This window comes from Azospirillum formosense (genome assembly GCF_040500525.1).
Taxonomy (GTDB): domain Bacteria; phylum Pseudomonadota; class Alphaproteobacteria; order Azospirillales; family Azospirillaceae; genus Azospirillum; species Azospirillum formosense_A.
In genome coordinates this window covers 1-113,314 of the sequence record NZ_CP159404.1, presented here as the reverse complement: position 1 = coordinate 113,314, position 113,314 = coordinate 1, and the positions used below count along the sequence as shown (strand labels likewise).

Genomic DNA, 113,314 nt, shown 5'->3' with positions numbered 1-113,314 from the left:
CTGGTCCAGCTTCGACGACGACGCGGTCGCGCTGGACGCCATCGCCGCGCAGGGCGTGCCGGTCCAGGCCTCCATGATGCTGTCCCACCGCGTTTCCGCCCGGTCGCTCCTGGCGGCGGCGCGGGCGCACGCGCAGACCATCCGCGCGAAGCCGGTGCGGCTGAAGACCAAGCCCGGCAAGGCGGACGTGGCCACCATCGCCTACCTGTCGAACGATTTCCGCCAGCACCCGGTCGCGCAACTGCTGGCCGAGGCGCTGGCGCTGCACGACCGGTCGCGTTTCCGCGTGCTCGCCTACAGCTATGGCCCGGACGACGACAGCGTCGAGCGCCGCCGCATCCGGGAGGGCGTCGACCGCTTCATCGACATCGACTCCCTGACCGCGGAGGCCGCCGCCGAGACGATCCGGCGGGACGGCGTCGACATCCTGATCGACCTCAAGGGCTACACCGGCCACCCGCGGCCGCACATCCTCGCCGCCCGGCCGGCACCGGTGCAGGTCCAGTTCCTGGGATATCCCGGCACCCTGGGCGCCCCCTGGATCGACTACATCGTCGCCGACCCCGTCTCCCTGCCGCCGGACCTGGAGAGCGGCTTCACCGAGGCGGTCGCGCGGATGCCCCGCTGCTTCCTGCCGCGGGACCGGCGTCATGAGGTCCCGCCGGCGCCGCCGCGATCGGCCTGCGGCCTTCCGGCGGACGGCTTCGTGCTCGCCTGCTTCAACAACGCCTACAAGATCACGCCCGAGATCTGGGCCGTGTGGATGGCGTTGCTGCACAAGATTCCCGACGCCGTACTGTGGCTTGCCCGGACGACGGCGGAGGCCGAGCGGAACCTGCGTGAAGCCGCCCGATCGGCGGGCATCGCCGCGGACCGCATCGTCTTCGCGCCCTGGGCCGCGACCTTGGACGATCATCTGTCCCGGCTCCAGAACGCCGACCTGATGCTGGACACCCTGCATTACGGCGCCCACACGACGGCGAGCGACGCGCTGTGGGTGGGGCTTCCGCTGGTGACATGCCCGGGTCGCACGCTGCAGTCGCGCGTCGCCGCCAGTCTGCTCCACACCGCGGGCCTTCCCGACTTCGTGACGGACTCCCTGGCGCAGTACGAAGGCGTGGTTCTTCAGTGGGCGGACAACCGCGCCGGTCTGGACGTTGTCCGGAAAAGGCTGCGCGCCGAACGCGACGGCGGGCCGCTGTTCGACATGAACGCCTACACGCGCCTTCTCGATCGGGCGTTGCTGACGATGCTGGAGCGCCAGCGCCAAGGAAAGCCGCCGACGACCTTCACCGTCGCCGGGTAAAGCAGCGCAAAACGAAAAAGGACCGCTCCGGAGGAGTCGGTCCTTTTTTCCGGCCCGGATAGGCGGGCCGCCGCGTCGTGGGGCCGGAAGGCCTTGGCGCCGGTCATTCGCGCATCAGCGTCGGCAGGTCGAGCATGGAGGTGCGGGCCGCCGGAGCGTAGGTGCCGGACGACACAGCCTGGTATACGATATACAGCGGAGTGGCCGAGAACCAGGCGCTGGCGAACTCCGTAACACCCTTGGCGATGCTCGACAGAAGGCCGTCCTGATGGCTGTGATGGGCGGAAGCGTAAGCCATGATGTGTCTCCTCTTTGCTGATGGGGTTATTGTGCCGTGGTATACCCGATACCAGAAGCGCTATGCCCGCAGAGCAGCAAGACCGAAAAATTACAGCTTCCTCAAGCGTTTAGGATCAAAACTGTCGGCTTGGCGAACCAAAAAAAATGGATACTCCGGTATGACTCCTCCCGCATGATTGCGTATGTGTTTGCCAAGGAATCGCGTATCCTGGCGTCATTGCCCTTGGAGATAATCTGGAGAGCCGTCCGTGCCGGCGCATGAGTGGCCGCAGATCGTCCGCGCTTTGCGAAGGCTGCACGGCCTGACCGGCGCGCAGTTCGCCGTCATGCTGGCCACCACCGAGGAAACCGTGGCCCGCTGGGAAGCCGGGACCGCCCTGCCCGCCCCGCGGGAGCAGGCGCTGTTGCGCGACGTGCTGACCGGCCATTTCCGCCACCACCCCACCTTCCTCGGCCTGAAGGCGATGGTGCGGAGCATGGGCGAGAAATGCACCCTCTACACCCCCGGCCTGATCGCCCAGGCTGTGTCCCCGCCGCTGGCCCGCTGGATCGAACGGCACCGCTTCGACATCGTCGGCTCCTCGCTGCTGCCACGCATCGACGGGCTGACCGCGGAGATGATGGAGCGCTACGCCCTGCCCATGCTGGAAGGGACGAACGACGTGCTGTCGGTCACCTACAACGACCGGGCCGTGGCCTTCCGCAACGCCGTCATCAACCGGCGGCTGAACGTCGTGCCGGTGGACGGGGTGCGCGTCCTGGTGCTGGTGGACCGGGTGCTCTACCTGGACGACGGCCAGGACGCGCCGGACCCGGACATTCACATGCTCACCGTCGACCAGCTGGCCGACGACTGACCGGCTTTCCGAAGGTCCGGCTTGCCCCCGGCGGCGTTGTCTGCTCCATGGACGCCGGTACGGAGGGGAGCCAAGACCTTGAGCACGGGACTGATCGCACTGTTGGACGATGTGGCCGGCTTGGCGAAGGTCGCCGCCGCCTCGCTGGACGACGCCGCGGGGCAGGCGGCGCGGGCGGGGGCCAAGGCCGCCGGGGTGGTGGTGGACGACGCCGCGGTGACGCCGCGCTACGTGGTCGGCTTCACCGCCGACCGTGAATTGCCGATCATCGGCAAGATCGCGCTGGGCTCGCTGAAGAACAAGCTGGTGTTCCTGCTGCCCCTGGCGCTGGCGCTCAGCCTCGTGGCGCCCTGGGCGATCACGCCGCTGCTGATGCTGGGCGGCGGCTTCCTCTGCTACGAGGGGGCGGAGAAGGTGTGGGAGGCGCTGCGCCCCCACGCGGCGCACCACGACGCCGAAGGAGCGGGCGCCGCCGGGCGGGACGCCGCGCAGTTCGAGCGGGAGAAGGTCAACAGCGCCATCAAGACCGACCTGATCCTGTCGGCGGAGATCATGGCCATCGTCCTGTCCACGGTCGCCGCCGAAACCTCGTCCTTCTGGATGCAGGCGGCCGTCCTCGCGGTCGTCGGGGCGGGCATCACCGGCCTCGTCTACGGCGCGGTGGCGCTGATCGTGAAGGCGGACGACGTCGGCCTGTCGCTGGCGCAGAACGGCCGCCCGGCGGCCAGCCTTCTGGGGCTGCGCACGCCTTCCCCCGGCGCGCCGGGCGGGGCCGACCGGGCGCTCGCCCCGGTGACGCAGGCGATCGGGCGCGGGCTGGTCAAGGGGATGCCGGTGTTCCTGAAGCTGCTGGCCCTGGTCGGCACCGCCGCCATGCTGTGGGTGGGCGGCGGCATCGTCATCCATGGGCTGGAGGGCTTCGGCCTGACCGCGATCGGCCACGCGATCCACGGCGCCGCCGTGGCGGCGGGCGAGGCCGTGCCGGCGGCGAAGGCCGCGGTGGAATGGCTGGTCGGGGCGGCGGGGGCCGGGGTGTTCGGGCTGCTGCTGGGCGCCCTGCTGATCCCCCTGGTGCACAAGGTGGCCGCGCCGCTCTGGGGCCTGGTGACCGGCAGATAGAGCCTCCGGACGCGCGAAGGGGCGGCCCTGCCCGGACCGCCCCTTGGCGTTTGCCCTTCACACGCGGCCCTGCCCCGTTTCCACAATGACAAGGACGCTCCATGGACGGGGCTTGGTGTGCCCGGACCGGCCGTGGGTCCGCCGAGAGATCGGAGCGCCATATATTAGTATATCAACGCTCCGGTCCAAGGCAAGCCCGCCCCTTGCCCTGGCATCAGGGACTCACATCAGCATGTTCGGCAGGAACAGCACCAGCCCCGGCCACAGCGTCAGCACGGCGACCAGCAGGACGACGGTGCCGACGAAGGGCAGCGATTCGACGATGTACTCCTCGACCGGGCAGTCGAGCAGGCTGCACACCGTGTACATGGCCACGCCCACCGGCGGCGTCATCGAGCCCAGCGTGACGATGGTCATCATCAGGATGCCGAAATGCACCGGATCGACGCCCAGCGGCGTGACGATGGGCAGGAAGATCGGCGTCAGCAGCAGGACCAGCACCGTGCTTTCCACGAACAGGCCGGCGATGAACAGGAAGATCAGGATCAGCGCCACCACCAGAAGCGGGTTGGTGGTGAGCTGGGTCATCGCCTCGGCGATGGTCTGGGGCGCCTGCTCGAAGATGATGGCGTAACCGACCATGCCCGAGAACAGGATGATCAGCATGATCAGGCCGGTGTCCACCACCGCTTCCTGAAGCGCCTCGGCCACCGCGGCCCAGGTCAGCTCCTTGTGCAGCAGGAAGCCGACGACGGCGGCGTAGACGACGGCGAAGGCGCCAACCTCCGACGGGGTGAACAGGCCGCCGCGGATGGCGAACAGCAGGGCCACCGGGAACAGCAGCGCCCATTTCGCGTCGGCCATCGCCCGCCACACGGCGCGCAGGGTCGGACGCTCGGCCATCTCAGGGCGGTAGCCGCGCCGCTTGGCGATCAGCCACACCGTCAGCATAAGCCCGGCCATCATCAGCAGGCCCGGAATCACGCCGGCCAGGAACAGCCGGCCGATCGACACGTTGCCGACGAAGCCGTAGAGGATCAGACCCAGGCTGGGCGGGATGGTCGCGGTGATCAGCGAGCCGACCGCGATGGTCGCCGAGGTGAAGCCCTTGGAGTAGCCGCGGGCGATCAGGCTGGGGCCGAGGATGCGCGCCTCCATCGCCGCGTCGGCCACCGCCGAGCCGGAGACGCCGCCCATCAGCGTGGACAGCACGATGCAGACCTGCGCCAGCCCGCCGGACATCCAGGACACCAGCACGTTGGAGCAGTTGATCAGGCGGCTGGTGATGCCCGTCCGGTTCATCATGTGCCCGGCCAGCACGAAGAAGGGCACGGCCAGCAGCGGGAAGCTCTGCGAGGCCGAGGCGACCTGCTGCACCCCGATGGACATCGGGATGATGTCGTTCGTGGCGAAGAAGGAGAAGCCGGCAATGCCGATGGCGAAGGCGATGGGAAGCCCGAAGGCCATCAGCACGAAGAAGATGACGGCAAGCAGGGTCACGGCACGACCTCCTCGATCTCGCCGGATTTGGGGGCCGGGGCGAAGACCGGCTTGGGGTGGCTGCGCAGACCGCGCAGGGTGTCCAGGATCTGGCCGGTCAGCGTGATGGCGAGCAGCAGGCAGCCCACCGGCACCGCGGCGGTGACGAAGGCGTAGCTGATGCCGCTGTCGCCGAACTGGCGCTCCAGGTTCAGCATGGTCAGCCGGTAGCCCATCACCGTCATCGTGAGGAGGAAGGCGACGACCAGCACGCCCAGCACGACGTCCAGCGTGGCCCGCGTGGAGTCGGGAAGGCGCTTGACCAGATAGTCGATGCCGATGTGGGCGCGCTTGCGCAGCGCCATGTCGGCGCCGAGGAAGGCGACCCAGACGAACAGGAGCTGCGCCACGTCCACCGACCAGACCAGGGGATGGCCGAACCAGCGCATGACGCCGGCGGCGAAGACGAGCAGCACAATGGCGGCGAGGAGAAGCATCGCCAGGACGGCTTCCCCCTTGTGAAACAAGGACGACATGATGGCGGTCCCTTGATGGCGGAAGGTGCGGCGGACAGCGTCGAATTTGGAAGGGACTGGTCCCCACCCCGGCCCTCCCCCGCTTCGCAGGGGAGGGTCAGGGAGGGGGCAAGCCCAGCGCCGAACGAACCCCGCGTCAGTTCTGCAGCAGCTTTTCCACTTCCTTGTGGAGTTCGGCGTAGCCCAGCTTCTCGTAGACCGGCGCGGTGGCCTTGCGGAACGGGGTCACGTCGATCTCCTCAATCGTCATGCCCTTGTCCTTCATCTGCTTCTCGAAGTCGGCGAGCGACGCCTGGGTGGCGCGCGACGCGCTGTCGCCGGCCTTCAGGGCCTCTTCCTTCAGGATCGTCTGCTGCTCCGGCGGCAGCTTGTCGAACCAGGCGGCGCTGGTGACGATGCCGGTGATCAGGTTGATATGGCCGGTCTTGGTGACGTGGTTCGTCACTTCATAGAGGCGGGACCCGAAGCTGGCGGGGTGCTGCGCCTCGACGCCGTCGATCACCTTCTGCTGCAGGCCGGTGTAGACCTCCGACCAGCCCATCGGGGTCGGGGTGGCGCCCATGGCGCGGATCGTCTCCATCCACACCGGCGCGCCCGGCGTGCGCATGCGGATGCCGGCGAGGTCTTCCGGCCCCTTCACCGACTTGTTGGTCAGCAGGTGCCGTTCGCCCTGCCACCAGTTGAAGGACAGCACCTGATGACCCGACGCCTTGCGCAGCTTGTCCGACCACTGGTCGAACAGCGGCGAGGTCACGACCTTGCGGATGCCGTCGTAGCCCTGGGCGAGGTACGGGCCGCCCAGGACGCCGAACTCCTTCACGAAGACGGCGAGCCGCCCGCCGTCCACGACCACCGCGACGCCGGCCCCGGCGCGGGCCTGCTCCAGAACGTCCTCGTCCTTGCCGAGCTGCGAGCCGGGGAACAGGCGGACGGCCATCTTGCCGCCGGAGCGCGCCTCGACGTTCTTCTTGAACTCCTCCAGCCCCCTGTAGAGCGGGTCCTGCTGGGCCAGCGCCGTGTTGACGCTGAGCGTGTAGTCGGCGGCCAGCGCGCCGCCGGCAACGGTGGCCAGCGCAAAGCCGAGGGCGGCCACGCGCCAGGTGCGGGTGATGATGCTCATGTCTCCTCCCCCTTTGAGGAAAACGCCTCTTGCACGGAGGCGATTGTTCGGTACGCGACTGGTATGGTAGTATACAAGAATGGTGTTGTCCATGGGCTTGCGAACGGTGCAGGATGAAATCCGCCGCCTCGGATCGTCCCGGCGGGCACCGGCGGAGCGGACCGTAAGAAGAAGGAATGGGGGGAGCATGTTGAGGAGGATCGAGCCGGATTCGGCGGAGCCCGTGGCGCGCCGCGTCTTCCGGGAATTGCGCCACGCCATCGTGACGATGCAGTTCCAGCCCGGCAAGCCGCTGTCCGAGCAGGAGGTTGCAAGCCAACTCGGCGTCAGCCGCCAGCCGGTGCGCGAGGCCTTCATCAAACTGAGTGAATCCGGGCTGGTCGTCATCCGTCCGCAGCGCGGCACCTTCGTGGTGAAGATCTCGGCCAAACAGGTGATGGACGCCCGCTTCGTCCGCGAGGCGGTGGAACTGGCGGTGGCGCGCAAGGCCGGTGAGGGCTTGCCGGCCCGCGCCGTCGCGGAACTGGAGACCAACCTGAAGGCGCAGCGCGAGGCCGCCAAGAGCACCAACCCGGCGGCCTTCCTGGAGCTGGACGAGGCCTTTCACCGCACCATCGCGCTGGGGGTCGATTGCGAATACGCCTGGCGGGTGGTGGAGGAGACCAAGGCCCAGATGGACCGCGTGCGCTACCTCAGCCTGCCGCAGGCGACCCCGCTGGACCGGCTGATCGCCCAGCATGAGCAGATCGTCGAAGGCATCCGTGCGCGCTGCCCCGACGCCGCCGAGGCCGCTATGCGCCTGCATCTGCGCGAGATCCTGACCTCCCTGCCCGAACTGGCCCGGCGCTTCCCCGACCTGTTCGACAGCGAGTCCGCCCCCGCCGACCCCATCGCCGAGTCCGCGTGACCAATGGGATCGTAACGCTGCAAAAAAAACAAATGAAGCGCTGTGAAGAGCGCTTCGATTACTCTGTTTCTTTGGAAATCGTCTCGTAGAAGCGCTATTTTCCCGCAATATCGATATGGAAGGCATATCGATTGCGCGGTTTATCTTGCGCCCGCGCGATGTGAGCATTGGCCCGATGGGACAAAGGGGGCGCCCCGCCGCCCGCAAAAGCCAATCGGAGCCTTGCCATGAAGACCGCCCGCCCCGTCAGCGGCTTCGCCCTCGCCTCCCCGATCACGACGGCCGCCATCCAGCAATCCCCTCGCCCAAACGAAAAAGGGGCCGCGCGGCCCGGGTCGATCCGGATCGCGCGGCCCCACGGTGCGGGACGGGAGGACGCCGGGGTCAGTGGGCGTGGGCACCGCCCGGCACCGCCGGGGGCATGACCTTGTTGCGACCCCAATGGGCGACGCTATGCCGTATACTGGATGGCAGGAACAACAAAGGGGCGCGGCCCCGCCCGGCGCCGCGCCCCCATTCGCCAGCCCGCTGTGCGGGAATTAGAATTGGCTCTCCGCGACCTTCTTGACCAGGAAGTCGCGGAAGACCGCGATGCGCTTGGAATGGCGCAATTCCTCCGGATAGACGAAGAAAGCGTCCACCTTCGACCCCGACTGGTCCGGCAGGACCCGCACGATGTCGCCCAGCCCGGCCACCAGATAATCGGGCAGGGAGCCGATGCCCAGACCGCTCTCCACGGCGCGGAAGATCGCGTACAGGTTGTTGACCTGAAGGACCGTCCGGTCGCGGGCCACCGGATCGGTCACCAGATCGCGAAGCCAGTGCGTGTTGGCGAAGGGCGCGCGCAGTTCCTGCGGATAGGTCACCAGATCGTGGGAGGCGAGATCGGCCACCGTCTGCGGCTCTCCCTTGCGGTCCAGGTACCGGCGGTGCGCGTAGAGGTGCGAGCGGAAGGTCATCAGATGCCGCTGGATCAGGTCCGGCTGGCGCGGCGGGCTGACGCGGATCGCCACGTCGGCCTCGCGCATGCCCAGGTCCAGCTCGGTGTCGGTGATCAGCAGGGTGAGCTGGATGTCCGGGTAGAGCGCCAGGAATTCCCCGATGCGCGGGGTCAGCCATGTCGAGCCGAAGGCCGCCGTGGCCGTCACCTTCAGCGGACCCTTGGCGGCGTCCTTGCTCTCGCTCAGCATCGCCTGGGTCATCGACAGCTTGGCGAAGATGTCGCGCGCCGCGTGGTTCAGCAGCTCGCCCTGCTCGGTCAGGATCAGGCCGCGGGCGTGCCGGTGGAACAGCGGAACGCCGAGGCTGTCCTCCAGCGCGCTGATCTGCCGGCTGACCGCCGATTGGCTGAGGTTCAGGGCCTCGCCCGCGTGGGTGAAGCTGCCGGCCTCGGCCACAGCATGGAACACCCGCAACTTGTCCCAGTCCATCATCCCGTCCTGCTTCCCGATGCCTTTGCCTGTTGGTCGGGGTCTGTCAGCGGGAAAAATCGCCGCGCGCCCCTGTTCCAATACTCTTTATGGCAAAACGCGGCCCAGGTCTTCCATTGCGAACGTCATGAGCGGTACGGACGATGGGATGTTGAACGTGTTGAAAGCGGGATTACGGTCGGCGGACCGCGGTTGTCACAGCGCACACACGCTCACATGGACGCGATGTCCTTTTCCGCCGTGTCCCTCAACAGCCGATCGAAGCGTTCGGACTTGCGCCCCGAGCGAACAGTTTGGCGCCTGCGGCGCGTTCCGAATCCGTCCGCACCAGCTTGTTCAAGGCGACGTCCGCCGTCAGCCTCACGGTGGCTGCGCCATCGTCCGTCTGCCCCGTCAACGAACCGCGCTCCCGCATCGCGCCCCGCATCTCGTTCGAGATCGCGACCGCCTGTTCCAGACGCAGCCCCGGGCCAGCGATCTTATCGATGACGGGCAGACGCGCTCTGGCTGCGGGTTTCCTTCCGCTTTCCGGACAATGCGTCGTTCATTTCGTCGGCCGGCATCTGGCCGGACGAAACGAAGAGACCCAATGCGCTTCGGCCGTCGGTCGACAATTCGCCAAACAGCGAAAGCGCGTCGCCTTTCAAGGCCGATGCCAATAGGCTCGAGTCCACATGGTCGGCCTTCCCGCCGCCGTTGCTGGCTTCGCTTTCCTTGGTCCGGCTCACCAGCGGTTTGGAGGTCGTCGCCGGGTGTGCCGGCGCTGAAGGGATCACACCGCGCAAGGAAGTGTTTGACGTTCCCCTCCAATCGGCAACCTTGAGGCGAGTAAATGATAAAATTACTCACGCAATCGATCGTCAATACAGGTGAAGGCCGGAATTCAATCAATAACGCCGAACTGGATATTTACTGTTTTATGGATTCGTGGGTTCCCACTCACTCCACCAGATGCCCGAGCGGCAGGGCCGTGCGGTAGCGCACCTGCTTCAGCGCGAAGCTCGACCGGATATTGGCGACCCCGGAAATCCGCGTCAGATGCTCCTTCAGGAAGCGCTCGTAGCTGGCGAGGTCGGGGACCACCACGCGCAGCAGGTAATCGGCGTCGCCGGTCATCAGATAGCATTCCATCACCTCCGGCAGGGCCATCACCGCGGCCTCGAAGGCGTCGATCCGCTCCTCCACCTGCCGTTCCAGGCTGACGCTGACGAAGACGTTCACCGGCAGATCGACCGCGGCGGGATCGACCAGGGCGACGTGGCGGGCGATGACGCCCGCGTCCTCCAACGCCTTGACCCGACGCAGACAGGGGGACGGCGACAGGCCGACGCGCTCCGCCAGCTCGTTGTTGGGCATCCGCCCGTCCTGCTGGAGCAGGGCCAGGATCTTGCGGTCGATGCGGTCGAGTTTAATTTTCGGCATTTCATGCTGTCTGAAAGGCTTCTGCGCAATCCGATGCTAATCCGACGCGGTTTCAGGCGCCACTTTGCAAACGCCTGCCGCGGCACAAATGATAGGCTTCACCAATCATCGACCGCCGTTCCGTTGAAAGGGGAACAGACATGGACGCGACCGTTCCGAACCACGCCGACCTCGCCTGCCTACGCGAGCTGGAGCGCAAGGTTCTCTGGCTCGCGTCCTGGACGATCCACAACGCCAACCACGTCCGCCCCAACCAGGACGGGCTGAAAATCGGCGGGCATCAGGCGTCCTCGGCCTCGCTGGCGACGATCATGACGGCGCTCTATTTCCAGGCCCTGCGCCCGGAGGACCGGGTGGCGGTGAAGCCGCACGCCAGCCCGATCTTCCACGCCATCCAGTATCTGCTGGGCAACCAGACGCGCGGGAATCTGGAGAATTTCCGCGGCTTCAAGGGCGCCCAGTCCTACCCGTCGCGGACCAAGGACGTGGACGATGTCGACTTCTCCACCGGGTCGGTCGGGCTTGGGGTGGCGCAGACGCTCTTCGCCTCGCTGGTGCAGGACTATGTGAAGGCCAAGGGCTGGGCGAAGGACCTGCCCGAGGGGCGTATGGTGTCGCTGGTCGGCGACGCCGAGATGGACGAGGGCAATATCTTCGAAGCCCTTCAGGAAGGCTGGAAGCACGGGCTGCGCAACACGTGGTGGATCGTCGACTACAACCGCCAGAGCCTGGACGCGGTGATCCGTGAAGGTCTGTGGGAGCGGCTGGAGAACATCTTCCGCGCCTTCGGCTGGGACGTGGTGATCCTGAAATACGGCGCCTTGATGCAGGCGGCCTTCCAGGAGGAGGGCGGCCAGCGCCTGCGCGACTGGATCGACCGCTGCCCGAACCAGCTCTATTCCGCGCTGACCTACCAGGGCGGGGCGGCGTGGCGGAAGCGGCTGCTCGACGATCTGGGCGACCAGGGGCCGGTCACCCGCCTGATCGAACGCCGCAGCGACGAGGAGCTGGCCCTTCTGATGGGCAATCTCGGCGGCCACGACCTGCCTTCGCTGCTCGACGCCTTCGCCCAGGCGCGCACGCACGACCGGCCCGTCTGCTTCATCGCCTACACCATCAAGGGCGCCGGGCTGCCGCTGGCCGGGCACAAGGACAACCATTCCGGCCTGATGACCCCGGCGCAGATGGAGGCGTTCCGCGCCGCCAACGCCGTCCGTCCGGGGCACGAGTGGGACCGCTTCGAAGGACTGACCCTGCCGGAGGCGGAGCTGGACGCCTTCCTGAAGCGGGTGCCCTTCGCGGCCAAGGGGCGGCGGCGCCACAACGCGGCGGCGGTCCCGGTGCCGGCGGCCCTGGCCGCTCCGTCGCAGAAGGCGCTGTCCACCCAGGCGGCCTTCGGCCTGATCCTGAACGAGCTGGGCCGCGAAAAGACAGAGTTGGCGGAGCGCATCGTGACGACCGCGCCGGACGTGACGGTCTCCACCAACCTCGGCGCCTGGGTGAACCGCCGCGGCCTGTTCGCCAAGAGCGCGCTGGCCGACCTGTTCAAGAAGGAGCGCATCCCCTCCACCTACACGTGGGACTTCTCGCCCGATGGTCAGCATTTCGAGCTGGGCATCGCCGAGTCCAACCTGTTCATCTTGCTGTCGGCGCTGGGCCTGTCCCACTCGCTGTTCGGGGAGCGGCTTCTGCCCATCGGCACCGTCTACGACCCCTTCGTCATGCGGGCGGCGGACCAGATGAACTACGCCTGCTATCAGGACGCGCGCTTCCTTCTGGTGGCGACCCCGTCCGGCGTGACGCTGGCGCCGGAGGGCGGGGCGCACCAGTCGATCGCCACGCCGCTGGTCGGCATGGCCCAGGACGGGCTGGCCTGCTTCGAGCCTGCCTTCGCCGACGAGCTGGCCGTCACCATGCGCTGGGCCTTCGACTACATGCAACGGGAGGGCGAGGGCGAGCCGGACGAGCGGAACTGGCTACGCGACGAGACCGGCGGCTCGGTCTATCTGCGCCTGTCCTCCCGCGTTCTGGAACAGCCGGTCCGGACCATGGACGCGGAGCTGGAGAACGGCATTGTCCAGGGCGCCTACTGGCTGCGCCGCCCCGGCCCGAACGCCCAGGTGGTGGTCGCCTACAGCGGCGTGGTGGCGCCGGAAGCCATCGAGGCGGTGGGCATGCTCGGCGAGGACCGCCGCGACGTCGGGCTGCTGGCCGTCACCTCCGCCGACCGTCTGCACGCCGGCTGGAGCGCCGCCCAGCGGGCGCGCGAGCGCGGCAAGCCCCACGCGCGCTCCCATGTCGAACGGCTGCTGGAGGGCGTGCCGCCCCATTGCGCGCTGGTGACCGTGCAGGACGGGCACCCGGCGGGTCTGGGTTGGCTGGGCTCGGTCCACGGCCACCGCACGCGGGCGCTGGGGGTCGAGCATTTCGGCCAGACCGGAACCATCGCCGATCTCTACCGCCATCACGGCATCGACGCCCAGGCCATCGTCCGCGCGGCCGAGGCGCTGTCGCCCGGCCGCCCGGTCCGTCATCTGAAGGCGGTGTAGACGGGTTGAGTCCGTCCATCACTCGCGTCGGCCTGCCTGACGGATCATCCATAGAAAGAGTAGGGCGCCAGCGCCGAAAAACGCCACGCCGCTAAGCAATGAGATCATATCCCATATGTCGCGCTTCATAGCGAAGGTGGCAAAAGCGACGAAGAGACCCAGCAACGTCATAACAACACTGAGACCAAAGAACACCCACAGGCTGCGTCGGTCGGATTTGCGGACTGATATGCGCGTTGCATCCGCCCATGTCATCCGCTCATCCGAGAGCATGTATTTGCGCACCATCATATAATTCACAAAAATCTGGATGATCAATCCTAGGAAAATGACAATCAGCCCCGCAAGAAGTGACGGCTTTAACATAAACAAGATAAGGCCGGAGATTGAACCAAACACAACTGATCGCTTTGCAAAGGCCTTTATTTTATTCTCTTCTTGCTCGTTTGGTACAATGCGTGCGCGGCCGAACATGCCAAAGGGGAAATACAACCTTTGCCCGGTGGCGCTGGTTTTGATCGTTGCTTCAGCCATGCTGTCGAGCAAGCCCATTGCATACCCTCGTTCAACCCGCGAAATACAAACGATGGTAGTGCGCAATCGCCGGCAAGCACAAGCCGAATCAGAGAGATCGCCAACAGTTGCGCTACTAGTAATACATACAACAGCAAAAATATGGCTGGATGGTTGAGAGGACCCAGGATGTGAGGATGCGATGACAGCCAGAGGCGCACCGTGTCGCCACGCGCCCGGGATCACCACATAAGGATCACACCCACATCGGTCACAGCGCGAGGCGAGGTCGGGATGAGCTGGTCGATCCCCATCGGCACCGTGAAGGGCACGGTGATCCGCATCCACATCACCTTCTTCCTGTTCCTGTTGTGGATCGGCGCCGCCTACCACGCGCAGGGCGGCTGGCCGGCGGCACTGGAGGGGGTGGTCTTCCTCTCGCTGCTGTTCCTCTGCGTGCTGCTGCACGAGTTCGGGCATGTCTTCGCCGCCCGGCGCTACGGCGTCCGCACCCCGGACATCACGCTGCTGCCCATCGGCGGCGTGGCCCGTCTGGAGCGCCTGCCGGAAAAGCCGTCGCAGGAGCTGGTGGTGGCGCTGGCCGGACCGGCGGTCAATCTGGTGATCGCGGCGCTGCTCTACGCGGCGCTCGGCGGCTTCGTGCCGGCAGGGGCGGCGGAGGTGCGGAACGCCGGCATCGACGTGCTGTCGCGGCTGGCCGTGGTCAACCTGTTCCTCGCGCTGTTCAACCTGATCCCGGCCTTCCCCATGGACGGCGGACGCGTGCTGCGCGCGGTGCTGGCGAGCCGCATGGGCTATGTCCGCGGCACCCAGGTGGCGGCCTCGGTCGGGCAGGCGGTGGCCATCGGGCTGGGGCTGCTCGGGCTGTTCGGCAACCCGATGCTGCTGTTCATCGCGCTGTTCGTCTATCTGGGCGCCTCGTCGGAGGCGCACGCGGTGCAGATGCGCGAGATCACCCACGGCGTGGTCCTGTCGGACGCCATGGTCACCCGCTTCGAGACGCTGCCGCCCTCCGGCGTGCTGGAGGACGCGGTGCAATGCCTGATCCGGACGACCCAGCACGAGTTTCCCGTGGTGGATGGCGCCGGCACGCTGCGCGGCGTGCTGACCCGCGACGACCTGATCCGCGCCCTGCGCGACCGCGGCCCGGACACGCCGGTTCTGGAGGTGATGCGCCCCGACATCCCGGTGATGCACCGGCACGGCAAGCTGGAGGAGGCGCTGCGGCTGATGCAGGAGAAGAGCCTGCCCGCGGTCGGCGTCGATGACGGGAACGGACGGCTGGTCGGTCTGGTCACCCCGGAAAATGTGGGGGAGATGATGATGGTCCAGGCCGCCCGGCACGCGCTGCGCCGCTGACGCCCTCCCCCTTCCGTCGCGCCCCCTCTCCCTTCGGGAACAAGCGGCGCCGGGGGGCATTGTGCTACGACAGCGGAAGCCCCCACAGCGGAAGGGAGGATGACATGGCGATGCGCTCCACGCGCCGGGCGGCGCTGGCCCTGGCCGGATTCGCCGGGATGACCGCCGCCATGGCGGGGCGGAAGGCCGGGGCGGACCAGCCCGGCGTCCACCGCGTCGCCATCCAGGTCAGCAGCAACGACCCGGCGCTGATGAACATGGCGCTGAACAACGTCAAGAACATCATCGAATACTACAAGGCCATCGGCGAAACGGTGGAGGTCGAGCTGGTCACCTTCGGCCCCGGCCTGCACATGCTGCGCGCCGACCGCTCGCCGGTGAAGGATCGGCTGGCGTCGCTGAAGGGCAGCCTGCCGACCCTGACCTATTCCGCCTGCGAGAACACCCGCAACGGCATGATCCGCGTGGAGCAGGGCGAGGTGCCCATGGTGCCGGAGGCCAAGCTGGTGCCGTCCGGCGTCGTCCGGCTGATGCAGCTTCAGGAAGAAGGCTGGTCCTACCTCCGCCCGTAACCGGGCGCCCTACTCCGCCTCGGCCTCCTTCAGCAGGGCGGCGGTCACCGGTCCAACGGTCCCGGCGCCAATGGGCTGCCCGTCGACGCGCAGCAGGGGGCGCAGGCCCAAGCTGTTGGTCAGGAAGGCTTCCCCGGCCCCCAGAAGATCGGCGATGGATAGCGGCGCCTCCCCGGCATCGCCCCGTTCCAGGATCAGCGCGCGGCGGATGCCCGGCAGGGCGCCCTCGGCGACCGGCGGGGTCAGCAGGCGCCCGTCCCGGACGATGAACAGGTTGGCGACGCTGGATTCGGCCAGACGCCCCGCGCTGTTGAGCAGGAGCGCCTCCCCCGCGCCGCGCGTCGCCGCCTCCCGCCGGGCGAGGATGGAATCCAGATAGTTCAGCGACTTCACGCGCGACAGCGGCGAATGCTCGTTGCGCCGGGTGGTCCGGGCGACGACCGCCTCCACCGGCCCGGTGGGCGGCGGCGCGGGGGCCAGCGTCATCAGCAGGGTCGGCACGGCGTCCGCAGGCGGCAGCACGCCGCGGGCGCCGGCCCCCCGCGTCAGCGTGATCCGCAGCACGCCCTCCGCCAAACCATCCCCCTGGTCCTGCGCCGCGAGCAGCGCCACGGCGGCAGCGACCAACGCCGTCGCATCGTGGGGAAGCGGCAGGCCGAGAAGCGCCGCGCCGTCCGCCAGACGGGCGAGATGCCGGTCGAGATGGCGGGCGGCGCCGCCGGCCACCCGGATCGTCTCAAACAGCCCGTCGCCCAGCGTGAAACCACGGTCCGCCGGGTCGATCCGCGCCTCCCCCGCCGGCAGCAGGCGCCCGTTCAGCCAGACGACACTCATGCCCGCTCCTCCCCCAGCGCGCGGAGTTGGGCGCGGATCTTGACCATCATCTCCTCATGCTCGTCCGCCGGGTCGGAATCGGCGACGATGCCGCCGCCGGCCTGGGCGATCACCGCATCCGGCGTGATCGACAGGGTGCGGATGACGATGCTGCTGTCCATCGCGCCGTCGAAGCCGAGCCAGGCGACCGAGCCGCAATAGGCGCCGCGCCGCGCCACCTCCAGCTCGTCGATGATCTGCATGGCGCGGATCTTGGGCGCGCCGGTGATCGAGCCGCCGGGCAGCGCCGCCCGCAGCAGGTCGACCGCCCCCAGGCCGGGCCGCAGCCGCGCCGTGACCACCGAGACGAGGTGATGGACGCTGGCGAAGCTCTCCAGCCCGTAAAGCGTCGGCACCCGGACGCTGCCCACCCGCGACACCCGGCCAAGGTCGTTGCGCAGCAGGTCGGTGATCATCAGATTCTCCGCCCGGTCCTTGACGCTGGCGGCCAGTTCCGCGGCGGCGGCGGCGTCCGCAGCCGGGTCGGCGTAGCGCGGGCGGGTGCCCTTGATCGGGCGCGTCTCCACCTCCCCGGCGGCGCTGAGGCGGATGAACCGCTCCGGCGAGGCGCTGGCGATGCGCAGGCGGGGACCGCAGTCGAGATAGGCGGCGAAGGGCGCCGGGCTGATCGCGCGCAGCCGCCGGTACAGCGCGTAGGCGTCCAGCCCGGCGCGCCGCTCGGCCAGGAAGCGCTGCGTGAAGTTGGCCTGATAGATGTCGCCGGCCCGGATGTACTCCAGCACCCGCTCCACCCGCTCCAGATAATCGTCGCGCTCCAGCTCGCTTCGCCAGGGGGCGGCCGGGACGGGGCCGAGGGGCGGCGCCCCGCCGGCCTCCAGCCGGGCCGCCAGGGCGCGGGCGCGGCCCTCGGCCTCCGGGCGGGCGGCGATCACCCAGGCGCGGCGCTCCGCATGGTCGAAGGCAGCCACCGTGTCGTAGAAGCCGAAGGCCATCTCCGGCTGGCCGCCGGGGTTGGCGTGGCGCGAGCGGATGCGTTCCAGCCGCAACCCCGCCTCGTAGCCGATGAAGCCGACCGCTCCGCCGCAAAAGGGCGCCGGTCCCGGCGGGCCGTCGGGCCGGGCGTGGCGCGCCAGCTCCGCCGCCAGCACGGCGAAGGGGTCGCCGTCCACCGGGCGGCCGTCGAGATGCGCCCGTCCGTCCAGCGACTCCAGCGTGCGGAAGGGCTCCGCCGCGATGTAGCTGAAGCGGCCGTGGGCCGGGTGCGGGGCGGCGCTGTCGAGCAGCATCGACCAGGGCTGTCCGGACAGGGCGCGGAAAGCCTCCGCCGGATCAGCGCATGACAAGGGGATCGCCAGCATGGCGGCGGAGCTTCCTCTAAGACCGGCCTTACATGAGAATGGTGGCGCCGCCGTCCACCACCAACACATGCCCATTGACGTAGGACGCGGCGGGCGAGGCCAGGAACACCGCCGCCCCGGCGATCTCCTCCGGTCGGCCCCAGCGGCCGATCGGGGTGCGTCCCTCGAAATAGGCGGACAGCGCCGGGTTGCCGGTGATGCCGGCGTTGGTCTCCGTCGCGAAGAAGCCCGGCGCGATGGCGTTGCTGGTCAGGCCCTTTCCGCCATATTCGGCGGCGAGAGCCCGCACCATGCCGGCCAGCCCGGCCTTCGCGGCGGCGTAGACCGCGTCGTTGGCGCGGGCCACCTGACCGGCGATCGAGGTCACGGCGATCAGCCGCCCGAAGCCCTGGGGCAGCATCAGCCGCGCCGCCTCCCGCGCCAGGATCAGGCCGGCGGCCAGATCGACGTTCAGAAGCTCGCTGATTTCCTCGTCCGCGAAGTCGGTCAGCGGCTTGCGGTTGCGCTGCCCGACATTCTGAACCAGAACGTCCAGCCGCCCATGGTCCCGGTCGATCCGCGCGAAGGCGTCCCGCACCGCCTCCCGGTCGGCCACGTCGAAGGCCAGCACGGAAACCCGGCCACCGGCCGCGGCGATGGCCTCGGCCTGGGCGTCCAGCCGCGCGGAGTCGCGCCCGTTCAGCAGCACATGGGCGCCGGACCCGGCCATGGCGCGGGCGATTTCCAGCCCCAGCCCGCGCCCGGAGCCGGTGACCAGCGCCACCCGGCCTTCCAGCGAGAACTGCGACAGATAGGGAAGATGCGGGGCGGTCATGGTCACCGATGCCGATGGGGAAACGTGGATGGTTTCCAAGGTTTAGCAGATGCCCCGCCGAATGCCACCCCGTCCGGCTTCCGGCATCACGCGCGGGGAAGCAGTTCGACCGTTTCCGCGATGGTCCAGCCGTCCGCCCGCACCAGCCGCCCGAGGCGCCCGTACAGAGCGGCTCCGGGCGGCACGCGCCCCTCCGCGGCCCAGCCGTGGTCGGCGGAGGCGGTTAGCAGGCCCAGCACCTCCACCGAGAAGACGACGCCGTTGCGCGCCAGCAGGCGCCCGAAGGGCTCCGTCCCCTCCTGAAGCTGCTCGGCGAAGGCCGCGGCAAAGCCGTCGAGCGCGATGCGGATGCTCGCCAGTTCCACCGGCAGCGCGTCCGGTCCGACGGTCAGCACGATGTCGCGCAGCAGCGCCGTCCCGTCCGGCTCCGTCCGCTGGCGCAGCACCCGCACGCCCACCGGTTCGCCCCACCGCTCCGACAGAACGGCGGTCATGCCACGGTCGTGGTCGAGCAGCGCCCGGTAAGGCGCGGGAACCGCGCCCGCGGGCAGCGTGGACAGCGCCCGCGCCCCGGCTCCCCATCCCGCCGTCAGCGCCCGCGCACGCGCCAGGGCGGAACCGGACTCGTCCACGGGGGAACAACCGGCGGCGGAGGCGGACGAAAAGGAAGGCTTCATTCGAAATCGTGGTTCTGCGTAAGGACATGGGCGGAAGAGCCTGGCTGCATCCGGCGGGGGATGGCCACGGGCCGGCATTCTAGGAACAGCGCCCCGCCGACCGCAATGCCGAAGGCGCACATCCCTGGGTCGTGCCGACCGCTTGGCCCCGCAATGATAGGGGTCGCCGACCGCAGCCCTGCCCCGCGCTGCCGGCCTCTTGCGCTTCATGGACGCTGCATTAGATCACGCTCATAAAATCGCCCGTCCCGGAGGGAAGCCGCGCCATGTCCGACCTTCTGCACGTCGCCTGCCCGAGTTGCGACACCCTGAACCGTATGCCGCGCGGACGCCTGGACCAGCCCGGCGCCGGCAAATGCGGCCGCTGCGGCCAGCCGCTGTTCCAGGGCAAGCCCATCGCGCTGACCGCCGCCCGCTTCGCCGCCCAGGCGGAGCGCAGCGACCTGCCGCTGCTCATCGATTTCTGGGCGGAGTGGTGCGGGCCGTGCCGGATGATGGCCCCGGTCTTCGAGCAGGCCGCCGGCCAGTTGGAACCCCATGTCCGCCTCGCCAAGGTCGACACCGAGGCCGCCCCCGATCTGGCCGCGCGCTTCGGCGTGCGCAGCATCCCGACCCTCGTGCTGGTCCATCACGGGCGCGAGGTGGCGCGCACCGCCGGGGCGATGCCGTTGCCCGCCCTGCTCGGCTGGGTCCGGCAGGCGATGGCGGCGGTCTGACCGCTGTCCGGGCGGACCCTTCATTCCGCTTCCAGAAGCAGCCGGGTCAGGTCGGAGACGGAGGCGACCTCCAGCTTGTCCATGACGTTGTGACGGTGCACCTCGACCGTCTTCAGGCTGAGGTTGATCTCCGCCGCGATGACCTTGTTCGGCTTGCCCTGCACGACCAGATCCGCGACCTGCCGCTCCCGCGGGGTCAGGCGGGCCAGCAGGGCCCGGACATGGGCCTTTCGCGCCAGCGCCTCCCACGCCCGGCGGGATTTCTCCAGCGCCTCGTGAACCCGGTCGAGCAGGAGCTGGTCGTTGAAGGGCTTCTCGATGACATCCACCGCCCCGGCGCGGAAGGCGCGGGCGGCCATCGGCACGTCGCCGTGGCCGGTGATGACCACCACGGCCAGGACGGAGCCGGCGCGGGCCAGCGTGTCCTGCAATTCCAGCCCGCTCATCCCCGGCATCCGCACGTCGGTGACGAGGCAGCCGGGCCGGTCGGCGCGGACGGCGCGCAGGAACTCCTCGCCGGACCCGAAGGACTCCACCGCCACGCCCAGCGAGCCGATCAGCCAGCCCAGCGAGTGGCGCATCGCCGGATCGTCGTCCACCACGTAAACGGTGCGGGCCGCGTCAGCCTGCATTGTCCTTTTCCTCCGCTGCGGGCAGGACGAAGCGCACGACGGTGCCCCCGCCCGGATGATCGGTGGCCCAGAGATGGCCGCCATGGCTTTCCACGATGGTCCGGCAGATCGACAGGCCCAGCCCCATGCCACCGGGCTTGGTGGTGAAGAAGGGGTCGAACAGGCGCGCCCGCGCGTCCTCCGACAGCCCGTGCCCACGGTCGGCCACGGCGATCTCCACCCGCCCTTCCGCGTCCAGGCCGGTGCGCACCGTGACGCCCTGTCCTTCCGCCGCCTCGCCGTCCGCCCCGCCATCCATGGCGTCCAGCGCGTTCTTGACGAGGTTCAGGACGACCTGTTCGATCTGCACCCGGTCGGCCAGGACCGGCGGCAGGCCGGAGGCCAGCGCGCGGGTGACCGGGATGTTGCCGCTGCGCGCCCGCCCCTCGCAGAGCTGCAGCGCCGCCTCCACCGCGCCGTTGACGTCGGCCGGCTCCAACTGGACGGCGCGCTTGCGCACGAAGTCGCGGATGCGGGCGATGATCTGCCCGGCGCGGTCGGCCTGGGCGGCGATGGCGCGCGACGCCTCCGCGAACTCCGCGGGGCTGCCAACCCCGGCCTCCAGCCGCCGGGTGCAGCCCCGCGCGTAGTTGGCGATGGCGCCCAGCGGCTGGTTCAGCTCATGCGCGATGTTGCTGGCCATCTCGCCGAGGATGGAGAGGCGGGCGACATGGTCCATCTCCTTCTGCCGTTCCCGCGCGGTGTCCTCGGCGCGGCGGCGTTCGGTCATCTCGCGGCGCAGCTCGCGGTTGGCCGCGCGCAGTTCCGCCGTGCGCACCTTGATGAGATGCTCGACCCGCAGCGAATGGACCGTCCACCACAACAGGGCCAGTGCCGCCAGCGCCAGCCAGTGCCAATGCTCCTGCGCGAGGTCGAGCAGGGTGACGTCGCGCAGATGCTGGTAGGGGCCGATGCGCAGGCTGCGGAACAGGCCGTGGACCGGCTGGTAGTCCATCGGCACCGTCCAGCCCTCATAGCCGCCGGCCAGCGCCGCCGGATGGCCCTCCGGCATCTCGAACAGCGCGACCACCACCGCCTTCGCCAAATCCTCCGGCGTGTTGGCCAGCCGGGCGAGCGGCCAGTCCGGATAGAGGCCGGTGGACAGGGCGCAGCCGAACCCCGGCTCCGCCCGCGGGGCGACGACCTGGAACCCCGCGCGGTCGAGGTGGCCTTCCTGGGCCAACTCCTCCAGCACGCAGGCGCGCAGCACGCCCGCATCCACCGCGCCGTCGCGGACGGCGAAGGCGACGCGGTCCACGGGGAACCCCGAGAAGCGCAGCTCCTTCAGATCGCCGTAAGGATCGACCCCGGCCGTCAGCATCGCGCCCCAGGCGACCTGGAAGCCGCCGAAGGCGTCAGGGTCCACCGCCATCACGGACTTGCCCTTGAGGTCGGCGAGACTGCGGATGTCGTCGCGCCCGGCCCGGACGATCAGCGCCGATCCCACCGCCGCCCCCGACGCGCCGGAGCGGGAGGAATGGAGCGTGGCGATGCGGGTGACGCCGTGGCGGGCCTCCAGCTCCACGTAATTGCCGGTGTTGGTCAGAACGAAATCGACGCGGCCGGCGGCCACCGCCGCGTCCATGCCCGGCAGGTCGAGCGGCACCATCTCCGCCCCGCGCTGAGGAAAGCGCTCCGCCAGATAGCGGATGGTCGGTTCCCAGATGGCGTTGGCGTGGTCGCCGCCACGGTAGGCCAGCACGCCGACACGGATCGGCGGCTCCGCCGCCCGGGCGGAAAGCCCGGCGGAGAGCATCCCCAGCAGCGCCAGCATCAGGCAAACCGGGCGGACGGTGAACCGCATCGCATCCTTCGGACGGGTGAAGAGGCGGGGGAACCGCGGGAACGGCCCCCGACGCGCCGCATACACCGTTACGCCGCCGCTTTCAATCCGCGCGGCCGCATGCGCTCGCTCAGGGGAAGGCGACGCCGGGGCGCAGGCCGATCCGCTTCAGCACGATCGCCAGCGGGCAAAAACCGGTGAAGGCCGCCTGGAGCAGGTTGGCCCCGACGAAGGCGGTCAGCCACAGCCAAGCGGGGCTGTGAAGCTGGGACAGGACGAGGCTCAGCAGGATCATGCTTCCGGCGAAGGCCATGACGATGCGGTCGATGCTCACGATGGGAACTCCTCTGTGCCGGTTCGGGATGGCGCTCGGGCTTTTTAATTCGTTGACACTAATTTAGCAATTTCTAAATTATGAGATCACGACACCCTGAGTTCCGTCCCTCCCGTCCGAAGCGCCCCGCCATGCCCCGCTCTCCCCTTCCAAGCCCGCCGGCCCGCAAGCCGCTGCTCGCCGCCCTTCTGCTGGCGGCCCTCCTTCCCCTGTCCGCGACGGCGGCCGAACCGGGCACCCTGACCATCCGGCCGCGTCCGGTGGAGGACCTGAAGGCCGTCTTCGCCACCGTGGAAAGCGTGCGCGAGACGCTGGCCCGCACCCGCATCGGCGGCACCATCGCCGATCTGACGGTGACGGAGGGCGACAAGGTGGCCGTGGGGCAGGTCATCGCCACCGTGCGCGACCCCAAGCTGCCGCTGCGGCTCGCCGCGCTGGACGCGCGAATCCAGGCGCTGACGGCGCAGCAGCATCAGGCGGAGCTGGAGCTGGGCCGCGCCCGCCAGCTCCGCGCCAGCGGCACCGGCACGCAGCAGCGGCTGGACGACGCGCAGGCGGCGCTGGACGTCGCCCGCGCCCAGATCGCCGCCATGACGGCCGAACGTTCCGTCGTCGCCCAACAGGCTCGGGAGGGAGAGGTGCTGGCGCCCGCCGCCGGGCGCGTCCTTCAGGTGAAGGCGATCGCCGGCGCCGTGGTGATGCCGGGCGAGCCGGTCGCCAGCATCGCCACCGACAGCTACATCCTGCGGCTGCGCCTGCCGGAGCGGCACGCCCGCTTCCTGAAGGAGGGCGACCCGGTGCTGGTCGGCCAGCGCGGGCTGGCCCCGGTGAGCCCGGCCGATCCCGGCGGCGCGGCGCTGGCGCGCGGGACCGTCCGGCAGGTCTACCCCGAGATGGACGGCGGTCGGGTGGTCGCCGACGCCACGGTCGATGGCCTCGGCGACTTCTTCGTCGGCGAGCGGGTGCGGGTCTATGTCGCCACCGGCACGCGCGACGCGGTGGTGGTCCCGCCGGACTGGCTGCTGCGCCGCTTCGGCACCGATTTCGTCCGGCTGGCCGACGGGACGGAGGTGCCGGTCCAGGCGGGCGGCGCGATTCCCTCAATCGACTCCGCGGCCGGCGACCGGCCCGGCGGGCTGGAGATCCTGTCCGGCCTGAAGCCCGGCGACGTGATTGTCCGCCCGGCGGGCTCGTGAGGGGAATGCCATGAAGCTCGGCCTTTCCGGGGTGCTGACGCGGACCTTCATCCGCTCCCCCCTGACCCCGCTGCTGCTGCTCGCCTCGCTGGCCGTCGGCGCCATCGCCCTCCTGTCGCTGCCGCGCGAGGAGGAGCCGCAGATCAGCGTCCCCATGGTCGACATCCTCGTCCAGGCCGACGGGCTGAAGGCCGGCGACGCGGTGGAGCTGGTCACCCGGCCGCTGGAGGAGATCGTCAAGGGCATCGACGGGGTCGAACACACCTACAGCCAGACCATGGACGACCGCGTGGTGGTCACCGCGCGCTTCCTCGTCGGCACCCCGTCCGACGACGCCATCCTGCGCGTGCACGAGAAGGTGCGGGCCAGCCTGGACCGCATCCCGCTGGGCATCCCGGAACCGCTGATCGTCGGGCGCGGCATCAACGACGTCCCCATCCTGACGCTCACCCTGTCGCCCCGGGCGGAGGCCGCCGGACGCTGGACCGTCAACGCCCTGCACGGGGTGGCCGACGACCTGCTGGGCCAACTCACCCAGGTCGAGGACGTGGGGCGCAGTTTCATCGTCGGGGGGAGCCCCGACCAGATCCGCGTGGAGCCCGATCCGGAACGGCTGGCGCTCTACGGCGTCACGCTGAACCAGCTCGTCGACAAGGTGAGGAACGCCAACCGCGCCTTTCTCGCCGGGTCGCTGCGCAGCGCGGGCGGCAGCCTGCCGGTGATCGCCGGCCGGACGCTCCAGGGGACGGCGGACATCGGGCTGCTTCTCGTCACCACCCGCGACGGACGGCCCGTCTATGTGAAGGACGTGGCCGAGGTGGTGGCGGGGGCGCGCCCCGACGAGAGCAGCGCCTGGCATCTGGTGCCGGACGGCCAGGGCGGACTGGTCCGGACCCCCGCCGTCACCATCGCCATCGCCAAGCGCGCCGGGGCCAACGCCGTCACCATCGCCGACCGCGTGCTGGGGCGCGTCCAGGCGATCCAGACGGAGGGGTTGCCGAAGGACCTGACGCTGACCGTCACCCGCAACTACGGCGAGACGGCCGACGAGAAAGTCAACGAGCTGCTGTTCCATCTGGCGCTCGCCACCGTCACCATCGTCGGGCTGATCGTCCTGGCCATCGGCTGGCGCGAAGGGCTGGTGACGCTGGTGGTCATCCCGACGACGATCCTGCTGACCCTGTTCGCGTCCTGGCTGATGGGCTACACCATCAACCGCGTCAGCCTGTTCGCGCTGATCTTCTCCATCGGCATCCTGGTCGACGACGCCATCGTGGTGGTGGAGAACATCGACCGCCACTGGTCCATGCGCGACGGGCGGAGCACGGTCCAGGCCGCCGTCGAGGCGGTGGCCGAGGTCGGCAACCCGACCATCGTCGCCACGCTGACGGTCATCGCCGCGCTTCTGCCGATGATGTTCGTGTCCGGGCTGATGGGCCCCTACATGAGCCCGATCCCGGCCAACGCCTCCGCCGCCATGGTCTTCAGCTTCTTCGCCGCCATGGTGCTGACGCCCTGGCTGATGGTGACGCTGCGACCGGGGAAGACGCCGACGCACGGCGCCGGGCACGGTGAGGACGGCGGACGGCTGGGACGCCTCTACAGCGCCGTCGCCCGCCCGTTGGTGCGCGGCAAGCGCCGCGCCTGGATCTTCCTGCTGGCGGTCGGGGTGGCGACGCTCGCCGCGACGGGGCTGTTCTACAGCAAGGACGTGGCGGTGAAGCTGCTGCCCTTCGACAACAAGTCGGAGCTTCAGGTGGTGCTCGACCTCCCGCGCGGCGCGGCGCCGGAGGACACGGAGCGCGCCCTGCTCGCCGCCGCCCGGAGCATCGCCGATCTGCCGGAGCTGTCCAGCGTCCAGGCCTACGCCGGAACCGCCTCCCCCTTCACCTTCAACGGTCTGGTCCGGCATTACTACCTGCGCGACCAGCCGGAGCAGGGCGACCTCCAGGTCAACCTCGCCCCCAAGGGCGAGCGGAGCCGCAGCAGCCACGACATCGCGCTCGACATCCGCGCGCGTCTCTCCGGCCTGCCCCTGCCCGCCGGGACCGTGCTGAAGGTGGTCGAGGTGCCGCCCGGCCCGCCCGTGCTGTCCACCCTACTCATGGAGGTCTACGGCCCCGACGCGGAAACCCGGCGCAAGGCGGCCCAGGCGGTGGAGGACGCCTTCCGCGGCGTGGACTTCATCGTCGACGTGGAGAACAGCGTCCGCCCGGCCGGCGACCGGCTGCGCGTCGCGCTGGACCGCGAGAGCCTGGAATTCCACGGCGTTGAGGAGCAGGCCGTCTACGACACGCTGCGCGCGCTGACCGGCGGCGTTCCGGTCGGCTACTCGCACCGGGGAGCGGGGCGCACGCCCGTCGAGATCGCCGTGCGGATGCCGCGCTCCGGCCTGTTCCTGTCCGAGCGCCTCCTCGCCACCCCGGTCCCGGGGGCGCGCGGCACGGTGGAGCTGGGCGATCTGGTGACGATGGCCCGCGAACCGGCCTCCCACACGCTGTTCCGCCGCAACGGGCGCTTCGCGGAGATGGTCATGGCCGATCTGGCCGGACGGTTCGAGGCGCCGGTCTACGGCATGCTGGCGGTGCAGGAGCGGCTGAAGACCGTCGATTGGGCCGCCGCCGGGCTCGCCGCCGCGCCGGAGATCCGGCTGCACGGCCAGCCGGACGACCAGAGCCGGCCCGTGCTGCTGTGGGACGGCGAGTGGGAGATCACCTACGTCACCTTCCGCGACATGGGGGCGGCCTTCGGCGTGGCGATCCTCGGCATCTATCTGCTGGTCGTCGCCCAGTTCGGCAGCTTCAAGCTGCCGCTGGTCATCCTGGTGCCGGTGCCGCTGACGCTGATCGGCATCGTTCTGGGCCACTGGTTGTTCGGGGCGGCCTTCACCGCCACCTCGATGATCGGCTTCATCGCGCTGGCCGGGATCATCGTGCGCAACTCCATCCTGCTGGTGGATTTCATCCGCCACCTGCGGGAACGCGGGATGCCGCTGCGCGAGGCGGTGCTGGAGGCCGGGGCCATCCGCTTCAAGCCGATCCTGCTGACCGCCGTCGCCGCGATGATCGGCGCCGCCTTCATCCTGACCGACCCGATCTTCCAGGGACTGGCGATCTCGCTGCTGTTCGGGCTGTTCAGCTCGACCCTTCTGACGGTGCTGGTGATTCCCGCGATCTACACCGTCCTGCGCGGGAACGCCGCCGACCGCCGAGACCGCTCCATCATCCAGAGGTGACCATGCTCAAGACCCTTCTCTCCCGTTTCGGCCTTAACCGGAGCGCAAGCGCCACGAGCGACCGGATCAAGACCGTCGACACCGCCACCGTCATGGGCTGGCTGAGGGACGGCACGGCGGTGATCGTCGATGTCCGCGAACCGCATGAGCACCGCGCCGGCCACATCCCCGGCGCCACGTCGGTACCGCTGTCGCGGTTCGACCCGGCCCGCGTGCCGGACGCGACGGGCAAGCATCTCGTCTTCCAGTGCCAGAGCGGGCGGCGCTGCGGCCCGGCCTCGGCGAGGATGGCGGCCGGCGGCTATGCCGGAGACATCCACCGGCTGAGCGGCGGCATGGCCGCCTGGATGGCCGCGTCCGGGCCGGTCGAGCGGTGAGGGACCGGTTTCAAGGAGTCGGGTTCGCGTCGGTCGCGCAGCGTGCGCCGACGCAGAACTGGCGGTACAGCTCCAGCAGGACAGGCCGCACCCGGTCCGACCCGATGCGGTAGTGGATCGAGGTGCCGTCGCGCCGGGTGGCGACCAGCCCCTCGTCCCGCAGCTTGGCGAGGTGCTGGGACAGGTTCGACGGGGACAGGCCGAGCCGCCGCGCGAGATCGCCCACCGGCGTCTCTCCGTCCAGAAGGCTGCACAGGATCATCAGCCGGTGGCGGCTGGCGATGGAGCGCAGGAAGGCTTCCGCCTCGGCGGCCCGTGCCTCCAGTTCGGCGGGGTCGAGCGGCGGGTCGATGAATGGCTCGGTGGGCGACATGGGCCTTATCCGCCCCTGAAATAAGATATATCTAATCTACAGTCGATCCCCCACCGATCAAGCGGATTGTGACCGGTCTTTCTGAACCGCGCTTGAACGTCCCGTTCAGGCACGGCTCAGCCGCGGCTTGCCATGATCCCTCCTGTTCGGGCGGACCACCCGCCCCTTGCGATGGAGACAGGATCATGCGCCCTTCCACCACGTCCCCCTTCCTGGCCGTTCCCGTCCTGGCGGCCCCCGTCTTGGCGACCCCCGTCTTGGCTGCGGCCTTCGCCGCCCTTCTGCTGTCCGGCCCCGCCGACGCCGGCGAGCGGCACCCTGCGGTCCAGGCATCCTCGCCGCAGCCGGTCGCCGAGGTGCTGCGGGCCGGGGCCGGCACCGTCTCCGGAACGGTTGCCGCAGCGGGCGCGACCTGGATGATGGTCCAGGACGGCAGCGCGCGGACGGATGTCAGTGTGCGCGGTCTCCTGCCGGAGGGAATCGAGCCGGGCGCCCCCATCACCGTCACCGGCCGTGTCCGCAAGGGTGGGCTGGTGGCCAGCGAGATCATCCTCGCCGATGGCTCCCTGCACCGGCCGTCCCGCGACCACGACGACGATTGACCGCGCAAAGCGTCCCCCCCGGGATTAAAAGGCCCTCCCGAAACGAAAACGGAGCAGGAGTTCGGGAAATCCAGTCCACGGGGTGGAGACGTGACGTTCAGCCTGCGCGACCAACTGTCGAATCAACTGCGCTCCTTGCGCCGCTACGCCCTCGCGCTGGCGCGCAACCGCGACGATGCGGAGGATCTCGTGCAGGAGACGCTGGTGCGCGCCATCTCCGGCTCGCGGACCTTCCGTCCGAACGGTGACCTGCGGTCCTGGCTGTTCGGCATTTTGCACAACGTCCACGTCAACGGGGTGCGGCGGGAGCAGGTGCGGGCGCGCGGCGCCTCGGCCATCGAGGCGATGACCTACGGGCAGATGCCGCCCAACCAGCCCGACCATGTCGAGTTGATGCGGACCATCGAGGCCTTCTCCACCCTCCCCGACGAGCAGCGCCGCGTCCTGACCCTCGTCGCCGTCGAGGGGATGAGCTACCAGGAGGCCGCCCGCCAGCTGGACATCCCGCTCGGCACGCTGATGTCGCGCCTGGCCCGCGGGCGAGAAGCGCTGCGCGTGGAGATGGGCCACCGGGAGATGGGCCAGCGCGACCGCGCCCCGGCCACTCTGCGGGCGGTGAGGTGAGCCATGGGCAGCCGTGATCCCATCAGCCTCAACCAGGACGCCGACCTGCATCTCTACATGGACGGCGAGATGGAGCCGGCCCGCCGCGCCGCCTTCGAGGCGCAGCTCGCCGCCAACCCGGCCCTGGCCGCCAAGCTCGACGAGTACCGGCACCAGCAGGAGATGCTGAAGCTGGGGCTGGACATGATGGCCGGCGTTTCGGTGCAGGAGACCGAAACGCTGGCCGGGCGCCTGCGCTGGCGCCTGGACATGGACCGCTTCTCCCGGCGGGTCGCCCCGCTGGCCGCCGCCATGCTGCTGGTCATGGGAGGGTGGAGCCTGACCGTGTGGGTGCAGTCGGGCGCGGCCAGCGGACCGCAGCTGGCCGGCGAGGTCGACGACGTGCCGGCCTTCGCGGATGAGGCGGCGGACGCGCATTCCAAGGCCGTCGCGCTCAACACGCTGCAGCCGGCGCCGCCCCAGATGGACGCCACCCCCATCTTGGCGCAGACCGCCCAGGTGCCTCTGCCGGAGGGCAACGGCTTGACGGTGGCGCTGCCCGCCATCGGTCCGGAACTGACCCTGATCCGGGCCAGCGTCGTGCCATGGAACCATGGCACCGCTCTCCAGTTTCTCTACAGGGAGCCGGACGGCGAATTGCTGACCCTGTTCGTCGCGTCCGGCGGCCCGGCGCAGGACGGCACGCTGCACACCGTCGTGCAGGACAGCCTGCGGCTCGTCTACTGGCGGGCCGGGCTGGTCGCCTACACCGTCACCGGCAACAAGGCCGACGGCGACCTGCTGACCGTCGCCAAGAAGATGGCGGACAGCATCCGCCGATCCTGACACCGCACCGCCCTGAGACCCTGTCGGGCGGAGCCCCACCGAACCTGTGGAGCCCAGCCATGAGCCTGTACACCGATCCGGACGAGCGGAACGGCCATCCGCTGGACATGGTCGAAACCTTCGTCGCCCGCGAGCACTGGGAACCGATCCTGCGGCAGGCCGCCTTCAACGGCATGGTGCTGGGCGCGGTCACCCTGCTGCTGGGTCTGGACGCGCTACCCGGCCTCGCGATCATCCACATCATCACCTTCGCGTCGGGCATGGCCCAGGGCTTCCTGGCGCTGCGCCTGGAGGAGAGCGGGCAGGACGAGGCCGCCGTCGCCGTGGGGCGCCGCTCCATGGCCGCCTTCACGCTGGCCTCGGTCACGCTGTTCCTGATGCCCTTCGCGGCCTGACCCGCGCAGAAGTCACGCGCGGAAGCGGCCGTTCCGTGTCATGGTCCCCGTCCCGCCGGGGACCTTCCCCCGGATGGGGATTCAAAGCCAGGGAATAGGACAACCGATGCGGGGCAGGCAGACACGCTCCGGGGGCCGGATGCAGATCCGTGCGCCCTATCTCGACCCGGTGCGTGTGGGGGAGACCTCGGGAAACCTGCGCTGCCGCTGCTGCGGGCGGCCCGACGGGGTCGTCGTGCGCTGCCTGCCCGACGGGCGCTGGTACGACGGGGCGGACGAGACGTGGCGCGATGGGCGTGGTCGCCGCGTGCCTTGGCCGGAGGCCGCCGAATACGCCGCCACCACCGACATCCTGGTCAGCGTCGAGGCGCTGCGCATCACCCGCTCCACGGTCGAGCGGGTCCGCCTGCTGTGCAACCGTTGCCGCCGGCTGGAGGGCGCCGTCCACGGGCGCGCCCGCGCCCGGATCAGCATCCTGCTGCGCCGGGCCATCGGCGACCTTTTCCTCGGACGCTACGACGACCCCGCCGTCCTGACGGCGCTGGTCGCCCTGTACCGCAAGGACGGCTGAGCCGGACCGTCCGGGGGGCTCAGCCGGCGGTGTCCTCGGCCATCCCGCCGTCGAGCCGAGCCGCCAGTTCCCGCCGCGCCAGAAGCTCCGGCGCCACCGTCGCCGCAGGAGCCGCGGCGGGCAGGCGGCCGTAGGCGCCGATGCCGAAGGCCCCGGCGTCGCCGACGATCCACTCCTCGGCGGGCGGGGACGCAGGCGGGGGCGCTTCGATCTTCCGGAACAGCGCGGCGGCGGAGGCCAGCGCGGAGGAAGCGGTGAGCGGGATCGTGGAATTCGCGCGTTCGGTCCGGCCCTGCATGGCCAGAACCTCATCATATGCATCGGACATCGGCCTCTCCCTCACCGCGTGACGAAGGGTAACGCTGGAACTGTGGCATGGAAGTCACGCTCCGTCCAATTGCACGAACGGATGAACCGCCGCTTGGACAACAGTCCGCCCCCACCGCCGGTTCATAAGCAATTAGGGGGAATACGATCCGGGGGAGCCGCGCGAGCGTTCCCGCTGTTCAGCCTACGGTGCTGCAACGGGGAGATTGGGCGGACGCATGGGACGGTTCTTGCGCTGGACGTCGGCCCTGCTGCTTCTGGCGGCCGCAAGCGGGGCGGCGCTGGTGGGAACGGGCGCGGTGACGGTTCCGCCCCGCTACGACCCCTGGGCGCCGCTGGACATCGCGGAGGCGCCGAACCTTCTGACCCGCCTCAAGCTGTCCCGGCTGGACGGAGCGCCACGGCAGTGCCACGCCGTCCTGGGCGACGCGGGCCTGCGCTTCAGCCCGGTGACCGACCGGCAGACCGGTCCGGGCTGCGGTTTGGTCGATGCGGTGCGGGTCAGCCGCTCGGCGGTGGCCTTCAACGGCGGCTTCATCGTCACCTGCCCGCTCGCCGCCGCCTGGATGCTGTTCGAGACGCACACACTCCAGCCCGCGGCGCAGCGGCATTTCGGCCAGCCGGTGACGCGGGTTCGGCATTTGGGAAGCTACGCCTGCCGCAACGTCTACGGCCGGGCGGAAGGGCGCCGCAGCGAGCACGCCACCGCCAACGCCCTGGATATCGCCGGTTTCACGCTGGCCGACGGCACCACCATCGCGCTGCCCGGCGATTGGACCCCGCAGGACGGAAGAAAGGGCGCCTTCCTGCGCGAGGTGCGCGATGGTGCCTGCGAGGTCTTCCGCGCGGTGCTGGGCCCCGACTACAACGATGCCCACCGCGACCACTTCCATCTCGACATGGGACCGTACCGGGTCTGCCGCTGAGGTGGCGCCCGCAGGCCGGGTGTCCGGGCTCAGGCGCTGTGGTAGGCCAGCACGCCGTCGGCGCGTGTCTCGGTGCGCAGGTCGCCGCGCCCGACCATGTGGTTGATGTGGGCCAGCGCCTCGCCGAAGGCGAAGCTCAGCTGGTGGGAATCCAGCGCCCGGCGGAACAGAACCGGCACCAGTTCCTTGCAGCTCAGCGGCTTGGCGCGGCAGGCCTCGGCGATCTGCGCGCAGCGGTCGGCGTGGTGCGACTCCAGCGCCCGGGTGCGGTGGTCCAGCCCGTAGAAGGGCAGCCTGTGACCGGACAGGACCAGCGAGTCGGCCGCCACCTCCTCCCGGATCGCGGCCAGCGACGACAGGTAGAGCCCCAGCGGATCGGCCTTGGGCTGCATCGCCGAGACGCTGACGTTGGGGGAGATGCGCGCGATGACCTGATCGGCGGCCAGGAACAGCCGGTCGGCGGCGCAATAGAGCATCGCCTGCTCCGGCGAATGGCCGCCGCCGGTCAGGATGCGCCAGTCGCGCCCGCCCAGCCGCATGGTCTGGCCGGGAATCATCCGCTCGAAGCTGGGCGCCAGCCCGGTCGTGCGGTTCAGGTAGCTGAGGCCGCGCTTCAGCATCTGCTGGGTCTCGTCGGGCGACAGGCCGCCGGTCTGGTAAAACGTCTCCTGCGCCTCCAGCGCCTGGGGGTCGCGGCCCTGCTGCAGCAGCTTGGCGTAGAAATACTCGCTCTGGGTCATGTGCAGCGGCGGGGCGAAGCGCTCGTGCAGCCAGCCGGCCAGACCGACGTGGTCGGGGTGGAAGTGGCTGACCACCAGCCGGACGATCGGCTTGCCGCCCAGCGGGCCGCGCAGCAGCCGGTCCCAGCAGTCGCGGCTGACGTCGTCGCCCAGCCCGGTGTCGAACAGCGCCCAGCCGTCCCCCTCCTCGAAGAGGTAGAGGTTGACGTGGTCCAGCGCGTAGGGCAGCGGCAGGCGCAGCCACAGCACACCCGGCGCCACCTCCCGGACCGTTCCATTGTCCGGTGCTTCGGAAAACGGATGGCGGATGAGTTCGGCGTCGTCTTTCACCCTGATGATCCTCCTGCGCTGCGGAGCCCCCGCTGCTCCTGGCTACCTTTTGGTTCGCGTCCGGTCAACTATCCGCAGATAGAACATTCCGGTCATTGACACACTCCGCCGCCCATCCGATGTCCGCGGAACCACGCGAGAATCGATGCCGGCGCGACGAATGCGCCGCGCGCCGGTTATCGAAAGGGCATTGCCAAAGGAGAATACCCGGATGACCACCGCAACGTTCCGGATCATCCGCCACGCCGACGGGTCGGTTTTCTTCGAAGACCGGACGATCACACTCGCGGAGGCGCAGATCATCATCAACGACGCCATCGCGCGGGGCGACCTGGAGGTCGGTTCCTTCCTGCGGATCGACGGCGAAGAGCTGGTGGTCGAACGGGAGGTTGCGGGATAGGCGGCGCACCGCCCGACCCACAGCCCGTCCGTTTCCCGGTCAGTTTCCGGGTCAGCTCCCCGGTCAGCTCATGGCGACGAGGCTGGCGTTGCCGCCGGCCGCCGCGGTGTTGACGCTGACCGACCGCTCGTTGAGCAGCAGGTCAAGGTCATAGCCCTCGCCCCGCCCGGCCGCCAGCGCCTCGCTGCTCGCCGCCTGCACCAGCAGGATCGGGCCGGGCATCTCCGCGACGCGGCGGTTGACGGCGGTCACGCGCTCGCGGTCGCCTTCCACCAGAACCGCGGCGAGCGGTCCCGCGTCCCGCCAATCCGCCGTGGTCCGCACCTTGGCGGCCAGCGCCGGAGGCAGGCCGCGCAGCAGCTCGGCCAGCTCCGGCGGGGCGTCCACCGCGGCGCTGTTGCCCGTCGCCAGGACCGCGCCGAGCTGGAGCAGCATCCCCGTCCGCGTCTGCGGCAGCAGCAGGACGCGGCCGCGGCCGTGCAGCTCGTAGAGGTTGCGCTCGCCCACCGGGCCGTTCAGCTCCGCGCCGCCGCCAATGGCGCTGCGCGCCGCATAACCGGCGCAGCGCGACGCCTCCGCCGTGAAACCCTTGGCGCGCAGCCACTCGCCGTAGGCCAGCCCCGGCGCGCGCGCCGCGTCCGGCCCGCGGAACTCCAGCCAGCCCTTGGGACGGCGGCTGAGCAGGCGGGAGAGATAGAGCGGGCCGCCCGCCTTGGGGCCGGTGCCCGACAGGCCGTGGCCGCCGAAGGGCTGCACCCCGACCACCGCGCCGATGGTGTTGCGGTTGACGTAGACGTTGCCCGCGCCGATCCGCTCGGTCACCCGCTCGATGGTCGCGTCGATCCGGGTGTGCAGGCCGAAGGTCAGGCCGTAGCCGGTGGCGTTGATGGAGTCCACCAGGGCGTCCAGATCGTCGCGGCGGAAGCGGACGACGTGCAGGACCGGACCGAAGACCTCCCGCTCAAGCTCGTCGATGCCGCGGATCTCGATCACGGTCGGGGCGACGAAGGTGCCCTCCGCCGTCTCGGCGGGCAGCGGCAGGAACTCCACGTTGCGGCCCTTGGCGCGCATCGCCTCGATGTGGCCGGCGATGGTGGCGCGGGCCTCCTCGCTGATCACCGGACCGACGTCGACGGCCAGCCGGTCCGGGTTGCCGATGCGCAGTTCGCGCATGGCGCCTTTCAGCATGGCGAGCGTGCGGTCGGCCACGTCCTCCTGCAGGCAGAGGATGCGCAGGGCGGAGCAGCGCTGGCCGGCGCTGTCGAAGGCGGACGCGATCACGTCGCCGACCACCTGCTCGGCCAGGGCGGAGCTGTCCACGATCATGGCGTTCTGGCCGCCGGTCTCGGCGATCAGCGGGATCGGCGCGCCGTCCGGCAGCAGGCGCCCGGCGAGCTGGCGCTGGATCAGCCGCGCCACCTCGGTGGAGCCGGTGAACATCACGCCGCGCACCGCCTCGTGCCCGACCAGGGCGGCTCCAACCTCGCCCGCGCCTGGGAGAAGCTGAAGCGCCCCGGCGGGGATGCCCGCCGCGTGCAGGATGCGCACCGCCTCGGCGGCGATCAACGGGGTTTCCTCGGCCGGCTTGGCCAGCACCGGGTTGCCGGCGGCCAGCGCCGCGGCGATCTGGCCGGAGAAGATGGCCAGCGGGAAGTTCCACGGGCTGATGCAGACCACCGGCCCCAGCGGGCGATGGGTGGCGTTGTCGAAGCGGTCGCGCACCTGCGCCCCGTAGTAGCGCAGGAAGTCGATGGCCTCGCGCACCTCGGCGATGGCGTTGGGCAGCGATTTGCCGGCCTCGCGGACGATCAGGCCGAGCAGGGTCGGCATCCGCTCCTGCATCGTGTCGGCGGCGCGGAACAGGCAGGCGGCGCGCTCCTCCGGCGGGGTGGCGGCCCAGGCGGACGCCGCGGCGACGGCGTGGCCGAAGGCCTCCGCCACCAGGGACTCGTTCGCCTCGGTCACCGTGCCGACCACGTCGCGGCGGTCGGCGGGGTTGCGCACCGGCTGCGCCGTCCCCGACCGCTCCCCGTCGGCCAGCAGCGGCGCGGCGGTCCAGGTCATCGCGGCGCTCGCCGACAGGGCGGCGGACAGGCTGGCAAGCTCCGTCTCGTTGGACAGGTCGATGCCGGCGGAGTTCGCCCGCTCCGGCGCGTAGAGGTTCCGCGGCAGGGCGATCAGCGCGTGCGGCGCCCCCACCGGGGCGATGGCCCTGGCGACCGCCACCGGATCGGCGATCAGCTCGTCGACCGGGACCGCCGGGTCGGCGATGCGGTTGACGAAGGAGCTGTTGGCGCCGTTCTCCAGCAGGCGGCGGACCAGATAGGCCAGCAGCGTCTCGTGCGTGCCGACCGGCGCGTAGATGCGGCAGGGCCGCTTCAGCGGGCCGACGACCTCCTTGTAGAGCGGCTCGCCCATGCCGTGCAGGCACTGGAACTCGTACTTGCCGACCTGGAAGTCGCTGCCGGCCATCTCATAGATGGTGGCGAGGGTCTGGGCGTTGTGCGTGGCGAACTGCGGGAAGACCGCCTCCGGGGCGGCCAGCAGCTTGCGGGCGCAGGCGACGTAGGAGACGTCGGTGTAGACCTTGCGCGTGTAGACCGGGAAGTCGGGCAGCCCGTCGAGCTGGGCGCGCTTGATCTCGCTGTCCCAATAGGCGCCCTTGACCAGCCGGATCATCAGCCGGTGGCCGCTGCGCCGCGCCAGATCGACCAGGAAGTCGATGACGTAGGGGCAGCGCTTGCCGTAGGCCTGGACGACGAAGCCGATGCCGTTCCAGCCCGCCAGATCCGGGTCGAAGCACAGCGATTCCATCAGGTCGAGCGACAGCTCCAGCCGGTCGGCCTCCTCGGCGTCGATGTTCAGGCCGATGTCGTAGCCCTTGGCGAGCAGCGCCAGCGCCTTCACGCGCGGCAGCAGCTCGTCCATCACCCGGTCGGCCTGGGCGCGGGAGTAGCGCGGGTGGATCGCCGACAGCTTGATGGAGATGCCCGGCCCCTCATAGACGCCGCGCCCCGCCGACGCTTTGCCGATGGCGTGGATGGCGTTCTCGTAGTCGGCGTAGTAGCGCGCGGCGTCCTCCGCCGTCAGCGCCGCCTCGCCCAGCATGTCGTAGGAGTAGCGGAAGCCCTCGGCCTCCATCGGGCGGGCGTTGGTCAGCGCTTCCTGGATCGTCTGGCCGGTGACGAACTGCTCGCCCATCATGCGCATGGCGAAATCGACGCCGCGGCGGATCAGCGGCTCGCCGCCGCGCGCGATCAGCCGCGTCAGGGCGGAGGACAGCGCCTGCTCGCCGCCCGCCGAGGTCAGCTTGCCGGTGATCAGCAGGCCCCAGGTGGCGGCGTTGACGAACATCGAGCCGCCCTTGCCGAGATGCGCCTGCCAGTCGCCGCCGGCGATCTTGTCGCGGATCAGCGCGTCGCGCGTGGCGTGGTCGGGGATGCGCAGCAGCGCCTCCGCCAGGCACATCAGCGCCATGCCCTCCTGGCTGGACAGGCTGTATTCGTGGATCAGCCCCTCGACGCCGCGGCCCCGCGGCTTGGCGCGCAGGGCGGTGATCAGCTTGCGGGCGGTGGCCGCCGCCGCGGTGACGATGCCGGGCGGCAGCGACGCCAGCTCGAACAGGAAGGGCAGGCATTCCGGCTCGGGCCGGCGGTAGGCGGCGGTGACCGCGGCGCGCAGCTCGGTCGCCGGACGGATGGGCGGCGCGAAGTCCGCGAACGGCGCCGCGCTGCCGGAGGCGGCGGACGGAGTGGCGGTCCGGGTGGCGGCCCGGGTGGCGGTCGGGTTGGTCATGCTGTTCATCGGTGTCGTCCGCTCGAATCCGCAGGCCGGGGGCGAGCCGGTCCCTGATGGTGAAAGGGGGGTGCTTCTCAGGCTTTCGGGCCGGTTCCGCCCAGTTCGGCGGCACGCTGGGCCGCCGCGCGCAGGGTCGCGTTCAACAGACTCTGGAGGTGGTCATCGGCCATCAGCTTGGAAAGGCCGGCCGCCGTGGTCCCGCCGGGGGAGGTGACGCCGGCGCGAAGCTCGGCCGCCGGCTGGCCGGTGGCGCCCATCAGCGCCCCCGCCCCCTCGACCGTGGCGCGGGCCAGCCGTTCCGAGACGTCGGCGGGCAACCCCACCTCGACCCCGGCGCGGGTCAGGCACTCCACGAGGTAGAAGACGTAGGCGGGGCCGGAGCCGGACAGCGCCGTGGCGGCGTCGACCAGAGCCTCGTCGGCCAGCCACTCCAGGCTCCCGACGGCGGTGAGCAGCGACGCGGCGCGCTCCCTGCGATCCGCCGGGCAATCCGCCTCGGCCACCGCGACGGTGGCGCCGCGTCCGACCGCCGCCGGAAGGTTCGGCATCGCCCGCACCACGCTGCCCGCCGCCGGGAACAGGCGGCGCAGGTCGGCCAGCGTCTTGCCCGCCATGATCGACAACACCAGCGTGTGCGGCGCCAGCATCGCCAGCACGCCCGCCGCGGCGCTCTCCACCATCTGCGGCTTGACCGCGACCACCAGGGTATCAACTGAGGCGGCATCGACCGCGGCGCCGTCCGCCGGATTCACGCGGACGCCGGTCCGGGCGGCCAGATCGACCAGATCCGGCGCCGGGTTGGGGTCGGCGATGGAAATGGCGGCGGCCGGCACGCCCTGCGCCAGCCAGCCGCGCAGCATGGCGCCGCCCATGCGCCCGGCGCCCAGCAGAAGGATCGTGCCGCCGCCCGGCGCCGATCCGGCACCGTCCGCAGCGTTGGGGGCCGCAGCGTTGGGAGCCGCAGCCTTGGGACCAATGTCGATGGTCACGGTGTCTCTCACCCGATCCAATTCGTCTTTGCAAACCGCAGCGTCCGCTTTGTTTTGCTTGTTCCACTGCGGCATCCGGAGACTATCGCGGACCCTGCCGTGTCTCCACGGTTGTTTTCGACGACTGGCCGCGATATCAACGGCCAAAGGCGGCATGGAGCGTGAAAATGACGGAGCTTGACCGGACCGACCGGCGCATCCTGGCGATCCTGCAGATGGACGGCAGGATTTCCGCCGTGGATCTGGCGGAGCGGGTCGGCCTGTCGGCCACAACCGCCGGCGAACGGATGCGGCGGCTGCTGAAGGATGGCTATGTCACGGGGTTCACGGCGCGGCTCGATCCGCACCGGCTGGGCTTCGGGCTGATGGTGTTCGTCGAGGTGCTGCTCGACAAGACGACGCCCGACGTGTTCGACCGCTTTGCCCAGGCCATCCGGCACGCGCCGGAGGTTCTGGAATGCCACATGGTGGCCGGCGGGTTCGACTATCTGGTGAAGACGCGGGTGGCCGACATGGCGGCCTACCGGCGGTTCCTGGGGGATGTGCTGCTGTCACTGCCCGGCGTTCGGGAGACGCGCACCTACGCGGTGATGGAGGAGGTCAAGAACGAAGGCCCCCTCCCCCTCTGACTCATATTCTATAGGCGGTCCGGTCCTATAGACGGCCCCGTCAGGACACCCGGACGGGAGCCACCGGGCGGCGGGCCGGAAGAATGACCCGCACCATGGCGTGCAGCGTGGCCATGCCCAGCACCGACAGAGCCGTCAGGAAGCCGGTCAGCAGAAACGCCAGCACCAGAAAGACCATCGTCTCCATGTCATCTCTCCTTGCAATGCATGGAGGGAGGCTACGCCCGGACCGGCTCCGGCGGATTGACCCGGGTCAAAGGATGGTCCGATTTCGGAAGCACCCTCTTTTTTGTCCGCAGCACCGCCATCCCCGGCTGCGCATCGCCCCGTTCCATCCCGCCGTCGCGACGGGTTGACACGACGCTTTTCCTACCGGTTGCAGCGCCCGAACGACGCGCCACCAGTGCGGATCGGCCTCACTGTGATCCAAATATCACGCATTTGAGATTTATTATCCTAAAATCGTCCCATTTAAGGCCACAGCGAAGCCGCTAGTCTTAAGGGGTAAGCCAAAAGGCTAGAGCGCTAACCGAAAGGAAGGGGACGCACCGACCGCGTGCCGGCCCCGCTGGCCACCCAACGCGGTGGCGTCCCCACAAGCATAGAGAGTGCAGACCATGGACGATCTGGGTATCGACCTTCACCATCAGGATCTGACCGACCACACCAACTACGCCGGTGATCTCGGCGCCGACACGGCGCATCTGACCATCAGCGAGACCTCCGTGTCCACCGCCGATTCCTTCGCGACGCCGGCCTCCCTCCTCCAGGCGCAGGCCCTGCAGACCGCGCAGCCGCTGGCCCTGGCCGACGCCGCCGCGACCGCCGACAACGCCACGAAGATCGTCATCAACGCGGCTGGCCATGTCGCGGGCGGCATCGCCCCGCACTTCAAGGTGATGGTGGACGGCAAGGTCATCGGCGAAGGCTCCGCCGGCACCGACGCCAAGGACTTCACCTTCAACGCCAACGTCACCGCGGATCAGGCCCACAAGATCCAGATCCAGTACGACAACGACGGCGTGGCGAACGGTCAGGACCGCAACCTGATCGTCAACAAGATCACCATCAACGGCCACGCGCTCGACGCGGCCGACCCGTCGGTGACCTACGACAAGGGCGCGCTCGACGGCAAGGACGTGGTCAAGGGCCAGTCCGGCATGTGGTGGAACGGCACCCTGGTCGTCGCCGCGCCCAAGGACTTCTTCCCCGCCGCGACCGCCGAGGCGGTGACGGGCGCCACGAAGATCGTCGTCAACGCCGCCGGCAACGTGGCGGGCGGCGTGGCCCCGCACTTCAAGGTGATGGTGGACGGCAAGGTCATCGGCGAGGGTTCCGCCGGCACCGCCGCCAAAGACTACAGCTTCACTGCCGACATCGCCCCCGGCCAGGCCCACAAGGTCCAGATCCAGTACGACAACGATGGCTTCGTGAACGGTCAGGACCGCAACCTGATCGTCAACAAGATCACCATCAACGGCAACGCCGTCAATCCGACCGACGCCTCCGTCACCTATGACAAGGGCGCGCTCGACGGCAAGGACGTGGTGAAGGGCCAGTCCGGCATGTGGTGGGACGGCACCCTGGTCGTCGCCGCGCCGAAGGAGTTCTTCCCCTCCTCGACCACGACGCCGACCACTCCGACCACGCCGACCGCGCCGACCACCCCCACGACGCCGACGGCCCCGCCCGCCCCGTCGAACCCGAGCGGCGGCACGTCGGATTACCCGGCGACCCCGGCCTCGCAGGTCTTCTACATCGACGCGACGCACGGCAACGACAGCAACTCGGGCAACAACCCGAACCAGGCCTGGAAGTCGCTGGCCAAGGTGAACTCCACCAACTTCGCCGCCGGCTCGCTGGTCCTGTTCGAGCGTGGCGAGACCTGGACCGACAGCCTGCTGGTCTCGACCTCCGGCACCGCCGACAAGCCGATCATCTACGGCGCCTACGGCACCGGCGCCGACCCGGTCATCAAGGCCAAGAGCGGCGCCAGCTTCGCGGTCAGCCTGAACAACAAGGACAACATCACGTTCGACAACCTGACGATGACGGGTTCGAACGACACCGGCCTGCTGCTGAACGGTGGCGCCAACAACGTGAAGGTCACCAACTCGCAGATCGTCGACAACCGCGGTTCGGGCGTGGTGATCAGCGGCACCTCCAACAACCTGCGCATCGATCATTCCACGATCGACGGCAACGGCGGCTACGGCCTCGTCCACTACTCCGCCGACAACGCCAACCAGTACTTCACCAACAACGTCATCAGCGACAACGGCTGGCGGACCGATGCGGTGTATTCGGGCTGGAACGGCCGCATCCTGAGCGGCGAGATCGCCGGCAACACGATCTTCAACAACGGCAGCGGCGGCGGCGACGGCCGGTCGCACGGCCTGTACCACGACCACAGCCAGGCCAACAGCACGCTGAAGATCCACGACAACGTGATATATTCGAACCCGCGCGGCGCCGGCATCCTCGCCAAGTCGAGCACCGAGATCTACAACAACACGATCTACGGCAACTCGAACGTCGGCATCTCCATCGGCCAGAACCAGGGCACCAACGTCACCTACAAGATCTACGGCAACGAGATCTTCAACAACAACGGCGGCATCCTGGAACACCTGAAGGGCGCCGGGTCGATCACGCTGAGCCTGTACGACAACACCTTCTACAACAACAACGGCCGTGCGGCGATCAACATCGCCGACAACATCAAGCAGACGGTGACCAACAACACCATCTCCTCGGTCTCCAAGGCCAACCCGATCATCTGATCGATCGGCGTTACGCCCCTTCGGCAACGTCCGCGCCCGGCCCCTCGTGGCCGGGCGTTGGCGTGTCTGGACAGCGTGTGCGGTGGAGCGTTTCCGACTTCCGCTCGCGACACAAAACGGCAATAATCGAAAGCACAGCCCCGCTGGCTGCTCTGCTTTCGCCCCTATTTCTTGTGCGTCGCACAACAAGGCCCGCCTCAGCGGAGTGATGAAGTCCGAATGCCACCCCGGTTCGCCGCCTTTTCATAGCAATCAGCCGTTATTTCTCCGCAGTGCGCGCGGCATCCCCCACTTTCTCCACAATCGACCAAAGTGGCAGACGGCTTTCCCTTTGGGACGCTGCGAAGGGGATATTTATCTTGCACTTTATGTAGGTTTACCCGCCATCCGCCCTTTGATAGCGTCCACAGACCTATTCCGTGCCTATGCGTGCATCGGCACCGGCCGATACGACGGCCAGGGGTGTCCTAATCCGGGATGCGGACCGGAGGGAGGCCCCCACAGAACCGACGAGGAAAGGGACGAGACAGGGCAACAAAGGCACTGAAAACGACGACAAGGACGGGACGGCAGGCGCCGCGCAGGCGCCGGACCGACGGCCACCGGGAAGGAACGCCGAAACCGCTTGCGCGCGCGTGCCGCGGAAGCGGGGCTCAGGGCGGCACGCACACGCCTCCATTCCCAGGGCCGCGGCGTCCGTGGTCATGGTCACCGGGCGTCGCCCTTCGCGGGGCGGCGCCCGGTGACCGGACCGCCGCACGCCGTCCGCGTCGCCACGACAAGAGGGGTGGAGACCAGGTATGAATCACGTGAGCGGACCGAGGGACGGTCGGGACACTCAATCGATCAGCGTGCTTATGGCCACCTACGCCGGCGAGAAGGCGGACAACCTTCAGGCCGCGCTGGAGAGCGTCTATACGCAGACGCTTCTCCCGCGCGAGTGCGTGCTGGTGGTCGATGGACGGATCGGGGAGGAGCAGGAGAAGGTCATCGCCCACTATCAGGCGTCCAACGCCTGCCGGCTTGTGGTGGTGCGGCGGCGCAACCAGGGGGGCTTGGCCCGCGCGCTGAACGACGGCCTGCAATACTGCACGGGCTATCTGGTGGCCCGCATGGACAGCGACGACATCTGCCTGCCCCACCGCTTCGAGACGCAGGCGCGCGCCTTCGCCGAGCAGGGGTCGCTGGACGCGTCCTTCTCCTGGCACGCGGAGTTCGAACAGGACCCCGGCGCCATCACCTGCGTGAAGCGCAGCCCGGAGACCCATGAGGAAATCAGCCAGGGCATGAAGTGGCACTGCGTCCTGTCTCACCCCACCATGATGGTGCGGCGGCGGGCGCTGACCGCCATCGGCGGGTACCGCTCCTGCTTCGGCAATCTGGAGGACTACGACCTCTATGTCCGCCTCCTCCAGGCCGGGGGGCGCATGGAGACGGTGCAGGAGGCGCTTCTTCTCTTCCGCACCAGCATGGCCCAGCGCGTCCGCCGCGGCGGGTTGCGCTACGCCGTCAACGAATGGGCGTTCCGGGTCTGGTGCTGGCGGTCGGGCTTCCTGACCAACTCGGAGTTCCTGGCGACGGCCTCCCTTCAGATCGGCTTCCGGCTGACGCCGCCGGGCCTGAAGAAGATGCTGTACCGCATGGTCCGCACGCCGACCGAGGCGCAGGCCATGGCCCAGATCCACACCGCCATGATGCAGCCCAAGCGCCTCGCTCCCGATGGGGCGGACGCCCTCTGACCCTCGCCCTCTGACCCTTCCGCGGGAGGACATGAATGAGCGTTGCCGACGTGATTTCCGGTGGCGGGCTGGGCCGGCGGGTCCGGTGGATGGACGCGCTGCGCAACCCGCTGGGAACCGCCTGCCATCACGCCTACGGCAGCCCGGTGCTGGCCGTCGTCTACCACGCCGTCTGCGACACGGTGCCGGACCATCTGAAGCACATCTACCGCCCCCGCACGCCGAAGGAATTCACGGAGGACCTCGATTTTCTCCTGAAGCACTTCGAACCGACGGACCTGCCCACGGTCACCGGATCGGCCATGGGCGGGCCGGAGATCCGCCGTCCGTCGCTGCTGGTCACCTTCGACGACGGCATGCGCGAGGTGGCGGAAGTCGCGATGCCCATCCTGCGCCGCAAGGGCATCCGGCCGGCGCTGTATCTCAACCTGAACTTCCTCGACAACGGGTCTCTCTTCTACCGGCACAAGGCGAGCCTTCTGGCGGAGCGGCTGAGCCGGCTGGCCGAGACCGATCCCCGCCGCGCCGTCTGCGCCGCCACCCTGGCGCGGGCGGGCGCCGTCGCCGCCGATCCCGCCGCCGCTGTCATGAAGGTGAGCTGGCACCAGCGCGCCGTGCTGGACGAGATCGCCACCGTTCTGGAATTCGACACCGCCGGCTTCCTGGCGACGCAGAAGCCCTATTTGACCCACGACGAGATCGCCGACCTGATGGCGGAGGGGGTGTCGATCGGCGCCCACGGCTTCGACCATCCCAACCACCGCCTGCTGACGCCGGAGCAGCGGAAGGCGGAGGTGACGGGCAGCGTCGCCGGCATCCGGGAGTTGTTCGGTCCCGGCTGCGGCTCGTTTGCCTTCCCCTACTCGGACGAGGGCCTGCACGACACGCTGTTCGCGGACCTGTACGACAGCGGCGTCGACCTCACGTTCGGCACCTCGTGGCCACGCCGCGGCGGTCCGCAGCGGCGGATCCAGCGCATCTGCTTCGAGAACGGCCCGGCCCCGGCAAAGCAGCAGCTGGTCAAGCGCCTGCTGCGCGGCGGCGCCGGCAACATGAAGCGCGCCCTGGCCGGCTAAGCGCTCCGGCTTATGAATGGCCGGCTCCCTCTCCCATCGCGGGGGAGGGAGTTCTTGCCGTTCTCATATGCATTACGGGCGATCACCACTCGGCAATTCCAAAGAGAAGGCCTATTCCTCCCTTTGGAATGCCCCCTTATCGTACCCTGATCGCTTAAGCGTGATCCCTTTTCATTTCCCTTTATTTGTCCATGACGTAACACAAAATACCGTAACAGGGACACGCAGCGGTTTCAGTCGCCGGTCCTCCCGCTTAACGGCCCCCGCGAGGAGATCGCCATGATCGAGCAAGCCACGCCGGCCAGCCCGAACCTGCTGGGTGGGGTTGCGGACGTCCTTCCGGCGGACGCCGCGCCGACGGTGGCGGAGCGCGCCGCCCCCCCGCTTCTCGATCTTCCGCGGGCCGGCTGGGCCCTGCTGTGCGCCGGCTGCGCGCTGGCGGCCTGGGGCCTCGCCTACGCGCTGTTCCGCGCCGCCGTGTAAGACCGCGCGAGCCGGAGCCATGGATTACCTGCCCCCTCCTCCCCCCGCCATCGAGCGTCCTGCCCAGCCGTCGCTGCTCGTCAGCGCGCGGCGGAGCGCCGACGAGGCACCGGTCTTCTACGTCGACGCCACGAACGGCGACGACCGCCGGTCGGGCCGCGGCCCGAAGGAAGCCTGGAAATCGCTGGACAAGGTGAACGCCACCGCCTTCCCGCCGGGCAGCCGCGTGCTGTTCGAGCGCGGGAGAGCTGGCGCGGCAGCCTGCTGGCCTCCTCCTCCGGCACCACCGACCGGCCGATCACCTACGGCGCCTATGGCACAGGCGGCGCTCCGGTGATCGACGCGCGGGGCGCCGCCGTCGCGGTCAGCCTGAACGGGCGGGCCAACGTCGCCTTCGACGGGCTGATCATCACCGGCGCGGCCGACACCGGCCTGCTTCTGGGCCCGCGGGCGCGCAACGTGTCGGTGACGAACGTGACCGTGACGGGCAACGGCGGCTCCGGCATCGTCGTTGCCGGCACCTCCGACGGGCTGCGGATCGACGGGTCGGCCATCACCGGCAACGGCGCCTATGGGATCGTGCATTACGCCGCGGACAACACCGATCAGGTCATCACGCGCAACACCATCGCCGACAACGGCTGGCGCAAGGACGGCGGCGTCTATTCCGGCTGGAACGGGCGCATCCTGACCGGCGAGATCGCCCACAACCGCGTCTTCAACAACGGCGTCAACGGCGGCGAGGGACGCTCCCACGGCCTCTACCACGACCAGGGGCAGGCCGGCAGCACGCTGAAGATCCACGACAACCTGATTCACGACAATCCGCGCGGCGCCGGCATCCTGGCGAAGTCCAGCACCGAGATTTACCGGAACGTCATCTTCCGCAACGCCGACGCGGGCCTCTCGCTCGGCCAGAACCGCGGGATCGACGTGACTTACCGGGTCTACGAGAACGAATTCTACGACAACAACGGCGGCGTCCTGCAGCACCAGAAGGGCAACGGCTCGATCACGCTGGAGCTGCGCGACAACGTCTTCCACCGCAACGGCAAGCGGGCCGCCATCATCATCGCCGACAGCATCGACAAGGCCATCACCGGCAACCGGGTCAGCAACAACGCCAGAACAGAGGCCCAAACCGAAACCCGGGCCGGGACCACCGCCAACCAACCATCGGCCGACAAACCATCGGCCAACCAACCATCGGGAGGAACTGTGCAGGAAGCATCCGGAATGCGGCCGGAATCCGTGCGCTGACCTTGGCCCCGACGTCCGCGGGCGAGCCGCGGGCCGGGCAAGGGACGGCGCGTTCGAACAAGGGGGGGCATGTGAGCACCAGCAGCAGCACCGTCGGTCAGTCGATCACCGACCGGCTGAAGAAAACCGTTTTCCGTTTCGACGCTTCCGACAAGGGGGAGCTGCGCGGCTTCCAGCGCAAGATGTTCGGGGAACGGGTCTGGCAGGTGGACGAGGCCTACAACCGCTGGCTCTTCGACGAGGTGCCCGACCGGGACGCGGACGGGCCGCAAGTCTGGGTGTGCAAGCGGCAGGGGCAGATCGTCGGCCAGCAATGCGGGATTCCCTTCCGCCTGAAGGCGCAGGACCGGGAGATCCCGGCCTCCTGGGCCAACAGCCTGATGGTCCTGCCGGAATGGCGGATGCGCGGCGCCTTCACGCCCCTGGCGGAAGCGCAGCTCGACAGCCGTCCCCTGGCGATGGCCATCCACATCTCGGACTCCGCCTACAAGGCCTACAGCAAGGCGGGCTGGATCGACATCGGCGCCCTGCCCGCCTACGTCTTCCCGCTGGACACGCGGCGCTGCGTGGAGGCGTCGTCGCTGCAGGGCCGCATGCGGACCATCGGGGCGATCGCCGGCCCGGCCCTGCACGGCGCGCGGATCGGCGGCCACCTGCTGAGCCGGGCGACCGGCGCGCGGTTCGAGGAGATCGGGCGGTTCGACGGGCGGGCCGACGCCATCTGGCGGCGCTCCTCCCCGCATTACCCGCTGATCGCGTTGCGCGACCTGACGCATCTGCGCTGGCGCTACGACGCGATTCCCTGCGCCTCGGACTACCGCCGCTTCATGCTGACGCGCGGGGACGAGCCGCTGGGCTACGTGGTCCTGCGCCGCGAGACCTGGCGCAAGGAGCCCTGCCTCGCCATCGTGGATTACCTGTGCGAGCCGAAATGGCTGTGGGTCCTGCTGAGCCACACGCTGCGCATCGCCGCGACGGAGCGCGCGACCGCGCTGATCTGCCGGACGCTGAACACGCGGGCGGAGCGGACCTTCCTCGCCATGGGCATGATGAAGGTGCCCGACCGCGTGGGCTTCCCGGTGCGGGTGATGGCGCACGCCGGGCCGGACGCCGGCATCGACCGCGACACGTTCGCCGACCGCCGCAACTGGCTGCTGACCATGGGCGACGGCGACGCCAGCTTCCTGATGCACAACACGCTGCCCGAGACGGCCGGGCTGCAACCGGAGGGAGTCGCCGTCCAGGGATGACCGCGGTGCGAAGGAGCCGTCCGGCCGCTGACGCGCCGGTCCGGCTCCTTTCGTCTATTCTGCCCGTGGTTACTCAAAAGGGGTTAATAAAGCACCTTTCGGGATGGTCATCCCGAAAGTCTCACAAGAAAGGTCACCCGGTCAACTGACGGTAGTTCGGCCTTTTACGACGTTTACGGCTGCCACTTTTTCTATCACGATTGCTGGGTGCTTAGACAAAGCAGCCTAATGTATTCGGTGAGAGGAAACGCCGATCGATCAGTCTTATGAACAGCAAAAGCCAAGGCCCGATGTCAGAACCGGACCTTGGCTTCGGTTTTGTGTCGGTAAATTTGATCTCTGTAATACAGCGCGAATAACGGTGAAACCTCTACGAACAAGAGAGTCGGAAAAGGAGACGTCTTATGTCGAGCAATGAGTTTGCCGACCTGTTGGTGAGCGGGGGTTCGGTCGGCACGTCCGGCATTCCGGAAGCCCTGGCGGCGCTGGAGTCGAAGATCGCGGCGGGCACCGCCAGCGTCGGCGTCATCGGCCTGGGCTATGTCGGCCTGCCTCTGGCGCGGCTGTTCGCGCGGGCCGGCTTCTCGGTGACGGGCTTCGACATCGATCCGGAAAAGGTCGCCAGCCTGAACGGCGGCACCTCCTACATCGGCACCGTGTCGACCGACGAGGTCCGCGGGATGCTGGAGGAGGGCCGCTTCACGGCCACGGCGAACTTCCAGTCGCTGGCCGACATGGACGCCATCGTCATCTGCGTGCCGACGCCGCTGACGCGCAACCGTGAACCGGACATGAGCTGCATCGAGGTCACCACCCGGCAGATCGCCCAGGTGCTGCGCCCCGGCCAGCTGATCGTCCTCGAATCGACCACCTACCCCGGCACGACGCGCGAGGTGGTGCGCCCCATCCTGGAGAAGACCGGCCTCGTCAGCGGCACGGACTTCCTGCTGGCCTTCTCGCCGGAGCGCGAGGACCCGGGCAACGAGACCTTCACCACCGCCCGCATCCCGAAGATCGTCGGCGGCGAGGACCCCAACGCGCTGCGCATCGCCTGCTCGATGTACGGCCGCGCTCTGGAGCGCGTGATTCCGGTCTCGTCGCTGGAAGCGGCCGAGGCGGTGAAGCTGACCGAGAACATCTTCCGCTGCGTCAACATCGCGCTCGTCAACGAGCTGAAGGTCGTCTACGACGCGATGGGCATCGACGTCTGGGAAGTGATCGAGGGCGCCAAGACCAAGCCCTTCGGCTACATGCCCTTCTACCCCGGCCCCGGCCTGGGCGGTCACTGCATCCCGATCGATCCCTTCTACCTGACCTGGAAGGCCCGCGAGTTCGACGTCGCCACCCGCTTCATCGAGCTGGCCGGCGAGATCAACACCCGCATGCCGCATTACGTGGTGGAGCGGCTGTCGCAGGCCATGGACTCCAAGCTGGGCCGCGCGCTGCGCGGGTCGCGCATCCTGGTGCTGGGCGTCGCCTACAAGAAGAACATCGAGGACATGCGCGAGAGCCCGGCGCTGAAGATCATCGATCTTCTGCAGGACCGCGGCTGCGAGGTCTTCTACTACGACCCGCATGTGCCGGAGCTTCCGGAGACGCGCCGTCTGGCCCGCATGGCCGGCACGCCGTCGGTTGCGCTGGAGGAGATCCGGGACGGTGCCTTCGACGCCGCGATCCTGTGCACCGACCACGACTCCTTCGACCTGAAGGCCTTCCTGGACGGGCTGCCGCTGATCGTCGACACCCGCAACGCCTTCGGCAAGGCGGGCATCGTCGACGAGAAGATCGTGAAGGGCTGACCGCCGGCCTGGACCCTCACAGACCGATCCTCAGGAGAATGGGATGGCCGCGTACACTCATGTAGACGGAGCCCTGGGGTCCGAAGCCAGCACCCGGGAGGTCGCGCTCCGCGACCTCCTCCAGGTGCTGCGCCGGCGCCGGAGCACGATCATCGCCAGCGTCCTGTGCTGCACCGCGCTGGCCACCACCGGTGCCCTGCTCTATGAGCCGCGGTTCACCAGCCAGGCCGTGCTCATCATCGACCCGCGCACGACGGAGGTCACGGACATCAACGCCGTGATCTCCAACCTGCCGCGCGAGGCGGCGGCGATCCGGACTGAAATCGACATGATCACCTCGACCGCCACCGCCGCCAAGGTGGTGGACCGGTTGGGGCTGGTCCACGACCCGGAGTTCAACGGCGCCATCGAGCGGCCTTCGGCCATCGACCGCGCCATCGCCGGGATCAACGACACCGTCGGCTACGACCTGTCGCCGCTGCGCCAGCAGATCACCGGCTATCTGAATTCCGCCGGCATCGGCGTCAAGGAGCCGACCTCGCCGGAGAAGGAGCGCGCCGCGGTCATCGCCGACGTGCGCCGCGGCCTCTCGGCGACCAGCGACGCCCAGTCCTACACCATCGTCGTCTCCTTCAAGGCGAAGGAGGCGGAGAAGGCGGCGCGCATCGCCAACGCCTTCGTCGACGAGTATCTGCTCGACCAGCTCCAGACCAAGCAGGAGGTCACCCAGCAGGCCAACAAGTGGCTGGAGGACCGCATCAACGAGCTGCGCGCCCAGGTCGAGGTGTCGGACAAGGCGGTGCAGGACTACCGCGCGCAGCAGGGCCTCGTGCTCGGCGGCACCGGCGGCGAGACCTTCCTGTCGCAGCAGCTGGCCGAGTTGAACCGCGCCCTGGTCGTCGCCCAGACGGAGCGCGGCCGGGCCGAGGCGCGGGCCCAGAACGCCCGGATCGTCGCGCGCAGCCCGACCGAGGGCAACGCGGCCGAGGTGCTCGGCTCGCCGCTGATCCAGCGGTTGGGTGAAGAGGAGTCGGGCATCGCCCGGCGGCTCGCCGAATACCGCACCCGCTACGGCGACCAGCATCCGGCGGTGCAGGCCTACGTCAACCAGTTGACGAACCTGCGCCAGAAGATGCGCGAGGAAGCCACCAAGATCATGGCGGTCATCAACAACGAGGTCGAGATCGCCCGCGCCCGCGAGCGCGAGCTTGAGGCCGCGTTGAAGAAGCTGACCGCCGAGACCGCTGGCGAGTTGGGAGCCAACGTCCGTCTGGCCCAGCTTCAGCGCGAGGCCGACGCCAACCGCCGCGTCTATGAAGGGCTGCTCCAGCGTCTCGTCGAAACGCGCGAGCAGGACGACCTTCAGCAGCGCGACGCCCGCGTCGTGTCCAAGGCGGAGCCGCCGCTGGAGCCGTCCACGCCGGGCAAGAAGCTGTTCGTCGGCGGCGGTCTGGCCGTGGGCCTGCTGATCGGCATGTTCCTGGCCTTCCTGCGCGACCATCTGAACAAGACCTTCCGCAACACCCAGCATGTGGAGGAGACGATCGGCGTGCCGGCCATCGGGCTGGTGCCGTCCCTGCCGCATCACAGGAACGCCAAGCCGGAAGACTATGTGCTCGACCGTCCGCGGTCGGAGTACAGCGAGGCGGTGCGCGCCATCGGCGTGTCGCTCTACGCCCGCGGCGCCCTGAACACCGGCTCCGTGGTGATGGTCACCTCCGCCGTTCCCGGCGAGGGCAAGACCACCGTCTGCCTGACCCTGGCGCGCATGCTGGCGGCGTCCGGCCGGCGGGTCCTGCTGCTGGAATGCGACCTGCGCTGCCCGCGCATCGGGAACGTGCTGGGCGACAACGCCCCGGGCGACCTGAGCGACCTGATCGTCGGCAAGGCGGAATGGCAGGACGTGGTCCAGGTGGATGGCCGCAGCGGACTGCACTACGTCGTCGGCCGCCCGCATTGCGACCACCCGCAGGAGCTTCTGGGCTCGGAGAAGCTGGCGAGCATCATCAAGTTCGCCTCGCTCGAATACGACTGCGTCATCCTCGACACCCCGCCGATGGCGGTCGTGGCGGACGCGGGCGTGCTGACCCGGTCGGCGACGGAATGCCTGTTCGTGGTGCGCTGGGAGCAGACGCCGCGCGCCGTCGTCCAGCGGGCCATCGACCGGCTGACCGAGCTGGGCCGCGACGTGACCAGCGTCGTGCTGAGCCGGGTCGACCTGAAGAAGCTGGCCCGCACCGACGCGTCGGAAGAGGCCTACGGCATGAACGAGGCGCGCCGCTACTACACGCGCTGACCATGACGTGACGGCGGAACGCCCGGCGCCCCGGCGGCCGGGCGTTTCCGTACCCCCGGGCAGGAGTTGACCCGGGGGTTCATCGGGGGAACAGGATGAGTGCAACGCCATTTCCGCGAAACCGAGCCGCTCTGGCGGCGGCGCCCGCTGCCGACGCGCCGCCCGTCCGGCCACGGACGCCGCTCCTGCGCAGCGCCGCCGATCTCACGCCCAGCCTGTTCGATCAGGTGGTGTGCGCCATCGGCCTGATCCTGCTGTGGGACGCGCTGCTGTCGGTGATGATGTCCGCGCCCTCGCAGCGCTTCATCCTGCGCGCGGGCGGCGCGCCGGAATCCTCCGGCGACACCATCAAGCAGCTCATCTTCGCCGCTCTCTATGCCACGGCCCTGCTGCGGATCGTGATGCTCCACGGCGTGCGGGCCTTCCGCTATCTCAGCATTCCCATGGCCCTCATGGTCGTGCTGGCCATCGCGTCCAGCCAATGGTCGCATGACCCGTCGCTGACCATCCGCCGCAGCGTGGCCCTGGTCGGCACGACGATCTTCGGCCTCTATGTCGGCCTGTCCTACGGGGAGGTCGCGCTGGCGCGGATGATCCACCGCGCGGTCTTCGTGCTGGCGGTGCTGAGCGCGCTTCTGGCGGTCGGCCTGCCGAGCTACGGCCTGATGCCGGCGGAGCAGGGGTCGCAGTGGCGCGGCGTCTTCTCCCACAAGAACGGCCTGGGCGACGCCATGGCCTTCGGCCTGACCGCCGGGCTGTTCGTCCTGCGCTCCCGCCCGGTGACCGACACCATGGCGCTGGTCTGGCGGCTTGGCACCTTCGCCATCATGGCCGGCTGTCTCGCCATGTCCGGCTCCGCCACGGCGCTGATCGTCGCCACGGCGGGCATGACCCTGGTGATGCTGGTCACCCACCGGCAGGACGCCGGGTCGCTGGCGCTGGAGCTGTACGGCGGCACCATGGTCATCATGCTGGCCGCCATCTTCGCGCTGCTGAACCTGGAAAGCATCACCGCGCTGCTCGGCCGCGACATCACGCTGACCGGGCGCACGCTGATCTGGGACTTCGCGATCCGGATGATCGAGCAGCAGCCGGTGCTGGGCTACGGCTTCAGCGCCTTCTGGTCGGGTCTGGACGCGCCGGGCGCGCTGTTCTGGCGCACCTCGGGCCGCTTCGACATCCACGCCCACAACGGCTTCATCCAGACAACGCTGGACGTCGGCCTGCTCGGCCTCGGCCTCTTCCTGGTGGCCTATGTGATCTACCTGTCGCGCATCGCCCGGATCGTTCCGGTCGACCGCAGCGGCGCAGCGCGCTGGCACATCGTCTTCGCCATGATGCTCCTGCTCGGCAACGTCGCGGAAAGCAGCCTGCTGATCCAGAACGGCCTGCTGTGGTTCCTCTTCACCGCCTTCCAGACGCGGCTGGCCAAGACGGTCCACGCCCACGCCCTGACCCCGCGTCCGGCGGCGGGACGGCGGCCCAAGCTGCAGAACGGCATCCCGGTGGCGGAGTCGCGGTCATGATGTCGAGCGGCTTCGCCTTCTTCGCGACCCGGATCGCCGTCGGCATCCTGGGCTTCGCGGCGGTCGCGGTCTTCTCGCGCATCGTCACGCCGGAGGCCTACGGCCATTACGCCCTGGTGATGGCGGCGGCGGCGGCGATCAACGCCTGCGGCTTCTCCTGGATGGGCCTGTTCGTCCTGCGCAAATGCGGCGGCGACGCGGCGGAGCGGGACGCCTGGCTCTCCACCGTGGTCACCGCCTTCCTGGTGGTGGCCTGCGGGGTGCTCGCCATCCTGGGCGCGGTGGTCGCCTTCTATCCGGGCATGAACGGCATCGACTATGTGCTGTATCTTCCGGTCATCGCGATCCTGATCTCCTGGTTCGACCTGTCGATCCAGATGTCTCGGGCGCGTCTGAAAGGCTCGGTCTTCGCCGCGAAGTCCTTCGCCAAGGCGCTGTTCGGGCTGGCGCTCGGCTCCGCCTTCGTGCTGATCGGCTGGAAGGAGGAGGGGCTGCTGCTCGGCACCAGCATCGGCTTCCTGCTGGTCACGGCGATCTGGCTGCGCTCCGACCTGAAGGGCATCTCGCTGCGCTGGCCGGCGCGGGAGCGGGTCGGCCTGCTGCTGACCTTCGGCGGTCCGCTGATGCTGAGCCTGATGGTCGGCTGGGCGCTCGATTTCGCCGACCGCTTCCTGATCTACTGGTTCATCGGCGAGGCGGCGGCCGGCGCCTACGCCATGGCCTTCGACCTCGCTAAGCAGCCGATCATGCTGGTGGCCTCGGCGGCCTCGCTGGTCACGCTGCCGATGGCGTCGCGCGCCTTCGACAGCGCCGGCCCGCGCGCCGCGCGCCCGATCATGGCGCAGAACCTGACGATCCTGCTGCTCGTCTGCCTGCCCCTGGTTCTGATGGAGGTGATCTCCGCCCAGGGCATCGTCGGGCTCCTGCTCGGCGAGGCGTACCGCGAGACCGGCGCGGCGATCATGCCGATCGTCGCCCTGTCGGTCTCCATCAGCATCCTGCGCATCTACCACTTCGACCTGTCGCTGCACCTGACGAAGAAGACCGGCTACATCCTGAAGCTGACCATGCTGACGGCGGTGCTGAACATCGGCGCCAACCTGTTCCTGATCCCGCGCTTCGGGGTGATCGGGGCGGCCTACGGCTCGCTGGCGGCCCAGCTCGGCTGGGTGGTGGCCGCAGTCCTCCTGATGCCGCGCGCCGGCGTGCTGGCGGTGCCGGTGAAGGATCTTCTGAAGGTGACCACCGCCGCCCTGCTCTTCGCCGCCGGGCTGAAGATCGCGGCGATGGAAAGCGACCTGCTGCTCGTCCAGCTCGCCCCGGCGGGCAGCCTCTATCTGCTGGCCCTGGCCGTGCTCAACCCCGCCAACCTGATGGGTCAGGTGCGGATCGCGCTGGCCCGGCTGAAACGCACCCGATCCCCGGCATGAACACCATGAACAGGCGTGAGGAAGGAACAGGCACCATGTCGAAAAAGCTGGTGGTTTGCGTGTGCACCTACCGCAGGCCGAAGGATCTTCACCGCACGTTGCTGTCGCTGGAAGGGCTGACCTTCAACCCCGACGCCCCGCTGGACGTCGAAGTGCTGGTGGTGGACAACGACCCGGCGCGCTCCGCCGAACCGCTGTGCCGGGAGATGGCGCAGGACTGGCGCTTCCCCATCCGCTACGCGGCGGAGCCGGTGCCGGGCATCCCGGCCGCCCGCAACCGCTGCCTGGACGAGACCACGGACGCCGACCTGATCGCCTTCATCGACGACGACGAGGTGGCGAGCCCCGGCTGGCTGGACTGGCTGGTGACGGCCATGGAGCGCACCGGCGCCGCCGTGGTCGCCGGCCCCGTCCTGCCGATCTACGAGAAGCGCCCGCCCGATTGGCTGACCAAGGGCCGCTTCCACGACCTGCAGCGCTTGCCCACGGGCAGCGAACCGGCCTATTGCGCCACCGGCAACGTGCTGTTCCGCCGCTCCATCCTGAAGGGCGGCGTGCGCTTCGACCCGGAGCTGAGCCTGTCCGGCGGCAGCGACGTGCTGTTCTTCGAGCAGATCCGCCGCCAGGGCCACCGCATCGTCTGGTGCGACGAGGCGACCATCGAGGAGCATGTGCCGGCCAGCCGCATGACGGCGCGCTGGATCCTGCGCCGCGCCTTCCGCCTGGGCACCTGCGTGTCGCTGACCGAGGCCAAGCTGAACGGCCAGCGCCGCACGCTGGTGAAGCGCTCCACGCTGGGGCTCGCGCACATCGCGCTGAATCTCGCCGCGCTGCCGCTCATGCCGATGGCGCTGGCCTTCGACACGAGCTGGCCGATCCGCCGTCTCCAGAAGATCTGCGTCGGCAGCGGCTATCTCTACGGCCTGATGGGCTTCCAATATCTGGAGTACAAGCGATGAAGGACGTTGCGATGAACGGCGGTGAAGCGAAGAACGGGACGGCGGAAGCCCCGCCCGTCACCGTCAGCGCGGTCATCCCGACGCGCAACCGCCCGCATCTGGTGCTGAACGCCGTGGAGAGCGTGCGCGCCCAGACGCTCAAGGACCTGGAGATCGTCGTCGTCGTCGACGGGCCGGACCCGGCGACCGTCGCGGCGCTGGAGGCGGTGGAGGACCGCCGCCTGCGAATCGTGCAGAACCCGGCGTCGCTCGGCCCCGCGGGGGCGCGCAACGCCGGCGTGCAGGCGGCGCGGGGGGAATGGATCGCCTTCCTGGACGACGACGATGCCTGGGCGCCGGAAAAGCTGGAGCGCCAGCTCGCCGCCGCCAAGGCGTCGGGCGCCACGCTGCCGGTCGTGTCCTGCAGCACGAGCGTCAGCATCGGCGAGCGCCGCTACGTCTGGCCGCAGCGCCGGCCGGAGCCGGGCGAGCCGATCAGCGACTACCTGATCGACCGCCGCAGCCCGCTGTCCCGCCCCGGCTATCTCGCCACCCCGACGATCATGGTGCCGCGCTCGCTGGCGCTTGCCGTGCCGATGCCGGACTACCGCCATTTCGAGGATTGGGGCTGGCTGTTCCGCGCGCTGGATCAGCCCGGCGCGGAGCTGGTCTTCGTCAACGAGCCGCTGTGCTTCGTGGAGATCGACGAGGGGCGCGCCTCGCTGCATTCGGTGGACGACTGGCGCCAGGCCTTCGAGTGGGCGCGCACGCACCGGCCGCTGATGACCGGCAACGCCTACGCCGCCTTCCTGATGACCAAGGTCGTCGGCATGGCCCGCCGCGAGGGCGACTGGAACGCCGTCCGCCGCCTGCTGGCCGAGGCGACCCGAGCGGGCGACCCGAAGATGCGGCATTACCTGATGTTCTTCGGGACCTGCGTGGTGCCGCCGTCCTTCCACCGCCGGGTCCGCGCGGCGACCCATTCGGACGCCGCGACGGCGTGAGGCTTCCACCCTAACCCTCCCCCGCTAACGCAGGGGAGGGAACTGTTTCTCCCTCCCCCGCCCAGCGGGGGAGGGCCGGGGAGGGGGCGTTAGTGCCCCCTCCCCTCTTCACATCACCGCGGCCAGCAGCAGCGGCAGCGTGAGGAACGACAGCGCGGTCGAGCCCAGAACCATTCCGGCGACCTCCTGCGGCGCATTGTTGTAGCGCAGCGCCCAGAGATAGTTGAACACCGCCACCGGCATGGTGCTTTCCAGCAGCACGACGCCGCGCATCGTGCCCTCCAGGCCCAGCACCTCCACCACCGCCAGCCCGGCGGCGAAGCCGAGCAGCAGGCGCAGCGCCGACATGGCCAGCGAGCGCAGCATGCCCTGCATCCGCAGCCCAGCCAGGGCCACCCCCAACGAGAACAGCATCAGCGGCACCGCGCAGTTGCCGAGCAGCGTCGTCGTGTTGGTCACCCATTGCGGCGGCTGGAAGCCGGTCATCAGGACCAGCACGGCCAGCGCGACCGCGTAGATCACCGGGGTGCGCAGCACCTGCCTGGCGTCCGTGCGCCCCGCCGCCAGGGCCGGGCCGATGGTGAACTGGAGGACGGCGAGCGTCGCGAAGAACAGCACCGCCAGCCCCATCCCGGTCTCCCCAAAGGCGAACAGGCAGACGGGGATGCCCATGTTGCCGCCGTTGGGAAAACTGAGCGCCGGCAGATAGACGCGCAGCGGCAGGCGGCTGGCGAGCAGGATCGGCGTCGCCATCAGCCCGGCCAGCGCCATGCTGCCGACCGAGGCCACCGCCATGGTCAGCAGGTCGTCCCCGCCCAGCGTCAGCCGGGCCAGCGAGGAAAAGACCAGACAGGGGGTGGAGACGTTGATCGCGAAGGTGGTGATGAAGGCGCTGTCGTAAGGCAGCTTGGCGCGGCTCCAGCCGAAGCCGAGGGCGGCGATCAGGAACACCGGCACGACGACCGCGGCGATGCTGGACAGGGGGGCGAGCAGGTCCATGGTCAGCGCGCGGCCCGCGTGTTGGCGGCGTGGAACCAGCCCAGCCCGTCCTCGGTGCGGGCGCGGGGCCGGTACTCGCAGCCGATGAAGCCCCGGTAGCCGGTGCCGGCCAGAACCTCGAACAGATAGGGATAATGCACCTCGCCGCGGTCGGGTTCCTGGCGGTCGGGCACGCCGGCGATCTGAACATGGGCGGTGAGATCGGCGTTGGCCCGGATGCGGGTGGCGAGGTCGCCCTCGCTGATCTGGCAATGGTAGAGATCGAGCTGGAGCTTCAGGTTCGGCGCCCCCACGTCTCCGATCACCCGGCGGGCCAGCGCGGTGCCGTTCATCAGATAGCCGGGCATGTCGCGGTTGTTGATCGGCTCGACCAGCAGAGTCAACCCGGCCTCCGCGCAGGCCGCGGCGGCGTGGCGCAGATTGCCGGTGTAGACCGCCAGCGCCTCCTCCCGATCCATTCCCTGCGGCGGGATGCCGGCCATGCAGTGCAGCAGGCGGTTCCCCAGCACCGTGGCGTAGGCGATGGCCGCCGCAACGCCCTCGCGGAACTCCGCCTCGCGTCCCGGCAGGCAGGCGATGCCGCGCTCCCCCGCTGCCCAGTCGCCGGGAGGCAGATTGAACAGCGCCTGGGTCAGCCCATGCTCGTCCAGCGCCGCCTTGATCCGCTCCGCCGGAACATCATAGGGGAAGAGGAACTCCACCGCGTCGAAGCCGGCCGCCGCCGCCGCGCCGAACCGCTCCAGAAAAGGCCGCTCGGTGAACATCATGGACAGGTTGGCGGCGAACCTCATGGCGTCCGTCCTCCGGCTGTTGTGGGCATGGTCCCCTCCCGCGTCGTCTGGGCCGCCGTGGCGGCCGGTTGTTCCGACAATGCCGCAGGCGGACGGTCCGAACAATCGCTGGCCTATGCCGCACACGCTTGTCAGGTGACCGCCCATACCGGTTGCGCGGGATTGCGGGGGACACGCACAGTGCACGGCCCTTGCCGCAGCCGGACCCGACGGATGATGAAGCGACTCGCCGCCACCGCCCTGACCCTCCTTCTGGCCACACTGGGTGGGGGTCTGTTCGCCGTCGCCGGTCTGCCCGCGGCGTGGCTGATGGGGGCGATGACCGCGGTGGCCGGCGGGGCGCTCGGCGGGATGAAACTCCGCCTGCCCTCCCCGCTCGGCACCGCCGCCTTCGTCCTGCTGGGCATTTCCATGGGCGCCGGGGTGACGCCGGACACCCTGCACCAGATGGCCTCCTGGCCGCTCAGCATGGCGCTTCTCGCCGGATCGGTGATGGCCTGCCTGTACGCCTGCTCGGCGTGGCTGGAGCGGGTGCACCGCTGGGACCCGGCGACCGCCCGCTACGCCGCCGTTCCCGGCGCGCTGGGCGCGGTGCTGGTACTGGCTGCGGAGAGCCGGGCCGACCTGCCGCGGGTGGCGCTGGCGCAGAGCCTGCGGCTGTTCGTGCTGGTCGCCGCCATGCCCTGGCTGCTGGATCTGGTGTCGTCCACCCCCGGCCTTCCGCCCCGCCCTGCCCCGTCCGACCCGGCGGGCGCCCTGCCCGAACTGGCCTTGCTGGTCGGCGCCAGCGCCCTGGCCGGCCTGCTGTTCCAGAAGCTGCGCGTGCCGGGCGGCGTGCTGCTGGGCGCCATGCTGGGAAGCGCCGTGCTGCACGGCAGCGGGGTCGTGGACCACCGGTTGCCGAACGGGCTGCTGAACGCGGGCTTCGTGGTGACGGGAGCGCTGATCGGGTCGCGTTTCGCCGGTGTCACGCTGGCGTCCCTGCGGGCGGCGCTGCGCCCGTCGCTGGAAAGCGTGGCGCTGGCGCTCGTCCTGTCCTCGGTCTTCGCCTGGGCGGGGGCTTGGCTGCTCGGGCTTCCCTTCGGCCAGCTCTGGCTCGCCTACGCGCCGGGCGGGGTGGAGGCGATGACCATCGTGGCCTTCGTGCTCGGCCTGGACACTGCCTTCGTCGGCACGCACCACGTCGTGCGCTTCGCCGGGCTGGGCTTCCTGGCCCGCTGGTGGCAGCCCCGCCGCGGCTGAGCGGACGCCTTACAGCCCGTCGAAGAGAAGCTGCGCCGGCGGCTCCGCCTTGCGCTTTTTCTTCTTCTCTTTGGGCGCCTTCTCCGCAGCCGGCTTGTCCTCGGGTGACTGGTCCTGGGCGGCCGTATCCTGGACGTCCGGGTTCAAGGCCATCTCCACCCGCTCAAGAGGAGCCGGCCCGGGCGTGGGAGGAGGCGGAGACATCTCCACCGGCTCGGGAGCCTGTGCCGGTTCCTCCGCGGCTGGCGCCTCCACGGGCGGTGTTTCCACGGGCGGCGCAGCGACAGGCGGCGAGTCCTCCGCCACGGTCTCCTGGACCGGCTCCACGGCCGCGTCCTCGGCCGGCTTCTCCGCCTTTTTCTTCTTCGGGCGGGACGGGCGCGGCTCAATGCCCGTCCCGTCCTTGACGCGGGCCTTGGCCTTGTCGCGGGCGATGGCCTCCGGCGCGTTGGGATCGTCGTTCAGCCACTTGCCGCGCTTGATGACTTCGTTCACGCGCCCCTGGTTGACGCCGAGCTGGAACGCGATCTCCTGCTGGGTCATGTCGGTGGTGCGGTGAAGCTCCAGGATCTGCGCGGCGAGTTCCGGAGTCATCTTCTTGCCAACGACGCGCCGCGCCGGACGGATCGACCGCTGGGCCTTGTCGCGCTCGCGCAGCTTGCCCAGGATCTCCAGGGCCTCCGTGTTGCCCGCCGTCTTCAAGGCTTCTTCGAATTCCTTGAGCGTCGCCACCCGTTCCTCCTGCCACCATCCAACCGCGGCGACGCCATCGCATCGCCGGCCTACAAGACCGACTATACATGGAATCGCGCGGGCGGTTGAGAAGGCTCTTTTCCCGGACATCCACAGAATGGCACGGCCGGGAGGGGATGGCGTCGCGACGCTATTAGACGTCTAATCGCAGTGAGCGTCATTCGCCGGGATACTGTTTCTCCTGCAGGAAGCGCGCGAGATGGGCGGCGTTGCGCGCGGCCATGGCCGAGGTGGAGACGACCTTGTCCGGCACCCTGTCCAAATCCTGGAAGTCGGTCTTCTGCATCGCCTCCCCCACCCAGTAGCAGACGGCGTTGGCGGCGAGCGTGAAGCCGACGTCGTTCAAGGCCTGGAACAGCTCCGCCGAGACATGGTGGGCGCCGTCCTCGTTGCCGACGACGGCCACCAGCGCGACCTTGCCGTAGGACACCATGCGGCCCTGATCGTCCGTCTCGCCGAGGAAGGCGTCCATGCGCTCCAGCACCCGCTTGCACACGCTGGAGGGCTGGCCCATCCAGATCGGCGTGCCGAGGATGAGGATGTCCGCCTCCAGCACCTGGCGGCGCAGGTCCGGCCAGGCGTCGCCCGGCCCCTCGTCCGAGGTGACGCCGGGCTTCACGTCATGGTCGGCGACGCGGACCGGCGCCCCCACCTCCACTCCATGGGCCGCCAGATCCTTCTGGAGCAGGCCGATCATCGCGTCCGTCGATGACGGCTTTCCCGACGGCTTCAGGGTGCAGTTCAGCGCGAAGGCTTTGATCGGCATGTCGATCTCCAGGTTCGATCCGCCGTGTGCCGGCGGTGACGGGAAGCAACATCCCGCCCCGCAAAACGTTGCGGCTTCCAGAACCCGCGCACCAGAATCATGACCACCGAATTGCCCCGGCACAGTCCATCCGCCATCGGATAGGATGCGGCGGACAGAACCACAACGGAGGAACAGACATGCCGACCATGACCGTCCGACCCATGTGCCTTGCCGCGGCGCTGGCCGGGTCCCTGGCGCTGGCCGGATGCGCCGGAAACTCGACGGGGCTCGGGCTGAACCTCGTCTCGCAGGAGCAGCTCGTCGAACTCGGCCAGCAGGACTGGCAACGCCTGATCCAGTCGACCCCGGCCACCACCAACGCCAGTTACCAGCGCCGCGCCGAGCAGATCTCCGCCCGCCTGCTGCGCGCCGCCTCGCTCGACCCCGCGGGCTGGGAGGTGCGCGTGTTCAAGGGCCAGGAGGCCAACGCCTTCGCCCTGCCCGGCCAGAAGATCGGCGTCTATGAGGGGCTGTTCCAATACGCCAAGACCGACGCGCAGCTCGCCGCCGTCATCGGCCACGAGATCGCCCACAATCTGGAAGGCCACGCCGCCGAGCGGGTGAGCACCCAGATGGCCACCGACGCCGGCACCAGCATCCTGGGGGCCGTGGCTGGGGCGAGCGGGGTCGGCGGCAGCGAGATGATCGCCGCGGCGCTGGGCACCGGCGCGCAGTACGGCCTGCTTCTGCCCTATTCCCGCAACCAGGAGCTGGCGGCCGACCGCGCCGGCCTGCTGATGATGGCCCGCGCCGGCTACGACCCGCAGGCGGCCATCGAGCTGTGGCAGAACATGAAGCAGGCGGGGAACGAGCCGCCGACCTTCATGTCAACCCACCCGGGCACGACGGACCGCATCGCCGCGCTGCAAAAGCTGATGCCCGAGGCAAAGGCGGCCTACAAGCCTGGCTGACCGGAGCGGCGGGTGGTGCCGTGCCGCACCGCCCGCCGGGGGCCCGTCTCGAGGGAAAGGCCCGCGAGAAAATTTTCTCGCCGAATGTTGACTCCCCTCCCCTGCTCCGGAGTCAACATTCCGGCTTGACCGGACTCCGGCGCCGCGCAAAAGTGGCCTTGGGGCAAGGCAGGGGAATGAACCATGCGCGGCGAGGACATCAAGGCGTTCCGGGAAGGCCGGACGCTGAACCAGCCGGATTTCGCGGCTTGGCTGAACGAAAAACTCGGCCGGAAATACGACAAGGCGAAGATCTCGCGCTGGGAAAACGGCAGCGAGAAGATTCCGGCCCCGGTCATTTCCCTGCTGCTGCAGGAGAAGATCGGAACGGTGACGCAGCATGGCCCGGCGCTGATTTGTGCCGCGGCCAACCGCAAGGGCGGCGTGGGCAAGACGGCCTTCACCGTCAACACCGCCACCCTGCTCGCCCGGCACTTCAAGGTTCTGCTGATCGACGCGGACCCCCAGGCCAACGCCACCATCCATCTCGGCATCAACTCCATCGAGCGCGAGCGTGAGGAGAAAACCCTCTACTACGCGCTGAAGGCGTCCGTGGAGGCGCTGAAATCGCGGGGGAAGGGGTTCGACCTCGGCGATTACATCGTCACCACCGACAGCGGTCTGGACGTGATCCCCAGCGGCATGCGGCTGGGCGACGCGGAGGCCGAGCTGCAGAGCCAGTCGTCGGGGGACTGCGCGCTTCGGGAATGCCTGGATGGCGGGGCGCGGCAGAGCTACGATTTCATCTTCGTCGACACCCCGCCGCATTTCGGGATGCTGGCGCGCAATGCGCTGACCGCCGCCAACACCGTCGCCATTCCCTGCCAGACCGAGATGCTGAGCGTCGCCGGCGTGGAATTCCTGCTGGAGAACCTGGACATGATCCGCCGCCGGGCCAACCCGGGGGTCAGCGTTCTCGGCATCCTGCCGACGATGTTCAACGCGCGGCTGACCCAGGACCAGGCGTCGCTGGACGACATCCGCAAGCTGTTCGGCGCGAAGCTGCGCGTCTTCGGCCCGATCCCGCGGGCGACCGTCTACGCCCAGGCGGTGGCCGCCGGGCGCGCCGCGCTGGAGGCGGTGCCGGACGCGCCGGGCTACGAGGTCTATCAGGCCGTCGCCGACGCGCTGATTCAGGAACGTGCCCGCATGCCGGAGGTGATGGCCCATGTCGCGTAAACTGGCCCGGACGAACACCGGCGTGCTGACCACCGCGGCGGCGGAGCGCCAAGCCCGCGAGGAGGGGCAGGGCTTCAACCGCCGCGGCCCGGTCGTCGTGGAGATCGACGTCGGCCGCATCGTCACCAACCCCGACCAGCCGCGCCGGCATTTCGACGAGGCGGACATGGAGGCGCTGAAATCCTCCATCGCGCAGCATGGGCTGGCCCAGCCGGTCGGCGTGCAGCAGCTGGGTGACGGCCGCTTCCAGCTCGTCTTCGGGGAGCGGCGTTTCCGCGCCGTGCGGGCGCTCGGCCATCCGACCATCTACGCTGTCACCGTGACCGGCGCGTCGGACGAGCTGGCGCTGATCGAGAACGTCGTCCGCGCCGACCTGTCGCCTTTTGAAGAGGGCGACGCCTACGCCCGGCTGATGGAACGCCACGGCTACCGGCAGGAGGATGTCGGGCGGATCGTCGGCAAGGACCGGGTGGACATTTCCCGCGCGCTCCTCATCAGCCGCCTGCCGCAGCGCATCCGCGACGAGTACCCGCTGCACCGTCCGGCGCGCTACCGGCTGGTGGAGATCGCGCGGCTGAAAGGGGAGGGCGAACAGCTGCGCGGCTGGGACGCGCTGGTCACCGAGATGACCCGACGCTCCACCGATGGGGAAGACGCGCCGGCGCCCGCGGTCGCGAAGCCCCGCTCCGGCGCCGTCCCCACTGGCAGCGCCCTGCCGAAGCCGCTGGCCAAGGCGATGTTCGGAGCCCGACAGACGGTCGCCAGCGTCCGTGAACGGGGCTTGGCCTTGGCGGACATCGACCGGGAGACGCTCCGCGCCATCCGCGACGACATCGACGCCATCCTCGATGCCGGGAAGGGCAGGGGAGGGGAGTGAGAGACACCGGCTCCGCGAGAAAATTTTCTCGCGGAGCCGTGACGCCCGGCGCTGTTCAGTGGCCCGCCGAGGCCAGCGGCGCGGCCGAGGTGCGGGCGCTGTCCAACGATTGCAACAGGTTCGTGCGGGCCATGACCATCAGAAGGTCGGTCTGGGTCACCACGCCCAGCAGCCCGCCGCTTCCGTCCACGATGGCGACCTCGTGCGTGCCCCCGTCCGACAGCGGGCCGAGCAGGCGGAAGGCCGGGGTTTCCGGGCCGGCGGTCACCGGCGGGTCCATCACCGCCGCCACCGTCGCGGCATCCCCGACCAGATGCTGGTGCCCGACCAGACCGACCACCACGTTGCGCCGGTCCACCACCGGCAGGGTGCGGAAGCTGTGCTCGATCAGGCGGGCGCGGGCCACCTCGGGATGGGCCTCCGCGCTCACCGTCACCACGTCGCGGGACATGATGTCGCCGCAGATGATCCCGCCATGCATCCGCTCCATGGCGTGAAGCTCCGCCTTCTCCAGAAGGGCGCTCAGGTCGTCGCGGTTGACGTCCAGCGCCTCCCCCAGCTCGCGGATCGCCTCGTCGAGGTCGTCGGCGCTCAGGCCGGCGCGCGCCCGGGGCGGCGGATCGGCGGTGCCGTGGCTGTTGGCCGGCTTGGGCGGCGCCCGGTGCGGGTAGGAATGGCCGGAGAAGCGATGGAACATCCAGCCCGCCAGCACCAGCAGGATGGAGTTGACGGCGACCGGGTAGAACACGAACTGCATCCCCGACGCCGCGATCGCCGGACCGCCGATCACCGCAGTCAGCGCGGCGGCACCGCCCGGCGGGTGCAGACAGCGCGTCATCGACATGGTCGCGATGGCCAGAGCCACCGCCACCCCGCCGGCCAGCATCGGGTCGGGGATCAGCGCAGCCACCATCACCCCGACCAGCGCCGACAGGGTGTTGCCGCCGATGATCGACCAGGGCTGGGCGAGCGGGCTTGCCGGCACCGCGAACAGCAGGACCGCCGACGCCCCCATCGGCGCCACCAGGGCCGGCGCGCTGGTGAGGTTGGTCAGCAGATTGTGGCAGAGCAGGCCCGTCGCGGCCAAGCCGATCATCGCCCCGCAGCAGGCGATCAACCGGTCCCTCAAATTGGCGCCGGGCAGAATGGGCCTGAACAGGGCAAGGCGGCGGCGGTTTTCACGTTTCTTCAGCAGAGTGATTTTCCAGCGGCGCAGCAGGAGCCGTATCTCGCGGTGCATTCGGCCCGGTCCCTCCCAAGGTTTCGGCGTGCGGCGGCAGGATAGAACCTCAAGCTAAGTTGAGGTCAAACGGAAAGTGCCGGGCCGCCTCATCGTTTCCGCGCGGTGTTGCCGCCATCGGACCGAAGATCGGGCGTGGGCGCCTTGACCGCGGGCAAGGGGGCGATCCCGTCCAGCGCCTGCTTCAACCCCAGCACGCGCTCCACCGAGGCTGTCCATTGGGCGGCGGTCGCCAGATTGTCGATGGGCCAGGACAGCGCCGCGACGGCCTGCTGAAACGCCTGCGCGGTCTGCATCATCACCCCCAGCGTGATCGCCCCCGCGGCGTAGCGGGGCGCCACCACCAGGATGGGAAAGACCGCGGACAGCACCGAGTAGGACGCGCCGAAGGCCATCACACGGACCAGGGCCCCGGTCTGCCCCTCCCAGCCGCGGCGTACCCCGCCGAACAGAAGGGCGATGCGGCCGCGCTCCACCGCCTCGCCCTGCTGCCGGGCGATGACCGGGGCGTTCTCCCGCACCCGCGCCAGCCCGAAGCGGAAATCGGCCTCCAGCCCCTGCCGCCGCTCCGCCGCGCGGACCAGCGGGCGGGCGACGGCAATGGCGGCGGCGGTTCCGGCGGCGGCGAAGGCCAGGGCGAGGAGAAGCAGATGGCCGGGCAGGGCGAGGCTCACACCGCCGATGGCGACAGGCACCACGCCGGACAGCCGCCACAGGATGCCGGCGAAACTGACCAGAAGCAGCAGGCAGTAGGTCAGCGAATGGCCCAGATCGACGGCGAGTTCGGTGACGACGCGGACGTCCTCGGCGATGCGCCCGTCCGGGTTGTCGTGGTCGCCGGGGCGGGAGGGGAGGGCCAGCTCGCGCCCGTCCGACACCCAGTCGCCGACCAGCCGCCGGGTCAGCCACGCCCGCCAGCCGAACTGGAGGCGCCGCTTCACCCACAGATGCGCCACGGTGACGGCGATGTTGAACAGCAGGATGCCGCCCGCCGCCGCGGCCATGACCGGCAGGCGGCCCATCGCCCGCTGCTCCAGCGCGTCGAACAGGCGCTGGCTCCACAGGTTCATCATCACCGGCACGGACACCTGCGCCACCGTCAGGGCCAGCAGGGCCGCCGCCAGCAGCCGCACCGGCCAGCGGTCCCGTCCCGACCAGTAGCCTCCGGCCAGCCCGGCGAAGCGCCGGACAAAACCGGAGGCGGTCCCTGGGGAAAGCCCTCTCGCCATGACCGACCATCCCGGCCGCTCAATTCCGCGCCCAACCGAGACGCCCGTCCCTCAGGCGCCTCCGTTCAAACCTATCACCGTTCCGGCGGAGGGGAACCGGAACAAGCGGCGATTCCCCCTCCTGCCGGATCAGGCCGCCCGGACGGTGGCGATGAAGCTGCGCACCTCGCTGCGCAGCCGCTCCGCCTCGGCGGCCAGCTCCTCCGACGTGCCGTGGACATGGCTGGCGGCGCTGCCGGTTTCCGACACCGCCGTGCTGACGCCGGCGATGTTGCGCGACACCTCCTCGGTCCCCTGGGCGGCCTGGGAGACGCTGCTGGCGATCTCGCGGGTCGCTGCGGCCTGCTCCTCGATGGCGGCGGCGATGGTGGTGGCGATCTCGCTCATCCGGCCGATGGTCTGGCCGATGCTGCCGATGGCCTTCTGCGCGCCGCCGGTGGTCTGCTGGATCTCCTGCACCTTCGACTGGATCTCGTCGGTCGCCTTAGCGGTCTGGTTGGCCAGCGCCTTGACCTCGCCCGCCACCACGGCGAAGCCCTTGCCGGCCTCGCCGGCCCGCGCCGCCTCGATGGTGGCGTTCAGCGCCAGCAGGTTGGTCTGGGCGGCGATGCCGCTGATGATCTCCACCACCTGCCCGATCTGCTCGGCGGCGGTGACCAGGGCGCGCATGGTGCGGTCGGCGCCCTCCGCGTCGGTCACCGCCTGACCGGCGATGCGGGTGGAGATCTCCACCTGCTGGCCGATCTCGGCGATGGAGGCCGACAGCTCCTCCGTCGCGCTGGCGACGGTCTGCACGTTGGCCGAGGCCTCTTCGGAGGCGGAGGCGACCAGCAGCGAGCGCTCGCTGGCGTCCGCCGCGGTGCCCGACAGGGTGCTGGCGGCGTTGTGCATGCCGCCGGCGGCGCTCGCCACCGCCTCGACGATGCCCTGGACGGTCGCCTCGAAGGTGTCGGCCATGCGGATCATCGTGGCGCGGCGCTGCTCGGCGGCCTGACGCTCGGCCTCCTCCTGGGCCTTGCGCATGCGCTCCATCTCCTCGGCGTTGGACTTGAAGACCTGGAGGGCGCGGGCCAGCGCCCCGATCTCATCCTTTCGCCACCCCTCGTCCACCTGCACCGTGCGGTCGCCTTCGGCCAGCCGGCCCATCGCCCCGGTGATGGCGCCGAGCGGGCGGGTGATGGCCCGCGAGATCATCCAGGCCAGCAGCAGGCCCAGCGCCACCGCGGCGGCGGTCACCGCGGCGCCCTGGCGTTCGGCGGCGGTCACCGCGGCGGCGGCGCTGATCTCCAGCCCCTTCAGGATCTCGGTGGAATGCTGGCGGATCGCGCCGATCTTTCCGTTGATCTGGGCACCGGCGCGGGTCAGCGTGTCGGCGTTGACGCGGCCCATCTCCTCGGCGATGGCGGCGATGCGCTCGATGCCGGCGGTGTAGCGCGGCAGTTTGGCGAGCACCTCCGTGCGCTTCGCGGCGCCGGGGGAGTCGGCCCAGCCCTTGGCCTCGCCCTCGACGTCGGCGGCCACCGCCGCCAGATCCTGGCGGATGCGGGCCAGATCCTCGGGCTTCGTCTCGGTCACGAAGCGGGCGACCAGAACGCGCACCAGCAGAAACTGCTCGCTCACCCCCGCGGCCTGAACGGTGCGGTCCAGATTTCCGGTCTGCCGCTCGGCGGTCACCAGATCGCTCAGCGTCCGCCGGATGTCGGCGCCCAGCTTGTTGACGACCTCCGCCACGATGCCGTCCCGTTCGGTGCGCAGGGCAACCAGACGGTCGAAGCCGGTCAGGAAATCCCGTTCAAGCCCACGGATCTCCTCCACCGCCTGACGGTCGGCGCCGTCGCCGATGCCGGGGGCCGCCTTCTCCAATTGCCGGCGGAAGTCCGCGGCGGTGGCGCGGAAGCGGTTGGCCGCGCCGTCGGTCCCTGAGACGAGAAACTCCGCCGCGGCGCCCAGCGCGTCGGACAGCGCGGTGTCGGCCTCCCCCAGCGTCAGCGTGACGTCCGATTGGGCCGCGTAGCTGTGCAGCGCGGTGTCGCTGGACCGAAGACCGGTCCAGGACACCGCCCCCAACGTGACCAGCAGGGCCAGCGTGACCCCGAAACCGGTGTAGACCTTGGTGGCGGTGCGCAAATTGGCGAAGGCGCGAAGGGAGGTGGTCATGATGGGATGTCCTGCCTGGGGTATTTTTTGTTCGGCGTCGGTGGCCCGCACCGGATCAAATCATTCTCAAATTCCATACCAACTCCCAATCCCTGCGCAATTGCTGTTCCACCCAGCAAAATTCCCGAGTTGGCCGCGCGGTTGTTGCTTCCCAACCGTTGCAAAATGCCAACGCGCTCCCATCCGCGTTGCAAATTGCCACGCCGGCGTCGGCAGGTTGCAAATGGGAACGCCGGGACCCTCCCGGTGTTGAGGGCCGGTGTCGAGGGAAGCGCCGTCAGAGCGCACCCTGGAACCCCCGCGCACGCACGGAACAACGAGAGGTCGATCATGCCGGACAGCAAGCATTTCGCTCCGCCCGGACCCATCGGGTTTGGTGGCGCTCCGCTCGGCAACATGTTCGAGGAGGTGCCGGACGACGTGGCGGAGGCCACCCTGGCCGCCGCCTGGGACGCCGGCATCCGCTATTTCGACACGGCGCCGGAATACGGCCCCGGCATCTCGGAGCACCGGTTCGGCCATGTCCTGCGCAACCGCCCGCGCGACGAGTTCGTCCTGTCCACCAAGGTCGGGCGCCTGCTGCGCGCCGACGCCAGCAAGGGCGGGCGGCACGGTCCCTTCGTGAAGGGGCTGCCCTTCCGGGTGGACTACGACTACACCGCCGACGGGGTGCGCCGGTCCATCGAGGACAGCCTGCAACGGCTGGGCATGGCGCGCATCGACATCGCCTACATCCACGACTGCGCCGAGGACGCCCACGGCGACCGCTGGCTGGAGGTGTTCGACACCGCCATGAAGGGCGCCGCCGTGGCGCTGACCAAGCTCCGTGAGGAGGGCGTCATCCGCGGCTGGGGCCTGGGCGTCAACCGGGTGGAGCCCTGCGTGATGGCGCTGGAGCGCGCCGATCCCGACGTCTTCCTGCTGGCCGGGCGCTACAGCCTTTTGAACCAGCCGGCGCTGGACACCCTGTTCCCGCGCTGCCAGGAGCGCGGCGTCCATGTCGTGGTCGGCGGCCCCTACAACTCCGGCCTGATCGCCGGGGGCAGGAACTTCGAGTACCAGGAAGCTCCGCCGGACAAGGTGGCGGCGCGCGACCGGCTGGCCGAGATCGCCAAACGGCACGGCGTGGACCTGCGGGCGGCGGCGCTTCAGTTCTGCGCGGCGCACCCTGTCGTCGCCTCGGTCATTCCGGGCACCAAGAACCCGCCGCGCGTGCAGGAGAATGTGGCGCTGATGAAGCAGCCGATCCCGGCGGACTTCTGGCGGGAACTGAAGCAGGCCGGCGTCCTGCCGGAGCAGGCGCCCACACCGGCCTGACGCTCCGTCCTAGTCCTCCGCATCGACGGCGGCGGCGATCCAGTGGCGGAAGCTCTGCATCGCCGCCGTCTCGGGACGGGAGTGCAGGCGGGTCAGCCAGTAGCGGCCCGCCGGCACCTCGATGGCGAAGGGGCGGACCAGCCGGTCGGTGGCCAGATCATGGCCGAACAGCCGCGCCGGCAGCAGCGCCACCCCGGCGCCCATCGCGGCTGCGGCGGCGATGGTGGGGGAGGAGTCGAAGACCGGACCGCGGATGGCCGGGCAGGTCACCCCGGCCAGCGCGAACCAGCGCTGCCATTCCTCGACCCGGTAGGAGCGCAGCAGCACCTCCCGCGCGAGGTCCGCCGGGGCGGACAGCCGTTGCGCCAGCGCCGGGGCGCAGAGCGGGGTCAGCGGGGCGTCGAGCAGCGGCACCGCCTCCACCCCGTGCCAGGAGCCGTCGCCGAAGCGGATGGCGAAGTCCAGCCCCTCGCCGGCCAGATCGACCCGGTTGTTGTTTGTCAGGATGCGCAGGTCGACCGCCGGGTTCGCGGCGGTGAAGGACGGCAGGCGCGGCAGCAGCCAGCCCGTGGCGAAGGTCCCCACCACCCCGACCGTCAGCACCTCTTGGTAGCGCCCCTCGGCAAAGCGGTCGAGCGTCGCGCCGATGCGCTCGAAGGCGTCCATCAGCACCGGCACCAGCGCCGCCCCCTCGTCGGTCAGGGCAAGGCCGCGCGGCAGGCGGCGGAACAGGGTGACGCCCAGCCGCGCCTCGAGCGTGCGGATCTGCTGGCTGACCGCCGCTTGGCTGACGCACAGCTCCAGCCCGGCGCGGGTGAAGCTGAGATGGCGGGCCGACGCCTCGAAGGCGCGTAGCGCGTTGAGCGGAAGCTGGGGGCGGGCCATGGACAGCTATTAGTTTTTCTTGTGGCTTGTGAAAACTATCATCGTTTGTTCGGAGGCCGGGAGCTTTTTATCGTCCGTCCATCGACACGGCATGAGACGAGGACACGATGATCGGACGGCGGGCTTTCCTGGCCGCGGCGGGCGGCGTGACGCTGCTGGCGGCAACCGGCGTGAAGGCGGAGAAACCCAGGAATTTCGGGGACAAGCGGCTGGCCGATGCAATCGCCGCACTGGAAAAGCGCAGCGGCGGGCGGCTGGGCGTGGCGGTGCTCGACACCGACACCGGGCAGCGCTTCGGCCATCGCGCGGACGAGCGCTTCCCGATGTGCAGCACCTTCAAATTTCTTTTGGCTGGCGCCGTCCTGAAGCGAGTGGACGAGGGGCGGGAGCGGCTGGACCGGCGCATTCGGGTGACCAAGGGGGACATGGTCCCCTACGCGCCCTTCGCCGAAACCCGCCTCGACGGCCCGCCCCCCACGGTGGCCGAACTGTGCGAGGCGACGATGACGCTCAGCGACAACGTGGCGGCAAACCTGCTGCTGCCGGCGGTGGGCGACCCCGCCGGGCTGACCGCCTTCCTGCGCACGCTGGGCGACCGGAAAACCCGGCTGGACCGCAACGAGCCGTCGCTGAACAGCGCCATTCCCGGCGACCCGCGCGACACCACCACACCCGCGGCGATGGTCCACAGCATGGAGCGGCTGATGCTGGGCGACGCGCTGACCCCCGCGTCGCGCGAGCAGCTCATCGCCTGGATGGTCGCCAACCGGACCGGCGACAAGCGGCTGCGTGCCGGCCTGCCGAAGGGCTGGCGCGTCGGCGACAAGACCGGCACCGGCGTGCGCGGGACGGCCAACGACATCGGTATCGTCTGGCCGGAGGGCAGGGCGCCCCTGCTGATCGCCAGCTACCTGACCGAGACGGCCGACGGCTTCAAGGAGCGGGACGCTATCCACGCCGGCGTGGCCCGCGCCGTCGCCGACGCGCTCAAGGGCTGATCCACGCCGGACACTGTGGTCCGGCCCCTGCGGCATGTCGTCACTGGGGTTTACCCTAAGAAGTGTAGGGATGCCCCCAATGGGAGAGGGGGGCAGGGCGCCGGTACCCTTCGCACCGTAGGGCCGCGGTTCGTCGCGGCCGAAGGAATCAGGTGCGAAGAGGCCAGCCATGGACCGATCAAGGCGCAACTTCTGCCTCGGCGCCGGCGCCGCGACCATCGGTGCCGCGACGGTGGCGGCGATGCCCGCCGCCGCCGCGGTTCCCGGTGGTGCGTCGCTCCGCCGGGACGGCGATCCGGCGCACCGCTGGGCGATGGTGGTGGACGTGGGCAAATGCGTGGGCTGCCAGGCCTGCACGGTCGCCTGCATCATGGAGAACGATGTCCCGGAAAACAGCTTCCGCACCATCGTCTCCACCTACGAGGTGACCGATCAGGGCAAGGCCGGCAGCTACATGCTGCCGCGCCTGTGCAACCACTGCGAGGACCCGCCGTGCATCCCCGTCTGTCCGACCGGCGCGACCTTCCAGCGCCGGGACGGCATCGTCGTGGTGGACAACACCGTCTGCGTCGGCTGCGCCTACTGCGTCCAGGCCTGCCCCTACGACGCGCGCTTCATCAACCACGAGACCCAGACCGCCGACAAATGCACCTTCTGCGTCCACCGCGTGGAGGCCGGGCTGCTGCCCGCCTGCGTGGAGACCTGCGTCGGCGGCGCGCGCATCTTCGGTGACCTGAACGACCCTGACAGCACCGTCTCCGCCCTGGTCCGCGACGAGAACCCCAAGGTGCTGAAGCCGGAGCAGGGGACCCAGCCGCGCGTCTTCTACCTCGGCCTCGACCCCCGCTTCCAGGGCAAGGTCGACGGCACGCCGACGCTCTGGCAGCCCAGCAGCCAGACCCACGCCCAAAAGGAGCACGCGTGATGGACAACCACATCGTCGAGGTCATCAACGTGACCCGCGAGGTCGCGTGGCTTCCCTGGGCCGTCCAGTATTTCTTCCTGATCGGCCTTTCGGTCGGCGGCCTGCTGCTCAGCCTGCCCGGCTACGCCTTCGCCCGCGAGGACTGGCGCGCGCTGGGGCGCATCGCCCTGCTGGTGGCGCTGACCTGCGGTCTGGCCGCCCCGGTGGCGCTGCTGTCCGACCTGCACCAGCCGGGCCGCTTCTGGCACTTCTACGTCGTGCTGCGCCCGACGTCGTGGATGTGGTGGGGCTCGGTCTTCATCCCGTTCTACGTCACGGGGCTGCTGGTCTACGGCTGGGCGTGCTTCCGCGAGGAGTTGCAGGCGCATGGCCAAGTGGACAGCCGCCTTGCCGCGCTCTACCGGCTGGCGTCGCTGGGCGGCGGCCGCAACGACGCGCTGATCCGCGCCGCCGGGCTGATCGCCCTGGCCGGCGCGCTGCTGGTCGCCCTCTACACCGGGGCGGAGGTCGCGGTGGTCAAGGCGCGCCCGCTGTGGCACACGCCCTTCCTGCCCGTTCAGTTCCTGATGACCGCGCTGGCCGGCGCCGCCGGCCTGGTGCTGGTGCTGAACCGCTTCGCCGCCGGCAACGACCGCGCGGTGGAGGTGCGGGCGAACCGGCTGCTCGCCGGCTTCCTGGGCGGCGTCATGCTGGCCGGCGCGCTGTGGCTGGCGCTGGGCCTGTTCGGGCTGGACTCCACCCACGCGGAGGCGCTGGGCAGCGTCGCCGGGTCGGAAGCGTGGCGCGTCACCGCCGTCTGGGCCGTCGCCGCCACCGCGCTGCCCTTCGCCGTCGCCGTCGCCAAGCCCGCCGGGACGGGGCTGCTGACCGGGCTGATCGCCCTGCACGGCGCCTGGATGTTCCGCTGGACCGTCTTCATCGGCGGCCAGACCGTGCCGAAGACCGGCGCTGGCTTCTACGACTACGCGCTGCCCGCCGGCCCGGAGGGGCTGCTGGGGATCGTCGGCACGGCGGGACTCTGGCTGTTCCTGCTGATCGCCCTCACCGCCATCCTGCCTTCCCCGCGCCGCCCGGCGCCCGGACCGGCCCGCGCCCCCCGGGCGCCCGCCGGAACCGTGGCCGCCGCCGAGTGAACGGAGCAACCATCATGTCGATTTCCCGTCGCCTCCTCCTGAAGACCAGCGCCGCCGGCGGCGCGCTCGCCGCCTTCGCGGCTGGCTTCTCCGACACCGGGCGCAAGCTCGTCAAGGGCGCCTGGGCCGGGGACAAGCCCGACCACGCCATCTCCGGCAATGCCCCGGCCCCCGAATTCCGCGTCGATCCGGCGACCGGCGCCCTCACCCCGACGCCGGGCCAGATCGTCGCCAACGTCGCCTGCCTCGGCTGCACCACGCTGTGCGGCGTCCGCGTCCGGGTGGATGTGGAGAAGAACAAGGTGCTGCGCGTCGCCGGCAACCCCTACAGCCCGCTGTCGACCGATCCCTTCCTGCCCTACGGCACGCCGATCAGGGAGAGCTTCAAGTCGCTGTCGCGGCTGGACGAGAAGGGGCTGAAGGGCCGCTCGACCGCCTGCGGCCGGGGCAACGCGGCGCTGGAGATGCTGACCTCGCCCTTCCGCGTCGCCACGCCGATGAAGCGGGTCGGCCCGCGCGGCTCCGGCCAATGGGAACCCATCGCCTTCGACAAACTCGTGGAGGAGATCGCGGAGGGCGGCGACCTGTTCGGCGAAGGCCCGGTGCCCGGCCTGCGCGCCTTGCGCGACCTGAAGACGCCCATCGATCCCGCCGCACCCGAGCTGGGGCCGAAGGTCAACCAGGTGGCCCTGCTGTCGTCGGTCAACGATGGGCGGGAGCCCTTCGTGCGGCGCTTCTTCAACCAGGCGCTGGGGACGATCAACTTCGTCGGCCACGGCTCCTACTGCGGCGGCGCCTACCGGTCCGGCTCGGGGGCGGTGTTCGGCGACGCCAAGAAGATGCCGCACGCCAAGCCGGACCTGCAGAACGCCGAGTTCGTGCTGTTCATCGGCACCGCCCCGTCGAACGCCGGCAACCCGTTCAAGCGGCAGGCCATGCTGCTCGCCAAGGGGCGGACGGACGGCGTCCTGAACTACGTCGTCGTCGACCCGGTGCTGACCAACGCCGACAACCGCGCGGCGGCGGAGCGGTCCAACTGGATACCCATCCGGCCCGGCACCGACGGCGCCCTGGTCATGGGCATGATGCGCTGGATGTTCGAGAACGGGCGCATCGACGCCAACTATCTTTCCCAGCCCAACGGCAAGGCGGCGGAGGCCGCGGGCGAGGCCGGCTGGTGCAACGCCACCCATCTGGTGATCCAGCAGGCGGGCCACCCGCGCGACGGGCGGATGCTGCGCGCCTCCGACCTCGGCTGGGTGACGCTGGACGAGAAGGAGCGCTACGGCGCCAAGGACGCCTTCGTCGTGCTCGACCCCAGCGGGACTCCGGTGGCCCACGACGCCCTGATGGGACCGGCCGCGCTGTTCCATGGCGGGACGGTGGTGACCCCGGCGGGCGACGTCGCGGTGAAGACCAGCCTGACCCTGCTGCGCGAGCAGGCGATGAAGCTCGACCTCGCCGGCTACGCCGACGCCTGCGGCATCCCCGCCGACGTCATCGCCGGTCTGGCGCGGGAGTTCACCAGCCACGGCAAGAAGGCCGCCGCCAACACCCACGGCGGCATGATGGCGGGCAACGGCTTCTATAACGCCTTCGGCGTGGTGACGCTGAACACGCTGATCGGCAACCTGAACTGGAAGGGCGGGACCATCTTCGGCGGCGGGCGCTTCCCGGACGAGCAGGACGGCCCGCGCTACAAGCTGGCGAGCTTCCCCGGACAGGTGAAGCCCTCCGGCACGGCCATCAGCCGCCCCGTTCCCTATGAGAAATCCAGCGAGTTCAAGGCGAAGAAGGAGGCGGGCAAGCCCTATCCGGCCAAGGCGCCCTGGTATCCCAACGCCCCGCAGCTCACCACCGAGTATCTGACCAGCGGCGTGGTGGACGGCTACCCGTACCCGCTGAAGGCCCTGTTCCTGTGGAACAGCAACCCGGTCTACGGCATCCCCGGCGTGCGCGCCCAGGTGGAGGCGAAGCTGCGCGACCCGAAGGCGCTGCCGCTGATCGTGGCCATCGATCCCTTCATCAACGAATCCACGGCCTTCGCCGACTACATCATCCCCGACACGGTGCTGTACGAGACCTGGGGCTGGGCGTCCCCCTGGGCGGGCGTGCCGACCAAAACCTCGACGGCGCGCTGGCCGGTGGTGACGCCGCGCACGGAGCCGCTGCCGGAGGGCCGGCACGTCCAGATGGAGACCTTCCTGATCGCGCTGGCGAAGCGGCTGGGCCTGCCCGGCTTCGGCCCGGACGCCATCGCCGACATGGACGGGAACACCCATCCGCTGGAGCGGCCGGAGGACTGGTACCTGCGCGGCGGCGCCAACATCGCGTGGCTGGGCAAGCAGCCGGTGCCCGACGCCACGGACGAGGACATCGCCCTGTCCGGCGTCGCCCGCGTCCTGCCGGCGCTCCAGTCGGTGCTGAAGGATGAGGAGTGGCGCAAGGTCGCCTTCATCCTGGCGCGCGGCGGGCGCTACCAGAATCAGGCGGAGGGCTTCGAGGGCGACAAGGCCACCCACCGCTTCAAGGACGGGCTGCTGGTCTACAACGAGGCGGTCGGCGCGGCGCGGAGCAGCGTCACCGGCAAGCGCTGGACCGGCACCGCCGCCTGGACGCCCCCGGCCTTCGCCGACGGCACGCCGATGCGGCAGGTCCATAGGGCGGAGGACTGGCCCTTCCAGCTCATCAGCTCGAAATCGGTGCTGGTCAGCGCCTACACCATCGCGGCCAGCCGCCTGCGCCATCTGCATCCGGAGAACCCGGTGGGCATCAACGCGGAGGACGCGCGGCGGCTGGGCATCGCCACCGGCGACCGCATCCGCATCGCCACGCCGGGCGGGTCGGAGCTGGCGACCGCCATCGTCCGGCACGGTGTGATGCCCGGCGTGCTGGCCGTCGAGCACGGCTTCGGCCACAAGGAGTTCGGCGCGCGGGCGCACGTCATCGGCGGCCACAGCCAGCCGGCGGTGCCGGAGATCGGGGCGGGGGTGAACATCAACGATCTGGGCCTGCACGACCCGACCCGTCCGGGCGCCTCGGTCTGGGTCGATCCCATCGCCGGAACGGCGGTGCGCCAGGGGCTTCCCGCCAAGCTGGAGCGCGTCGCCGCGGCGTGATCCAGGGATGAGATGGGAGGGGGGAGGAGCGGGGGAGAAAAGAAGAATCCGCTTCACCCCCGACACCCGCAGCGGCGGCCTCGTCCTAAGCGTCGCCCCAGGGGGGAGAGGGGACGGTGGTTCCACCCTCCAGCAGCGCCCGCAAATCCTCCTGGCGGCGGACGGTCCGCACCCCCAGCGTGCCGTCGCGGCCCCGGATCGCCACCTCACGGCGTTCCAGACGCTCCAGCCCCTGGAGCCCCGCCAGCTCGGCGGCCGCGTCGGAAAAGACCACGGTGGCGCCCAGCGTCTTGGTCATCTCCTCCAGCCTCGCGGCAACGTTGCCGGTGTCGCCGATGAACTGCAGCGACCCATCCTCCGAACAGGCCACCGCCCCGACCACGGCGAGGCCGGAATGCACCCCGGCCCCGAAGGCCAGGGGCTGGTCCAGCTCCTCCGCAAGGTCGCGGCTCAGCACCTCGATGTCGCGCCACAGGTCGGCGGTGGCGCGCAGCGCGCTGGTGGCCGCCGCCGCGGGGTCCTCCTCGTTCGCGAACATGCCCATCACCCCGTCGCCCGCGATGGCGATGACGTAGCCGCCGTGCTTGCGGATCGCATCCGTGACCACCTGGACATAGCGGGTGACGATGAACAGCGCGTCGAAGGGCAGCCGCTCCGCCGCCAGCGAGGTCGATCCCCGCAAATCCACGAACAGGGCGGTGATCGCCAGCTCCCGCCCGCTGTCCATCGGGGCGGTGACGGCGAAGGTGCGGCCGTTGTCCCGCGCCGAGATCAGCGGCGTAACCGACAGCGGCGCCACCGGGCGGAGCTGGCAGGCGAGGCGGACGGCGGGCGGGGCCTTCATCCGCTCCAGCACCGCCCGTTCCGTGGCGTTGGGCGGCGGCAGGGCGTCCGCACCCTCGGTCACCCGGATGCGGCAGGTGGAGCAGCGCCCCCGCCCGCCGCACAGCGCGGTGTGCGGGATGCCGTTGGCCCGGCTGGCCTCCAGCACCGAGGTCCCGCGCGGAACGGTGACCGAGCGCCCGCCGGGATAGGCGATGCGCACCGGGCTGGTCGCCCGCGCCCGCCAGTTGCGGTACTGCCGCATCCCCAGCGTGCCGACCAGCAGCAGGACGTAGGTGTTGAACACGCCGCCGCTGATCGCCGCCAGCGCGGCGCGGTTCTCCGACTCCGGCGTGCCGGCGGGGGGCGGGCGGAACTGCTCCAGATAGGCGGGATCGGCGGCCGCCCGGCGCTCGGCGTCCCAGCCGGCGTTGACGATCCCGGCCAGCGCCAGCAGCGGCAGCAGCATGGCGAAGGCGCCGAGCAGCGAGGCCCGCTGCCGGTACCAGGGCTTCGTCATCAGCCAGCCGCGCACCCCGATGCAGCCGTGGATCCACACGATCACCAGCAGCAGGAGCTGGCGCCACAGCAGGGTTTCCGGCGCGGTGATCCAGTAGAGGACGATCGCCCGCGGGTAGGTCAGCGGGTCGTTGTAGAGGTCGTCCGACAGCATCCCCGCCATGCCGTGAGGGATCAGCAGCAGCGGGATGCACAGGCCGAGCCCCAGCTGCCACGCCTCCCCGGCGGGCATGCGCAGGTGGCGGCGCCGGTACAGCGCCCACAGCCCCAGCCCGGCGTGGGTGATGAAGGAGCCGGCGAGCAGCGCCTGCCCCGGCAGCGTGTCCCAGACCCACAGCAGCGTGCGCCGCGCCACCTCCATCCCCGGCAGCAGCAGCAGCCCGGCGGCGTGGGCGAGGAAATGGGTGATGACGAAGGTGAACAGCGTCAGGCCGGTGAACAGGCGCAACGGGCGTTCGATCCGGCGTTTCATGAACGGTTCCGGGTCATGAACGGGGCCGGGCGGCGGATGGGACGGTCGTCATTTCGGTCGGCGGACTCGGGCTGTGGGTCTCGGCTTCTGCGTGGCGTCCCTTGGCATCCTATGAGATCATCCCGCGCCATGCCACAGCCCGACACCCATTCCCCTTCATGAGGCGCCGGACCGAAACGCTGGCCGGGGCGGCGCTGTTCCGCTCCCTGTCCCCCGACGAGCTGCGGGCGCTGGAGGACCGCTGCCTCTGGCGCCGGGTGGAGGCCGGGCAATGGATCATCGATTTCGAGGATGAGGGGACCGACGTCTTCATCGTCGCCGCCGGTCTGGTCCGGGTGACGATCCGCGCGATCTCCGGGCGGACGGTGATCCTGCGCGACATCCCCGCCGGGGAGTTCTTCGGCGAGCTGGCGGCCATCGACGGCAAGGCCCGCTCCGCCGGCATCGTCGCCGTGACCAACGCCACGGTCGCCTGCATGCCCGCCCCGCTGTTCCGCGACTGCATCCACCGCCACCCCGACGTCTGCGACCAGGTGATGGTCCTGCTGGCCGGGGAGATCCGGAAGCTCGCCACGCGGGTGAACGAGTTCAACACGCTGGACGTGCGCCACCGCATCTACGCCGAGCTGCTGCGGCTGGCCCGGCCGGACGGGCGGGGGGAGCACAGCGCCACCATCTCCCCGCCGCCGCCCCACGCCGACCTCGCCGCCCGTGTCAGCACCCGGCGCGAGGCGGTCTCGCGGGAGCTGAGCGCCCTGGAGCGCGATGGGCTGCTGGAGAAGCGGCGGGGGGCGCTGGTCCTCTTGGACACCCGCCGCCTGCGGGAGCGGGTCCGGCAGGCGGCGGAGGAGGATTGACGGCGCGCCTTACGCCTTCACCGCCTCGGACTCGATGATGATCTGGATGTCGTCGCCGATGTTCGGCACGCCGTACTTCATGCCGAAGTCGGAGCGCTTGATCGTGCCGCGGGCGGAGAAGCCGACCGTGTCCATCTTGCTGGCCGGGCTGACGCCGTCCTTGTTGAAGGACACGTCGAGGACCACCGGCTTGGTGACGCCCAGCAGGGTCAGGTCGCCGTGCAGCTTGCCGGTCTTGTCGCCGGTCTTCTCGATCTTCGTGCTCTTGAAGGTCATCTTCGGGAACTCCTTCGCGTTGAAGAAGTCCGGCGACTTCAGGTGCTCGTCGCGCTTGGCGTGGTTGGTGTCGACGCTGGTGGTGTCGATGGTCACCGACAGGCTGCTCTTGTCCGCGGCGTCCTTGTCGAAGGACAGCTCGCCGGCCACCGTGTTGAAGCGGCCCATGGCCTTGGCGAAGCCAAGATGGTCGACAATGAAGACCACGGCGGTGTGGGCCGGGTCGAGCTTGTAGGCGACCGGGGCGGCCTGGGCGGTCAGCGGCAGGGCGACGAGGGCCGAGAGGGCGGCGGCGGAGAGAAGACGCTTCATGATTCGGAGTCCTTTGTCGGATGGAACGGGATGACTGGGGTGGGTCAGTAGCCGGACACGTCGGAACCGGCGGAGAGCAGGAAGGCGACGCCCACGGCGGCGGCGGCCGGCACCAGGGCGAGGACGGTCAGCGCCACGGTGCCCATGGCCCGTCCCGCGGCGGTGCGCGGCAGGGGCAGGCGGTCGCGCAGCCGGTCGGCGAAGAAGGCCGGCAGGACGAGCAGCAGGGCTTCGGCGTGGGCGGAGGAGAAGAAGGTCAGGGTGGCGGCCAGCAGGACCAGGATGCCCAACGCCGCCTGACCGGCGTTGCCCCAGGCGTGGCGCTCCACCGGCCAGTTCCACAGCAGCAGGCCGCCGGTGGCCGCGGCCAGCGCGAAGGCGAGCTGGGCGACGGAGGCCGAGGCGCCGACCAGAGCCACCCCGCCCACCGCCACCGCGGCGGCCAGCAGGGCGACTCCGGGCGTCGCCACCCCCTCACCCTCACCGGCGCTGCGCGTCAGGGCGATCCAGCCGCCGGCCAGCAGCAGGACGGCGGCGGTGATGGTGTCCAGGCTTCCCGGCAGCACCGGCAGGGCGATCCACAGCAGCGCCGCCGTCACCCAGGCGCCGAGCAGCCAAGTGCCACGGCGGCGGTCCAGCCCGGCGAGGTCGGCGCCGACGCCAATGACCAGACCGGCCACCGCGCTCCAGAACAGGCGGCCCATGCTGGAGGGCGGGGGCAGGGCCGGCAGGCCGACGATCAGCGCGTAGGCCGCCAGGAAGGCGGCGGCAACACCCGCCGCCGCCAACCGGGGACCCCGCGTGCGCCCGCCGGCGAGACGGACCACGCCGACGGCGGCGACGCCAACCACCAGGGGAAACAGGGCGGTCTGCACCACAAGATCATCGAGCAGAGCCATCGTCGGGGCACTCCAAGCCGCAGGAAACGGGACGCGGGGCGGAGCCTGCCGGGATGGAACGGTCAGGCCAGCGCTTCGCGGCGCGGCTGGAGAGTGCCGTCACGGCCCGCCGACGCCTGTGCGAAAACGCACATCGCGAACGGGGTGTGACTGGGTTTTTGAGCGTGAACGATGTCGTTGGAGCTGCATCTCCGTTCAGCCCGTGCGGCCTTCAGTGTCGGGTTGGAGGATGGACACCACGTTGCCAAGATCGGGACTGCTCCCTGGACAGCCAGTTGCTTAGTCGGTTCAGCGCCATGAGCGGGCACAGCCTCCTCGTAGCGTCAGCCCATCTCAATCATCCACTGAGTCTCATGTTGAAGGTCGCGCCGCGACCGGTGGTGGTGTGTTGCGGATAGAGCGAATAGGTAAGCGTGACCTCATCGAGATTTGACTATGGGTTATCGCCCCCCTATAGGCGCCCAGCAACATTCGGCGCAGAGGACCGTCGCTTAACCCTTCGATTTGCGGTTCCAGGATTCTTGCTTCAAGAATTTTGGCAATGACAGGTGCTGCTCGTTCTGCTCCATGATAAACTCGGTCATTCCATTGTTATTAAACCAGTAGATAAAATTTATAGAATTTTTGTCTTTATCGTTGTCGGAGAACTCTGCAAAACCTTCCAGCAGAAGGTCTCGGTCGTTGCTGTCTTCAAACGAGAACCATTCCCCCGCGTACCATCCGATGCTGAATCCCACATGGAGGCATCGCTCAATGTGGCTGATGTTCCAAAATGGCTTATGGCCGTGGATTTTCATGTCCGGCAACCATGTTTTGGCTGCCTTCATTCGTTCTCTTGCATCTTTCGTTTTCCCAATTTTGAATCGGTTCTGGTCTTCTACGATGTAGATAAATCCAGGATCGCGACGGGCGATGCCGAAGACTGGAATGAATGACCCTTCAATGCTATTCTTCATTTCAGTCGCTCACAACTTGTATGTTGATCGGACATGCTACTCAAGGCTGAAATACTGGGCCAAGATAGCACCGCCTCAGGGCCACGCCAACGGTGCTTTGGTGGGAGAATGGCGCAAGGCGGTCGTCAGCGATGGTCTGCATCGGGTCAGTTTCAGACGTTCGAGAGTGCCCCGAAAGCGAGAGCTGAACCGGCGGGACTCCGCCTCAGGGCGGGCGCGGATGCGCCCCCGCCCTCCGGTCGGCTTCGCCCATGGCTCTTCCGCGTCGCCGGTTCGGTGTGTTCGGCATCGGCCGGCGGCGAGCCCCGACCGTCCGGGCTTCAAAATAAATCGGCGCCGTCACGCAAGGGCTCCGTGCCCTTGGCATCCGTCTCCCCTCTGGGATTGGGAGGAGGCGTCAGAATCCGTGGAAGCGGGTGAAGTCGGCGACCGGGGCGCGCTCGGTCTCCAGGCGGTTTTCCGGCGCGTCGGGGTCGGCGTGGCCCAGCGCCATGCCGCTCAGCAGGATGTCGCTGTCCGGGATGGCGAGATGGCGGCGGACGATGCGGTGGTAGGTGATGAAAGCCGCCTGCGGGCAGGTGTCCAGCCCGAAGCCCCGCGCCGCCACCATCACATTCTCCATGAACATGCCGACGTCGAGCCAGCTTCCCTGCTCCATCCGCCGGTCCATGGTGAAGAACAGCCCGACCGGGGCGCCGAAGAAGTCGTAGTTGCGGGCGTGCTGGTGGGCCATCGCCTCGCGGTCGCCCTTGGCGATGCCGAGCAGGCCGTAGAGGTCCCAGCCGATCTTCCGGCGCCGCGCCAGATAGGGCTCGAACCACTGGGTCGGGTAATAGGTGTATTCCGCCCCGGCCTGGGTGTCCGCCGGGTCGAAATGGGCGGCGCGCAGGTCCGCCGACAGCGCCTCGCGCGCAGCACCGGCCACCGCATGGACTTTCCAGGGCTGGATGTTCGACCCGCTGGGCGCCCGGCTGGCGGCGGCGAGGATCTCTTCCACCAAGGCGCGCGGCACCGGCTCGGCGGTGAAGGCGCGGACGCTGCGGCGGCTGCGCACGGCGTCCAACGCGGACAAGGGGCGGGGGGTGGGGTCTTCGGACGCCATGGGCGCGCTCCGCTGCGGACGGTGTCTCACGAACCCTGTCCGGGGAACGGCGGCCCTCTCAGGACCGAGAAGGACGGTCAGGCTGGCAGCAGGCGCTGCACCGCGTCAAGGAGCTGGTCCTCTTCGAACGGCTTTTCCAGGAAGGCGGTCACGCCGGCTTCCCGCGCGCGGGCGAAGGTCGCGGGATCGCCGCGCCCCGACACCATGATGACGGGCAGGCCGTGCAGGTTCGCCCCGAAGCGCTCGATGAACTCCAGCCCGCTCATCACCGGCAGGTGCAGGTCGAGGACGAGGCAGCCCGACGGCTTGCCGTTGTACTGATCCATGAAACTCTGACACGACGCGTAGTCGCGCACTTCGAAGGCACAGGCTTCGAGCAGCGCCTTCATCGAGTCCCGCACCGGCTCGTCGTCGTCGACGATGTAGACGATGCTATCGCCCGGTTCGGCCAAGACTGCCTCCAGCATCGGAAATCACGCGGAATGACGCCCGTCGTGGGGCGTTACAGGGAAGATAGAAGCCGACCGGCGGTGCCGGAATACGGAGTTCCCCTTATCGGGCGTGGTTTTGATGTGGATCAGTCACCGCCGGCGCCGCCCGGCGGCCCTGATCACTCCCCTTTGGGGGTGATTCCCGCGGACAGGGCCATGCGGACCAGCGAGGGCAGGCTGTCGGCGCGCATCTTCTCCATCACGCGGGCGCGGTGGATTTCGACCGTGCGCGGGCTGATAGACAGCTCGAAGGCGATGACCTTGTTCGACTTGCCTTCGACCAACCATTGCAGCACGTCGCGTTCCCGCGGCGTCAGGCTGGCCAGCCGCTCCAGCACCTCCGGGGAGACGGCGGGAGCAGCCGGCGCCGGAGTCGGCGCCTGGGCGGCCGGCGGGGCCGTGAGCGGAACCGCGCGGGCCAGGGCGGCCTTCACGCTGCCGATCAGCGCCTGCTCGTCGAAGGGCTTCTCCACGAAGTCGACGGCCCCGGCCTTCATGGCCCGCACCGCCAGGGGCACGTCGGCGTGGCCGGTCATGACGATCACCGGCAGGCCGCGCCCCTCCTGGACCAGACGCTCCTGCACGTCGAGCCCGCTCATCTGCGGCATCCGCACATCGACCAGCAGGCAGCCGGGGCGCGACGGCGCGTCCGACTCCAGGAAGGCGAGGGGGGATTCGAAGCTCTCGACCCGGAAGCCCTCGCATTCCAGCAGGATCACGACGGAATCGCGCACCGCCTCGTCGTCGTCCAGGACGAAGACCGTCATGTCCGACGGGGGAGTTTCGGGCGGCAATGGGGACTCAGGGCGCATCATCCTCTCCGGCAACCGGCACGGTGAAGGCAAAGGTGGCCCCTCCATCCCCCGGTTCCAACCACAGGCGGCCGCCATGGGCCTCGATGATCGACCGGCAGATCGACAGGCCGAGCCCCATCCCCTTCTCCTTGGTGGTGACGAAGGGCTGGAAGAGCTGGGCCAGGACGGTCTCGTTGAGGCCGGGGCCGGTGTCGCGGACGGTGACGCGCATCAGCGCCGCCGACTCCGGATCGGGACCGGTGGCGACCGTCAATTCCCGAATCTCCGACTCGGCCATGGCCTCGATGGCGTTTCGGACGAGGTTGAGGACGACCTGCTGGATCTGGATCTTGTCGATCAGCACCGGCCGCTCGTCGCCGCTCATCTCCAGCCGGACATGGACGCCGCGCTCCTTGGCGCCGACCAGGGCGAGGGCGCTGGCCTCCTCCACGACCTTGCCGATGCTTTCCACCGTGTGCTCGGTCTGGCCCTTCTCGATGAAGTTGCGCAGGCGGCGGATGATCTGGCCGGCGCGGGCGGCCTGGGCGGTGGCCTTGTCCATCGTCTCGCGCGCCTTGTCCGCCCCGTCCGGACGGTCGAGCAGGCGCTTCACCGCCTTGGCGTAGTTGATGACGGCGGTCAGCGGCTGGTTCAGCTCGTGCGCCAGGGTCGAGGCCATCTGGCCCATGGCGCTGACCCGGCTGACGTGCAGAAGCTCGGCCTGAAGCTCCTGCAGGCGCTTCTCGGTGGCCTGCCGCTCGGTCAGGTCGCGGATGAAGCCGGTGAAGCAGCGGTGCCCGGCCAGCTGCACCTCGCCCACCGCCAGTTCCATGGGGAAGACCGAGCCGTCGCGGCGCAGGCCGGAGACCACCCGCCCGATGCCGATGATCCGGCGCTCGCCGGTGGTCAGGTAATGGTCCATGTAACGGTCGTGCTGCTCCCGGTAGGGGGAGGGCATCAGCATGCTGACGTTCCGCCCCGTCACCTCGGCGGCGGCGTAGCCGAACAGCCGCTCCGCCGCCGGGCTGAAGGACTCGATCAGCCCGCGCTCGCTGATGACGATGATCGCCTCGGGCACCGTCTCCAGGATGGAGGTCAGGCGGGCCTCGCGCTCCCGCAGGGCGGTTTCGGCCCGCTTACGCTCGCTGATGTCGCGGATGATGCCGATGTAGACCCCGCCGCCGCCGGCCTCCCGCCAAGCCTCGCCGACCGACAGCTCCATCGGGAAGGTGGTGCCGTCGCGGCGCAGGCCGGTGACCTCGCGCCCGATGCCGATGATCCGGCGCTCCCCCGTCCGCTGGTAACGCTCCAGATAGCCGTCATGCTCCTCCCGGTAGGGCGGCGGCATCAGCATTTTGACGTTGTGGCCGATGACCTCGGCCGCCGTCCAGCCGAACAGCCGCTCGCAGGCCGGGTTGAAGGTCTGGATGCGCCCTCCGGCGTCGATGATGACGATCCCGTCCGGCACCGTGTCCAGCATGGCCTGAAAGCGCAGCATGAGGTCCGGATTTCCCGTCCCGATATCGTCCGCCATACCCGTCCCCAACGTCCCTTGTCCCTTGGACCCTTCTTGGCTCCAGAGTAGTTGAGTTGATTTCTCGGTCAACCGGGATTGGGGCCGGGAATGGGGATTGCGGGCGGGAAGAATGCTCCCAGCCCGTGCCGGACCGGTGGGTCACGCCGCCTGCTGGCCCTCCAGCGTGACGGCGCGGTCGTGCTGCAGCTGGGCCGACACCTCCTCGGCGAGGCGGAAGGCCAGCGCCACGAGGTTGATGGTCGGGTGGTCGCAGCCCATGCTGGGGAAGACCGAGCTGCCGCCGATGTACAGGTTGTGCATCCCGTGCACCTTGCAGCGCGCGTCCACCACGCCCTGCTTCGGGTCGTCGTGCATGCGGGTGGTGCCCATATGGTGCCAGCACCACGAGATGCGTTCGGCCCAGGCGCGCTCGGCGGCCTCCTGCGGGTCGGGCTCGGTCACCGTGATCAGCCCGTTGCGGGTCAGCTCCGTCCGCACCAGCTCGTTGGTGCGCAGGAAGTTGTCGCGGTCCTGCTCGGTCAGGCGCCAGACCGTGTCGGCCCGGTTGAGGCCCAGCGCGTCGCGCTCCGCCGCCAGGGTGACGCGGCTGTCGGGGTTGGGCACCGGCTCGACGATGGTCTCCAGCAGGAAGCTGCGCCTCACCCAGGCCGGGTTCACCACATTGTCGAACATGGCGTAGGCGAGATTCGGCAGATGCAGCGCGATCTGCGGCACCGCCTCGCGCAGCAGGGCGCGCAGGTCGCCCTCGGCGTGGCCGAACTTGCGGCGGTCGGACATCAGCATGCGCAGGTCGTGCAGCGCCCGCACCCCGGCGGTCGCCTCGCCGTGATACTGCGCCACCAGATAGCTGCGCGAGTTCATCAGCCCCAGCCGGCGCTGCGTCTCCACCGTGGGCGACAGAGAGGCGGAGACGGGCAGGTGCTTGGCGTTCAACCGGCGCCGCGACAGCGTCAGCGTCATGTCGTAGAGGCGGCGGTGCCGCGCCTGATCGGTCAGGCGGACCGAGCCGGCCTTGATGCGCGGGTGGTCGGTGAAGTAGCGGCCGACCAGATCGTGGCCGTTGCCCAGCCCGGCGCTCTGCACCCGGTTGGACAGCAGCAGCAGGCGGGCGTTCTCGATGCCGCCGCAGCACAGGACGAACTGCCGCGCGGTGACCGTGAAGCGGGCGCCGCTGAGGGCGGCGCAGCGCACCCGCTCGACCACCGTGGCGGTGTCGTTGGTCTCGAATTCGGTGACGTTGGCGTTCAGGTAGCAGGCGATGTTCGCGGCCTGGACGATCTCGTCGACGGAGGTCACGCCGACGCGCGGCTGGTCGCTGATCTGGGCGATCCGGTTCTCCAGGGCGCCGCCCTCGACCGGCAGAAGCTCGATCCCGTCCGGCGCCAGGGTCCGTTCCCAATGGCCGTTGTCGTAGATGTTCGACGGCAGGTTCAGGTGGCTGTGGGCGCGGGCGTAGTAGGGGGCCAATGTCTCCGGCCCGAAGGGCCAGCCGCTGTTCGGCACCCAGGGCCGCGCCTCCATGTCGATCGGCTCGAAGGGCCGGCAGAAGCCGCCCCAGCAGTTCGTGCTGCCGCCGAAATAGCGGCTGCGCGCGGTCGACAGGCGCTCGTAGGGAAGGCCGAGATTCTCTCCGGCGTAGAGCGACTGGGTGTGGCCGTCGGGGTCGAGCCCGCCGCTTTCCAGAAGGACGATCTTCCAGCGCGACCCGGCCAAGGCACGGGCTATGGCGAGCCCGGCGGCGCCGGCGCCGACGATGCAGAGGTCCGCGTCAAGGTTGGTGCCCGAGGACACCGAGCGAGCATCGAGGATCATGCTGCGCCTGCTTTTCTTTGGGGTTGAACGCACGGGACTCAGATAAATCCCAAGTTCCCGGTGCCGTTACTGAAATTGCGGGCTAGCCCGTCCAGCGGGATAGCCCCGTCACCGCCCCCAGCGTCAGAAAACGCGCGGATTTTACCCGTTTTTTCAAAGGACTGGCCGCCTCCTTCCCGCACCACTTCCGATGCAGAGTCCGAAGGGGTAGCCCGGCCTTTCCCCGGATTAAAAATTCGGCGGAGCGCCCCCCAACGCCTGGAGCAGCGACACCGCCGCCAGCAGGCGGCTCTGCCGCACCGAGAGGGCGCTTTCCTCGTCCGACAGGGCGGCGGTCTGGGCGGTCAGGACGCTGCTGTAGGGCAGGGTGCCGGCCCGGTACTGGTTCAGTGTCAGCCGCTCCGCCTCGCGCGCCAGCCGCACCGCGTCGTCCTGCACGGCGGCCTGCCGGGCCAGGATGCGCTGGGCGGCGAGCTGGTCCTCGACCTCCTGGAAGGCGGTCAGCACGGTCTGGCGGTACTGCGCCACGGTCTGGTCGAAGACGGCGCGGCGCAGCTCGACCTCGGCCGTCCGCGTGCCGCCGTCGAACAGGGTCTGGGCGACCTGCGCCCCGACCGCCCAGATCGCCGTGGGCGCCTGCAGCAGCCGCGGCAGGATCGTCGCGCTGTTGGTGAGGGAGCCGGACAGCACCACGTCGGGGTACCAGGCCGACTCCGCGATGCCGATCTGGGCGTTGGCCTGGGCCATCTGCCGCTCCGCCGCCGCGATGTCCGGCCGGCGTTCCAGCAGGGCGGAAGGCACGCCGGGCGGGATCGCCGGAACTGCGGCGGTCAGCGGCGCCGGGGCCAGAGCAAAGGCGGCGGGCGGCTGCCCGACCAGAACCGCCATGGCGTGCTCGAACTGGGCGCGCTGCACGCCCAGCGCCACGAGCTGCGACTCGGTGGAGCGGACCTGGGTTTCCGCGGTGAAGACGTCGGCCAGGGTCGCCGTGCCCACGGCGTGGCGGTTGCGGGCGATCTCCAGCGACTGACGGTAGGCGGCGATGGCCCGCTCCAGCAGCGCCTTGCGCTCGTCCGCCACGCGGAACTGGACGTAGGCGGTGGCCAGCTGCGCCTGCGCCGACAGGCGGGCGGCGGCGAGGTCGGCGGCGCTGGCCTGGAGGTTGGCGTCGTTGCTTTCCACCGAGCGGCGGATGCGGCCCCACAGGTCCGGCGCCCAGCTCGCCCCCACCCCGGCGTCGTAGGTGGTGACCGGGGTTCCGCTCCGGCTGGCCGCCGTGCCGGAGACGGCGCCGGATGTGCTGCGGTTGCCCGACCCGACGCGTCCCGCCCGGTCGGCGCCGCCGTTGACCGACAGGATCGGGAAGAATCCGGAACGCGCCTGGTCCGACAGGGCCTTGGCCTGCCGGTAGGCGGCCTCCGCCGCCTTCAGGCTCTGGTTGTCCACCTCGACCCGGCGCATCAGCCCATCCAGCACCGGATCGTTGAAGACCGTCCACCAGGGTCCGGCCTCCGCTTGTCCGGGGGTCGCGGGGCGCCAGCCGTCCTCGCGCGGGACGGGGGGAGCGAAGGCCACGGGGGCGACGCCGCTGTCCTTGAAGGCCGCCTCCTTGTAGGCCGGCGGAACGGCGGCGGACGGCCGCTCGTAGTCCGGCCCCACCGCGCAGGCCGACAGCAGGGTGATGGTGCCGAGCGCCGTGCCCAGAAGACGGGCGCGCCGCCCGAAGATCGTCGTCATGTCAGGTCCATCCGCACGTCAATTTCCCTCTCCCGCCCCGGGAGAGGGAAGGGGCCCGCGCCACAGGCGTGGGAAGGGCGAGGGTGCCGCCGAGAATCAGCGCCATGATCCTCGCGCGACCCTCACCCGCCCGCTGTCGCGGGCACCCTCTCCCGGGACGGGAGAGGGACTTGATGGTTGCGGCGATCAGCATGGTTTGGCCTCGGGGCGCCGCCAGCGCCGCCGGCACCACAGCCGGAAGCGGTCGAGGTACAGGTAGGTGACCGGCGTCGTGTAGAGGGTCAGCATTTGGCTGACGACCAGCCCGCCGACGATGGCGATGCCCAGCGGCTGGCGCAGCTCCGCCCCGTCGCCCGAGCCGAGCGCCAGCGGCAGGGCGCCCAGCAGGGCGGCGACCGTGGTCATCATGATCGGGCGGAAGCGCAGCAGGCAGGCGCGGTGGATCGCGGTGCGCGGGTCCAACCCCTCGCTCCGCTCCGCCTCCAGCGCCACGTCGATCATCATGATCGCGTTCTTCTTGACGATGCCGATCAACAGGATGACGCCGATCAGCGCGATGATGCTCAGCTCCTTGTCCAGCGCCATCAGCGCGACCAGCGCCCCCACCCCGGCGGAGGGCAGGGTGGACAGGATGGTCAGCGGGTGGATGTAGCTCTCGTAGAGCACGCCCAGCACGATGTAGACGGCCAGCAGCGCCGCCAGGATCAGCACCGGCTGGTCGCCGATGGACTGCTGGAACACGCGCGCGGTGCCCTGGAAGCTGCCCTGGATGGTCGTCGGCACGCCGATCCGGTCCATGGTGTGGCGGATGACGGCCAGCCCCTCGCCCAGCGAGATACCGGGGGCGAGGTTGAAGGAGATGGTGGTGGCGACGAACGGCCCCTGGTGATTCACCGACAGCGGCGTGTTCTCCAGCGAGACGCGGGCGATGGCCGAGAGCGGGATCATCGTCTCCACCCCCGTGCTGAGCGCCGATCCGGTGGAGGCGGCGGTGCGGCCGGTGGCGGCGATCTGGTTGATGCGCTGGTTGCGCGCGGCCTCGGTGTCGGCCGTGGCCGCGCCGGCGATGGCGCTGGTCGCCTGCGTTCCGCTGACCGCCCCGCCGGATTTGCTGATGAGGATGTCCTTCATCATCTCCGGGTCCTCGCGGTACCGGGGGGCGACCTCCATGATCACGCGGTACTGGTTCAGCGGGTTGTAGATGGTCGAGGCGGAGCGCTGGCCGAAGGCGTCGTAGAGCGTGTTGTTGATCTGGTTGAAGGACAGGCCCAGCCGCGCCGCGGCGTCGCGGTCCACCGTCACCTCCAGCGCCAGACCGCGTTGCTGCTGGTCGGAGTTCACCTCCGTCAGTTCCGGCACCTGCTGGAGCGCCTGGGTCAGGCGGGGCGCCCAGGTCTGCAGCTCGTCCAGCGTGTCGCCCTGAAGCGTGAACTGGTAATTGGCGTTGGACTGCCGCCCGCCCGCGCGCAAGTCCTGCATGACCGACAGGTACAGGTTGGCGCCGGGAACCTGGGTCAGCTGGCCGCGCAGCCGGGCGATCACCGCGTCGGCCGTGACGTCGCGCTGCGCCAGCGGCTTCAGCGAGACGGACATGAAGCCGCTGTTGGTCCGGCTGCCGCCGGTGTAGCCGACCACCGTGTCCACCGCCGGGTCGGCCTGCACCAGCGCCACGAAGCGCTCCATCTTCTCCTTCATCAGCGTGAAGGAGGTGCTCTGGTCCGCCACGACGAAGCCAATCAGCCGGCCGGTGTCCTGCTGCGGGAAGAAGCCCTTGGGGATGATCGTGAAGAGATGGACGCTGAGCGCCACCGTCGCCGCGAAGACCACCATGGTCAGCAGGCTGTTGTCGAGCGCCGCCGTCAGCGTGCGGTCGTACAGGCGCAGCGTGCCGCCGCCGATCCGGGCGCCGAAGCGGCGCAGGGCGGCCACCGCGCGGCCCGGCTCCCTGGCCTTGCGCGGCTCGCGCAGCAGGACGGCGCACATCATCGGCGTGGTGGTCAGGCTGATGACCATCGAGACCAGGATGGCGATGGACAGGGTCAGCGCGAATTCGCGGAACAGCCGCCCGACGATGCCGCCCATCAGCAGGATCGGGATGAAGACGGCCACCAGCGACACGCTCATCGACAGGACGGTGAAGCCGACCTCCCGCGCGCCGCGCAGCGCCGCCTGGGTGCGCGACATCCCGTTCTCGATGTGGCGGGCGATGTTCTCCAGCACGACGATGGCGTCGTCCACCACGAAGCCGGTGGCGATGGTCAGCGCCATCAGCGACAGGTTGTTCAGGCTGTAGCCCAGCAGATACATGGCGCCGAATGTGGCGACCAGCGACACCGGCACCACCACGCTGGGGATCAGCGCCGCCCGCGCGTTGCGCAGGAACAGGAACACCACCATCACCACGAGCCCGACGGCGATGATCAGCGTGTGCTCCACCTCGGCCAGCGAGGCGCGGATGGTCGTGGTGCGGTCGCTGGAGACCGACAGGTCGATGTCGGCGGGGATGGAGGCGCGAAGCTCCGGCAGCATGGCCTTCACCCGGTCCACCGTCTCGATGATGTTGGCCGCCGGCTGGCGGTTCAGCATCAGCAGGACCGACGGCTTGCCGTTGGTGATGCCGGCGTTGCGCAGATCCTCCACGCTGTCCGACACCTCGGCCACGTCCGACAGGCGGACCGCCGCCCCGTTGCGGTAGGCGATGACCAGGGACCGGTATTCCTCCGCCTTGCGGGCCTGGTCGTTGGTGTAGATCTGGAAGCGCAGCTCCCCGTCCTCGACGGCGCCCTTGGGGGCGTTGGCGTTGGCCGACGCGATGGCGGCGCGCACGTCCTCCAGCCCGATGCCGTACTGGAACAGGGCGCGGGGGTTCAGCTCCACCCGCACGGCGGGCAGCGAGCTGCCGCCGATGGTCACCTGCCCGACGCCCTCCACCTGGGACAGTTTCTGCTGCAGCACGGTCGCCGCGGAATCGTAGAGCTGCCCCTGGCTGAGCGTCGCCGAGGTCATGGTCAGGATCATGATCGGGGCGTCGGCGGGGTTGACCTTGCGGTAGGTCGGGTTGCTCCTCAGGCTGGACGGCAGGTCGGCGCGGGCGGCGTTGATGGCCGCCTGCACCTCCCGTCCCGCGCCGTCGATGTCGCGGTTCAGCCCGAACTGCAGCGTGATGCGCGTCGATCCGGCGGAGCTGGAGGAGGTCATCTCCGTCACGTCGGCGATCTGCGCCAGATGCCGCTCCAGCGGTGTCGCGACGCTGGCCGCCATCGTCTCCGGGCTGGCGCCGGGCATCGAGGCGGTGACCGAGATGGTCGGGAAGTCCACCTGCGGCAGCGGCGACACCGGCAGCCCCAGGAAGCCCAGCGCCCCGGCCAGCGCCAGCCCGAGCGTCAGCAGCGTCGTCGCCACCGGCCGCCGGATGAAGGGCGCCGACAGGTTGGCCGCCCAGCTCATCGCGCGGCCCCTTCCGTCTGCCCGTCGGGGCGCCCGCGCAGCTTTGCTGCCAGCCGGTCGAAGGCCAAATAGATGACCGGGGTGGTGTAGAGGGTGAGAAGCTGGCTGAGGATCAGCCCGCCGACGATGGACACGCCCATGGGCTGGCGCAGCTCCGATCCCGTGCCGGTGCCGAGCATCAGCGGCAGGGCGCCGAGCAGCGCCGCCATGGTCGTCATCAGGATCGGGCGGAAGCGCAGCAGGCAGGCCTGATAGATGGCCTCGCGCGGGGGCTTGCCCTCCTCCCGCTCGGCGTCGAGCGCGAAGTCGATCATCATGATCGCGTTCTTCTTCACGATGCCGATCAGCAGGATGATGCCGATGATGGCGATGATGTCCAGGTCGTGCCCGGCCAGCATCAGCGCGATCAGCGCCCCCACCCCGGCCGAGGGCAGGGTGGAGAGGATCGTGATCGGGTGGATGTAGCTCTCGTAGAGGACGCCCAGCACGATGTACATCGTGACGATGGCGGCCAGGATCAGCAGGAGCTGGTTGCCCAGCGACGCCTGGAAGGCCAGAGCCGCGCCCTGGAAGCGGGTCAGCACGCTGGCCGGCAGGCCGAGCTCCTGCTCCGCCGCCTCGATGGCCTTGACCGCGGCGCCCAGCGAGACCCCCGGCGCGAGGTTGAAGGAGACGGTGACCGCCGGGAACTGCCCGAAATGGTTGATCTGGAGCGGCGCGTTGCGCACCTCCATCCGCGCGAAGGCGGCCAGCGGCACCTGCCCGCCGCCCGCCGAGGGCAGATGAATGGAGGTGAGAAGCTGGTCCACCGTCATGCGGTCCGGGTCGGCTTCCAGGATCACGCGGAACTGGTTGGCCTGGGTGAAGATGGTGGAGACGATGCGCTGGCCGAAGGCGTCGTACAGCGCGTTGTCGATGGCCGCCGTGGTGACGCCGTAGCGCGCGGCGGTGTCGCGGTCGATGGTGATGGCGGCCGACAGCCCCTTCTCCTGAAGGTTGCTGGTGACGTCGGTGATCTCCGGAACTGCGGCCAGCCGGTCGATCAGCCTCGGCGCCCAGACGCGCAGCTCCTCGGGATTGGCGTCCTCCAGCACGAACTGGTACTGGGTGCGGCTGACCGTGGCGTCGATGGTCAGGTCCTGCACCGGCTGCATGAACAGCTCGATTCCGGGCACCTGCGCGGTGTTGTGGCGGATGCGGCGGATGATGTCGGCCACATGGTCCGTCCGCTGCTCCTTCGGCTTCAGGTTGATGAGGAGGCGCCCGCTGTTCATCGTGGTGTTGCTGCCGTCCACCCCGATGAAGGAGGACAGGCTGACCACGTCGGGGTCCTTCAGCACCTCCACCGCCAGCGCCCGCTGCCGCTCCGCCATGGCGGCGTAGGAGACGGACTGGGTGGCCTCCGTCACGCCCTGGATCAGGCCGGTGTCCTGCGCCGGGAAGAAGCCCTTGGGAATGGCGGTGTAGAGCACCACCGTCAGCGCCAGCGTCCCCACTGCGACCAGCAGCGTCGCGCCCTGGCGGTCCAGCACCCAGCGCAGCGTGCGGGCGTAACCGGCGATCACCGCGTCGAACCACGCCTCGCTGCGCCGCGCGATGGCGGACATCTCGCGCGGCTCGCGGTGGCGCAGCAGCTTGGCGCAGAGCATCGGCACCAGCGTCAGCGAGACGACGGCGGAGATCAGGATGGTGACGGCCAGCGTGATGGCGAACTCGCGGAACAGCCGGCCGACCACGTCGCCCATGAACAACAGCGGGATCAGCACCGCGATCAGCGAAACGGTCAGCGACACGATGGTGAAGCCGATCTGCTTCGACCCCTTCAGCGCGGCCTGGAGCGGGGATTCGCCGCGCTCCACATGGCGGGCGATGTTCTCAATCATCACGATGGCGTCGTCGACGACGAAGCCGGTCGCGACGGTCAGCGCCATCAGCGAGAGGTTGTTCAGGCTGAAGCCCGCCAGATACATCACCGCGAAGGTGCCGACCAGCGACAGCGGCACCGACAGGCTGGGGATGATCGTCGCCGGGATGTTGCGCAGGAACAGGAAGATCACCAGGACGACCAGCCCCATGGCGACCATCATCTCCATCTGCACGTCCTCGACGGAGGCGCGGATGGTCACGGTGCGGTCGGTCAGCACGGCCACGTCGACGGAACCGGGCAGGGCGGCGGTCAGGTTGGGCAGCATCTCCTTCACCCGGTCCACCACCTCGATCACGTTGGCGCCGGGCTGGCGCTGGATGTTCAGGAGGATGGCCGGCGTGTCGTTCATCCAGGCGCCCAGCCGGGTGTTCTCGGCGCTGTCCAGCACGTCGGCCACGTCGGACAGGCGGACCGGGGCGCCGTTGCGGTAGGCGACGACGAGGTCCTTGTACTCGTCGGCCCGGCGGAGCTGGTCGTTGGCGTTGATGGTGTAGTTGCGGGTCGGCCCGTCGATGGTGCCCTTGGGCGAGTTGATGTTGGCCGTGTTGATGGTGCTGCGCAGGTCGTCGATGTTCAGCCCGTAGGCGGCCAGCGCCTGGACGTTGGCGCGGATGCGCACCGCCGGCCGATGCCCGCCGCTGAGGCTGACCAGACCGACGCCGGGAAGCTGCGACAGCTTCTGCGCGAAGCGGCTGTCGGCCAGATCCTGCACCTGGGTCAGCGGCAGCGTCTTCGACGTCAGGGCCAGCGTCAGGATCGGCGCGTCCGCCGGGTTGACCTTGGCGTAGATCGGCGGGGCGGGCAGGTCGGAAGGCAGCAGGTTCCCGGCGGCGTTGATGGCCGCCTGCACCTCCTGCTCCGCGATGTCGATGCTGAGTTCCAGCCCGAACTGGAGCGTGATGACCGACGCCCCGGCGGCGCTGACCGAGGACATCTGGACCAGCCCCGGCATCTGGCCGAGCTGGCGCTCCAGCGGGGCGGTGACCGACGAGGTCATCACCTCCGGGCTGGCGCCGGGGAAGAAGGTCTGGACCTGGATCGTCGGGTATTCCACCGCCGGCAGCGCCGACAGCGGCAGGAAGCGGTAGGACACTGCCCCCACCAGCAGGATCGCCAGCATCAGCAGCGAGGTGGCGACCGGACGGACGACGAAGGGATGGGAGATGTTCATGGCGGCAGGGACGCGCGTTACGACGCGTTGCGCTGGGGGCGGTGCTGCGGGCGCGGCCCCTCGCTGGACGGGGTGGGAGCCGCCGACGGGGCCGAGCCGTCGGTCGCCGCCACCTTGGCGCCCTCGCGCAGCCGGTCGGCGCCCTGGATCACCACCGTCTCGCCGGGCTGCACCCCCTGGGTGATGACGGTCTTCGCCCCGTCGCTGGCGCCCAGCGTCACCGGGCGGACCGAGGCCGTGCTGTCCTCGCCGTTCACCACATAGACGTAGGTGCCGGGCGCCCCGCGCTGCACCGCCGCCACCGGCACCATCGGGACGCCGGCCAGCGTGTCCACCAGAAGCTGGACGTTGACGAACTGGTTGGGGAACAGCGACTGGTCGGCGTTGTCGAACTGGGCGCGCAGCTTCACCGTGCCGGTGGTCACGTCGATCTGGTTGTCCACCGTGGTCAGCGTCCCGGTCGCCAGCACGCGGTCGCGCGTCCGGTCATAGGCGGTCACCGGCAGGGTCGCCCCGCCGCGCAGCCGCGCCATGATCGCCGGGATGTTGTCCTCCGGCAGGGTGAACAGGACGGAGATCGGCTGCACCTGGGTGATGACGACGATGCCGCCCGCCTCGCCCGCCGTGACGTAGTTACCCGGATCGACCAGCCGCAGCCCGGCGCGCCCCGAGACGGGGGCGGTGATGCGGGTGTAGGACAGGTTCAGCTTGGCGTTCTCCACCGCCACCTGATCGGCCTTCACCGTGCCCTCATACTGCTGGACCAGTGATTCCTGGGTGTCGCGCTGCTGCTTGGCGATGGAGTCCTGCTTGACCAGCAGCCGGTAGCGCTCCAGGTCCAGCCGCGCGTTCTTCAGCAGAGCCTGGTCGCGCAGAAGCTGGGCCTCCGCCTGCTCGACGGCGAGCTGGAAGGGGCGCGGGTCCACCTCGGCCAGGAAGTCGCCCTTCTGCACGGCCTGCCCCTCGGTGAAGGCGACCTGGGTGAGCTGGCCGCCGACCTGCGGGCGCACCGTGACGGTGGCGAGCGAGGAGACGGTGCCCAGCCCGTTGAGCCGGATCGGCATGTCGCCCTTCTCGACCTTGGCGGTCACCACCGGCGCCGCGCTCGGCATGCCGGGCCGGAACCCGCCGGGGCCGCCGCGCGCCGCCATCTCCGGCGCCGGGCGGAAGGCGAACCACCAGACTCCGCCACCGATCAGCGCCAGCACGACCAGCCACGCCAGCACCCGGCCCAGGACCGAGCGGCGCCTGGGCGCGTCGGTCCGCTGGGCCTCGGGCGTCGTCCGGTCCCGGCGGGCGTCCGGCGCTGCCGTGGCGGGACTGTCCGGCCCGGGGACGGGCGGCGGTTTCAGGGGGGTGTCCAAATCCATCGGGTCCTTCATCGCCTGCGGGCGTCGTCCGGAAAGTCGCGTCGGGAGGGGTGCCGATGGCCCGGCCCTGATCCCGGCGGGACGCTATCACGGCGCCGCGCGCAGAATATGTCCAGAAGGGATTAGATTTGTAACGCTCGGTAACAGCGTCGAGGGGCGGCGAAGGCGTGTCTTCTGCCGGGGCGCGGAACGCGGCATTCTGTCCGGGCCCAGGGAAACGGAGGGGGAGAGACCCGATGCGCGCGCGTCGCAACAGAGTGTGGCTTTTCCTCGTGACGGCGGCATCGGCCGTCGGCGGCAGTGCCCTTGCCGCCGAACCCGCCGGCCCCTCCTTCTCCTGCGCGGGGGTGGAAAAGCGCAGCATCGAGCACATGGTCTGCACCGACGCCGGCCTGTCGGCGCTCGACCGCAGGCTGGCCGGGGTCTATGACGCGGCGGCCGCCAAGGCGGCGAACGAGCATCCCCCGACCCTCAAGGCGGAGCAGCGCGGGTGGATCAAGGGCCGGAACGACTGCTGGAAGGCGGACGACCGCCGGGCCTGCGTGGCGGAGCAGTACCGCCTGCGCATCGCCGCGCTTCAGGCCAGATACCGGCTGGTGCCCGCCATCGGTCCGGTCCGCTTCGCCTGCGACGGCCAGCCGGCCAACGAGCTGACCGTCACCTTCTTCGAGACCGACCCGCCGACGATGATCGCCGAGCGCGGCGACGCCGTGTCGCTGATGGTCGGGCAGCCGGCGGCGTCCGGCGCCCGCTACCGGGGCCGCAACGAGAGCTTCTGGGAGCATCAGGGCGAAGCGCGGGTGACCTGGGGCTACGGCGCTCCGGAGATGACCTGCCGGAAGGCGCCGTAGCCCCGCGTTCCGGGACCCTTACCCGCGCGCCGCGACGCGGGCGAGGACGGCGCAGGCGCCCGGCCCGGTCTCCAGCGTGGCGGCGGCGTCCAGACGGGCGGTCCAGCCCGGCGACACCCGCGCCACGCTGTCCCCGCTGCGCAGGATCACCTCGCCCTCCAGGGCATGGACCAGCGCCACGCCGCCGGCCGGGATGTCCGCAACCGTGTCGGCCGGCAGGATGTCGAGGCGGGCGTCGGCCCGCTCGCGGTCGAAAATCAGGTTGAAGTCGCGGATCGGCCCGTCCAGCAGGGCGCAGTCCACCGTGGCGTCGCCGGAGAATCGGAAGGCGGCGGCGCGGTTGGTCACGGTCGCCGGCACGCCGTCCACGGTCAGCCGCATGCCGGCGCCCTCGACCACGGCGATCAGCCGCTCGTAGCCGGTGAAGGCGGAGAAGGGACCGGCCTCCGCCACGTCGGCGATGCTGACCCGCCACAGGAAGCGGCCGGCGGCGCCGGGCAACTCCTGGAGGGCGATTTCGGTGGTCGTCCCGCCGCCGTTCTTCCAGGGCATGCGGCGGTAGCGGGCGGGGTCGAGAAGAGAAACAGCCATCAGAATCCTCACAGGGCGGGGAAGGGCGTCCGGCCCGGTCCCCCGTCCCTTGTCCTCGTCAATGGGTCTGCGGCGCCGATGGGCGGTGCGTCAGGCGTCCCCGAGCGATTGGGTCAGGCCCCGGTGCTTGAGAAGCGCCTCGATGCGCGGCTCGCGTCCGCGGAAGGCGGTGTAGAGCTCCATCGGGTCGCGGGTGTCGCCCGACGAATAGATCGTCTTCAGCTTCGCCGCAAGGTCCGGGTCGAAGGGGTTTCCCGTCTCCAGGAACGCCTCGAACCCGTCGGCGTCGAGCACCTCGGCCCACAGATAGGCGTAATAGCCGGCGGCGTAGCCGCTGCCGGCGAACAGGTGCTGGAAGTGGGTCGGGCGGTGGCGCACGGCGATCTCCGCCGGCATGCCGATCTTGTCCAGCACCGACCGCTCGAAGGCGGCCACGTCGGTGTCGGCGGCGTCGCCGCGGGTGTGGAACTCCAGATCGAGCAGCGCCGCCGCGGTGTACTCCACCGTGCCGAAGCCCTGGTTGAAGTTGCGGGCGGCGAGCAGGCGGCGCAGCAGGTCCTGCGGAATCGGCTCCCCGGTCTGGTGATGGCGGGCGTAGGTGGACAGCGTTTCCGGAACCGCCAGCCAGTGCTCGTAGATCTGGGAGGGCAGCTCCACGAAGTCGCGGCGCACCGAGGTGCCGGACTGGCTCGGGTAGCGGACGTTGCTGAGGCAGCCGTGCAGGAAATGGCCGAACTCGTGGAACAGCGTCTCGGCGTCGTCGAAGCTGAGCAGCGTCGGCTCGCCCTTCGAGAAGTTGTTGTTGTTGACGATGATCGGCGACACCGCCCCGTCGAAGTTCTCCTGGTCGCGGTAGCTGCTCATCCAGGCGCCGGAGCGCTTGGACGGCCGGGCGAAGTTGTCGTGCAGGAAAATGCCGACATGGCGTCCGTCCTTCTCCGTCACCTCGTAGACGCGGACGTCCGGGTGATAGACGGGCAGGTCGGGGCGCTCGGTGAAGGTCAGCCCGAACAGGCGCCCGGCGGTGTCGAAGGCCGCGCGCACCATGTTCTCCAGCACGAAGTAGGGCTTCACCTCCGCTTCGTCGATGTCGTACTTGGCCTGCCGCACCTTCTCCGCGTAGTAGCGCCAGTCCCAGGGGGCGATCGGCTCGTTCACGCCCTCCGCCCGGGCGCAGTCCTGAAGCTCCGCGCGCTCGGCGGCGGCCTTCTCCTTGGCCGGTCCCCAGACCTGCAGCAGCAGCCGCTCGACGGCGGAGGTGTCCTTCGCCATGCTGTCGTCCAGCTTGAAGTCGGCGTAGCTGGCGTAGCCCATCAGCTTGGCCTGCTCGGTGCGCAGCGCGACGATCTCCCGGATCAGCGGGCGGTTGTCGTGCTCGCCCTCATGCTCGCCGCGGCGGATCCAGGCCTCGTAGGCCACCTGCCGCAGGTCGCGGCGGGCCGAGAAGGTCAGGAACGGCTCCACCGAGGAGCGGGCGAGCGTGATGACGTACTTGCCCTCCTGCCCGCGCTCCTTGGCGGCCTGGGCGGCGGCGTTGCGCGCGAAGTCCGGCAGGCCGGCGAGGTCGCTCTCCTCCAGCACGAGCTGCCAGTCCTTCTCGTCGTGCAGCACGTTCTGGCCGAACAGCGTGTGCAGGGTCGCCAGCCGCTCGGTGATCGCGGTCATCCGCGCCTTGGCGTCCGCCGGCAGCAGCGCGCCGCTGCGCACGAATCCCAGATGCTGGCGCTCCAGAAGACGCAGCTGGTCGGGGGCGAGGCCCAGCGTGTCGCGCCGCTCGTACAGGTCGGCGACGCGGGCGAACAGCGCCGGGTCCAGCGCGATGCGCATGGAGTGCTGGGCGAATTTCGGCGCGTAGTCGCGGGCGATGGTCTCCAGCGCGTCGGTGGTGTTGCTGGAGTTCAGGTTCCAGAACACGCCGCCGACCCGGTTCAGGAAGCGCCCGCTGCGCTCCATCGCCTCGATGGTGTTGGCGAAGGTGGGGGCGTCGGGGTTTCCGGTGATCGCCGCGATCTCCGCGATGTTCTCCGCCATGCCATGGTCGAAGGCGGGCGGAAAATGCTCGGCCTGGATGCGGTCGAAGGGCGGCAGGCCGAAGGGCGTGGTCCAGGTTTCGAAGAACGGGTTGCTCATCAGGGCCCCTTGCTGACCGGAGACGGAAGACAGTCTGACATGGTGCCGCAACCGCTCCTTCGCCACAACACGCCGGTCGCCGCGGGACGCATGCCGGAGCGGCGAAAACGGAAGGAACCGCGGCGCGGTTTTAGGATAATAAGCCTTCAAATCCACGCTTGAACGACATTGATCCGGTGCCATATCCAACCGAGACATAAAAAGGCTTCAAATCTCTCCTAAAGTTTGTTAGCCTCTTGTCAGTGGCGGCCAGGAATTGTCCTCTTGAACGCGCTTCAGGAGCGCCATTCCGTGTGCGCATTTCCCTACAAACCCAGTCTGATTCAGAGGTGAAATCGGTATGCATGCATAGATAGACCTGTTTTCTTGTTCATATGGCCTTCAATTTCATGAGTCTTCGCTGTTTTTGCGTTTTCTCATGTAACTTTACTTTCCCTGTGGTTGGCGGGAGGCAGTCGCGACGCGGCTGTCAAAATTGTTGGCGTGCGGACGAAAGTCCTTGCCTTGCGTGCCTCTCCACCCCGGCACGCCCCTGCTTCCCCCTGCTTCCAATGAAGGCTGCAAGACGGACCGGTCCCGTTCGGGCTCCGGAACCACACGCATTTTGCCAAGAGCGGAGGCATCAGCGGATGACCGCGAAAATTGCCGTAAACGGCGTCACCCGGATTTTCGGGCGCCACCCACGTCAGGCGCTCGACCTGCTGAAGGCGGGTCTTTCCAAGGAAGAGATCTTTAAAAGGACCGGCCAGACCGTCGGCGTCCTCGACGCCAGTTTCGAGGTCGAGGCCGGCGAAATCTTCGTCATCATGGGCCTGTCGGGCTCCGGCAAATCGACGCTGGTCCGCATGCTCAACCGGCTGATCGACCCGACCGCGGGCGAGATCCGGATCGACGGCCGGGACATCACCAAGCTGTCGCGCGCCGAGCTGACCGAGCTGCGGCGGCGCGACCTGGGCATGGTGTTCCAGTCCTTCGCCCTGCTGCCGCACCTGCGGGTGTGGGAGAACGCCGCCTTCGGGCTGGAGATCGCCGGGGAAAGCCTGAAGGCGCGGCGCGACAAGGCGCAGCAGGCGCTGGACGCGGTCGGCCTCGGCGCCTACGCGGAGAGCTACCCGCGGGAGCTGTCGGGCGGCATGCAGCAGCGCGTCGGCCTGGCCCGCGCGCTCGCCAACGAGCCGTCCGTCCTGCTGATGGACGAGGCCTTCTCGGCCCTCGACCCGCTGATCCGGACGGAGATGCAGGACGAGCTGCTGCGCCTCCAGGCCGAACGGCAGCGCACCATCGTCTTCATCAGCCATGATCTGGACGAGGCGATCCGCATCGGCGACCGTCTGGCCATTATGGAGGGCGGCCAGATCATCCAGGTCGGGCGCCCGGACGAGATCCTGAAGCAACCGGCCAACGACTACGTCCGCTCCTTCTTCCGCAACATCGACGTCACCAAGATCCTGACGGCGGGCGACATCGCCCGGCGCGACCAGGTGACGCTGATCCGCCACACCGGCGAGGGCCCGCGCGCCGCCGTCCGCCAGCTGCGCGAGCGCGACCGTGAGTTCGGCTATGTCCAGGACGGCCGCCGCCGCTTCCAGGGCGTGGTGTCGGTGGAGACGCTGGTCACCGCCATCGAGCGGCACAACGGCTCCGCCACGCTGGACGAGGCGCTGCTTCCGGGCATCGAGCCGCTTCCCGTCGACCTGCCGATGGACGAGGTTCTGCCGCGCATCGCGTCGGCCCCGTGCCCGCTGCCGGTGGTGGACGGGCAGGGCGCCTATGTCGGGGCGATCTCCAAGACCGCCTATCTGGAAACCCTTGGACGGACGCGCTGACCATGGACTTCAAGCTTCCCATCGGCGATTGGGCCGACGCCGCCGTGCTGTTCCTCCTGGACCACGCGCAATGGCTGTTCGACGGCATCGACCTCGTGGTCGGCGCGGTCGCCGACGGCGTCCAGGCCGCCCTGACCTCGCTGCCCGGCGTGGCGCTGGCCGCCATCGTGGTGCTGATCGGGCTGTGGCGGAACGGCTGGCGCTTCGCGCTGTTCGCGGCGGCCTCGCTGCTGGTCGTCGCCGGGCTGGGCATGTGGCACCAGACGGTGGACACGCTGGCCCTGGTGCTGACGGCGACCGCCATCGCCCTGACCATCGGCGTCCCGCTGGGCATCGTCGCCGCGCGCAACGACCGGGTGGAAACGGTGGTGCGCCCGGCGCTCGACCTGATGCAGACCATGCCGGCCTTCGTCTACCTGATCCCGGCGGCCATGCTGTTCGGTCTGGGCCGCGTGCCGGGGATCATCGCGACGATCATCTTCGCCATGCCGCCGGTCGTCCGCCTGACCAGCCTGGGCATCCGCCAAGTCCCGCACGAGCTGGTCGAGGCCGGTCTCGCCTTCGGCTGCACGCCGCGCCAGCTCCTGTTCAAAGTGCAGATGCCGACCGCGCTGCCGTCGATCATGGCGGGAATCAACCAGACGATCATGCTGTCGCTGTCGATGGTCGTCATCGCCTCGATGATCGGGGCGGGCGGCGTCGGCAACGAGGTGCTGCGCGGCATCCAGCGGCTCGACATCGGCCTCGGCGTCGAGGGCGGGCTGGCCGTGGTGATCCTGGCGATCCTGCTCGACCGCATCACCCAGAGTTTCGGAACCCCGGACGCGGGGGGACGCTCCCCCCGGTCCGCCTTGCGCTCCCTGCTGAGCCGCCGCCGCGCGGCGCAGCCGAAGGACGACGCGCAGCTGTCTCCCACGCACGGAGTCACGGAAGCGGGATGAACCGCCATCCCCAAAACCATACAAAACAAAGGATTTTCCGCATGAGACGCACGTTTCTGAAGATGATGGCCCTCGGCGTCGCCGCCGTGATCGGCAGCACCGCCCTGTCCTCCGCCAGCCTGGCTGCCGAGGACAAGAAGCCGGTCCGCATCGGCTGGACCGCCTGGTCCGACGCCGAGGCGGTGACCAAGCTCGCCCAGCGCCTCATCCAGGAACGGCTGGATCAGCCGGTCGAGCTGGTGCTGGCCGACATCGGCCTGCAGTATCAGGGGCTCGCCAAGGGCGACCTCGACTTCATGATGATGTCCTGGCTGCCGACCACCCACGCCTCCTACCTGGACAAGGTGGGCAAGGACATCGTGCCGCTGGGCATGCTCTACACCCGCGCCCGCCTCGGCTGGGCCGTGCCGGACTATGTGCCGGAGGATCAGGTGAAGACGATCGCCGACCTCGCCAAGCCGGAGATCCGCGAGAAGCTGAAGGGCAAGATCCAGGGCATCGACCCCGGTTCGGGCCTGATGCAGGCGTCGGAAAAGGCGCTGAAGGACTACGGCCTGAATGACTATGAGCTGGTGTCGGCCAGCGGTGCGGCGATGACCGCCGCGCTCGGCCGCGCGGAGCGGCGCGAGGACTGGATCGCCGTCACCGCCTGGAGCCCGCACTGGATGTTCGCCAAGTGGAAGCTGCGCTACCTGGAGGACCCGAAGGGCTCGCTGGGCGGGCTGGAGCGCGTCCACGTCATGGCCCGCAAGAACTTCTACCAGGAGCACCCCAAGGTCGCCGAGTTCCTGACCCGGATGTACCTGCCGCTGGAGGATCTGGAGAAGATCATGCTGGAGGCCGACGACAGCTCCTACGACAAGGCGATCGACAATTACATCGCCAACAACAAGCAGCGCGTGGACTATTGGGTGACCGGCGAGATGCCGGCCTCCTGACGGGCCCAAGCCCCCTGTCCGAGCCTCACGACGGCACGGACAGGGGTTCGGGCAGGGGTTCGGACAGGGCTTCCACGCTGTCCTTCAGCACGCCCTCCAGGCTTCCCGCCAGGGCCAGGGCCTCGTCGGGCGGTGCCTTTTCCAGCGCCAGCGCGAGGTCGCCCAGCCGCTTCGCCCCCACGTTCCAGGACAGTCCCTTCAACGTGTGGGCGGCGCGGCGGTGCTCCTCGCCGCTGGCCAGGGCGGCGCTGATCCGCGCCACCTGTTCCCGTGCGGTGCGGGAAAAGCCTTGAACGGCCTCGGACCAGCACTCCGGACCGAGCGCTTCGGCCACGCTGTCCATCTGCTCGCGGTCCAGCAGATCCGCGGTTGGGGTGGTTTCCGGAGCCGCCTCGGCGACCGGCTTGGGAGCGGGGCCGCCGACGGCCGCGCGGAGCGCCGCATCGAGCGCCGCCGGACGCAGCGGCTTCGGCACGAACCCGTCCATGCCCGCCGCCATGCATTCGGGAAGCGAACTGCCCGAGGCGTGGGCGGTCAGCGCGATCACCGGAACGCCGCTGCGCGGCGCCGGCAGGGCGCGGATCAGGCGGGTGGCGGTCAGCCCGTCCATCCCCGGCATCTGGATGTCCATCAGGACCACGTCGAAGGGCTCCTCCGACCGCTCCACGGTCCGCACCGCCTCGTCCCCATCGACGGCGGTGACCACGCTGTGCCCGCCGCGCACCAGCAGCCCGCGGACGATGTCCCGGTTGACCGCGTTGTCGTCCACCGCCAGGACCCGCAAGGGGGGCAGGGGGGCGGCCGGCGGGGCCTCCGCGGCGGGGCGCAGCGCCGCCGGATCGCCCGGCGCGCAGGCGACCGAGACCTGGAACAGGCTTCCCTTGCCCGGCGCGCTGGTGACGGAGATCATGCCGCCGAGCAGCCCGCACAACTCCTTGCAGATCGCCAGCCCCAGACCGGTGCCGCCATAGCGGCGGGTGATCGAGCTGTCGGCCTGGGTGAAGCGGTCGAACAGCGACGGGAGGGACTCCGCGGCGATGCCGATGCCGCTGTCCTCCACCTCGAACTCCAGAAGGAAACGCCCGTCCGGCAGGTCGGCGCCGCGGCGGGCGCGCACGGCCACATGGCCGGCGCTGGTGAACTTCACCGCGTTGCCGACCAGATTGAACAGGATCTGCCGCAGGCGGGCCGGATCGGTGACCACCGCCTCCGGCACGGTGGGCAGCATGTGGCAGGTCAGGGTCAGCCCCTTGTCCGCGGCCGAGGGCTGGAACACCGCCATCACCGCCTCCGCGAGGTCGCCGGGCGCGCAGGTCTCCTCCTCGATGGCGATGCGACCGGCCTCCAGCTTGGAGAAGTCCAGGATGTCGTCGAGCAGCCGCAGCAGGCTTTCCGCCGAACGGCGGGCGACGCCGGCCAGACGCCGCTCCTCCGCATCCAGCCCTTCGCCGTCCAGCAGGGTCAGCGTGCCCAGCACGCCGTTCATCGGCGTGCGGATCTCGTGGCTGATGGTCGCCAGGAACTCGCTCTTCATCCGGTTGGCGTGCTCGGCGCTGTCGCGGGCGCGGCGGAGGTCGGCCTCGATCTGCTTGGCCTTGGACAGGTCGTGGAAGACGCCGATGAAATGCTCGCGCCCGCCGGCGCGCCAGCTCGACAGGGCGATCTCGGTGGGGACCAGCCGGCCGTCGGCGCGCTGGACCGGAACCTCGCGGATCACGCCGCTCGGGCTGCCGCGGCCGCTGGCCTGGTAATCCCGGAACAGGCGGTCGTGGTTGACGGCGTGCCCGTCCGGCATCAGGGCGCTGACGTTGCGCCCGATCATCTCCGCTTCGCGGTAGCCGAAAAGCGCTTCCGCCGCCGGGTTGAACCCGGTGATCACGGCGTTCTGGTCCGTCACCACGATGGGCTGGCCGACCGCGGCGAACATGGCGCGGTAGCGCCCCTCGCTGTCGGTCAGCGACCGTTCCGCCCGCCGCCGCTCCGTCACGTCGGAGCCGGAGCCGCGGTAGCCCGCGAAGGCGCCCTGGTCGTCGAAGACCGGCTTGCCGCTGAGCGACCAGATGCGGGTGTCGCCGTCCGGTCCGTGCACCGCGAATTCGAAATCGCGGAAGGGCTGCCGGTCCTCCAGGGTCCGGCGCTGCTTCTCCCAATGGACGTCGTCGCCGGGCTCGCGCAGGGCGATCTCCTCGCAGCGCCGGCCGCGGTACAGCTCCGGGTCGCGGATCGATCCGGCATAGGCGCCGGAGACGCCGGCGAAGCACAGGTCGGCGTCCATCTCCCAGAACCAGTCGGAGGCCGTCTCGGCGATGTCGCGCAGCTTCGTCTTGCTGGCGCGCAGATGCCGGGCCGTCTCGTCCAGCGTGGCGTGGGAGCGTTCCTGGGCGCGGCTCTGCAGCGTCACCAGCGTGGCCAGGACGAACAGCAGGGCGGTGGTCAGGCCCGCCCCGACGGTGTAGGCACGCTGCCGCGCCCAGGTCTCCGCCATGAACTCCGCCTCGCCGAAGCCCGCGCTGACGATCAGCGGGTAATTCTGAAGGCTTCGGAAGCTGGTCAGGCGGGCCACCCCGTCGACGGGACTGACCGAACGCAGGAAGCCTTGTGTTTTCGCCTCCGCCTCCTGCAGGATCGGCGATTTGCCGAGGTCCAATCCAATGATGCGGTTGTCCATGACGCTGCGCGCGCGCAGGATGCCGTCGCGGCCGATGATGGAGATGACGCCGTCATCGCCCACATTCAGATTGTCGAAGGTCCGCCCGAAGTAGAAGGGGTCCAGCGAGGCGACGATCATCCCGCCGAACCCGCCGTCCGGGGCGGTGACCTTGCGGCTGAGCTGGATCGACCATTTGCCCGACGCCCGCCCGAAGACGGGACGGCTGATGAACAGCCCGTCGACCGTTCCTTCCTTGTGCACGCGGAAATGCTCGCGGTCGGCCAGGTTGACCCGGGCCGGGGCGTTGTCCACGCTGGTCTGGATCAGGTCGCCCTTGCCGTCCGCGTAGGCGAGCTGGAGCAGCAGGTCCGAATCCAGCGTGGCGTTCCGCATCACGTCGCGCAACAGCGGGCTCTGGCTGCCCAGCCGGTACAGGTCGTAGCCGATGAAGGACAGGATGCGGTCGGTGCCGGCGATGGCCCGGGTGGTCTGTTCCGCGATGATGTGCGCCAGGTTGCCGGTGTCGCGCTCGGCCCGCTGGAGCGCGTCGCGCTGGTCGCGCTCCGTCAGGTAGAAGGCCGCGGTCCAGGCTGCCGCGATCAGCAGAAGCGCGGCCATCCACACCCCGGAGACCAGCGCCCTGGAGCGGAACGCGTAGGCCCGGTGACCGTGTTCGGGCAGGGAAAGGGCAGCGGGGGTGTCCGGCATCGCGGCCTCCGCCTAGCGGAACGCGGCGCAGTCCGCCCCGGTGAAATCCGGGTCGGGATGGGCGTCGTGAATGGCGAGGACCGACGTCCAGGCGCGCAGGAAGGCGTCGACGCAGACCGGGTCGAAATGGGTGCCGCTGTGCTCGACGATGTAGGCCTTCGCGGTGTCGAGCGGCCAGGGCGTCTTGTAGGGGCGGGCGGTGGTCAGGGCGTCGAAGACGTCGGCGATGGCGACGATGCGGCAGGCCAGCGGAATCTCCTCCCCCCGCAGACCCTTGGGATAGCCGGTGCCGTCGTACTTCTCGTGATGGCCCAGCGCGATCTCCGCCGCCTCGCAGATGAGGGGATGCTCGCTTCCCTGCAGCACGGCGTGGCCGATCACCGGATGCTCGCGCATCACCTGCATTTCGCTGTCGGTCAGCCGGCCGGGCTTCAGCAGGATGGCGTCGGGAATGCCGATCTTGCCGATGTCGTGCATCGGCGCGGCCTCGGCCAGCCGGGCGCAGTCGTCCGGGTCGAGCCCGAGGCTTTCGGCGATGACGCGCGAATAGCTCGCCATCCGCTCGATGTGCAGGCCGGTTTCCGGGTCGCGGTATTCGGCGGCGCGTGCGAGGCGGGCCACCAGCTCCTGCGCCTGCTGGCGGAGTTGGGCCGTCGCCTCCTCCACCCGGCTGCGCAGCACGGCGGCCTGGTCGCGCATCATCCGCTGGCCCAGCCGCAGGCGCAGAAGGTTCTGCGCCCGGGCGAGCAGCTCGGGAACGACGATGGGTTTGGTCAGGAAATCGGTGCAGCCGCTTTCAAGGGCGGCCACCCGCAGCTTCACCGACGTGTCGGCGGTGATCATCACCACCGGAACGTCGGCGAGATGCCGCTGGGCACGGATGCGCTCCAGCACGACCATGCCGTCGAGGTCCGGCATGACATGATCGATCAGGATCAGGTCGGGCGTGTTGACCGCCAGCCAGTCCAGAGCCTCCAGCGGACTGCCCATGCCGATGGGCTCCGCGTCGTCGATCCGCCGGATGACCGCGCTGGTGATGAACAGCGTGGAAGGATCGTCATCGACGATTACAACCTGCATTTTTACGCCCGTCCCACATCACCATTTCGGGTATCATTAGAAAATGATACACGGCAAAATCTTAACGAATCTTGCTAGAAATGGTCATAGGAGGACGAAAAAGTCGCGGCCGGACGGTCCGGCCGCGTGCAGGGAACCCGTGGTGCGGGGTGCGCCTCAGCGGGCGGCGGTCAGACCGCCGTTGGCCGGGGTGCCCGGACGGTTGAAGGCCGCAACCAGACGGCGGAACAGGCTGCGCAGGTAGGCGGCCCGCAGGGCTTCCGCCTGGCGGCGGATGTTGCGCAGTTCGGTGGACGACAGGGGGGTCGCGAAGCTATCGGCGTTCATGGCTGTCCTCATGGCGGCATCGGGGGCCGCGGTTCGATGGGAATGTCTCTGGCGGTGCCGCTCGGGCGCCGGGGTCGGCGGCTGGCCGTGGAAGGGGCCTGCGCGATGCCGGCGGAGGGGCGGTGCTGCCTGCCTGGATATAATGGCACCGCCGCCGCGAAAGCCAACGCGCCGATAACGCATGGCTTCCATTACTATGATGCAGCGCACAACTTGGAAGAAAACGGCGCATCATCTCTTGCGAACCCAAGTTATCGCAGCGCTGTTAAAAGAGTTCGTCGCAGCGCTGTGACGGCGGTGACTTCTGCAGCGCTGCGAGGCGCGGATCTCCTGCTGTTCAGGCCCGGCGGAAAGACATCGGGCCGGGCCATCCCCGGAGGATGGGTTGACCGCAATCCGCCGCCACGGCAGAGTCGGGGTCCGACCGTCGAAGGGAAACCGCATGCTCCGCCCAGCGCTGCTCGCCCTTGGCCTCCTGGCGTTGCCGACCGCCGCCGGCGCGGCGGGCTTCCCCTGCTCCAAGGCCGCAACCCCCACGGAAAAGGCGATCTGCGCCGACCCGGCGCTCTCCGCGCTGGACGAGCGGCTGGCCGCGTCCTACCGCGCCGCCCTGGAGCAACTGTCCGGCGCCAGCCCGGAGGAGGGCGCCGCCGGGACGGCCGTGAAGGCCGACCAACGGGCGTGGCTGCGCGACCGCGATTCCTGCCGCGCCGACACGGCCTGCCTGCGCCGCGCCTATGACGGGCGCGTGGCGGTTCTGTCCTTCCGCAGCGATCCGGCGGCACCCTCGTCGCCCGCCGGACGCTACGTGGGGCGCTTCGACCATGAAGGGTTCATCGGCATCGCCGCCATCGCCCTGCGCGACGGCACGGTCGCCGTCAGCGTCAGCGGCGCCGAACCCTCGGCGGGACGCTGGATATGCAATTTCTCCGGCATCGGGCGGTTGGACGACCAGGGCCGGTTGATCGTCGGCACGCCCGACGCCGAAGGGGGTGGCCTCATCCTGGTCGCCGCAGCGGACGGCGGGGTCGTCATCCCCGACCTGGAGCCCAACCGCGCCGCCAGCGGCTATTGGTGCGGTCACAACGGCAGCTTCCTCTGGGAGTACCGGCGCACGCCCTGACGCCGCGCCTTCTCAGTCCCTGCGAGAAACGTGCCGGAACGCCATTCCCGAGATGCATTGCGCGCAATTCAATTGCGCATGATAAATTACATTGCGTGCAATTCGATTTTGCGCGACAGTCCGCTTCGACAACAAGCGGCAACCCGCTTCCCCGATCGAAACGATCCATCTGTTCCAAGGAGTGAACGCAATGAAGACCCTCTACACAGCCAAGGCGACGGCCACCGGCGGACGTGACGGCAAGGCGGAGAGCGACGACGGCCTGCTGTCGGTGGCGCTGGCCGCTCCAAAGGAGCTGGGCGGCAAGGGCGGCGCCACCAACCCCGAGCAGCTGTTCGCCGCCGGCTATTCGGCCTGCTTCATCGGCGCCATGAAGTTCGTCGGCGGCCGCGACAAGATCGCCGTTCCGGCGGACGCCACCGTCACCGCCCAGGTCGGCATCGGCCCGCGCGACGACGGCGAGGGCTTCGGCCTCGCGGTGGACCTCACCGTCTCGCTGCCCGGCCTGGACAAGGCGGCGGCCGAGGATCTGGTGGCCCGCGCCCACAAGGTCTGCCCCTACAGCCACGCGACCAAGGGCAACATCGCGGTGAACACGGTCATCGCGTGACGGGCGCATAACAGGGTTTCATGCTTGCGGGCGTGTTGCGTGCCATATCCCCATGCGCTATGGGGTCGCACGCAACAGGCCCGCGACGCGTCCCTGGCTGGGAACCCCCGAACGATGAGCACCGAGAACGACAACCCGCTGCTTCTGGCCAACCAGGCCTGCTTCGCCCTGTATTCGGCGAATCTGGCGATGACGCGGGTGTACCGCCCGCTTCTGGAAGCGCTGGAACTGACCTACCCGCAGTATCTGGTGATGCTCCTTCTCTGGGAGCAGGACGGCCAGACCATGAAGGCCCTGGGGGAGCGGCTGCTGCTCGACAGCGGCACGCTGACCCCGCTGCTGAAGCGGATGGAAGGGCAGGGGCTGGTCACCCGCGGGCGCGATCCGGTGGACGAGCGGCTGGTGCGCATCCACCTGACCCCGCAGGGCACCGCCCTGCGCGAGCGGGCGACGGCGCTGCCGGAGCACATCGCCGCGGCGGCGAACTGCCCGTTGCCCGACCTCGGCGGACTGCGCGACGCCCTGCTGCGCCTGCGCGATTCGCTGAACGCCGCCGCCGACCGGGACTGAGCCCGGTCGCGGGGCTCCGCTCAGCCGGCCTCGACCATGGGCAGACGCGGCGGCTCCTCGGTCAGCCGCTTGGCGCGGCGGGCCCGGGTCTCCACCGTCGCGGCGGGGGTGACCGGCACGAAATCGGTGGGCCGGCGGTCGTCGCCGGTGATCGCCCGCATGGCCGCCACGTTGGCGCTCTCCACCGCCTGCGCCTTGCGCACCTGGGCGAGGAACTTGGCGCTGGGCAGCATCACATAGGTGATCCCCTCGATGCGGGCGCCCACCTTGTCATAAAGCTTTTCCGCGCTGGTCAGGATGCCCTCCTCGACCAGGGCATCCACCGCGGAGGTCACCGCGCGCAGCGTGTCGCGGCGGCGGCTCCACACATTCATCCCGCTGTTCTTGATGATCTCGTCGGCCGAGAGCGTCATCGCCTTGGCGCCCAGGTCACCCGGCACCTCCGCCCCCGAATAGTCGTACTCGGCGCTGAGGCGGTTGTAGAGCCAGCGGGACACCGGGCTCTTCAGCCGCATCAGCCACTGGTAGCTGACCGGCTTGAACTCCAGGTTCCGGATGGCCGAGGAGACCAGCGGGTTGAACTGCAGGTGGGTTTCCTCGTCGCCCCCCTCGTCGCCGATCAGGTCGGGGCGGGAGCGGATGGCCAGCACCGGGAAGGCCGTGGACTCCAGCAGGTTGGCCCCGCGGCCCTTCTTCACCCCCTCCGCCGGCTTGCCGATGATGATGCGCGAGCGCGCCAGGATGGTCAGCGATTCGCGGATGTCGCGGATCGACAGCGTGTGGCCGACCGCCTTCAGCTCGCGCTGGATTTCGTAGAGGGTGAAGCGCATCTGGACCTTGTCGCGGTTCTCGCCGCCCAGCGACAGGCGCGAGCGGTCCATGGCGAGGCGGCGCACCACATGCTCCACCACCTGCTCGCGCTCGGCGGGGAAGACCTCGTATTCGATCTCGGTCTGGCCGTCGGCCTGGGCGGCCCCGTCATCGCGGTTGACCTGGTCGCGGCTGACTTGCTCGCGGTTGACCATCTTGGTCAGACGGGCGGGCTGGATGGTCAGGTGGAAGGTGCTGCCGTGATAGGTGAACTCGCGCTTGATCGACGCGACGAAATTGCCCTTCGCCGGCGCGGTCTCCGCGGACCGTCCACCGTCGCGCGAGGCGAAGACGTAGCGCGGCGCCAGATCGTACAGCGCGATCAGGTGCGACTGGGAGCGGTCCTCCAGCTCGAACAGAACCAGTTGCAGCGCGCCGGGTGTCGCGATCTTGCTCAT

At 69.5% G+C, this 113,314-nt stretch carries 96 protein-coding genes and 1 pseudogene (1 of these 97 cut by a window edge); 49 read left to right on the top strand and 48 right to left on the bottom strand.

Features of this window, described 5'->3' with window-relative positions:
• Window positions 1-1,306 carry the 3' portion of a tetratricopeptide repeat protein gene (locus ABVN73_RS21405; protein ID WP_353861224.1) on the top strand. Its footprint begins 617 nt before the window's first position, so only the last 1,306 of its 1,923 coding nucleotides appear in the window; its start codon lies beyond the left edge, outside the window; it ends in the stop codon at window positions 1,304-1,306.
• 103 nt (window positions 1,307-1,409) lie between these two features.
• Here ABVN73_RS21405 and ABVN73_RS21400 read toward each other — a convergent pair whose 3' ends face one another.
• Window positions 1,410-1,604 carry a hypothetical protein gene (locus tag ABVN73_RS21400; RefSeq protein ID WP_353861223.1) on the bottom strand — a complete coding sequence of 65 codons (195 nt, stop codon included), beginning with the start codon at window positions 1,602-1,604 and terminating at the stop codon, window positions 1,410-1,412.
• Between the two features lie 250 nt (window positions 1,605-1,854).
• Between ABVN73_RS21400 and ABVN73_RS21395 the strand changes: the two genes are divergently transcribed.
• The gene (locus ABVN73_RS21395; RefSeq protein WP_353861222.1) at window positions 1,855-2,463 is read left to right on the top strand and encodes a hypothetical protein; all 609 of its coding nucleotides are present in this window, start codon (window positions 1,855-1,857) and stop codon (window positions 2,461-2,463) included.
• 78 nt (window positions 2,464-2,541) lie between these two features.
• Window positions 2,542-3,582: a DUF808 domain-containing protein gene (locus ABVN73_RS21390; protein ID WP_353861221.1), complete on the top strand. Its 1,041-nt coding sequence runs from the start codon at window positions 2,542-2,544 to the stop codon at window positions 3,580-3,582.
• 222 nt (window positions 3,583-3,804) lie between these two features.
• Here ABVN73_RS21390 and ABVN73_RS21385 read toward each other — a convergent pair whose 3' ends face one another.
• The 3 genes from ABVN73_RS21385 to ABVN73_RS21375 all read right to left on the bottom strand — a co-directional run bounded on the left by ABVN73_RS21385 (window position 3,805) and on the right by ABVN73_RS21375 (window position 6,717).
• The gene (locus tag ABVN73_RS21385) at window positions 3,805-5,082 is read right to left on the bottom strand and encodes a TRAP transporter large permease (protein WP_353861220.1); all 1,278 of its coding nucleotides are present in this window, start codon (window positions 5,080-5,082) and stop codon (window positions 3,805-3,807) included.
• Window positions 5,079-5,597, bottom strand: coding sequence for a TRAP transporter small permease (locus ABVN73_RS21380; protein WP_353861219.1), 519 nt, complete (start codon window positions 5,595-5,597; stop codon window positions 5,079-5,081). The genes ABVN73_RS21385 and ABVN73_RS21380 overlap by 4 nt, the downstream gene beginning before the upstream one ends.
• A gap of 136 nt (window positions 5,598-5,733) precedes the next feature.
• Complete coding sequence (locus ABVN73_RS21375) at window positions 5,734-6,717, bottom strand: C4-dicarboxylate TRAP transporter substrate-binding protein (protein WP_353861218.1); 984 nt, start codon at window positions 6,715-6,717, stop codon at window positions 5,734-5,736.
• Window positions 6,718-6,904: 187 nt separating this feature from the next.
• On the opposite strand from ABVN73_RS21375, the gene ABVN73_RS21370 reads away from it, so the two are divergent.
• The gene (locus tag ABVN73_RS21370; RefSeq protein WP_353861217.1) at window positions 6,905-7,624 is read left to right on the top strand and encodes a GntR family transcriptional regulator; all 720 of its coding nucleotides are present in this window, start codon (window positions 6,905-6,907) and stop codon (window positions 7,622-7,624) included.
• A 539-nt stretch (window positions 7,625-8,163) separates the two neighbouring features.
• On the opposite strand, the gene ABVN73_RS21365 is transcribed toward ABVN73_RS21370, so the two are convergent.
• The 3 genes from ABVN73_RS21365 to ABVN73_RS21355 all read right to left on the bottom strand — a co-directional run bounded on the left by ABVN73_RS21365 (window position 8,164) and on the right by ABVN73_RS21355 (window position 10,476).
• Window positions 8,164-9,054 carry a LysR family transcriptional regulator gene (locus ABVN73_RS21365; RefSeq protein ID WP_353861440.1) on the bottom strand — a complete coding sequence of 297 codons (891 nt, stop codon included), beginning with the start codon at window positions 9,052-9,054 and terminating at the stop codon, window positions 8,164-8,166.
• 479 nt (window positions 9,055-9,533) lie between these two features.
• Window positions 9,534-9,839: a hypothetical protein gene (locus tag ABVN73_RS21360; protein WP_353861216.1), complete on the bottom strand. Its 306-nt coding sequence runs from the start codon at window positions 9,837-9,839 to the stop codon at window positions 9,534-9,536.
• 154 nt (window positions 9,840-9,993) lie between these two features.
• Window positions 9,994-10,476, bottom strand: a complete 483-nt coding sequence (locus tag ABVN73_RS21355; protein ID WP_145624813.1) for an Lrp/AsnC family transcriptional regulator — start codon at window positions 10,474-10,476, stop codon at window positions 9,994-9,996.
• 140 nt (window positions 10,477-10,616) lie between these two features.
• Between ABVN73_RS21355 and ABVN73_RS21350 the strand changes: the two genes are divergently transcribed.
• Entirely contained in the window at window positions 10,617-13,025 is a 2,409-nt protein-coding gene (locus ABVN73_RS21350; RefSeq protein WP_353861215.1) for a transketolase, read from the top strand.
• A gap of 18 nt (window positions 13,026-13,043) precedes the next feature.
• On the opposite strand, the gene ABVN73_RS21345 is transcribed toward ABVN73_RS21350, so the two are convergent.
• Window positions 13,044-13,577: a hypothetical protein gene (locus ABVN73_RS21345; protein WP_353861214.1), complete on the bottom strand. Its 534-nt coding sequence runs from the start codon at window positions 13,575-13,577 to the stop codon at window positions 13,044-13,046.
• 255 nt (window positions 13,578-13,832) lie between these two features.
• Between ABVN73_RS21345 and ABVN73_RS21340 the strand changes: the two genes are divergently transcribed.
• Together ABVN73_RS21340 and ABVN73_RS21335 are read left to right on the top strand one after the other, a co-directional pair.
• A complete protein-coding gene (locus tag ABVN73_RS21340) occupies window positions 13,833-14,918 on the top strand; it encodes a site-2 protease family protein (RefSeq protein ID WP_353861213.1) in 1,086 nt (361 codons plus the stop codon).
• A 104-nt stretch (window positions 14,919-15,022) separates the two neighbouring features.
• A complete protein-coding gene (locus ABVN73_RS21335; protein ID WP_353861212.1) occupies window positions 15,023-15,490 on the top strand; it encodes a hypothetical protein in 468 nt (155 codons plus the stop codon).
• A gap of 9 nt (window positions 15,491-15,499) precedes the next feature.
• On the opposite strand, the gene ABVN73_RS21330 is transcribed toward ABVN73_RS21335, so the two are convergent.
• From ABVN73_RS21330 to ABVN73_RS21315, 4 genes are all read right to left on the bottom strand, one after another.
• Window positions 15,500-16,324, bottom strand: a complete 825-nt coding sequence (locus ABVN73_RS21330; RefSeq protein ID WP_353861211.1) for an aminotransferase class IV — start codon at window positions 16,322-16,324, stop codon at window positions 15,500-15,502.
• A complete protein-coding gene (gene pabB, locus ABVN73_RS21325) occupies window positions 16,321-17,682 on the bottom strand; it encodes an aminodeoxychorismate synthase component I (protein ID WP_353861210.1) in 1,362 nt (453 codons plus the stop codon). The genes ABVN73_RS21330 and pabB overlap by 4 nt, the downstream gene beginning before the upstream one ends.
• 28 nt (window positions 17,683-17,710) lie before the next feature.
• On the bottom strand, window positions 17,711-18,496 hold the full coding sequence (locus ABVN73_RS21320) for an SDR family oxidoreductase (RefSeq protein ID WP_353861209.1): 786 nt from the start codon (window positions 18,494-18,496) through the stop codon (window positions 17,711-17,713).
• An 86-nt stretch (window positions 18,497-18,582) separates the two neighbouring features.
• A complete protein-coding gene (locus ABVN73_RS21315; RefSeq protein WP_353861208.1) occupies window positions 18,583-19,128 on the bottom strand; it encodes a hypothetical protein in 546 nt (181 codons plus the stop codon).
• Window positions 19,129-19,439: 311 nt separating this feature from the next.
• Between ABVN73_RS21315 and trxC the strand changes: the two genes are divergently transcribed.
• A complete protein-coding gene (gene trxC, locus ABVN73_RS21310) occupies window positions 19,440-19,889 on the top strand; it encodes a thioredoxin TrxC (RefSeq protein ID WP_353861207.1) in 450 nt (149 codons plus the stop codon).
• A gap of 20 nt (window positions 19,890-19,909) precedes the next feature.
• Here the strand turns inward: trxC and ABVN73_RS21305 are convergent, their stop codons facing one another.
• The 3 genes from ABVN73_RS21305 to ABVN73_RS21295 all read right to left on the bottom strand — a co-directional run bounded on the left by ABVN73_RS21305 (window position 19,910) and on the right by ABVN73_RS21295 (window position 22,677).
• Window positions 19,910-20,521: a response regulator gene (locus ABVN73_RS21305; RefSeq protein WP_353861206.1), complete on the bottom strand. Its 612-nt coding sequence runs from the start codon at window positions 20,519-20,521 to the stop codon at window positions 19,910-19,912.
• Window positions 20,511-22,364 carry a PhnD/SsuA/transferrin family substrate-binding protein gene (locus tag ABVN73_RS21300; protein WP_353861205.1) on the bottom strand — a complete coding sequence of 618 codons (1,854 nt, stop codon included), beginning with the start codon at window positions 22,362-22,364 and terminating at the stop codon, window positions 20,511-20,513. Before ABVN73_RS21300 ends, ABVN73_RS21305 begins: the two co-directional genes overlap by 11 nt.
• A gap of 109 nt (window positions 22,365-22,473) precedes the next feature.
• Window positions 22,474-22,677: a DUF2892 domain-containing protein gene (locus ABVN73_RS21295; RefSeq protein ID WP_353861204.1), complete on the bottom strand. Its 204-nt coding sequence runs from the start codon at window positions 22,675-22,677 to the stop codon at window positions 22,474-22,476.
• A gap of 131 nt (window positions 22,678-22,808) precedes the next feature.
• Here ABVN73_RS21295 and ABVN73_RS21290 point away from each other — a divergent pair, with 131 nt between their 5' ends.
• The 3 genes from ABVN73_RS21290 to ABVN73_RS21280 are packed head-to-tail and all read left to right on the top strand — an operon-like array spanning window position 22,809 to window position 27,485.
• Window positions 22,809-23,873, top strand: coding sequence for an efflux RND transporter periplasmic adaptor subunit (locus tag ABVN73_RS21290; RefSeq protein WP_353861203.1), 1,065 nt, complete (start codon window positions 22,809-22,811; stop codon window positions 23,871-23,873).
• 10 nt (window positions 23,874-23,883) lie between these two features.
• Window positions 23,884-27,108 (top strand): efflux RND transporter permease subunit, encoded by a 3,225-nt coding sequence (locus ABVN73_RS21285; RefSeq protein WP_353861202.1) that lies wholly within the window; start codon window positions 23,884-23,886, stop codon window positions 27,106-27,108.
• Between the two features lie 2 nt (window positions 27,109-27,110).
• Window positions 27,111-27,485: a rhodanese-like domain-containing protein gene (locus ABVN73_RS21280; protein WP_353861201.1), complete on the top strand. Its 375-nt coding sequence runs from the start codon at window positions 27,111-27,113 to the stop codon at window positions 27,483-27,485.
• 10 nt (window positions 27,486-27,495) lie between these two features.
• On the opposite strand, the gene ABVN73_RS21275 is transcribed toward ABVN73_RS21280, so the two are convergent.
• Window positions 27,496-27,858: a metalloregulator ArsR/SmtB family transcription factor gene (locus ABVN73_RS21275; protein ID WP_353861200.1), complete on the bottom strand. Its 363-nt coding sequence runs from the start codon at window positions 27,856-27,858 to the stop codon at window positions 27,496-27,498.
• Between the two features lie 185 nt (window positions 27,859-28,043).
• On the opposite strand from ABVN73_RS21275, the gene ABVN73_RS21270 reads away from it, so the two are divergent.
• The 5 genes from ABVN73_RS21270 to ABVN73_RS21250 all read left to right on the top strand — a co-directional run bounded on the left by ABVN73_RS21270 (window position 28,044) and on the right by ABVN73_RS21250 (window position 30,875).
• The gene (locus ABVN73_RS21270) at window positions 28,044-28,460 is read left to right on the top strand and encodes a hypothetical protein (RefSeq protein ID WP_353861199.1); all 417 of its coding nucleotides are present in this window, start codon (window positions 28,044-28,046) and stop codon (window positions 28,458-28,460) included.
• 90 nt (window positions 28,461-28,550) lie between these two features.
• Window positions 28,551-29,084, top strand: a complete 534-nt coding sequence (locus tag ABVN73_RS21265) for a sigma-70 family RNA polymerase sigma factor (protein WP_353861198.1) — start codon at window positions 28,551-28,553, stop codon at window positions 29,082-29,084.
• A gap of 3 nt (window positions 29,085-29,087) precedes the next feature.
• Entirely contained in the window at window positions 29,088-29,909 is an 822-nt protein-coding gene (locus tag ABVN73_RS21260) for a hypothetical protein (protein WP_353861197.1), read from the top strand.
• Window positions 29,910-29,968: 59 nt separating this feature from the next.
• Window positions 29,969-30,304 carry a hypothetical protein gene (locus tag ABVN73_RS21255; protein ID WP_014242024.1) on the top strand — a complete coding sequence of 112 codons (336 nt, stop codon included), beginning with the start codon at window positions 29,969-29,971 and terminating at the stop codon, window positions 30,302-30,304.
• Between the two features lie 139 nt (window positions 30,305-30,443).
• Window positions 30,444-30,875 (top strand): hypothetical protein, encoded by a 432-nt coding sequence (locus ABVN73_RS21250; protein ID WP_353861196.1) that lies wholly within the window; start codon window positions 30,444-30,446, stop codon window positions 30,873-30,875.
• A 19-nt stretch (window positions 30,876-30,894) separates the two neighbouring features.
• Here the strand turns inward: ABVN73_RS21250 and ABVN73_RS21245 are convergent, their stop codons facing one another.
• On the bottom strand, window positions 30,895-31,203 hold the full coding sequence (locus ABVN73_RS21245; RefSeq protein ID WP_353861195.1) for a hypothetical protein: 309 nt from the start codon (window positions 31,201-31,203) through the stop codon (window positions 30,895-30,897).
• A gap of 217 nt (window positions 31,204-31,420) precedes the next feature.
• On the opposite strand from ABVN73_RS21245, the gene ABVN73_RS21240 reads away from it, so the two are divergent.
• Window positions 31,421-32,128 (top strand): extensin family protein, encoded by a 708-nt coding sequence (locus tag ABVN73_RS21240; protein WP_353861194.1) that lies wholly within the window; start codon window positions 31,421-31,423, stop codon window positions 32,126-32,128.
• Between the two features lie 29 nt (window positions 32,129-32,157).
• Here ABVN73_RS21240 and ABVN73_RS21235 read toward each other — a convergent pair whose 3' ends face one another.
• A complete protein-coding gene (locus ABVN73_RS21235) occupies window positions 32,158-33,198 on the bottom strand; it encodes an MBL fold metallo-hydrolase (protein WP_353861193.1) in 1,041 nt (346 codons plus the stop codon).
• A 211-nt stretch (window positions 33,199-33,409) separates the two neighbouring features.
• Here ABVN73_RS21235 and ABVN73_RS21230 point away from each other — a divergent pair, with 211 nt between their 5' ends.
• On the top strand, window positions 33,410-33,598 hold the full coding sequence (locus ABVN73_RS21230; protein WP_353861192.1) for a hypothetical protein: 189 nt from the start codon (window positions 33,410-33,412) through the stop codon (window positions 33,596-33,598).
• 63 nt (window positions 33,599-33,661) lie between these two features.
• Here ABVN73_RS21230 and putA read toward each other — a convergent pair whose 3' ends face one another.
• Both putA and proC read right to left on the bottom strand, forming a co-directional pair.
• Complete coding sequence (gene putA, locus ABVN73_RS21225; protein WP_353861191.1) at window positions 33,662-37,402, bottom strand: trifunctional transcriptional regulator/proline dehydrogenase/L-glutamate gamma-semialdehyde dehydrogenase; 3,741 nt, start codon at window positions 37,400-37,402, stop codon at window positions 33,662-33,664.
• A gap of 68 nt (window positions 37,403-37,470) precedes the next feature.
• Window positions 37,471-38,385, bottom strand: a complete 915-nt coding sequence (proC, locus tag ABVN73_RS21220; protein WP_353861190.1) for a pyrroline-5-carboxylate reductase — start codon at window positions 38,383-38,385, stop codon at window positions 37,471-37,473.
• Window positions 38,386-38,552: 167 nt separating this feature from the next.
• Between proC and ABVN73_RS21215 the strand changes: the two genes are divergently transcribed.
• A complete protein-coding gene (locus ABVN73_RS21215; RefSeq protein ID WP_353861189.1) occupies window positions 38,553-39,014 on the top strand; it encodes an Lrp/AsnC ligand binding domain-containing protein in 462 nt (153 codons plus the stop codon).
• A 40-nt stretch (window positions 39,015-39,054) separates the two neighbouring features.
• Here the strand turns inward: ABVN73_RS21215 and ABVN73_RS21210 are convergent, their stop codons facing one another.
• Entirely contained in the window at window positions 39,055-39,201 is a 147-nt protein-coding gene (locus tag ABVN73_RS21210; protein WP_353861188.1) for a hypothetical protein, read from the bottom strand.
• Between the two features lie 430 nt (window positions 39,202-39,631).
• On the opposite strand from ABVN73_RS21210, the gene ABVN73_RS21205 reads away from it, so the two are divergent.
• The 13 genes from ABVN73_RS21205 (at window position 39,632) to ABVN73_RS21145 (ending at window position 56,598) form a co-directional block, all read left to right on the top strand.
• The gene (locus tag ABVN73_RS21205) at window positions 39,632-41,797 is read left to right on the top strand and encodes a carbohydrate-binding domain-containing protein (protein WP_353861187.1); all 2,166 of its coding nucleotides are present in this window, start codon (window positions 39,632-39,634) and stop codon (window positions 41,795-41,797) included.
• 857 nt (window positions 41,798-42,654) lie between these two features.
• Complete coding sequence (locus ABVN73_RS21200) at window positions 42,655-43,536, top strand: glycosyltransferase (RefSeq protein WP_353861186.1); 882 nt, start codon at window positions 42,655-42,657, stop codon at window positions 43,534-43,536.
• A gap of 35 nt (window positions 43,537-43,571) precedes the next feature.
• A complete protein-coding gene (locus ABVN73_RS21195) occupies window positions 43,572-44,612 on the top strand; it encodes a polysaccharide deacetylase family protein (protein WP_353861185.1) in 1,041 nt (346 codons plus the stop codon).
• 279 nt (window positions 44,613-44,891) lie between these two features.
• The gene (locus ABVN73_RS21190) at window positions 44,892-45,095 is read left to right on the top strand and encodes a hypothetical protein (RefSeq protein WP_353861184.1); all 204 of its coding nucleotides are present in this window, start codon (window positions 44,892-44,894) and stop codon (window positions 45,093-45,095) included.
• Between the two features lie 19 nt (window positions 45,096-45,114).
• Window positions 45,115-45,432, top strand: a complete 318-nt coding sequence (locus ABVN73_RS21185) for a hypothetical protein (RefSeq protein WP_353861183.1) — start codon at window positions 45,115-45,117, stop codon at window positions 45,430-45,432.
• Complete coding sequence (locus ABVN73_RS21180; protein WP_353861182.1) at window positions 45,429-46,355, top strand: right-handed parallel beta-helix repeat-containing protein; 927 nt, start codon at window positions 45,429-45,431, stop codon at window positions 46,353-46,355. Before ABVN73_RS21185 ends, ABVN73_RS21180 begins: the two co-directional genes overlap by 4 nt.
• 71 nt (window positions 46,356-46,426) lie before the next feature.
• On the top strand, window positions 46,427-47,605 hold the full coding sequence (locus ABVN73_RS21175) for a GNAT family N-acetyltransferase (RefSeq protein ID WP_353861181.1): 1,179 nt from the start codon (window positions 46,427-46,429) through the stop codon (window positions 47,603-47,605).
• A 404-nt stretch (window positions 47,606-48,009) separates the two neighbouring features.
• Complete coding sequence (locus tag ABVN73_RS21170; RefSeq protein WP_353861180.1) at window positions 48,010-49,404, top strand: nucleotide sugar dehydrogenase; 1,395 nt, start codon at window positions 48,010-48,012, stop codon at window positions 49,402-49,404.
• Window positions 49,405-49,447: 43 nt separating this feature from the next.
• Window positions 49,448-51,700: a polysaccharide biosynthesis tyrosine autokinase gene (locus ABVN73_RS21165; protein ID WP_353861179.1), complete on the top strand. Its 2,253-nt coding sequence runs from the start codon at window positions 49,448-49,450 to the stop codon at window positions 51,698-51,700.
• Window positions 51,701-51,795: 95 nt separating this feature from the next.
• Complete coding sequence (locus ABVN73_RS21160) at window positions 51,796-53,226, top strand: O-antigen ligase family protein (protein ID WP_353861178.1); 1,431 nt, start codon at window positions 51,796-51,798, stop codon at window positions 53,224-53,226.
• Entirely contained in the window at window positions 53,223-54,656 is a 1,434-nt protein-coding gene (locus ABVN73_RS21155) for an oligosaccharide flippase family protein (RefSeq protein ID WP_353861177.1), read from the top strand. The genes ABVN73_RS21160 and ABVN73_RS21155 overlap by 4 nt, the downstream gene beginning before the upstream one ends.
• A 35-nt stretch (window positions 54,657-54,691) precedes the next feature.
• Complete coding sequence (locus tag ABVN73_RS21150; protein WP_353861176.1) at window positions 54,692-55,615, top strand: glycosyltransferase family 2 protein; 924 nt, start codon at window positions 54,692-54,694, stop codon at window positions 55,613-55,615.
• Window positions 55,612-56,598 carry a glycosyltransferase family 2 protein gene (locus ABVN73_RS21145; protein ID WP_353861175.1) on the top strand — a complete coding sequence of 329 codons (987 nt, stop codon included), beginning with the start codon at window positions 55,612-55,614 and terminating at the stop codon, window positions 56,596-56,598. Before ABVN73_RS21150 ends, ABVN73_RS21145 begins: the two co-directional genes overlap by 4 nt.
• A 108-nt stretch (window positions 56,599-56,706) precedes the next feature.
• Here the strand turns inward: ABVN73_RS21145 and ABVN73_RS21140 are convergent, their stop codons facing one another.
• Entirely contained in the window at window positions 56,707-57,597 is an 891-nt protein-coding gene (locus ABVN73_RS21140) for an AEC family transporter (protein ID WP_353861174.1), read from the bottom strand.
• A 2-nt stretch (window positions 57,598-57,599) separates the two neighbouring features.
• The gene (otnI, locus tag ABVN73_RS21135) at window positions 57,600-58,388 is read right to left on the bottom strand and encodes a 2-oxo-tetronate isomerase (RefSeq protein WP_353861173.1); all 789 of its coding nucleotides are present in this window, start codon (window positions 58,386-58,388) and stop codon (window positions 57,600-57,602) included.
• Between the two features lie 213 nt (window positions 58,389-58,601).
• Between otnI and ABVN73_RS21130 the strand changes: the two genes are divergently transcribed.
• Window positions 58,602-59,630, top strand: a complete 1,029-nt coding sequence (locus tag ABVN73_RS21130; protein WP_353861172.1) for an AbrB family transcriptional regulator — start codon at window positions 58,602-58,604, stop codon at window positions 59,628-59,630.
• Between the two features lie 402 nt (window positions 59,631-60,032).
• Here the strand turns inward: ABVN73_RS21130 and ABVN73_RS21125 are convergent.
• Window positions 60,033-60,362 (bottom strand): annotated as a pseudogene (locus ABVN73_RS21125) (sigma factor-like helix-turn-helix DNA-binding protein); the annotation flags it as partial.
• A gap of 178 nt (window positions 60,363-60,540) precedes the next feature.
• Window positions 60,541-61,149, bottom strand: coding sequence for a flavodoxin family protein (locus tag ABVN73_RS21120; protein WP_353861171.1), 609 nt, complete (start codon window positions 61,147-61,149; stop codon window positions 60,541-60,543).
• Window positions 61,150-61,328: 179 nt separating this feature from the next.
• Here ABVN73_RS21120 and ABVN73_RS21115 point away from each other — a divergent pair, with 179 nt between their 5' ends.
• The 3 genes from ABVN73_RS21115 (at window position 61,329) to ABVN73_RS21105 (ending at window position 64,197) form a co-directional block, all read left to right on the top strand.
• Window positions 61,329-62,102 (top strand): M48 family metallopeptidase, encoded by a 774-nt coding sequence (locus ABVN73_RS21115; RefSeq protein ID WP_353861170.1) that lies wholly within the window; start codon window positions 61,329-61,331, stop codon window positions 62,100-62,102.
• A gap of 183 nt (window positions 62,103-62,285) precedes the next feature.
• Complete coding sequence (locus ABVN73_RS21110) at window positions 62,286-63,320, top strand: AAA family ATPase (RefSeq protein ID WP_353861169.1); 1,035 nt, start codon at window positions 62,286-62,288, stop codon at window positions 63,318-63,320.
• Window positions 63,310-64,197, top strand: coding sequence for a ParB/RepB/Spo0J family partition protein (locus tag ABVN73_RS21105; protein ID WP_353861168.1), 888 nt, complete (start codon window positions 63,310-63,312; stop codon window positions 64,195-64,197). The genes ABVN73_RS21110 and ABVN73_RS21105 overlap by 11 nt, the downstream gene beginning before the upstream one ends.
• A 55-nt stretch (window positions 64,198-64,252) precedes the next feature.
• On the opposite strand, the gene ABVN73_RS21100 is transcribed toward ABVN73_RS21105, so the two are convergent.
• The 3 genes from ABVN73_RS21100 to ABVN73_RS21090 form a co-directional block, all read right to left on the bottom strand.
• Window positions 64,253-65,437: an HPP family protein gene (locus ABVN73_RS21100; RefSeq protein WP_353861167.1), complete on the bottom strand. Its 1,185-nt coding sequence runs from the start codon at window positions 65,435-65,437 to the stop codon at window positions 64,253-64,255.
• A gap of 89 nt (window positions 65,438-65,526) precedes the next feature.
• Complete coding sequence (locus tag ABVN73_RS21095) at window positions 65,527-66,666, bottom strand: SbmA/BacA-like family transporter (RefSeq protein WP_353861166.1); 1,140 nt, start codon at window positions 66,664-66,666, stop codon at window positions 65,527-65,529.
• Window positions 66,667-66,795: 129 nt separating this feature from the next.
• Window positions 66,796-68,823 carry a HAMP domain-containing methyl-accepting chemotaxis protein gene (locus ABVN73_RS21090; RefSeq protein WP_353861165.1) on the bottom strand — a complete coding sequence of 676 codons (2,028 nt, stop codon included), beginning with the start codon at window positions 68,821-68,823 and terminating at the stop codon, window positions 66,796-66,798.
• 330 nt (window positions 68,824-69,153) lie between these two features.
• Here ABVN73_RS21090 and ABVN73_RS21085 point away from each other — a divergent pair, with 330 nt between their 5' ends.
• Window positions 69,154-70,140 (top strand): aldo/keto reductase, encoded by a 987-nt coding sequence (locus ABVN73_RS21085; protein ID WP_353861164.1) that lies wholly within the window; start codon window positions 69,154-69,156, stop codon window positions 70,138-70,140.
• A 9-nt stretch (window positions 70,141-70,149) separates the two neighbouring features.
• Here the strand turns inward: ABVN73_RS21085 and ABVN73_RS21080 are convergent, their stop codons facing one another.
• Window positions 70,150-71,025, bottom strand: a complete 876-nt coding sequence (locus ABVN73_RS21080) for a LysR family transcriptional regulator (protein WP_353861163.1) — start codon at window positions 71,023-71,025, stop codon at window positions 70,150-70,152.
• A 107-nt stretch (window positions 71,026-71,132) separates the two neighbouring features.
• On the opposite strand from ABVN73_RS21080, the gene bla reads away from it, so the two are divergent.
• The 4 genes from bla to ABVN73_RS21060 all read left to right on the top strand — a co-directional run bounded on the left by bla (window position 71,133) and on the right by ABVN73_RS21060 (window position 77,200).
• The gene (bla, locus tag ABVN73_RS21075) at window positions 71,133-72,023 is read left to right on the top strand and encodes a class A beta-lactamase (RefSeq protein ID WP_353861162.1); all 891 of its coding nucleotides are present in this window, start codon (window positions 71,133-71,135) and stop codon (window positions 72,021-72,023) included.
• Between the two features lie 169 nt (window positions 72,024-72,192).
• Window positions 72,193-72,948: a sulfate reduction electron transfer complex DsrMKJOP subunit DsrO gene (dsrO, locus tag ABVN73_RS21070; RefSeq protein ID WP_353861161.1), complete on the top strand. Its 756-nt coding sequence runs from the start codon at window positions 72,193-72,195 to the stop codon at window positions 72,946-72,948.
• Window positions 72,948-74,081 carry an NrfD/PsrC family molybdoenzyme membrane anchor subunit gene (gene nrfD / locus ABVN73_RS21065; protein ID WP_353861160.1) on the top strand — a complete coding sequence of 378 codons (1,134 nt, stop codon included), beginning with the start codon at window positions 72,948-72,950 and terminating at the stop codon, window positions 74,079-74,081. Before dsrO ends, nrfD begins: the two co-directional genes overlap by 1 nt.
• A 14-nt stretch (window positions 74,082-74,095) precedes the next feature.
• Entirely contained in the window at window positions 74,096-77,200 is a 3,105-nt protein-coding gene (locus tag ABVN73_RS21060) for a molybdopterin dinucleotide binding domain-containing protein (RefSeq protein WP_353861159.1), read from the top strand.
• 85 nt (window positions 77,201-77,285) lie between these two features.
• Here ABVN73_RS21060 and ABVN73_RS21055 read toward each other — a convergent pair whose 3' ends face one another.
• Window positions 77,286-79,013, bottom strand: coding sequence for an adenylate/guanylate cyclase domain-containing protein (locus ABVN73_RS21055; RefSeq protein ID WP_353861158.1), 1,728 nt, complete (start codon window positions 79,011-79,013; stop codon window positions 77,286-77,288).
• A 158-nt stretch (window positions 79,014-79,171) separates the two neighbouring features.
• Between ABVN73_RS21055 and ABVN73_RS21050 the strand changes: the two genes are divergently transcribed.
• Window positions 79,172-79,870: a Crp/Fnr family transcriptional regulator gene (locus ABVN73_RS21050; RefSeq protein ID WP_137142073.1), complete on the top strand. Its 699-nt coding sequence runs from the start codon at window positions 79,172-79,174 to the stop codon at window positions 79,868-79,870.
• Window positions 79,871-79,879: 9 nt separating this feature from the next.
• On the opposite strand, the gene ABVN73_RS21045 is transcribed toward ABVN73_RS21050, so the two are convergent.
• The 12 genes from ABVN73_RS21045 to ABVN73_RS20990 form a co-directional block, all read right to left on the bottom strand.
• Window positions 79,880-80,458 carry a YceI family protein gene (locus ABVN73_RS21045; protein WP_094303646.1) on the bottom strand — a complete coding sequence of 193 codons (579 nt, stop codon included), beginning with the start codon at window positions 80,456-80,458 and terminating at the stop codon, window positions 79,880-79,882.
• Window positions 80,459-80,502: 44 nt separating this feature from the next.
• Window positions 80,503-81,357, bottom strand: a complete 855-nt coding sequence (locus tag ABVN73_RS21040) for a hypothetical protein (RefSeq protein ID WP_353861157.1) — start codon at window positions 81,355-81,357, stop codon at window positions 80,503-80,505.
• Between the two features lie 491 nt (window positions 81,358-81,848).
• Entirely contained in the window at window positions 81,849-82,313 is a 465-nt protein-coding gene (locus ABVN73_RS21035) for a GIY-YIG nuclease family protein (RefSeq protein WP_353861156.1), read from the bottom strand.
• Between the two features lie 397 nt (window positions 82,314-82,710).
• On the bottom strand, window positions 82,711-83,415 hold the full coding sequence (locus tag ABVN73_RS21030) for a nitroreductase (RefSeq protein ID WP_353861155.1): 705 nt from the start codon (window positions 83,413-83,415) through the stop codon (window positions 82,711-82,713).
• A 77-nt stretch (window positions 83,416-83,492) separates the two neighbouring features.
• The gene (locus ABVN73_RS21025; protein ID WP_035683743.1) at window positions 83,493-83,882 is read right to left on the bottom strand and encodes a response regulator; all 390 of its coding nucleotides are present in this window, start codon (window positions 83,880-83,882) and stop codon (window positions 83,493-83,495) included.
• A 143-nt stretch (window positions 83,883-84,025) separates the two neighbouring features.
• Window positions 84,026-84,673: a response regulator gene (locus tag ABVN73_RS21020; protein ID WP_137142077.1), complete on the bottom strand. Its 648-nt coding sequence runs from the start codon at window positions 84,671-84,673 to the stop codon at window positions 84,026-84,028.
• A 34-nt stretch (window positions 84,674-84,707) separates the two neighbouring features.
• On the bottom strand, window positions 84,708-86,198 hold the full coding sequence (locus tag ABVN73_RS21015; RefSeq protein WP_353861154.1) for a PAS domain S-box protein: 1,491 nt from the start codon (window positions 86,196-86,198) through the stop codon (window positions 84,708-84,710).
• Between the two features lie 177 nt (window positions 86,199-86,375).
• Window positions 86,376-88,049, bottom strand: a complete 1,674-nt coding sequence (locus tag ABVN73_RS21010) for a GMC family oxidoreductase (RefSeq protein WP_353861153.1) — start codon at window positions 88,047-88,049, stop codon at window positions 86,376-86,378.
• A gap of 228 nt (window positions 88,050-88,277) precedes the next feature.
• Complete coding sequence (locus tag ABVN73_RS21005; protein ID WP_353861152.1) at window positions 88,278-89,786, bottom strand: efflux transporter outer membrane subunit; 1,509 nt, start codon at window positions 89,784-89,786, stop codon at window positions 88,278-88,280.
• A gap of 186 nt (window positions 89,787-89,972) precedes the next feature.
• Entirely contained in the window at window positions 89,973-93,233 is a 3,261-nt protein-coding gene (locus ABVN73_RS21000) for an efflux RND transporter permease subunit (protein WP_353861151.1), read from the bottom strand.
• Window positions 93,230-96,331 carry an MdtB/MuxB family multidrug efflux RND transporter permease subunit gene (locus ABVN73_RS20995; protein ID WP_353861150.1) on the bottom strand — a complete coding sequence of 1,034 codons (3,102 nt, stop codon included), beginning with the start codon at window positions 96,329-96,331 and terminating at the stop codon, window positions 93,230-93,232. Before ABVN73_RS20995 ends, ABVN73_RS21000 begins: the two co-directional genes overlap by 4 nt.
• 17 nt (window positions 96,332-96,348) lie before the next feature.
• A complete protein-coding gene (locus ABVN73_RS20990; protein ID WP_353861149.1) occupies window positions 96,349-97,701 on the bottom strand; it encodes an MdtA/MuxA family multidrug efflux RND transporter periplasmic adaptor subunit in 1,353 nt (450 codons plus the stop codon).
• 236 nt (window positions 97,702-97,937) lie between these two features.
• Between ABVN73_RS20990 and ABVN73_RS20985 the strand changes: the two genes are divergently transcribed.
• Complete coding sequence (locus ABVN73_RS20985; RefSeq protein WP_353861148.1) at window positions 97,938-98,552, top strand: MliC family protein; 615 nt, start codon at window positions 97,938-97,940, stop codon at window positions 98,550-98,552.
• A gap of 18 nt (window positions 98,553-98,570) precedes the next feature.
• On the opposite strand, the gene ABVN73_RS20980 is transcribed toward ABVN73_RS20985, so the two are convergent.
• Complete coding sequence (locus ABVN73_RS20980; RefSeq protein ID WP_353861147.1) at window positions 98,571-99,143, bottom strand: HutD family protein; 573 nt, start codon at window positions 99,141-99,143, stop codon at window positions 98,571-98,573.
• 90 nt (window positions 99,144-99,233) lie between these two features.
• Window positions 99,234-101,273 (bottom strand): M3 family metallopeptidase, encoded by a 2,040-nt coding sequence (locus ABVN73_RS20975; protein WP_353861146.1) that lies wholly within the window; start codon window positions 101,271-101,273, stop codon window positions 99,234-99,236.
• 629 nt (window positions 101,274-101,902) lie between these two features.
• On the opposite strand from ABVN73_RS20975, the gene proV reads away from it, so the two are divergent.
• The 3 genes from proV to ABVN73_RS20960 are packed head-to-tail and all read left to right on the top strand — an operon-like array spanning window position 101,903 to window position 104,978.
• Window positions 101,903-103,099 (top strand): glycine betaine/L-proline ABC transporter ATP-binding protein ProV, encoded by a 1,197-nt coding sequence (gene proV, locus ABVN73_RS20970; RefSeq protein WP_353861145.1) that lies wholly within the window; start codon window positions 101,903-101,905, stop codon window positions 103,097-103,099.
• Window positions 103,100-103,101: 2 nt separating this feature from the next.
• On the top strand, window positions 103,102-104,040 hold the full coding sequence (locus ABVN73_RS20965; RefSeq protein ID WP_353861144.1) for a proline/glycine betaine ABC transporter permease: 939 nt from the start codon (window positions 103,102-103,104) through the stop codon (window positions 104,038-104,040).
• Window positions 104,041-104,081: 41 nt separating this feature from the next.
• Window positions 104,082-104,978 carry a glycine betaine ABC transporter substrate-binding protein gene (locus ABVN73_RS20960; protein ID WP_353861143.1) on the top strand — a complete coding sequence of 299 codons (897 nt, stop codon included), beginning with the start codon at window positions 104,082-104,084 and terminating at the stop codon, window positions 104,976-104,978.
• 25 nt (window positions 104,979-105,003) lie between these two features.
• Here ABVN73_RS20960 and ABVN73_RS20955 read toward each other — a convergent pair whose 3' ends face one another.
• The 3 genes from ABVN73_RS20955 to ABVN73_RS20945 form a co-directional block, all read right to left on the bottom strand.
• Window positions 105,004-108,336, bottom strand: coding sequence for a PAS domain S-box protein (locus tag ABVN73_RS20955; protein WP_353861142.1), 3,333 nt, complete (start codon window positions 108,334-108,336; stop codon window positions 105,004-105,006).
• 12 nt (window positions 108,337-108,348) lie between these two features.
• Window positions 108,349-109,416 carry an HD domain-containing phosphohydrolase gene (locus ABVN73_RS20950; RefSeq protein WP_353861141.1) on the bottom strand — a complete coding sequence of 356 codons (1,068 nt, stop codon included), beginning with the start codon at window positions 109,414-109,416 and terminating at the stop codon, window positions 108,349-108,351.
• A 156-nt stretch (window positions 109,417-109,572) separates the two neighbouring features.
• Complete coding sequence (locus ABVN73_RS20945; RefSeq protein WP_353861140.1) at window positions 109,573-109,743, bottom strand: hypothetical protein; 171 nt, start codon at window positions 109,741-109,743, stop codon at window positions 109,573-109,575.
• Between the two features lie 442 nt (window positions 109,744-110,185).
• On the opposite strand from ABVN73_RS20945, the gene ABVN73_RS20940 reads away from it, so the two are divergent.
• From ABVN73_RS20940 to ABVN73_RS20930, 3 genes are all read left to right on the top strand, one after another.
• On the top strand, window positions 110,186-110,866 hold the full coding sequence (locus ABVN73_RS20940; RefSeq protein ID WP_353861139.1) for a lysozyme inhibitor LprI family protein: 681 nt from the start codon (window positions 110,186-110,188) through the stop codon (window positions 110,864-110,866).
• 190 nt (window positions 110,867-111,056) lie between these two features.
• Complete coding sequence (locus ABVN73_RS20935) at window positions 111,057-111,476, top strand: organic hydroperoxide resistance protein (RefSeq protein WP_109068709.1); 420 nt, start codon at window positions 111,057-111,059, stop codon at window positions 111,474-111,476.
• A 114-nt stretch (window positions 111,477-111,590) separates the two neighbouring features.
• Entirely contained in the window at window positions 111,591-112,046 is a 456-nt protein-coding gene (locus ABVN73_RS20930; RefSeq protein ID WP_353861138.1) for a MarR family transcriptional regulator, read from the top strand.
• Between the two features lie 20 nt (window positions 112,047-112,066).
• On the opposite strand, the gene ABVN73_RS20925 is transcribed toward ABVN73_RS20930, so the two are convergent.
• The gene (locus tag ABVN73_RS20925) at window positions 112,067-113,314 is read right to left on the bottom strand and encodes a plasmid replication protein (protein WP_353861137.1); all 1,248 of its coding nucleotides are present in this window, start codon (window positions 113,312-113,314) and stop codon (window positions 112,067-112,069) included.

Bases quoted from the DNA above. Each gene is read 5' to 3' on its own strand.
- trxC (WP_353861207.1), top strand. From the start codon at position 19,440: ATGTCCGACCTTCTGCACGTCGCCTGCCCGAGTTGCGACACCCTGAAC.
- ABVN73_RS21330 (WP_353861211.1), bottom strand. From the start codon at position 16,324: ATGAGTGTCGTCTGGCTGAACGGGCGCCTGCTGCCGGCGGGGGAGGCG.
- ABVN73_RS21115 (WP_353861170.1), top strand. From the start codon at position 61,329: ATGCCGACCATGACCGTCCGACCCATGTGCCTTGCCGCGGCGCTGGCC.
- ABVN73_RS21300 (WP_353861205.1), bottom strand. From the start codon at position 22,364: ATGCGGTTCACCGTCCGCCCGGTTTGCCTGATGCTGGCGCTGCTGGGG.
- ABVN73_RS21345 (WP_353861214.1), bottom strand. From the start codon at position 13,577: ATGGGCTTGCTCGACAGCATGGCTGAAGCAACGATCAAAACCAGCGCC.
- ABVN73_RS21120 (WP_353861171.1), bottom strand. From the start codon at position 61,149: ATGCCGATCAAAGCCTTCGCGCTGAACTGCACCCTGAAGCCGTCGGGA.
- ABVN73_RS21210 (WP_353861188.1), bottom strand. From the start codon at position 39,201: ATGGAGACGATGGTCTTTCTGGTGCTGGCGTTTCTGCTGACCGGCTTC.
- ABVN73_RS20955 (WP_353861142.1), bottom strand. From the start codon at position 108,336: ATGCCGGACACCCCCGCTGCCCTTTCCCTGCCCGAACACGGTCACCGG.
- ABVN73_RS21350 (WP_353861215.1), top strand. From the start codon at position 10,617: ATGGACGCGACCGTTCCGAACCACGCCGACCTCGCCTGCCTACGCGAG.
- ABVN73_RS21040 (WP_353861157.1), bottom strand. From the start codon at position 81,357: ATGGCTCTGCTCGATGATCTTGTGGTGCAGACCGCCCTGTTTCCCCTG.
- ABVN73_RS21085 (WP_353861164.1), top strand. From the start codon at position 69,154: ATGCCGGACAGCAAGCATTTCGCTCCGCCCGGACCCATCGGGTTTGGT.
- ABVN73_RS21195 (WP_353861185.1), top strand. From the start codon at position 43,572: ATGAGCGTTGCCGACGTGATTTCCGGTGGCGGGCTGGGCCGGCGGGTC.
- ABVN73_RS21340 (WP_353861213.1), top strand. From the start codon at position 13,833: ATGAGCTGGTCGATCCCCATCGGCACCGTGAAGGGCACGGTGATCCGC.
- ABVN73_RS21100 (WP_353861167.1), bottom strand. From the start codon at position 65,437: ATGCACCGCGAGATACGGCTCCTGCTGCGCCGCTGGAAAATCACTCTG.
- ABVN73_RS20960 (WP_353861143.1), top strand. From the start codon at position 104,082: ATGAGACGCACGTTTCTGAAGATGATGGCCCTCGGCGTCGCCGCCGTG.
- putA (WP_353861191.1), bottom strand. From the start codon at position 37,402: ATGAACAGCATGACCAACCCGACCGCCACCCGGGCCGCCACCCGGACC.
- ABVN73_RS21170 (WP_353861180.1), top strand. From the start codon at position 48,010: ATGTCGAGCAATGAGTTTGCCGACCTGTTGGTGAGCGGGGGTTCGGTC.
- ABVN73_RS20975 (WP_353861146.1), bottom strand. From the start codon at position 101,273: ATGAGCAACCCGTTCTTCGAAACCTGGACCACGCCCTTCGGCCTGCCG.
- ABVN73_RS21205 (WP_353861187.1), top strand. From the start codon at position 39,632: ATGGACGATCTGGGTATCGACCTTCACCATCAGGATCTGACCGACCAC.
- ABVN73_RS21275 (WP_353861200.1), bottom strand. From the start codon at position 27,858: ATGTCGCCCACCGAGCCATTCATCGACCCGCCGCTCGACCCCGCCGAA.
- ABVN73_RS21140 (WP_353861174.1), bottom strand. From the start codon at position 57,597: ATGGACCTGCTCGCCCCCCTGTCCAGCATCGCCGCGGTCGTCGTGCCG.
- ABVN73_RS21370 (WP_353861217.1), top strand. From the start codon at position 6,905: ATGTTGAGGAGGATCGAGCCGGATTCGGCGGAGCCCGTGGCGCGCCGC.
- ABVN73_RS21365 (WP_353861440.1), bottom strand. From the start codon at position 9,054: ATGGACTGGGACAAGTTGCGGGTGTTCCATGCTGTGGCCGAGGCCGGC.
- ABVN73_RS21015 (WP_353861154.1), bottom strand. From the start codon at position 86,198: ATGCTGCGCTTTCAGGCCATGCTGGACACGGTGCCGGACGGGATCGTC.
- ABVN73_RS21285 (WP_353861202.1), top strand. From the start codon at position 23,884: ATGAAGCTCGGCCTTTCCGGGGTGCTGACGCGGACCTTCATCCGCTCC.
- ABVN73_RS20930 (WP_353861138.1), top strand. From the start codon at position 111,591: ATGAGCACCGAGAACGACAACCCGCTGCTTCTGGCCAACCAGGCCTGC.
- ABVN73_RS21035 (WP_353861156.1), bottom strand. From the start codon at position 82,313: ATGAAGAATAGCATTGAAGGGTCATTCATTCCAGTCTTCGGCATCGCC.
- ABVN73_RS21255 (WP_014242024.1), top strand. From the start codon at position 29,969: ATGAGCCTGTACACCGATCCGGACGAGCGGAACGGCCATCCGCTGGAC.
- ABVN73_RS20945 (WP_353861140.1), bottom strand. From the start codon at position 109,743: ATGAACGCCGATAGCTTCGCGACCCCCCTGTCGTCCACCGAACTGCGC.
- ABVN73_RS21375 (WP_353861218.1), bottom strand. From the start codon at position 6,717: ATGAGCATCATCACCCGCACCTGGCGCGTGGCCGCCCTCGGCTTTGCG.
- ABVN73_RS21130 (WP_353861172.1), top strand. From the start codon at position 58,602: ATGATGAAGCGACTCGCCGCCACCGCCCTGACCCTCCTTCTGGCCACA.
- ABVN73_RS21110 (WP_353861169.1), top strand. From the start codon at position 62,286: ATGCGCGGCGAGGACATCAAGGCGTTCCGGGAAGGCCGGACGCTGAAC.
- bla (WP_353861162.1), top strand. From the start codon at position 71,133: ATGATCGGACGGCGGGCTTTCCTGGCCGCGGCGGGCGGCGTGACGCTG.
- nrfD (WP_353861160.1), top strand. From the start codon at position 72,948: ATGGACAACCACATCGTCGAGGTCATCAACGTGACCCGCGAGGTCGCG.
- ABVN73_RS21145 (WP_353861175.1), top strand. From the start codon at position 55,612: ATGAAGGACGTTGCGATGAACGGCGGTGAAGCGAAGAACGGGACGGCG.
- ABVN73_RS21290 (WP_353861203.1), top strand. From the start codon at position 22,809: ATGCCCCGCTCTCCCCTTCCAAGCCCGCCGGCCCGCAAGCCGCTGCTC.
- ABVN73_RS21320 (WP_353861209.1), bottom strand. From the start codon at position 18,496: ATGACCGCCCCGCATCTTCCCTATCTGTCGCAGTTCTCGCTGGAAGGC.
- ABVN73_RS21400 (WP_353861223.1), bottom strand. From the start codon at position 1,604: ATGGCTTACGCTTCCGCCCATCACAGCCATCAGGACGGCCTTCTGTCG.
- ABVN73_RS21150 (WP_353861176.1), top strand. From the start codon at position 54,692: ATGTCGAAAAAGCTGGTGGTTTGCGTGTGCACCTACCGCAGGCCGAAG.
- ABVN73_RS21260 (WP_353861197.1), top strand. From the start codon at position 29,088: ATGGGCAGCCGTGATCCCATCAGCCTCAACCAGGACGCCGACCTGCAT.
- pabB (WP_353861210.1), bottom strand. From the start codon at position 17,682: ATGCTGGCGATCCCCTTGTCATGCGCTGATCCGGCGGAGGCTTTCCGC.
- ABVN73_RS20935 (WP_109068709.1), top strand. From the start codon at position 111,057: ATGAAGACCCTCTACACAGCCAAGGCGACGGCCACCGGCGGACGTGAC.
- ABVN73_RS21000 (WP_353861151.1), bottom strand. From the start codon at position 93,233: ATGAGCTGGGCGGCCAACCTGTCGGCGCCCTTCATCCGGCGGCCGGTG.
- ABVN73_RS21095 (WP_353861166.1), bottom strand. From the start codon at position 66,666: ATGGCGAGAGGGCTTTCCCCAGGGACCGCCTCCGGTTTTGTCCGGCGC.
- ABVN73_RS21005 (WP_353861152.1), bottom strand. From the start codon at position 89,786: ATGACGACGATCTTCGGGCGGCGCGCCCGTCTTCTGGGCACGGCGCTC.
- ABVN73_RS21190 (WP_353861184.1), top strand. From the start codon at position 44,892: ATGATCGAGCAAGCCACGCCGGCCAGCCCGAACCTGCTGGGTGGGGTT.
- dsrO (WP_353861161.1), top strand. From the start codon at position 72,193: ATGGACCGATCAAGGCGCAACTTCTGCCTCGGCGCCGGCGCCGCGACC.
- ABVN73_RS21305 (WP_353861206.1), bottom strand. From the start codon at position 20,521: ATGCAGGCTGACGCGGCCCGCACCGTTTACGTGGTGGACGACGATCCG.
- ABVN73_RS20925 (WP_353861137.1), bottom strand. From the start codon at position 113,314: ATGAGCAAGATCGCGACACCCGGCGCGCTGCAACTGGTTCTGTTCGAG.
- ABVN73_RS21185 (WP_353861183.1), top strand. From the start codon at position 45,115: ATGGATTACCTGCCCCCTCCTCCCCCCGCCATCGAGCGTCCTGCCCAG.
- ABVN73_RS21355 (WP_145624813.1), bottom strand. From the start codon at position 10,476: ATGCCGAAAATTAAACTCGACCGCATCGACCGCAAGATCCTGGCCCTG.
- ABVN73_RS21165 (WP_353861179.1), top strand. From the start codon at position 49,448: ATGGCCGCGTACACTCATGTAGACGGAGCCCTGGGGTCCGAAGCCAGC.
- ABVN73_RS20980 (WP_353861147.1), bottom strand. From the start codon at position 99,143: ATGGCTGTTTCTCTTCTCGACCCCGCCCGCTACCGCCGCATGCCCTGG.
- ABVN73_RS21055 (WP_353861158.1), bottom strand. From the start codon at position 79,013: ATGAAACGCCGGATCGAACGCCCGTTGCGCCTGTTCACCGGCCTGACG.
- ABVN73_RS21335 (WP_353861212.1), top strand. From the start codon at position 15,023: ATGGCGATGCGCTCCACGCGCCGGGCGGCGCTGGCCCTGGCCGGATTC.
- ABVN73_RS21105 (WP_353861168.1), top strand. From the start codon at position 63,310: ATGTCGCGTAAACTGGCCCGGACGAACACCGGCGTGCTGACCACCGCG.
- ABVN73_RS21155 (WP_353861177.1), top strand. From the start codon at position 53,223: ATGATGTCGAGCGGCTTCGCCTTCTTCGCGACCCGGATCGCCGTCGGC.
- ABVN73_RS21030 (WP_353861155.1), bottom strand. From the start codon at position 83,415: ATGGCGTCCGAAGACCCCACCCCCCGCCCCTTGTCCGCGTTGGACGCC.
- ABVN73_RS21160 (WP_353861178.1), top strand. From the start codon at position 51,796: ATGAGTGCAACGCCATTTCCGCGAAACCGAGCCGCTCTGGCGGCGGCG.
- ABVN73_RS20985 (WP_353861148.1), top strand. From the start codon at position 97,938: ATGCGCGCGCGTCGCAACAGAGTGTGGCTTTTCCTCGTGACGGCGGCA.
- ABVN73_RS21215 (WP_353861189.1), top strand. From the start codon at position 38,553: ATGACGGAGCTTGACCGGACCGACCGGCGCATCCTGGCGATCCTGCAG.
- ABVN73_RS21060 (WP_353861159.1), top strand. From the start codon at position 74,096: ATGTCGATTTCCCGTCGCCTCCTCCTGAAGACCAGCGCCGCCGGCGGC.
- ABVN73_RS21240 (WP_353861194.1), top strand. From the start codon at position 31,421: ATGGGACGGTTCTTGCGCTGGACGTCGGCCCTGCTGCTTCTGGCGGCC.
- ABVN73_RS21080 (WP_353861163.1), bottom strand. From the start codon at position 71,025: ATGGCCCGCCCCCAGCTTCCGCTCAACGCGCTACGCGCCTTCGAGGCG.
- otnI (WP_353861173.1), bottom strand. From the start codon at position 58,388: ATGAGGTTCGCCGCCAACCTGTCCATGATGTTCACCGAGCGGCCTTTT.
- ABVN73_RS21250 (WP_353861196.1), top strand. From the start codon at position 30,444: ATGCAGATCCGTGCGCCCTATCTCGACCCGGTGCGTGTGGGGGAGACC.
- proV (WP_353861145.1), top strand. From the start codon at position 101,903: ATGACCGCGAAAATTGCCGTAAACGGCGTCACCCGGATTTTCGGGCGC.
- ABVN73_RS20990 (WP_353861149.1), bottom strand. From the start codon at position 97,701: ATGGATTTGGACACCCCCCTGAAACCGCCGCCCGTCCCCGGGCCGGAC.
- ABVN73_RS20995 (WP_353861150.1), bottom strand. From the start codon at position 96,331: ATGAACATCTCCCATCCCTTCGTCGTCCGTCCGGTCGCCACCTCGCTG.
- ABVN73_RS21200 (WP_353861186.1), top strand. From the start codon at position 42,655: ATGGCCACCTACGCCGGCGAGAAGGCGGACAACCTTCAGGCCGCGCTG.
- ABVN73_RS20950 (WP_353861141.1), bottom strand. From the start codon at position 109,416: ATGCAGGTTGTAATCGTCGATGACGATCCTTCCACGCTGTTCATCACC.
- ABVN73_RS21280 (WP_353861201.1), top strand. From the start codon at position 27,111: ATGCTCAAGACCCTTCTCTCCCGTTTCGGCCTTAACCGGAGCGCAAGC.
- ABVN73_RS20965 (WP_353861144.1), top strand. From the start codon at position 103,102: ATGGACTTCAAGCTTCCCATCGGCGATTGGGCCGACGCCGCCGTGCTG.
- ABVN73_RS21270 (WP_353861199.1), top strand. From the start codon at position 28,044: ATGCGCCCTTCCACCACGTCCCCCTTCCTGGCCGTTCCCGTCCTGGCG.
- ABVN73_RS21050 (WP_137142073.1), top strand. From the start codon at position 79,172: ATGAGGCGCCGGACCGAAACGCTGGCCGGGGCGGCGCTGTTCCGCTCC.
- ABVN73_RS21380 (WP_353861219.1), bottom strand. From the start codon at position 5,597: ATGTCGTCCTTGTTTCACAAGGGGGAAGCCGTCCTGGCGATGCTTCTC.
- ABVN73_RS20940 (WP_353861139.1), top strand. From the start codon at position 110,186: ATGCTCCGCCCAGCGCTGCTCGCCCTTGGCCTCCTGGCGTTGCCGACC.
- ABVN73_RS21025 (WP_035683743.1), bottom strand. From the start codon at position 83,882: ATGCTGGAGGCAGTCTTGGCCGAACCGGGCGATAGCATCGTCTACATC.
- ABVN73_RS21230 (WP_353861192.1), top strand. From the start codon at position 33,410: ATGACCACCGCAACGTTCCGGATCATCCGCCACGCCGACGGGTCGGTT.
- ABVN73_RS21090 (WP_353861165.1), bottom strand. From the start codon at position 68,823: ATGACCACCTCCCTTCGCGCCTTCGCCAATTTGCGCACCGCCACCAAG.
- ABVN73_RS21020 (WP_137142077.1), bottom strand. From the start codon at position 84,673: ATGACGGTCTTCGTCCTGGACGACGACGAGGCGGTGCGCGATTCCGTC.
- ABVN73_RS21245 (WP_353861195.1), bottom strand. From the start codon at position 31,203: ATGTCCGATGCATATGATGAGGTTCTGGCCATGCAGGGCCGGACCGAA.
- ABVN73_RS21045 (WP_094303646.1), bottom strand. From the start codon at position 80,458: ATGAAGCGTCTTCTCTCCGCCGCCGCCCTCTCGGCCCTCGTCGCCCTG.
- ABVN73_RS21010 (WP_353861153.1), bottom strand. From the start codon at position 88,049: ATGATCCTCGATGCTCGCTCGGTGTCCTCGGGCACCAACCTTGACGCG.